The sequence below is a fragment of the Draconibacterium sp. IB214405 genome (assembly GCF_033963885.1).
GTDB lineage: Bacteria > Bacteroidota > Bacteroidia > Bacteroidales > Prolixibacteraceae > Draconibacterium.
The window spans coordinates 115,344-230,686 of sequence record NZ_JAXBMA010000003.1 but is presented as its reverse complement, the minus strand read 5'-3'; the positions used below and the strand labels follow the sequence as shown (position 1 = coordinate 230,686).

Genomic DNA, 115,343 nt, shown 5'->3' with positions numbered 1-115,343 from the left:
GGAAAATGAAGGATTGTAAAACAAATGAGGTGGAATTTATAAATCAATCGACAAACGACAATAAAGGAACCTTGAGTTACTTATGGGATTTGGGTGATACTACATTAACAAAAGAAAGTTTTACCTACAAGTTTAAAACCTCGGGGTGGCACGAGGTTGGCTTGATTGTTTATAATCCTCCATCGGGGTGTACCGATACCGTTTACCAACAGGTTGAATCCTTTTCGCCGCCGTTAGTTGGATTTTCTGGCGATACAGTTTACTGTAAAGGCCAGACCACCACACTAACTGCTTATGGTGCCGACAACTATGAATGGAGCACCGGAAGTACCGCCGAATCAATTACCGTTGGGGCACCAGGCGGCACCTACTGGATGTTAGGCTACTCGTCGGAAGGATGTGTGTCGGATACCAATTATTTTACGATCTCTGAAGATGAAGAATGGAGCTTGGATATTATCGGTGATACCATTCTCTGTGTCGGCGATTCAGTAGAGTTAACAGCAACAGGTGCTTATGAATACCTTTGGAATACTCAGGAAACCTCAGACGCAATTATAGTCGCAAAAGAAGGGACTTATTCCGTTACCGGCTATTCCGAATTTGGATGTTCGCAGAAAGGAGCAATAACCTTAACTAAAATTTCGCGTCCTGAGTTGGATGTCACGGTAACACCAACTACAATAAATAAACGGCACAATACGGTTGATTGCCTTGTTACCTCAGACGATGCTATAGAATTTTACTGGGATATGGGGGATGGAACCGAATATTCTACCTCGTCGTTTCCGCACACTTATTCGGTTACTTCCGATATGTTGACCTATACAGTAAATGTTACAGGTGTAAACGAATACGGGTGTACCAGCACGCAAACTGCCTATGTAACGGAAGAATTATTTGTTCCCAATGTTTTTACCCCGAATAACGATGGCGTTAACGATGCGTTTTTAGCTGGATTTGATGTAACGGTGTTCGACAGGCACGGAATTATCCTTTTTACCGGTAACGAAGGTTGGGACGGTTATTACAACGGCAAACTAGTGGACCCGGATACCTATTTCTACAAGGTAGACTATTTGGATGCCGAAGGAGAAACAAAGAAAAAACAAGGATTTATAACGCTGGTTAGATAAACGAGATGATACGAAATGCACAATTAATTTGTTTAGTAGCCTTTTTATGGATGGGCAGTCAAAAGCTTTTTGCCCAGACTGATATCGGAGAATCTTCACACTGGTATAACCGCGGAAATTATAATCCTGCATCGATTGCACGCCCCGGATATCTTTACATTTTCTCAAATTACAGGAGGCAGTGGGTAGGAATTGATGGCGCTCCAACAGTGTATAATTTAAATGCCTCGGGCTATGTTGATGAATATAATTCAGCTTTTGGAATTGCTTTAACGAAGGATGAAGTTGGATTAACAAGCGCATTAAATCCTACATTTCAGTACGCTTATCGTGTCATGTTCCGAGAGGATCTGAATCTGGCGATGGGATTGTCCGCAGGAATTTACAGCAGGGAAATTAATGCAACTGCCTACGAAGCCGAAGTAATAACAGATCCGGTTCTGGATTATACAACTGAAAAATTCTTCTCTCCTGATGCCAGCGTCGGTTTCGAACTTCAGAGTAAACATTTTCTTTATGGTTTGTCAACCACTCATTTATTCGCATTGTGGAAAGAGGATGACGAATTTTTAATAACCAATCACCGGTATGCCTATTTTATTTATCGAAATTCGGAGTTGGAATTATACAATTTAACTGCCGGCGTTCAGGTGGCGAACAGAAGAAATCTGACGCTTGTTCAGGCAACAGCCATACTTCGAATTAAAAAACCAACCGGATTGATAAAAGGGCCTACAGAGTTATTTGATATTGGTGTAACGGCTTATTCTGAAAAGCAGTTAACACTGCTAACCGGGATTAACATTACCCGAAATATGCGAGTTGGGTATACTTATGATTTTAACTTTGGAGCGAATAAAATTGGTAATGGTTCGCACGAAATAGTTTTTGAATATCGCATTCCATTAAGAATTATTCGGGACAACGGCTATCCGTGGTACGATTAAATGCATAAAAAAAGGATGCGATCCTTGTAGCTGTCAGTTACGGATGCACCCTTTTTCATTTAATCCAAATATTTATTTTATTCTAAAAGTTCGTAGTCGTGCATTTCTTTCATAAACGAAACAAAATCGTCTTTTTTATCCGAGTCCATCCATTGCATTGCACTTCGCGGATGTTCGTTCATGGCACCTGTAATCAAATACGGAACATGGTATCCCCAGTCAATTTTTTGCTGCCATGGTTTTACATGCGTTTGAATGGCTTCAAGCAAAGGAAGTAACCTGTATTTTGGGTTTTTTAGAAATGCGATAAGAATTTCGATGGGGCAGTTTCCTGCACCGCGTCCCATTCCAAGTAAAGTTGCATCAAGCATTGTAACGCCGTTAATCAGCGATGTTACGGTGTTCGACATAGCCAGTTGCATGTTGTTATGCGCGTGTATTCCCAATTCTTTGCCAGGCAGAGCATCGGCATATTTTTTTACCAGATTCTGAATACTTTCGCAATACAAACTGCCAAAACTGTCGACCACATAAATAATCGGAACACGCGATTTGGCAAGGTCTGCCAGCGCTTCGTCTAGATCCGACTCATTTACTTTCGATACGGCCATCAGGTTAATGGTAACCTCGTAACCTTTGTCCATACAATGTTCGGCCAGCCAAATGGCTTTATCTACCTGGTGGCAATAACAAGCAACGCGCATCATATCAATCAGACTTTCGCTGGCGGGCGGAATATCTTCCGGAGCAATACGGCCAATATCGGCCATTGCCGAAAGTTTTAAGTTGGTATCATTATCGCCAACAATACGGCGTAGATCTTTATCGTCGCAAAATTTCCACGGTCCAACTTCGTCTCTCGAAAAAGCCGATTCGCTGCTTTTGTAGCCAATTTCCATGTAATCAACGCCGGCTTCAACACAACCTTTGTAAACGCCGCGTACAAATTCATCACTAAACTGCCACTTGTTCATCAGCCCGCCGTCGCGCACTGTACAATCCATTACTTTTATATCCGCTTTGTACATTACTTGCTATTTTTTTCTTTTAACAATTCCATTTCGTGATTAATGTTGCTCTCCACCAAAAGTGTGTATATCTGCTCAAAAACGTCGGCATTCAAACCTTTTGATTCTGCCAGGTTTCTACGTTGCTGAATAACTGCGTCTTTACGTTCCTGCGCAATAATCGCGTCCTTATCGTTTTTAAAACGTACAATCGCTTCAACGTATTTGTGCCGTTCGGCAAATAGCAATATTATATGTTCATCTATTTTGTCAATCTCTTGTCGTACTTCCTCCAGAGAACCACATTTTTCCGGATCTTTAAATCCCATAACTTTATAAATTACAATCTTTTGAAAATTTGCTGTCTGCCACAAAGAAATTAATAAAATGGAGATAATCATATTAATCCATAATTAAATTGGGCATTTAGATATTAATTTAAAGAGAATATGAATTAATTAGTTTCAGATTAATATTTTTCAGAATAATTGTTTCTGAAGTGATTTTTTGTAGCTTTTTGCCTTTTTAAATTCATTTAACACTGCAGTGTTGAAAAAACGTTACAATTCAGTAATATGCGGGTGTTCGATTCTTTCTAGTATCGTTGGATTGATTATCTTTGCCGCGCAAAAGTAATTTAGGTTTGAATAAGAAGGTTGCTTAACCAAAACTTCTGAACGCATTTGAATTACAACATTAAGAATAACAGATAGATTTCAATAGCAATATTGAAGTAAAAAATAGTAACAGTAAAATGATAAAAATTACACTTCCTGATAACAGTGTGCGCGAGTTTGCAGAGCCTGTTAGCGGTTTGGAGATTGCAAAATCGATCTCGAACCGTCTGGCAAAGGATGTGCTGTCGATTTCGGTTGATGGCGAAGTTTGGGATTTATCGCGGAAAATAGACCACGATGCCAACATTAAACTGCACACGTGGGACGACAGAGAAGGAAAAGAGACTTTCTGGCATTCATCAGCTCACTTAATGGCTGAGGCAATTGAAACTTTTTACCCGGGTACCAAATTTGGTATCGGTCCAACTGTTGATACAGGATTTTACTACGATATCGATCTTCCTGAAGGAACTGTTCTTTCGGAAAAAGACCTGCAAAAAATCGAGCAGAAAATGCTTGAACTGGCACGTCAGAAAAATGATATCGTTCGCTCTGACATTTCGAAAGAAGATGCTTTGACTATGTTCACCGATAAAAACGATGAACTAAAGCAGGAGTTGATTAGCGAACTGGAAGACGGAACCATTACCTTGTACAACCAGGGGAATTTTACTGATTTATGCCGCGGGCCACACTTACCAAACACCAGCTATATTAAAGCCATTAAATTAATGGCTATTGCAGGTGCTTACTGGCGTGGCGACGAAAAAAATAAGATGCTTACCCGTGTTTACGGTGTTACTTTCCCAAAAGCAAAAATGCTGGAAGAATACCTCGTATTACTCGAGGAAGCAAAAAAACGCGACCACCGAAAAATCGGTAAGGAAATGCAATTGTTTACTTTCTCCGAGTCGGTAGGACAAGGTTTACCGTTGTGGTTGCCAAAAGGAGCACAGTTGCGCGAGCAGCTTGAGAACTTCCTGAAAAAAGTACAAAAGAAATACGGTTACGAGCAGGTAATTACACCGCATATTGGCGATGTGAAGTTGTACAAAACTTCAGGTCACTATCAAAAATATGGAAAGGACTCGTTTCAGCCGATCACCACTCCTGCAGAGGGAGAGGAGTACCTGTTGAAACCAATGAACTGTCCGCACCACTGTGAGATTTATAAAGCGTGGCCACGTTCGTACAAAGATCTGCCGGTTAGAATGGCAGAATTCGGAACGGTTTACCGCTACGAAATGAGTGGTGAGTTGCACGGGTTGACTCGTGTTCGTGGGTTTACTCAGGATGATGCTCACTTATTTTGCCGTCCCGACCAGGTAAAAGAAGAATTCAAGAAGGTAATCGATATTATCTTTATCATATTCAAAGCTTTGAGTTTTGAAAACTATACCGCACAGATTTCGTTACGCGACCCGAATAAACCTGAAAAGTATATCGGATCGCCTGAAAACTGGGACAAAGCAGAGCAAGCTATTATTGAAGCTTGTGAAGAAAAAGGTTTGAATACGGTAACCGAACTTGGCGAAGCCGCTTTCTATGGTCCTAAACTTGATTTTATGATCAAGGATGCACTGGGACGTAGCTGGCAGCTTGGAACTGTTCAGGTGGATTACAACCTTCCGGAACGTTTCGAGCTGGAATATATCGGCTCCGACGACAACCGTCACCGCCCGGTAATGATTCACCGTGCACCGTTCGGATCGATGGAACGTTTTGTGGCTGTGTTAATTGAGCACACCGCAGGTAAGTTTCCGTTATGGCTTACTCCTGAGCAGGTTGTAGTATTACCTATCAGTGAAAAGTATAACGATTATGCTAAAAAAGTTTCAGAATTTCTAAATATTTCCGATATTCGCACCGTCGTTGACGATCGTAACGAAAAGATTGGTAGGAAGATACGAGACAACGAATTAAAACGGATTCCTTATCTGTTAATTGTTGGAGAGAAAGAAGCAGAATCTGACTCAGTTGCTGTACGCCGACAAGGCGAAGGCGACAAAGGAACAATGACAATGAATGAATTCGCTGATTTTATTAGTAAAGAAGTAAGAGATCAATTATCAGGATTGTATAACTAACTTAAGGAGGAACGCATTATAGCTATTAAAAGAAGAGGTCCGAGGAGAAAATTCCAGCCCCGTAAAGAGCAGGAACCGCAACACCGGATAAATCACAAGATCAGGGTGCCACAAATACGTTTAGTGGGCGACAATATTGAAAACCCTGGAGTTTATCCATTACGTGATGCATTAAAAATTGCAGACGAAATGGAATTGGATTTGGTAGAAATTTCGCCAAAAGCCGATCCACCGGTTTGTAAAATTATTGATTACTCGAAGTTTCTTTATCAGCAGAAAAAGAAACAGAAAGAGATGAAAGCAAAAACCACAAAGGTTGTGGTAAAAGAAATACGGTTTGGTCCGCAAACTGATGAGCATGATTTTCAGTTTAAACTGAAACATGCTGAAAAATTCCTTCAGGACGGAGCAAAAGTGAAAGCGTTTGTATTCTTTAAAGGACGTTCGATCTTATTTAAAGATCAGGGCGAAATTCTATTGCTGAGATTGGCAACAGAATTGGAAGAATGGGGAACCGTTGAGCAAATGCCAAAACTTGAAGGAAAACGAATGACGATGTTTATTTCACCTAAAAAGAAATAAGATTCGGTAACGAAACTTGTTTTGTGGTGTTAAACCATATATAATAAAGTTCTTTGATAACATTTTAATTAGTAGGAATTATGCCAAAAATGAAAACGAACTCCGGAGCTAAAAAACGTTTTAGATTAACCGGAAGTGGTAAAATTAAAAGGAAGCACGCCTACAAAAGTCACATTTTGACTAAAAAAAGTACAAAACGTAAGCGTAATTTGACTTATTGGACAACAATCGATAAGACAAACGAAAGCAACGTTAAACTTTTGTTGTGCATGAAGTAATCTTCGGATTACATCAAAAATCCTTTTAACGAGAAAGGTAAAAAAAGTTAAAAACCAGATAATTGTGCTTTAAAGTATTTCCGTTGGTTTGACGGAGAGCGCCGATTATCAAAAAAGTAAAAAGTATGCCAAGAAGTGTAAATCATGTAGCATCACGCGCCCGAAGAAAAAAATTACTGAAAAAAACTAGAGGTTATTTCGGTTCGCGTAGTAACGTTTGGACGGTTGCAAAAAATACCTGGGAAAAAGGTCAACAGTTTGCATACCGCGATAGAAAAGCGAAAAAAAGAACATTCCGTGCATTGTGGATTCAGCGTATTAACGCTGCAGCGCGATTGGAAGGAATGTCGTATTCACAATTCATGGGATTGTTGAAAAAGAACGACATTGAAATTAACAGGAAAGTACTTGCCGATTTGGCAATGAACCAACCTGAGGCGTTCAAAGCAATCGTAGAAAAAGTAAAATAAAGACTTTATTATTTAGGTGAAATACATTAAAGTCCTGACGGTTTCGTCAGGACTTTTTTATTGGGTCAATTATTTGTCCAAAGAAATACATAAATTTTTCACGGTTTGCCTCAAACAAAAGCTTCACGTCAGGATCTATAATAATTTTTAAATTGCCGGGTTTTGTATCAAATGAACATTCTATCTCTTTCTTTATCCCGTCCATATAAAGTGTTTTCGTTTCTGAGGTTTTATCATTATATATAATTTTTATATCTATCGGTAAGCGATAGAAATAACCTTTTTGTATTTGCCTCAATTTAATTATTACTTCTTTTTGCTCCAATGTTTCACTGCTAATATCGAATATTGGATGTCCAGCCTGACGCAACCATTGATTAAAGAAGTAACTTAAGTCTTCACCTGATACCGCTTCCATAACTTGTTGGAAGTCTTTGGTTAATGCTGTTGAGTTCTGATATTCGTGATAATATTTCTGAAGCCCTTCAAAAAATGTTTTATCGCCAAGTTTTATACGCAACATGTGTAAAAACCAATTCGCTTTTTGATAAGAATTGGGATTTAGTAAACGAATATATTCCGTCACTGTTGTGTCAATTATGGGCGCCAGATTACGTTTTGAATAGGCAATAACTCGCTCGCGGTCGCCTTTTAAACGTTCTTTAAACACTTCATCGCCATAAAAATGCTGCATGTAAACATTCGTAAGATAGGTCGCAAATCCTTCGCTAAGCCAAACGTGGTGCCAGTTTTGTTCAGTTACCGAGTTGCCAAACCATTGGTGGGCTACCTCGTGCGCAAACAGCCCTTCCTGACTACGATCACTCGTGCCCGTATTCTCGTTATAAAAAATACAGGTGGCGTTTTCCATACCGCCATAACGTGTTTTTGATTGTACATGTGCCAGTTTTTCGTACGAATAGGGGCCAATTAATTCTGAGAAATAGTTCAGTGCTTCAGCTCCGTATTTGTAATTCTTAAAGCCTTGTTCTTTGTTTTCTTCAAAAACCCACGAGCTTATCGGAATATCATTAGCTTTAAACTTATTGCCAACGGCAAAATCAGCAACTCCAATTACCATTAGTTTTGTTGAAATTGGCACATCTTCTTTCCAATGGGTAAATTCCATATTGTCCGGTAATTGTTTTTTCTCAACTCGTAAACCGTTTGAAACCACTTCGTAATGTTCCGGTGCATAAACCAGAAATTCCAGAGTGGCTTTATCCGACGGATGATCGACACATGGCAACCAGTATTGCGCACGATCGGGCCAGTTGTCGCCAAAAAAGGTACGCTTGCCATATTTGTTTTCTGAGATTATCAATCCATCGGTAGGAATGCCGGAATAGGCAACGTAAAATTTGACGACGCTGCCCGCTTGTACTTGTTCGTTTAAAAGAATTTCAAGCTTATTGTTTGCTTGCTTAAAGTCAAGGTCGTTGCCATCTTTTTGTATTGAATAAACCAGCATTCCGTTATCGCCGGATTTATTCACCAAATCGAGCGTAATATCGTTAGCGGCTTGCAAAAATTTAATTGAAATGGCAGCTGTACCTTCTATGCGGTTTGTTGTGTCGTTTAAATGAATCTCAAATTTATAATGCTGCACATCAATGCTTTCAAACCTCGAGTGGTGGTTTTGAGCAAAAGAAACTAATACACAAAGAGCAAGTACAATAGAGCTAAAAGCTTTTCTAATAATCATAAATCGCTAATCTTAATTCGTTAATCGATCTTCTAGTTACTTTTTATTAGTGCATATACCGCAAAAGAGGCGAGCCAGTGTGCCCCGGCATATTCTCCCGAATCCATTTTTTCGTAGCTGTAGTTAAAATGTGCATCGCCCAAGTCGATTAGTTTTTGATTATTTAAAGCATGGCCCATTTCGAACAAACACCAGGCGCGACTGAAATTCAGGCCGTCGAGATGCGCCAGTTTACCATCGCTTCGGTCGGTTACCACCGCAATTTCGAGGTACTTTTCAGGATGTTTCTCAAATTTTGGAAGAAAGGTTTTTAACCACTGTTTGAACTCTTTTTCCGGCAACACTTTTAGCATAATCGAAGCCTCTTGCAGACAAGGCGAAAGAAAATCGAAACCACCCGGTTCCCAGGTTAACGGACAATCACAATCATTTTGATAATATTCCAGTGCTTTTTCCTCTATTTTTGTTGCAAGATCAGCATCGTATTTTTCGGCCCAGTCGTAAGCAAACGACATCCCAAACGCAATGTTGCTGTGTTCGCCAATTCGGATCGGGTAGATGAGTTTATCGAGAAACTCACCAAATTTATCAGCCAGCAAATCAACCAGCGGCGAAAGGTTTGCCTGCAATTCCAACGCAACCGGATCGTTCCACTCACGTATGGCTTCATCGAGTTTTAGCAACCAGGCCCAGCCGTACGTACGTTCATAAGTGCTGTTATGTTCGTCATCGAAATAGGCGACTTCTTGCAGAATATTTTCTTCGGTAATATTTTTCTTTAGTTTGGCGATAATCTCATCGCGGTATTCAAAATCGGGAAATTCGGTTAGTATTTTTACCAAAGTCCAGTGTCCGTGTACCGACGAATGCCAGTCGAAACACCCGTAAAATGCAGGATGCATAACGCGCGGCGGTTCCAGATAACTGTCGTCGCCCAACACATGGCCGGTTTTATTCGGATACTCCTGATCGATACACTCGTACGCAAAATGATACAGATAATCAGCTTTGTCTTCGCCAAATTTAAGCGTTGATGTTTGTGCCGAAAGCAGGCACGTCATGAATAGAAAGAATAGTGTAATTTGTAATTTCATGTTGAATCAAATATTAATCGTATGAAATTAAAAACTATTCTCAATAAGCATTAAGAATTTCGGTATTTATCGTTCAATCCTATGTTTTGTTTAATTAGAGGTATAATTTTCGCCAATCTAGACAATCTGGTTTTGGCTTGTTTTGCATGCGCTACATAATCTGCAAATTCGCGTTGTTTGCCCGGCGTAAATTCCTGAAATGATACCTTTAAAATATTGTCCTCGTTAAGTGCATTTTCCAGTTCCGTCGGAATAACCAGCTTTTTATCGCGGTTAATTTTCACCCTTTTATTTTGCTTTTCATTGGCAATCGCTTCATTTATATATGCTACAATCAATTCGGCATCAAGCTCGTCGGCACTTTTAAATCGCCATTGTCGTAAGGCTTTGGTTTTATCATTCTGCGCATTAATAAGCACTTTTGCTTCATCTTTTAGCAGCGCACCCTGAAAAAACCAAATCGCCACGTGTTCTTTAAAAACACCGAGCCCGACAACATTTTTCCCGTTAACAGTGTAACACGGTGCTCCCCATTTTATTGTTTCTGAGAGCTCCGTAGAGATCAATAAATCGTGGAGTATCATCAGAATATCCTGCCTTGATTTGGCATTCAGGATATATTCCTCTACAGTATTTGCACGTTGCATCTCGTTACTTTTTTCTGGTAAAAATAGCTACAATAGCAGAAGTTGCTATTCCCATCAAAGGGGCAAAAATTATACTTTCTGCCATGTAACTTTTCAAATTGAAATATTCTGCTGCTTCTTCAGGTGTTTTCAAACCATGTTCAACTGTATAAACAATCATATTTTGAAAATAATGAGGTGTGATAACTTCAACAGTAAGATACTGCGTTAATGGCGTGAGAATAGTAACTCCTAAAGTAATTATCAATCCACTGATAAAGCCCTGAATCCAGTTCATTTTACCATTAAAATCGTTCTTCCGTTTGTCGAGCAGCGCAACTACGTAAACCGCAATAGCTACAATGGCGAAGAAGTTGGTGACGATTGCATGTTTTTCAATGTTCTCATCATGAAGACCGGCTATTCTTTCTACAACCATCCAAATTAGCTGAACAACTACAAATAAGATGGCCCATTTAATTTCAATTGCAAATTTTTTCATTGATAAGTAGAATTAGTTTACATATAAAAATGAAATTAATGGCCTTATTGTTCATCGGCTATCTTGGTTTCGATTGCTTTTTTTCCTTTAAAACGGATTTAATCATTTTTCCAAACTCTTTGTCGCGCTGCCGTTTTTCATAAACGGTACTGCTAAAATGTTCCTGCTCGCGTTTTAGTTTCATGTAGTTTTCGTAAGCTTCTTCGCTTAGCTCTCCACTTTCAACGGCCTCAATAACAGCACAACCGGCTTCATTGTTATGGGTGCAGTCGCTAAACTTGCAGTCTTGTGCCAATTCCGAAATATCATCGAAAGTAACTTCCAGTGCCTCGCTTGAGTCGGTAATACCAAGCTCGCGCATTCCGGGAGTGTCAATTACTACACTTTTATTCTCGAGCACAAATAATTCGCGATGACTGGTGGTGTGCCGGCCTTTATTGGTACTTTCACTTATTGATTGCGTTTCCATGATTTCGCGATTCAGCAAATGATTTATGATGGTTGATTTACCAACTCCTGACGATCCCAGGAAACAATAGGTTTTGTACGATTTCAACTCATTTCTCAGCAAATCTAAACCTTGTTCCGATTCGTTACTCAGCGCGATAGTTTTGATATTTTTAATACGCTTATTTACTTCGCTGATAAGTTCTTTGCATTCACTTTCCGGAATCAGGTCGGTTTTGGAAAGCACCATAACTGCATTAATATTTCCGGCGTTACACGCCGCTAGATACCGTTCGAGACGGTTCAGGTTAAAATCATGGCCAACCGATTGTACGATAAAAGCCACATCAACATTTGAAGCGATAAGTTGTATTTCTCCATGTTTACCCACAGCCTGTCGTTCCAGTAACGAAAAACGCGGGAACAGTTCTAAAATAATGGCGTTCTCATCGTCCATTTTAGTAAAACGTACCCAGTCGCCAACTGTAGGAAAGTCGGCGCTAGATTGAGCTGTATATCTTATATTTCCGGTAATCTCGGCTTTAAATACAGCGTTGTCATTCTGAACGACATAGCGCTCTTTGTGAACAGCGATAACTCTGGCTATTTCTGCATCGGGAACGTTGTTGATTGCAGCAAATTCTGCAATTTTTTCAGGTAATTTTGTAGTATTCATTGTTAGTTATTTTGGGTTAAACTTTTCGTTGTTTCCATTTTCCTTTTCGGAATATATAAAGGGCAGAGATTGCCAAAAACGATTCAGCAATTACAATGGAGATACATGCTCCGAATAAGCCCATTTTAAGAACGATAGCCAGAAAATAAGCGAGTGGAATTTCAAATAGCCAGAAACTCATGAAGTTTATTTTCGATGGCGTTATGGTGTCGCCGCTTCCGTTAAATCCTTGCATTAATACCATACCAAGCGCATAAAACAGAAATCCAAAACTAATAACCTGCAGTGCCAGCGTTCCATGTTCAATTACTTCTGTTTCACGAATAAACAGGTTTATCCAAAATTCTGGGAAAAGGGCCAGAATTATGCCCATTAGTCCCATAAATATCATATTTACGTAGCCGGTAATCCACACCGAACGTTCGGCACGTTCAGGCTGGTTCGCTCCAAGATTCTGACCAACTAAGGTAGAAGCTGCATTACTAAGTCCCCAGGCAGGTAATAAGGCAAGAATTATGATGCGAATGGCAATCGTATAACCGGCCAACGCATCTGGTCCTGAGACGGCAATAATACGTACCAGCAGTATCCAACTCGATGTGGCGATCAGGTTTTGCAATATACCTCCGCCCGAAATTTTGATAAGTTTCAGCATCACATTAAAACGCAATTTAATACTGCTCATGTATAACTGAACGCGGTGGTTTCCTTTAAATAGGAGGTAAAACTGGTAGATTACAGCCAAACCGCGGCCAATTGTGGTAGCAACAGCAGCTCCGGCCAAGCCCAATTCAGGGAAAGGTCCGTAACCGAATATCAACAGTGGATCGAGAATGATGTTAATGATATTAGCCAACCACATTACCCGCATGGAAATGGCAGCATCGCCCGAACTACGGAACACGGCATTGATGATAAAAAGCATCATAATAACCATGTTTCCGCCAAACATAATGGCAGGGAAGAGGTAACCTTCTTCGGCCATGGCATCTGTTGCACCCATTAATTTTAAAAATTTGCCGGCAAATAAAATTCCGGGAATGGCAATACAAACAGAAAATATTAAACCTACCAGAATAGCCTGAAATGCAACCACCCCGGCCTGTTTTTGGTTTTTCTCTCCAATCCGGCGAGAAACCAAAGCGGTAGTGGCAACACTGAGTCCCATTCCAATGGCATAAACAATGGTCATCACCGATTCGGTAATTCCAACAGTGGCCACTGCATCGGCTCCCAATTTTGAAACAAAGAATATATCAACGACCGCAAATACCGATTCCATGATCATTTCAAGTACCATTGGAACCGCCAAAATAAAAATGGCTTTGCCCAAACCGGCATTTGTAAAGTCGCGTTCTGTGCCTCCGATTGCTTCCTTAACGTCAATCCACAGCTCTTTTAAGTCGATGTCCTTCAATTTTTGTAAAGACAAAACATTTGCTTTTTTGCGTAACATTATAAAAATATGGAAATAAATGAATAAACTAATTGAATAATCTCTTTCTGCCAACCTAGAACGGCCAGCAATCTGTGACGGCGATATTTATTGAGATATTCATTTTTAGTTTTCTTTTATTTGAATGTCACAAAGTTATGGAATAATTTTTTTAGAAAACAAATATTTTTTTGATAAATATTGTTCAATAAACAATTGAACACTTCTTGTTTATTAACGTTTATATGCTGAAAAAATAACTACAAATGAATCCTAAACTGATAGCTATTTTAGCATTTCTCTTTTTTGTTTCGTGTGTACACAAACAACGATTTCCGGAAAAACTTTCGGAACGAATTATTGCTAACAGTCCAAATGTAAACAGTCTGAATCTCAATGATAAAGGGCCATTTGATGAATTGTTTACTTTTGTAATGCAATTCAATAGTCAGGATTCAGCATTCGAATTACAAAATTTTGAAGCAGCTTATAACCAGTTTATTAACACACGACAAGTTGATTTGAATGATGCACAGGCACTACCGTTGTGGATTGAAATAAATGGTTTGTTACTTGAATTAACCGGTGAAGAAAAGTATACAAAACAATTGGAAGAAGTTTCTAAAATCGATTCTCTTGCGGATAATATTAAACCATTTATACTCACAAAAAGAGTAGATCATATCAATGTCAACCTGTTTGAGCCGATTGAGATAAATTACAACCACACTTTGGGAGGAGAAGTTAAAATCCGTCAGGAAACAACTTATCCGGAGTCGGGTAGTGTTCGATTACATTTTGGAATGACAGAAAGGCAATACATTGAGCTTTCAATCCGGATTCCGGAATGGGCAGAAGGCACAACCGTTGTTGTTAAAAACGTAAAGTATTTTACAAAGCCCGGTAGTTATTGTTTTATTGCTAAAAAATGGAAAGAAGGCGATGTGGTTGAAATTGAATTACCTATAGAAAACTACCCCTGTAATTCGCTCTAAATCCAGCTTCATATTGTTTATAACTGCTTCATTACCAATTTTATTTGAAATCTAAAGGATGCTGAAATAAATTCAGCATGACGTTACAATATTATGGCTGGCTTTACACTAGCAATTTGGCAAGGCATCAAAAATTGCCAGTCCGCCTTCAGATGTTTCGCGGTATTTACTTTGTAAATCGATACCGGTTTTATACATGGTTTCCACCACTTCATCAAAACTGATCCGGTGACGGCCGTCAGTAAGCAATGCGTAGTTATTATGGGAAACAGCTCGTTCAGCTGCAAATGCATTGCGCTCAATACAAGGGATTTGTACCAACCCGGCTACCGGATCGCAGGTTAATCCCAGGTGATGTTCCAAGCCCATTTCTGCAGAATATTCTATTTGGTAAATGGTTCCGCCCATCATTTGTGTAGCAGCTCCCGATGCCATTGCACAGGCAGTTCCAACTTCGCCCTGGCAACCAACTTCTGCACCCGATATTGACGCGTTTGTTTTTACAAGGTTACCAATAATACCGGCAGTTGCCAGCGCCCGTAAAATGGTTCTCTTATCGCTTTTATGAATTTTGGTGAAATATTTTAGAACCGCGGGTAAAACACCACTGGCTCCACAGGTTGGAGCAGCTACTATTTTTCCGCCGGCAGCGTTTTCTTCCATAACTGCCAGTGCGTATGAAAACAGTTGAGAACGTCTTTTAAATGGTGTGGCAAAATTGTGTCCTTTGGTATTAAAACTTTGCGCTTTCCGCGGAAGTTTTAATCCACCGGGTAAAACACCTTCGGCTTTTAAACCGCGTTTAATACTCTCACTCATTACTTTCCACACTTCTTCCAGATAGTCCCATACATCCGGCTCTTCGAACTCGGCAACATATTCCGAAAAACTTTTACCATTCTGGTTACACCAGTTCAAAATTTCGGCCATGGTAGTATGCTCGTATACCTCAACGGTCTCTGATTTTGTGTAGTCGTCAACGATTGTACCTCCTCCAACACTGTAGCAGGTCCACTCTTTTAAAAGCTCATTCTGGTTGTTGAAAGCTTTAAAAGTCATGCCATTAGGATGTCGGGGAAGGAAGGTTTTTGGTTCCCAAACGATTTGTAATGGGCGGTCGCCAAAACTTTGTTCGATAGCAAAATCCGTTAGGTGACCCTTTCCAGTAGCAGCCAAACTACCGTACAAGGTTACTTCAAAGTTTACTGCAGTTTTATTTTCTGCCAGAAACTTTTCGGCAGCTTTTTTCGGCCCCATCGTGTGACTGCTCGATGGCCCGTGTCCAATTTTATAGATTTCCTTTATTGATTCCATTCTCATATAACCTAATACAAATGAAGAACAGAAATTCCTATAAGCCTATGACTTTTGCTGGGATTTTTGATACAAAACAGGATAAATGGGCACGCTACTTTTTGTCTTTTACGCGCATGAACCTGAACATCTTCATAATCCAGTTGGGTAGGGGATGGTAACCACGTTTCCGAAGATCGATGTACCATCCAATTTTTTTTACAATCGGAATTTTATGTGTTTCAACAAATTCGATCAAAGTGCCTTCAGGTGCCTGGATGTAGGCAAAATTACCGGCAGCTTCACCCATATTAAATGAGTCGGTTGCTTTTGCACTGTCAACTGTAAACGGGTAACCTAAAGCTTTTGCTTTTTCGCGGAACTGATCCATTCCGTTTATATCGAAACACAGGTGAATAAATCCGGGATCTCCCCATATCCGGCCTTCGTAAATGTCTCTGGGCTCGTAATCGAAAGCTTGTACCAGTTCAATAACCGATTGCCCGAAAAACGGACTAAAAGCACCTTGTTTCACATCCGAGTGACGCAACAGAACCCTGCGGAATTTTTTATCTCCACCCGGAATTCCTTTGTAATCCTCAAAAACACCAGTTTTGTCGTATACAATTTCGTCGTATTGCAGAATTTCCTGGTACACTTTCAGGCTGGTGTCCAGATCTTTCACTCCAATAACGGTACCGAGCACTCCACCACTTAGCGATTTTTCCTTTTTACGAAAAACACCTTCCTGGTTTTTAATTTCCCACATGTTACCGTAAATGTCTTTCATAAAGAAATGATCGTTACCTGCAGGATCTTTGGAAACGGGGGTGAGCAAGTCAAGTTTTGATGCACTGAATTTTTCGTAGACAGCCTGTACATTTTCGGTTTTTAGTTTTCCGATATTGATACCAAGGTCGCCAAGTTGAATTTCAAAGCTGATAGGTTCTGGTTTTTTACCGGTATGCTGCCAAATTTCAAAACCTCCGCCACCTTGCATATTTAATGCTAAAACAGCTCTTTTATCACGTTTTTTACCCGCTGTATGAGCAAGCATAAGTTCTGCAGTTGCTTCGTCTTCAAACATCCTTATATCCATTGAGAAATGCTCACGATACCATTTCCAGGTTTCCTGAAGATTCTCAACTCCAACTCCCAATTGCTGAATCCCGTTAATTTGTGCTTTCATACTCGCTTAATAATTAGTGATTAAAGTGGATTAACACGCGAAGACATGTAGTAGTATAATCGAGGTAAAAACCTCCGAATATGTACCATTATTACTTCAGTGCCACCTACTAATATTTCTTTTTTTTCTTTTTTCAGTTTTTTACAGATAATCCTTGCGCATTTTTCAGCCGACATTCCGGAGTCTTGACCGGCATCCATTTTCGCATGCGTTTTGCCTTCTTTGTCGATCGCATTCACCGAAATGTTTGTTTTTATACGTCCGGGAATGATAATCGATACGGCAATGTTGTTTTTGGTATTCTCCGCACGCAAACTTTCGAAAAAACCGTGTAAGGCTTGTTTCGAAGCGGAATACGACGAGCGGTAAGGAAACCCGAATTTGCCAACAATACTTGATGTAACGGCAATTTGGCCACCTCCGTTTTCGATCATTGCAGGTAAAATGTGTTTGGTTAAGGCAATTGTTCCAAAATAATTTACCTCAAAAATTTTACGATCTACTTCCAGTGGAGTTTCGGCAACAAATGAGCGCTGACTGATTCCTCCGAACTGATATAATGCGTCTATTTTGATTTTGTTCTTGCGAATATAAGATGCCGCTTTTTCGACAGACGCCTCTTCGCCCAGGTCAAATGGAAGAACCAGTGTTTCGCAGTCATTTTGCTTGCAGACCTCTTCAGTTACCTTTAAAGCCTGCTCATTTCTGCCCGACAAGATGAGTTTTACGTTTTTTGCAGAAGAGAGCTCGATAGCAACAGCTTTACCGATGCCTGATGATGCTCCTGTAATCCATAATGTTTTTGCGGTAAAATCCATTTACTAGTTCCTTTCAGAGTGCCACGAAGATAACAGAATAATTATCGGGACAAAATGAATACGGTCTATTTTTACAACGTCAAAATTAAAAATCGTTAAGAATGTTAAATCGTTTTTTACTTCTGACTTTTTTCTTTTTCAGGAAGAATAAAACTAAATAAAACAGCCATTACAAATGCCAAGAGGTAACTGGCCAGTCTTTCTGAGATTCCGGTAGCATCAACCAACCATGTTTTCCAAATTACTGCAGACAATGTTCCGGTAATTAAACTGGCAAAAACACCTGCTCTCGACAATCTTTTCCAGAATATCAGCAATACGATTGCAGGTCCGAATGAGGCTCCAATACCGCTCCAGGCATAAGATACCAGTCCGTAAACTGTGTCTTCCATGGTAATGGCCAAAACAAAACCTACCAATCCAACAGCAAGGGTGAGGACTTTATTCAAAAACAACATTCGTTTTTCTTCAATTTTCTTTTTGGCAACGTGTACATAAAAATCTTCAGTCATCGATGATGAAACCACCATTAATTGAGAAGATGCTGTCGACATCATCGCAGAAACTGCACCAGATAAAAGGATTCCTGCCAAAATAGGATTTAATAAGGTCATAACCATAATTGGCATAATCTTTTCCGAATCGCTGGCTACAGAAGCTGCTGCATCTCCCAAAATACCGTTTTGTACAAGTTGGTAACCAATAATACCGATCATAAAAGCTCCAACGTATGCCAACAGCGTCCAAATAATAGCAAGAATACGGCTTTGTTGTGTCTCTTTCTGACTTCGCATAGCCATCATTCGTGTAAGCAATTGTGGTTGGCCCGTATAGCCAAATGCCCAGCTTAAGCCATTTAAAATAAGAAGACCTCCCGTAGCTTGTTTTACGGTGTCAATATTTTGAGGTACAAGGTAATTGGCCTGTGAAATGGCTTCTGCAATGTGTATATTATTCGTAGCCGCAATTCCGAGTGCAATAATGGGTAGAACCACACAGGTAACCACCATCAGAACGGCCTGAAAAGCATCGGTTGCAACAACTGTAATAAAACCTCCCAACATGGTATATAAAGTAACCAGCGCCGAGCCGATCACCATTCCCCAGAAAGGATCGATTTTAAATGTGTCGTTGAATATTTTACCGGCTCCACTAAACTGAGCTGCGATGTACAGTACAAAAAAGAATATGATAATAAGTGATGAGAGTATTCCAAAACTGCGCTGTGTACCTTTAAATTTGGCAGAAAACAAACTCGGAACAGTTAATGCTCCGGTCTTTTCGGTAAGTTTTTGTAAGGGTTCGGCCAGGAATATCCACAAAAACAAAATTCCGGTTACACAACCGAGTGCTACCCACAGTGATGCCATTCCTTCGGCATAAGCATGACCGGTTAATCCGAGTAATAACCAGGCTGATTCGCCGGTGGCTCTTTCGGACAATGCCAATGAAAAACCGGAGATCTTTTTCCCGCCTAAAACAAAGTCGTCATTTGTTTTTGAACGACGTGCCGAATACGCAACAATACCAATTAAAATTACCAGGTAAGCAACAAATACTATAATCATTATTTAGTTGAATTTTTGTGAAGCGACCAAAGATAATAAGAAAAAGGATTGTAGCAATTTTCCCGCAAACTTTATAGAACTTGTGCTTTTAGTTTGATTTTATCGGGAGTTTGGCGTAGTTTGTTTCTTAAAATTCCTAATTATTAACTTTCTGATGCAGGCTTTGAAATCCTTCACCCAGAATTTCTTTTGTATCCATTACGGTTATAAATGCATCAGGATCAATTTTACTGATAAATTCCTGTAAAATAGCCACCTCGCGTCGGCTGACAACCGCGTAAATAATTCTTTTTTGTTCACCGGTAAACATACCTTCACCATTCAGATAAGTTCCGCCACGTTCCAGATCGACCAACAATTTTTCTTTTATCTCCGCATGTTTTTTTGAAATGATAATCAGTGCTTTGTTGTAACTGGCGCCTTCAAGAGCAGTGTCGATCAATTTGCCACAAATATAAATTACGATTAGCGAGTAAAGTGGGATGGCCCAGTCGCGGAATGCAAGCAAGCCAAAAAATACAATCACTGAATCAACATAAATCATTAATCGGCCAATTTGTACGTGTGTGTATTTGCCAATAATCATGGCAATAATATCTGAACCGCCCGAAGTTGCGCGCGATTTAAAAATAAGTCCTAATCCAAATCCCATTAAAACGCCGCCAAACAGGCACGATAGAAGAATATCGTCAACCAACGGTAGTTTTGCGTCGGGGCGCATCATCGTTAAAAGGTCGGTAAAAACTGCGGTTAACACCGAGCCGGTAATTGTTTTTATTCCAAAACGCGGTCCCAGAATTTTAATTCCGGCAATAATCAAAGGAATATCAATCATCAGCGCAAAAGTTCCCACGGGAATTCCTTCGGGCCAGAAAGAGAAAACGCCTTCGGTTAAATAGTGCACAACAATGGCAATTCCGTAAACTCCACCGGGAACGATTTTATGCGGAGTAACAAAAAATACAAAAGCTGCTGCCAAAATAAAGGAGCCGGAGATTAAAAGCAGGTTGTCCTGAATCCACTTTTTACTGAAAATTTTGTCTTTTGTCAGAAATGCCATGATCGTGAAATTTTTTCTTAAAAAAACACAATTTTAGCGGATTATAAAACAGACAATTGTCAGTTTGCTGTTATAAAAAGTTGGTACTGGATTCCGGTAACTTGATGCTAGTCGAGAACAAATCGATAGGAGATAGTTCCCTGTTGGAAAGCCGGCGCATTTTCGTCGAGATTAAACTTGGCTTTTAACGCAGCTTGTTTTGCTTCGTCCCAGAACGCTTTATTCGCGATTGTTGTTCCGCGCACTCCCGGCTCAGCAGATGTAACTTTTCCATATTTATCTACGGTAACTTTAACAACAACAATCCCTGCGTCGTTACCCGGATAATTGGGTTTTGGAAGTGATTTTGCCGATCGTCCCGATAAACTGAACGAAACACCAGATCCCTGATTTCCGGAACCGCTACCGCCGGCACCATAATTGTTTGCATTCGGATCGCCGGTTGGAACACCTTGATTTCCACCGGGGAATGTTACTCCCTGGCTTTTTCCATCGCCACTGCCTGTACCACCGCTTCCTGATCCGCTGTTCGCAAATGCGCCCTGCGTGCGCGAGTTTATCTCAGCTATTTTGCGTTCTTCTTCCAGTTTGCGTTGGCGCTCCGCTTCTTCTCGAGCTTTACGTTCAGCTTCCTCGCGGGCTATTCTTTCGGCCTCTTCACGTTGCTGGCGTTCGATTTCTTCCTGTTTTTTACGCTCAATTTCAGCCAAACGTTTTGCTTCGGCTTCTTCAGCATTTTTACGGTCTAATTCTTCTTGTGCCTTTCGTCGTTTGTCTTCCAACTCCTGCTGGCGCTTGCGTTCTTCCTCCTTTTTCTTTTTCTCGGCTGCTTCAATCGCTACCGTTTCTTCGTAATCCTGTGTCATGGCCACTTCTTCGGCAGGTTCCGGTTCCGACGATTTTACAGGAGGCGGAGGTGTTTGTTTGGCAGGGGGAGGCGTTGATTTTTGTTGTGCCGTTTGTGGAGGAGGAGGCGAAGTTTGTTGTTGTCTCCGGGCCGGACTTGGTTCACGATCGCCCAAGCCATTTTCGGAGTTACCAAAATTCACCAGAATTCCTTCTTCTCCGGGGAGAGGGAGTGGCGTGAAAAAGCCCAGTAATAGCAATAACAGCATTACAATTGAATGAAAAACAATTGTTCCGACTAGCCCCTTTTTCTTTTCGCTGTATTCCTCTCTCTCTATCATTCTTCTTCTATTCAGGCGATGTTGCCAGTATCATTTTATACTTATTTCGGCGGGCAATGTTCATTATTTTCACCACTTCGTTAACAGGAACCGATTGGTCGGCGTGTAACGAGATAAAAATATCGTCGTTGCCCGAGCCAAACTTATTACGAAGGAAAGGTTCTATTTCGCCGAATTTTACACTTTGAAGTTTACTGTCGTCGTTGATATAATATTTCAGATCGGATGTAATCGATATGGTTGTGATCGGCTTCGCAGCTGTTTGATTGTTACTTTGCGGAAGCAACAATTTCAGTGCATTTGGCGCAATCAGGGTAGAGGTAACCATAAAGAAAATAAGCAACAGAAATACAATGTCAGTCATCGACGACATGCTAAATGCAGCATTTACTTTATTTCTCTTTTTTAGTGCCATTTATTCAGATTATGCCGGTTCGTTTAACAGATCCATAAATTCAGAAGTGGTAGCTTCCATTTTAAAAACCACTTTTTCAACATTCGATACAAGAATATTATAAGCGAAGTAGGCGATAATACCAACGATCAAACCTGCAACTGTTGTTACCATTGCCTGGTAAATACCGGTTGAAAGCAGTGTTACATCAATGTTGTTTCCGGCGTTCGACATATCGTAGAAGGCCTGAATCATTCCCATAACAGTTCCAAGGAAACCGATCATCGGAGCACCACCGGCTACAGATGCCAGCACAGGAAGTCCTTTTTCCAGTTTCGAAATCTCAAGGTTACCTACATTTTCGATAGCAGCATTTACATCGGTTAGAGGACGGCCAATTCGGCTGATTCCTTTTTCCAACATGCGCGATGCAGGATTTGGGTTGCTGCGGCATAATGCAACTGCAGAATCGATTTTTCCTGAAGTGATATAAACTTTTACTTTTTCAAGCAAACTTGAATCAAATCTTCCGGCCTTTTTAATGGCAAAATAGCGGTCGAAAAAGATATAAACGGCAACTACCGACAAAAACAATATCGGGAGCATAATCCATCCACCTTTCAGTGCCAGATCAAAAAATTTCGTTGAAATGCCTTCCGGCTCGGTTGCCATAGCTTCCAACTCTTGTGGAAGATCAGCCTGAATCATCAATAAATTAAACATGTTATCCAATTATTTTTTACTATTCCTAAAATGAAAAACGAGGTATAACCATAAATATTATACCTCGCTAAAATAAGCAATATTTTTGCCGCTTTGTTGGCTTTGTCAGTCGTAACTCATTTAGTTATGAACAACCGATTTTTGATAGTCTACAAGCCAAACATAACGTAATATACGGCAGCACCTGACAGGTAGCCAACTAAGGCAAGCCAGCTAATCTTTTTTAGGTACCAGATAAAATCAATTTTTTCGAGTCCCATTGCCGCAACACCTGCAGCAGAACCAATAATTAACATACTGCCACCGGTTCCGGCTGTATAGGCAAGAAATTCCCAAAATGCACCATCCTGAACAAAGGCGGCCTGGTAACCAACAGCTCCTGCATCGGCAATTGGGTACATTCCCATAGCACCGGCAACCAACGGAACATTGTCAACAACCGATGAAAGAACACCAATTGCAAGGTCGATCAGGTAAATGTTACCCAGTTTTTCGTCGAGATAAGTTGCAAGGATATTTAAGTGCCCTGCTGATTGTAGCGCTGCAACAGCCGAAAGTATTCCGAGGAAAAACAATACGGTTGGTACATCAATGCGCTGAATTACAGCAGTAACTTTTAATTTGTCTTTAATTTCTTTTGGTTTGTCTTTGTGTACAATTTCGCCAACAACCCACAAAAGGCCTAACGATAGTAACATTCCCATATAAGGAGGCAGGTGGGTAATGGTTTTAAATACCGGTACGAACAACAAACCGGATACACCTAAAACAAGAAACAGAATCCGTTCTTTTTCAGTGCTGTATTCTACTTCGTCTTCGTCAATTGCCGGGCGCTGAACATTTCCTTTCATAGTAACAGAAAGGATAGCCAACGGAACAACCATACAAACTAAACTAGGCAGAATAACATTCATAATAATTGTACCTGCTGTAACCTGTCCGCCAATCCACAACATAATGGTGGTAACATCGCCAATTGGCGACCATGCACCACCGGCATTGGCAGCTAAAACTACCATACTGGCAAAAAACCAGCGGGTTTGTTTGTCATCAATCAGTTTACGAAGTAATGCAACCAAAACGATTGTTGTAGTAAGGTTATCGAGCAATGCCGACATAAAGAATGTGAGCAAACTCAATATCCACAGTAGTTTTACTTTATTGGTGGTTTTTATCTTATCGGTAATAATCTTAAATCCTTCATGCTGATCAACGACTTCAACAATTGTCATTGCCCCAAGCAGGAAAAATAAAATTTCACTGATTTCGCCTAAGTGATGAATAATTTCCGATTCAACAATAAATTCATGAGCAGCGTGTAAGCCGTGCGAATCGGGGTGAGCTGCAAGGAAGGCCTCCCAGGCAGGACTGAAACCGAGGTGTAAAATACCTTCAGCGCCAAGTACATATACTACCCAGCATAATGTGCCAATAATTAAAGCCGATGCAGCTTTATCGACTTTAAGAGGATGTTCCAGCGCTATTGCAGTATAACCCAGAACAAATACAACAACCATTAATATGAACATAGTAAATAATTTTAGGTTTAAGTTTTACTATAAAGTATTGCAAATTTACCCGAAGTAATATATCTGCAAAGGAAATGTGTCAGTTTTTTTAATGATTTTTAAATATTGTAAAACACTGTTTGGGCAAAAGAAATAATTATGTTCTAGTTTTTATTCTTATTGAAAAGCTTGGTGAGCTTTTTAAACAGTTCGTCAATCGAGTTGTACTCTTCTTTAAACGATAAACCAATTCCCTGCGTGTATGGAGCGGTTTCGTAAATCAGGTTGTTATTTGAACGATTGTAAGCTTTAAACAGAATTTTCCCGCTGCGAACAAGTTTAACACTCATTTCAAAATCACCAACAATCTGGCTACTGTTGTTGCTCATTCCGTATTGGTTGGTATTGTTTCCAATGTTGCCGTTAAGCGTAACACGGTCGTTAAATATTTGCGTGCTCAGAGCCAGTTCAATTTCATCGTCGGTAACTTCGTTTCCGGGGCGATAGTTAATTCCAATATCCCAGTCTTCATCAATTTGTGAGAGCCAGTTACTCAGCTGATTCGAAAATAGCTCACTTGCAGTTGTTCCAAGCATATTGGCGTTTTGTGCTTCAAAACTACCTCTTAAATACTCTGGAGTGTAAAATTTACCCAGAACAATTAACGAAAGAATTTGCTTGTTAAGCTCTTCTTCTGTACTAAAATATTGCGACAATTCTTCTTTTAACCGCTCTTCAAGGTTCGGAAACTCAATGTCGAATGCAATGGTTGGATTGATTAACTCATCACTCAGGTTAATCAAACACTCAACCTGAACTCTACTTTTCTGGTTTAACAGATCGTCTCTGCCCATAAACACATCGTACAACGACGCTTTTAAAGTATAGATTGCCTGTAAATCGATTATAGCATTGTACGGATCGCCCGACCATACAATCGAACCGCCCGGCTCGATGGAAAAACGTTTGTTCATTACATTATACAATGTAAACAGGTAATCTCCCTGAGTAGGGTTGTAGTTGCCCGAAAGGCTCATGTTATAGTCGTCATCCATCTCAAACAGGAGGATTCCTTCTCCACGGGCACGAATAATATCGCCAATTTGCGAATTGTAAATAAGCTGAACATCGGCATCGGGAGTTGCTTCAACCGTAATACTTAAGTTGTAACCGCCATCGTCAGCTTTCGAGCTGTTTGAGAAAAATGTGGATTCTTTAGTGGTTTCCGGTTTTACAAATTCCAAAAATTCGTATTGCGATAACTGGCTCTGGCTTTCCATCGATATTTTAATATCTGTTCCGGCTAAAGTGGTTCCGTAACAAGTAATATCAACGGTTCTGGCTTCTCCAACGATTTCAAGGCGTCCGTTTGCCATTACCAAACCGTAAAACTGTTCATTCTGAACAGGAGTGGTATTCATCGCTTTTATCTTTTCCGAACTGAAATTCAGGTTGTATGTCATGTTCTGAAAATTTTGATGAACGATTTCTCCATCAAAAATTCCCGGATTATTATCGTCGTCATAAACCGTAATGTTGTCGAAAACAATACTGTTTCCTCTAAAATAGACCGAATCTGTAAACGTTAATGGCACTTGCGTAACATCAATTGTTAGTCCGGCATTTGTTCCGTACAGCGCACCATTTAATTGAATATTATTGGCTGTTCCTCCCAAATGAACTTTGCCCGAAGCCAATCCTCTGAAATCGGAAAAGTTTTCGCGCATAAAAGCCGATAAAATTATCACCGATGCGCTGTCGACACTAATATCAAAATCGAGTGCGCCGGTTTCGGGAGTGTAAGCACCAACTGCATTGAAATTTAATTGCTTATTTCGTACAATTTTGAGCTCGGAATCGATGGCTGAATTTTCTTTATTCCACTGACTTGATAAGGAAATGTCACCCATGTATTTGTCTTTGTAATACAGGCTGTCGATTGACAAATCCGATAAAACAATCGGTTCTTCAAATAACCGGGAAAAGCCAAAATAGCCGTTTATCTTTCCTTCCAGATCAATTTCTTTTTCAAAATATTTATCGAGATAACTCAAATCAATATTGCTCATGTCAAGGTGAACAATGTCGGCTTTTTTGTTTGTTACGCTGCCGTTAATAGCGAAGGCCTGGTTGTTGTGATGAATTTTGAATCCTTCGATGCTAAACGATGAAGAATCAATACTTGCAGTAAAAGGTTCAACCGACCAAAGTGTATCGGCAATGTAAATCCTTGATGGATGCCCTATAATATCGATGTGTCGGTGCCCGGTTGAATCGGCAAACGAAAAAACGGATTGCGTTCGTATTGCACCGCTATAGGTTAATTCATCAAAATTACTCCACGAAATAACATTGTCGAGCACATTATCCTGCACCTTGGAGTCGACCGTAAAATTGTACATTTTAAAACCATTTGCCTGGTAAAGCTCACCAACTCTGAACTTCGAATTAAAGCGTCCGGCAGAAGTATTATTCCCGATATACATATCGCGGGCCCAGTTGCTGCCAAATTTTACCCCCGGAATACTGCCATTTAAACTCAGCAGGTTTTGCGAAGCATCAATTTTACCATAAAGTAAAAACGGTGCTTCAAAAGCCAAATCAGGAACAAAAATATCGATTAAGGGATTTATTTCCTTTACATAAAGGTTAAAGTCAAACTTGTTTTTACGGCCTGTATTTTTCTGGAAAGGCAAATGTGCAGCCGGTACATAATGGTTTACCAGCTGGAACAATTCGTTTTTAATATCACGAAAATAGTAGGTACCCAGAATTTCGGCATCGAGAAAATCTGATTTTACCTCAAGTTTGTTTTTGTCATCTTCCTGAAAAGCTCTGAATTCAATACCTTCGAGGTTTACTTCTCCGTTTCGGTTGGCATAAAATCCTTCTTTTACCGAAATCAATCCGTTTACGTTATCGATTTTGTCGCCGGTAAAATTGGCTTCCATTTTAAAAGCCATACTTGTTGCCGGGAAGTTTTTGGTAAGGTTTAATTTGCCCGGATAAGCATGTCTCAAATTCAGGTTAAAATCAAAACGCGGGACAGCTGTGTTCAGGTCGAGTTCGCCAAGAAAGGTAAAATCAATATTCGGATCCTGAATCTCAAGCAGTCCGTCAAACATCTTTTCGCGTAAAATACCGTCGAACGACAGGTTTTTATAGTTGTAATTGTTGTAATGAATGCTATCGATACTTCCTTTAAAAATACCTGAAACTACTTCGGTGGTTTTATTAAATTGTCCGTCGGCCGATCCTTTTAAAGTAATTGCACCCAGGTTTTCCTGTTTAAAAAGTTCGCCAAGTTGAAAGTCGGTGGTAGCAACATTTCCACGGTAATAAACCATCCCGCTTTGCTCGGGCATTACCAGAATATCAGTTGTTAAACTTCCCATTTGGCTTTCTAGTGTTCCAAAGGTTACAAAGTCGGTTAAGAAACCACTAAAATTACCTTTAAACTGCAGCTGACCAGCCTCGTAAAAACTTTCAGGAAAACGGATAAACCTGTTCTTTGCACTGTTTGGCAAACGTATGTTACTAATGTCCTCGAACGATGTTTTTGAATTTTTCAGATCCAGAAACAAATACATATTTACAGGATCGAACAGGTCGTTAATGTAGAAATCGAGCAAAGCGCTGGTTTCATTTCCTGTTTGCAGATAAATATTCCGTCCTTTTAAGTCGTTAAGCGTACCATATATAATTCCGGAAAGTTTAACTTTTTCGTTCATTCCTTTTAATGAAGGTATCAACGAACTCAACTCCGTAATGCCAATTTCAGAATCAGCCACCTGAATATCCATATCAAAAGGCCGGTTCATGCTGTCGTTAGCGGTGTAAAACTGAAAACGCATATTGGTATTTGTAACTGATGAACCCGAACTCACCATGTTAAAATTGTCGATCGAAAGTGTTTGTCCAACGTTTTTCACATCGGCCGAAGCATGTTTAAGCACCAGTCCTTTACCGTCGCTGGCACTTAAATCGTCAATTCTAAACGATAACGAATCACGGTAGGAGTAAAAGTTCGAAACACTTAAATTCAGGTCGCGGGCTTCAATTGTGGTATGATCTTCAGTACTGTTATTCGAATAAGTGATTTGCATATCGCCAAACTCAAATTCACGACACGCAAAAGTCCAGATGTTCATCGTGTCTTTTTTAGGACCCGCTCCGATATTTCGAATGAGAAAACCAAAATTGAACAACTCCGTAGAGTCTTTTGATAGATTTATGCTGTTGTTCCCAAAACTCAGATCCCGCAATACGATCTGTTTGTTTTTAAACTTCAATGTATCAATTCGGGTGCTGATGTGTTCGCTGTAAATTAACGTATCGCCCGCCTGGTCTTCGATAAGCACATCCTCGAGTTTTACCCGGTTAAAAAAGCCGATATCAACCTTGCCAATCGAAATGTTGGTTTGCAAATCTTTCGATAGCTTATTGGCAATTTTTCGCGTAATCTGTGTTTGAATCCAGCTGTTTTGAAGTATTACAAAACCGGCACTAAACAACATGATGAACGTTGCCAACAGAATGATGAGTATTTTCCAGCCTTTTTTAATAGTTTTGCAATTTTTAAACGAACATAATCCATTTCAGTTAATAAACAGGAAAAGGATCAGGCGTTTTGTTAACGAATCATTTTTAATAAGTGCAAAGATATAAACCCAATGGCGTTTATCTTGTTCTAGTAACGTTAAAAAAGGTATTATTTATATGACCGCGAAAGGAATTACAATATTGGGCATCGAATCATCATGCGACGATACTTCTGCTGCCATAATTCGCGATGGGGTTATCCTGTCGAATGTAGTTGCGAGTCAGAAAGTTCATGAAGAATACGGAGGTGTTGTACCCGAACTGGCTTCGCGTGCGCACCAGCAAAATATTATTCCGGTAGTTGATCTGGCCATGAAACGTGCAGGTCTCAATCGCACAGATATTTCGGCAGTGGCTTTTACCCGCGGACCGGGTTTATTGGGCTCGTTATTGGTGGGAACATCTTTTGCCAAAGGTTTCTCGCTGGCATCAAAAATTCCGTTAATCGATGTAAACCATTTGCAGGGCCATGTTTTGGCACTGTTTATAAAGGAAAATGGCGTTGAATTTACACCGCCTAAATTTCCGTTTTTATGTTTGCTGGTATCGGGTGGAAACTCGCAGATAATTATGGTTCGCGATTACCTTGATATGGAAGTGATCGGTCAAACTATTGATGATGCTGCCGGCGAGGCTTTTGATAAATGTGCAAAAGTTATGGGCTTGCCATATCCGGGCGGTCCGCATGTGGATCGACTGGCAAAAGAGGGCGACCCGCTTAGGTTTGAGTTTTCGCGTCCAAAAATTCCCGGGCTCGACTACAGTTTTAGTGGACTAAAAACCAACTTCCTGTATTTCCTGCGCGATAACTTAAAAACAAACGAGAAATTTATCGAGGAAAACCTGGCCGATCTATGTGCTTCGTTACAACACACGATTATTGAAATATTGCTTAGCAAATTAAAACGCGCTGCCCGCGAAACCGGTGTGAATGAAATTACTGTTGCCGGTGGTGTTTCTGCAAATTCAGGACTTCGAAATGCTTTGCAGGAAAATGCCAAAAAGCATCGTTGGAACCTGATCATTCCAAAATTTGAATACACAATGGATAATGCAGCAATGATTGCTATTACCGGTTACTACAAGTATTTAAATAAGGAATTTGTAGGTCAGGATGCTGTTCCTTTTGCACGAACCCAACTGTAAAAATCACATTTTGAAATTTGATAAAGAATTGGTGCATGGGAAGCTGATAAAACGTTATAAACGTTTTTTGGCTGATATTGAACTTGACACAGGCGAAATTGTTGTGGCTCATTGCACCAATTCCGGCTCGATGAAAAGTTGCCTTGAAAATGGGGCAGAGGTGTATCTTACTCCGGTTGACGATCCGAAACGCAGGACAAAGTTTACCTGGGAAATGATAAAGATTAACAACGATTGGGTAGGCATTCATACCGGAAATCCGAACAAGCTGGCTTTCGAAGCAATTTCAAATGGACTGATTCCCGGATTGGAAGGATATACAACCGTGAAAAGGGAAGTAAAATTTGGCGATTCGCGCTTTGACGTTTACGCTGAAAACGATACCGAAAAGTGTTTTGTGGAGGTAAAAAACGTTTCGATGAAACAGGATGAATTTGCTTTGTTTCCGGATGCCGTTACAACACGCGGGCAAAAACATTTAAAGACTTTAATCGAAGTAAAAAAGCAAGGAATGCGCGCTGTAATGCTGTATGTTATTCAACGAAGCGATGTGCATATTTTTGGCCCGGCAAAAGAAATAGACCCTGATTACGCAGCTCTGTTAAAACAGGCTTGGGAAGCGGGTGTTGAAATCTTCCCGATGCAGGCAAAAGTTACTCCTGAAGAAATTACGTTTGTCCGAAAATTACCTTTTCAGATCTAAAAAAGCCGGAACAGATTAATCTATCCCGGCCTTTTGAAATCCTAAATATTTTACTTTTTCTCTTCAATAGGAATTAAGTCTCCCTGGTAAGAAATGTGTTGACGATTTGTGCTGCTAACACTCAGCGATGTAGAACCGGTTGATCCCACGCTAAAAGTGAAATCTACTCTGTCGTTTTTATTTTTTGCGGTGAACTTTATAATATATCCACCTTTCTTCCCATCCTCCACACTTAAATCTTCAATTTTCGATTTAAATGTCATTGGCGAATCGCTCGATCCATAATCGGCTGAATAAGCACGTCCAAAATAGGGGAGGTACGAATCTACTTCATTGTCTTTTAATACCACGCTGTAATTCGTGGTTAAATTACGGGCTTTCCCGGTTGTAGGAAGCATTCTGATGGCATCAAACTGCCAGGTGTTGGCTTCAATAATTTCTTTTGTTTGTTCGGTAAGCATCGCTTTACGCTGAGCTTTTTTCTCTTTTTTGCTTAGTCTTTGATCTTGTGCCTGTACCGCTACTATCGAGATGATCAGAAAACTTAACAATAATATTTTTTTCATGACATTAAATTTTCTGATCAAATTACAAAAATTATTCCAAGCTTTCTACAATGCGGGCAAAGAAAAAGGGATATGAAAACATACCCCTTTTCGTGCAGTTTAACTAAATAAAATCAGTTTCTATGATTCCTGAAATTTATTCCAAGTTTGGATAAACGTTTATAATCAGTATCTAAGCGTTCTGAAAAGTCATCAAAATCTTTTAATTCTTTTGGTGTCCAGGCTACTTCTGCTTCAGCCTGCAAACGAGGTAGCAACATGTATTCTGCTTTTTTGGTTGTCGCAACATATTCCGTCCACAAATTGGTTTGCACACCTAAAATATATTTTGCTTGTTCCTCGGTTAATTCTTCAGGAATAGGCTCGTAACTGTAAACTTTTTCAACAGGCAGAAAACCTCCTATTGCCAGTGGCTCGTTGTCCTGGTCTTTTGATTGATAATAATCGATGTACATGTGGGTTGTCGGGCTCATCACCACATCGTGATTTTGTTTGGCAGCTTCAATTCCACCTTTTACACCACGCCAGCTCATTACTGTTGCCTGTGGTGCCAATCCACCTTCCAGAATCTCGTCCCATCCAATCAAACGTCTTCCTTTCGATGTTAGGTAATGATCCATTTGGGTGATAAACCAGCTTTGCAGTTCGTGTTCGTTTTTCAGGCCTTCGGCTTTAATTCGCGCCTGGCAAGCATCACATTTTTCCCATTCATCTTTTGGACATTCATCGCCTCCGATATGTATAAACTCCGATGGGAAAATATCCATCACTTCGTCTAAAACATCTTTTAGAAAGTCTAAGGTTTCATCCTTTCCGGCGCAATAAACATCTTTATGCACACCCCAGGTTTGTTGCACAATGTACGGACCACCTGTACATCCCAAATTCGGATATGCAGCCAGTGCTGCCGACGAATGGCCGGGCATTTCAATCTCCGGAACTACTGTGATATAACGCTCAGCTGCATATCGTACAATTTCGCGGCATTGATCTTGTGTGTAAAAACCTCCGTAACCAATTCCGTCGTTGCCTTGTCCGCTTCTGTAATGGCCAACAACGGTTTCGTCGCGCCAGTGCGAAATTTCGGTCAGTAAAGGATATTTTTTTATTTCAATACGCCATCCCTGATCCTCGGTGAGGTGCCAGTGAAAAGTGTTGATTTTGTACATGGCCAGAATGTCGATGTACTTCTTCAAAAAACTCACCGGGAAAAAATGGCGGCCAACATCCAACATATTTCCACGCCAGGCAAAACGTGGTTCGTCTTTTATTTCAACACATGGAACTGCCAGCTGTTTTGTTTTCGATTCTACAGGAAGTAGCTGCTTAAGCGACTGTACACCATAAAATAAACCATTTGGTTTAGCGGCTGTAATTACGATCGAGTTTTCGGTAACTTTTAACAGGTAACCTTCATCTCCAATAGGAAGACTGCTGATTAGTTTCAACTCAATTTTCTTAGCATCTCCATTCAGTTTGATTTGATATACCTGCTCGATATAATCTTCAAAAAAGCTCGCTATGGTAGCAACTTCTGTATTCGACGCATTGTAATTTAGCGAACAGTTGTCATCAAGCGCAAAAGTTCCTTTCTTTGCAATCATTTCTGCCGGTTTTGGAATAATGGAGATTTCCTGTGCCGAAAGCACTGTTCCAAGAAATAACGACAGACATAAAACTAAAATTTTTTTCATGCTGAAATAGGTTTTAGATACGGTTTAAGATTTATACTTTCTACACAAAAGTAAAACCTTTTGTAAAAATTTAAAAAGAATTATCTCGAATAATAAAAATATAATTATCAAAAAACTATGCACCGGATTACAATTGGAAAGGAAATAGCTGAAAAAGTACCGGAAATTGTTTTGTCGTGTATTGAATGCGATGTCGTTTACCAGGAGCAGAATGGTGATCTTTGGAATGAAATTGGAGAAAAGATCAAAGAATTAAATAGTACACTGAAGGTAGAAGAAATCAGCAAAATTCCTGCTATTGCAGCTTCGCGAAGAGCCTATAAAAAATGCGGAAAAGATCCTGCTCGCTACCGTCTGTCGGCAGAAGCACTACTTCGCAGGGTATTAAAACGCGGCGAGATTTACCAGGTGAATAATGTGGTTGATCAGCTAAATCTGGTGTCGATTTCGAGCGGTTTTTCGATTGGTGGTTACGATGCTGATACAATTGAAGGTGATATTACCTTTGGCATTGGCGCAAACAACGAACCGTATGAAGGAATTGGACGAGGCGAGTTAAATATTGAATTTATGCCGGTATTTCGGGATGCCAAAGGAGCTTTTGGAACACCAACCAGCGACTCGGTGCGTACTTGTGTTACGAACAAAACAAAACGGTTTTTGATGATTATTATAGCTTACGAACCTATTCAATCAATAGCAGAAGCAACTACACAGGCGCAGGAATTGTTGACAGAATATGCCGGCGCCAAAAATTTTGAATTAGAAACTATACAAACAATATAATGAAGGGAATTTGTAGATTTTTACTAAAACTTTTGGGGTGGACAGCGGTTGGAGGTCATGCTCCGGTGCAAAAATGTATTATAATCGGGGCGCCACATACCAGTGCGTGGGATTTTGTAATCTCGTATTTGTTTTACACTTCGAAAGGGGCTGTTGCCAATATCTTAATTAAAAAGGAGTTTTTCTTTTGGCCGCTTGGTTATTTTGTAAAAAAGATGGGCGGACTTCCAATCGATCGTTCAAAAGGGGCAAATGTAATTCGTCAAACTATTCAATTGATTAACAAACGCGATTACATTCATCTGGCCTTAACTCCTGAAGGAACACGCAGTTTGAATAAAAGGTGGAAAGCCGGTTTTCATATCATTGCCAAAGAAACCGGGATTCCGGTGTATCTTGGTTATTTTGACTGGGGAAGAAAAGAAATTTCGATTGGCGAGCCTTTTGAACTTTCGGACAGTGCGCAGGACGACATTAAACGGATGAAAGATTTTTACCGCGAGAAAGGTATTAAAGGGAAATTCCCCGAGCTATTTACCACCGACTATTAATGCAGGAAATTATTCGAAAAAAAGCAGTTTTTCAGAAATCTAGAAAAACTGCTTTTTTTGTTGGTATGGATTAATCAAACACAGAAATGCTCAGTTTAACCTGAATCCTTTCAAAATCCGATTCGTTAAAACCTGCAAATACACCAACATTTCCGGCAAAAAACAGGTTGTTTAAACTATAACCAACTTCCCAGTAATTGTTGAACTCAGGCGTTGTGAGGTAGTTTAAATGTAGGCTTTCGCTCCAGGTTCGTTTGTTTAAAATGGAGAAGTATCGAAGTAACAAATATTCGCTTCTGAATTCGGCCATTACATTTAAGTAGCTCTCATTTGTGCTCAGCAAATAATCATCAACCAGCTGGAAACGGTGTGTGAAAGGTTTCAGCATGAGCGGTATTTCCGCCGAACCAAAATGTTTGAATTGTGAAAAATGCAATTGATCGGCATTAAAATAGTAGCCGGCGTTTAGCTGCCAGTCGATACCGGCACTTGGCGTAATATTTGCCTGCTGATGCACTGAAAAATCGATACGGGTGAAGTCGGAAGTGGCATTCAAAATGTCAGGAATACCTTGTTTAAAACTCAGGTCGAACTCATAAAAATCATTCATAAACAAAAATGGCGATTCTTCCATCCATGGTTTTCGCTGCGACTTCCGTAAATTCATTCCAACGGTGTAGCTAAAACTTTTTTGTTCAATCAAAGCAGGATTGTCGGCGGTGAAATTTCCTGGTAAGTTCGGTTCAAAATCTTTATAATCCGACAGCGGGAATGAGATGTTATTTTCGAGCGGATAAAAATGATCGTAATTAACACCTGCATACATTCTGAAATACTTTTTAAAACGTTGCGAAAAATTCAGATGTATGTATTCGTTCTCGTAAAACCGCGAGTAGTTTTCGCCAAAAAACCACGAACTTAAAGCATTAACGGCTGGTGTAATACCGAGGTCGCCTTTAAAATCATTGCTTTGTTTACCGGCATAAATACCAATCTGGTTTCCATCGCCAAGGAAGTTGACAAAGCGGGTATTTACACTGCCAAAAACTGATTTGCGGTTAAAGGCATAACCAACCTGCGGGGTAAGGTAAATTCGTTTTGTCGAGTCAACCAGAAAACGTATTTGTAGCTCCTGCCGGTATTTGTAGCCGTCAACCGCGTTAAAATCAAAATTTACGGGAGACAACAATCCGTCGTAACCTATCCTGATTGTGGAGTCTTTGCAGATGTCATAACTTCCGGCAAAAAGTTTACCCCAAAAACCATTCGACGTTTCTTTTCCTGAAGTTGAATCTTTTACCGTACCACTTTTCATTAATTTTAGCGAATCGGCCATGCGATAACTTGCAACTTCGGCCTCGGTAAGCGGAATGCTTCTAACGGTATCCCAAACCACATCGTTTTGTAACGAATCTTCCTCTTCCAATATCTGGTAATTTCCGTATTCAGGCGTAACAATCGTCGTGTCTTTATACTGTTCTTTCAAGATTTTCCGGTTTAAACGGGCCACTTTTTTTACATCTGCATTGCTGAGTTCTTCTTTGGCATTCAGGGCCGTAAGCTCTTTTGCCAGCTGTTTTTCTTTTTCACCGATTGCTCTTGCGGGCTGAACTTCCTGGTTCTCGGCAACAGTAGGACTCACATAACGCTCGTCGACGTAGTTATTGGCTATCGAATCATATTTCACCGAAGCACCGTAATAAAATTGTCCTGTAAGTCCAAGCATGCCAAAATCGCCGTTTATGTTGTGCGAAACCGGAAGCCAGTTGCCATCTCCAAGATTTTCAAACTGTTGTTTTATGTGGTAGTTAAAGAATTCGAAACTTGAACTAAAATCGAGGTTATAAATGCACCACAGTTTGTCGACAATGTAAATAAAACCTTCAACCAGCTCGTCGCTTTTGCGTTTTGGCGTTACCCGAATTTTAAAAACATCAAATTCTCCAACGGTAATAAATCCTTCGTAAACAAAGTTGTAATGTTTTAATGCCAGCACCGATAGGGGTGAAATTACCTCGTTCGGACGTTCGTCGTAAAAACTGGCTGTCATCAATCCCATAACCGGAGGCTCATCAAAACCGGTAAGCGAACTTTTTTTACTGATCACTTTTTGGTTGTACTGATCGGGATAGTCAAACGTAATCCGGTTTTGCGACTCAATTACATATGTTACGTTCTCCTTAAAGTAGTCTTTGAATTTTCGGCCATCTTCAACTTCCTGTTTTTTAATCAGGTTCGGAATGTTGGTAAACGCGAAGTTGCTCTTGATATATAAATCCGCGCTGTAATGTTTAATTTTTCCACGGTAATAAGGCGCTTTTGCAATGGCCTTTCGTATGATAAAATAGGCCGGATCTTCATCTCCCGGAAAAACCTTAATCTCGGCAAGTTCAAAATTCTGAAATTTAAGAATAACCGGAATAAACAGGCTGTCGGTTTGCAGGTTTATTGTTTTGTCTGCTTGTTCATAACCCATCGACCGAATGGTAAGATGATAGGTTCCTTCCGAGAGGTTAAAACTAAAATCGCCGTTTTTGTTTGATGTTGTACCTTGACGTGTTTCGGCAATATAAATTGTTGCGTAGGGAATCGGCTTCTTTCCCGAATCGAGAATTTTTCCTGATAAAACTTGTCCGTTTACCAGTGTGCTGGTAAGTAGTAAAATCAGGGTGATGCACAATCGCAAACCACCTTTGGAAAGTTGTTTAATTTTTTGGGTGTACATGGTTTTTTTCTGTTTTCAACTGCAAGAAAAACAAAAACTTCGGTCAAACAATGTAATATATTGTTAAAAAGTGTTTTTCTTAAAGTCCCAACTCATCGCTGATGTTCTTCATTGCATTTACTGCAAGTTCAGAAAATTCAGGCAGAGGTATTCCAATTTTTTCACATTCCAGAATATTTTCGCGTTTTACCGATGCAGCAAAGGCCTTTTGTTTCATTCGTTTTGTTACCGATTTTGGTTTTACACTGGCCAGCTTTTTATCCGGGTATACCAAAGTGGTTGCCGTAACTAAACCTGTAATTGTTTCGCCCGCAGCCAGTGCATGCTGAAAATCAGAGGTGCGTTCTTTCCCGGTTGCCACCTCGTTATGCATAATAATTGCATCGAGCATTTCGTCGGTAACTTTTCCTGCCAGTATTTTTTCGGAATAAGGCCCGTGAGTGTATGGATCGGCATTTGTAATCTCCACGTCGATATCGTGAAGTAAACCTGCCAGTCCCCATTCGTCTTCATTTTTCCCCAGTCGTTGTGCAATTGCGCGCATCACTGCTTCGGATGCCAGACTATGTTTTCGCATGTTTTCTGCCTTAACATTCGTCTCAAGCAGGTTAAGAGCTTCGTCTCGTGTAATCATTATCAAAGTGTTTATATTCGTCACTTTAAAAATAGTGATAAATTTGTCGTTGTTATTTGTCGCAACAACTAAACTTATTATCATGATAGAAATCGAGCGGAAATTTCTTGTCGATACCAATAAATGGAGCCCAAAAGATTCGGGGAATCCTATTGTGCAGGGTTATCTTTCAACCGACAAAGAAAGGGTAGTGCGGGTGCGTATAAAAGGTGATCGGGCATGGTTAACCATAAAAGGCAAAACGCAAGGAATTTCGCGTATTGAAATGGAATATGAAATACCGGTGCAGGAAGCCGAAGTTTTATTGGAACTCTGCCACGATTTTCCTATTCGTAAAAAGCGCTATGTTGAAGAAATATACGGTATGACCTGGGAAATAGATGTATTTGAAGATAAAAATAATGGGCTCGTACTAGCGGAAGTTGAATTGTCGGATGAAAACGAAAAAGTTGAGCTGCCCGACTGGGTGACAGAAGAGGTGAGTGCCGATCATCGTTATTTTAATGCATGGTTGTCGGAACATCCTTTTGTTTCGTGGTAAACAGCAAGTTTTTGAGACTAAGCAAATTAAAAGACGAGTGTTAATTGTTTGGGTATTTAAATTGTGAGATAAGATAACAATGGTATTATTTTTGCGTTTTATCCGAAAGTTAAAAACAGAGTATATGTTCTCAGGAAAAGGGAAAATTCTTTTATTCATTCTAATATTTATCAGCTTCTCGAAACTTTTATTTGCGCAGCAACCTGAAATTGAAACTGATCAGTTGCGCCAAAATATTGAGGTTTTAAGAAGCTATTTTATCGAAAATAACAATTGGCATGTTGTTAAAAAAGAGGTTGGCGACGATGTTGATGCACTGCTTCACTATGTTGAAGATGAGCGCATTGGTGAAATCATTAAAAATCTGAATGACACAAATCGAACGAACGACGGCTATGTAATGCGTTTACCTGAAAATGTTGAAGATAGTCTTAGCGTTCCGGGCTTTGTGCCTTATGCCGATCAGCAAATGGAGGTTCGGATTATTGAGTCGCAATACCAGGCCAGTATGAAACCTGAGGAGATAAATGTGCCACCTTCCGTGCGCCAACAGGCCGAAAACTTAGTGGAACAAATTCCAGAAGGGCAGGGTATGCAACTAATTGCTGATTCTGTTTATGCCTTTCCGGAAGAATTATATATACCTGAAGTTATTCCCGATTCAGTATTAAACTCTCCGGAAATGTTTAATGAATTGGTAAGAAGAGATAGTCTGAGAAGAGAATTTGTGGAAGAGAAAAGGATTTCCTATAACGACTCGCTAAAAACGGAATACATTAAAAGCTATCAGGCTGAGAAATACGATGAAAATCTAAGGTACCGTATCCGACGTTATAAGGACGAGGTTAAACTTAACAATTACAATGTCCTGAAAGAATATAACGATCAGGTAGTAGCTCAGGTAAACGATTCGATAAAAGCGGTGTTGGATGCACTGATTCAATACGCTGATTACATCGATACCACCCAAATTTCGTTTGTTAATTTATATGGCGAAAGGGAAGATATTTTATTACAAAACGGGCATGAACGCTACTCCCGAATCTGGTTAAAAAACCAGCAGAATGATTCGCTGGCGGTTATGGTAAAAAACACTGACAACCGTACGGTTCAGATGTTGATTGACGATGGTGTGACGTTTTCGCGATTTAAAGAAAAACAAACCAAAGATTTTGATTTTGGGAGTTTGAAACCCGACTTTAATAAATTTAAAGGTGTTGGAAAAAGTTATGAGCTCGAAACACCCTGGAATATTGGTGGCGACGGAAGTATCGGACTTACCCAAACATATCTCGATAATTGGAAAAAAGGGGGAAAAAGCTCACTGGCTTCGTTGATGGTACTGAAAGGATTTGCTAATTATTCGCGCAAGGATGGAAAAATAAAATGGGAAAATTCGGCCGAATTCAGAAACGGATGGATAAAACCCGGGGGCGAGGATTCGGAGTTGCAGAAAAATGACGATAAGTTTGAACTAACCTCGCGATACGGGATAAGTGCATTTAAAAAGTGGTACTATAGTGCCGAGCTAAACTTTAATACGCAAATATTCAGAGGTTACAACTATCCAAAGGCGGATAATCCCGATGCGCTTTCTGCATTTATGGCGCCATCAACCACCTATTTGAAAGTTGGTTTGGATTATAAACCCAACAAGAACGTGTCATTGTTACTGTCGCCACTCACCATGAAAAACGTTTATGTTCGCGATACTGCATTGGTAGACCAAACAAGCTTCGGTATTGACTCGGGAAGAAAAGCGTTTTGGGAGCCTGGTTTAAATGCCGATCTCACTTATAAAACCAATTTAACTGAAGACATTTCGTATGAAACGAAATACAAAATGTTCATTAATTATAAAGATCCATTTAAGAAATTTGACCTCAACTGGGAAAACAATTTTAAGATGGCGCTGAATTCCTATATCGATTTAAAATTGATGCTTCACTTTATTTATGACGATGACGTGATGTTCCCAATTTACGATAGTGAGGGCAGCAAAATCGGAGAAGAAGCAAAGCTTCAGGTGAAAGAATTTTTTACCATTGGCTTTTCGTATAAAATTAACAGGAAAGTGATGCGAACTCACCGTATTCGTTAAGATATTTTATACCTTCGGTAATCAAATCGTACAAGCAAATGAAAGACTTAAAACGCTATTATATCATTACCGCCGACCCGAAAGACGTTTATAACGCACTCACCAATGAAAAAATGCTGGAAATCTGGACAGGCGAGGAAGCTGTGATGCCGCTGGAACCAAACTCCGAATTTTCGTTGTGGGGTGGAAGTATTTCGGGTGTAAACATTGAATTTGAACAGGATAAGAAAATCGTTCAGAAATGGTTTTTTGGCGAAGAAGAAGATTCGATGGTGGTAATAAAATTACATCCACATAAAAAAGGAACCAGCCTTGAATTACAGCAAACTAATATTCCTGATGACGCATTCGATAACATTTCAGAAGGCTGGGATGAAGACTACTTTGGGGCACTGAACGAACTGTTTATCTGATGCACTCTGCAGCTTACTGGATCAAAAAACTTAATCTGCAACAACATCCCGAGGGTGGTTGGTTCAAAGAAATTTATAGATCCGGAGATGTAATTCCGTCTGAAGCATTACCCGAAAATTTTAGTGGCGAAAGAAATTGCTCAACATCAATTTATTACCTGCTTGAAAAAGAAAATGTATCATCGTTTCATCGTATAAAATCTGATGAAGTATGGCATTATTATGCAGGTTCATCAGCAATCGAAATTTTATATCTTCATAATGGAGCTTTATTGTCGCAAAAGCTTGGCAGTGATTTTGACGCCGGCGAACAATTTCAGTTTGTAGTGCCTAAAAATACCTGGTTTGCTGCCCGGCTGACCGATTCAAACGGTTATGCTTTGGTGGGATGTACGGTTTCTCCCGGATTTAACTTCGATGATTTTGAGCTGGCCGATGATTCGTTAGCTCAGGACTTTCCTTATTTTGCCGAGGAAATCAAAAAACTAATTCTTTAATTCTTCCTGCAAAAGATCTCTTATTTGAAGAAAATTGGACTCCAGTTTTAGCATATTCTCAATGTAAAAGTTGAAAATATCGGGCCATTGATTTTGCCGATGGAAATCGACATCATTCAGCTGAGTGAAAATCCGGCAAACCGCTGCTCCGCTGTCTTCGCGTTCGTGATAAAATTCCCATTCCAGTCCGTTTTGAAAACCTTCTTCAATTATAACTTTATATCGCTCAAGAATTTCGTAAGCCTTTAACCGTAGTTTTTCGTTTTTGTTTCCCAATTCTAAAATCACTTTGGCATCTGTTCGGCTTACATCAAAACGAAGTGCAACGCCTTTTATCTTCGTTTTGTGCAACATCCATTTTCTTTTTCTGAATTTTAATTCGGGGTGTGCGTCACATCGTTTTCCGAACAACTGCCAGAAGTCAACTTTTAATTGTTTTAATTCTTCTCTGGAATACATGCGCCAAAGGTAAACTAAATTTAATTTTTATTTTTAAGCTTTTAACGGATAAAATATGGTTCGAAAATTACTGTTTCTGTTTATTGGGGTCGTTATATGTAATGTCTCGTTCGCGCAACTTGTTACGGTTCAGGCTGATTACAATTCGATAGGTGACTGTGTTTTTAGTGCAACCAACAATGCCAAAGTACCAATGTACCTGCACCTAAATATTGCAGATTTGGAGAATACGACATTTAACGAAACGCTGCCGTATATAAAACGTCTGACATTGGGTTATAATAACCTTTTTACCTTGCAGCGCGATCTAGATGCAGATGTGCCCCGTTTTAATTATGAAATAAAGACTTTCCGGTCGAATCCAACGGCTGATGTAGATTTGGATTTTCCATATTTAATTCCTTTCGAGGAAAAGAAAACGGTTCAGTTTTTTGATGTGAAAAATATAGATGGTTTTTGGGGAACTGAAGGATTGGATTCCTGGTATGCGGTCGGTTTTCATACTGATCCAGGATCATCGGTGTTGGCCTGTCGGAACGGTATCGTAACCGAAATTGTAGGTAAAGTCAGAACCGGTGATTCGCGTAACTGGTATCATACCTGGACGAACTGCATTACACTGTTACATCCCGATGGTACATTAATCTGTTACCATGGAATTGCTTGCGATCCTGAAAAAATTGCCGTCGGCGACAAGGTATTTGCCGGGCAAAACATAGGGGAGATGCTACCCGGCAGTAACGAACTGGTGGTTTTAATTTTTCACGATTCGTTATACACCAAAATACTGTCGTTTATTATTCCTCAATTTGTGCTTTCTCCTGATGGTAAACACGATATTTTAAACTCCACGGTTCCTTATCAGGTATATCACCCCGATGCAGTTGTAGGAATGGAAATGACCAAAAAGGAAAAACGAAAATACCTCGGAAAACAGTAGTCTTTTCGGTTAGTAGAATCGTTTCATATAAATAAGTCACTAAGTATATATTGTCATTCAGAAATTGTTAAACTGATTTGTACATTTATATAATTGTTAAAGAATATTAAAACATTTCTTGCAAATTCGTGTTTAGGGCTAATAAAAAGTGACAAAAGTCGCATTTATTTGTCGCCCATTAATTAAATTTGTCAAAAGTATGATTAGATAAGAGGTCGAATAACAATAAGTTATGAAGAATTGGAATACAAAACAAATAGAAATTACAGCGTAGTATAATTTTACTTATTGATGTAAAAATTTGTTAATTGGTGTTTTTTTTCTCTAATTTGTGTTATGTAACTAAGGTGAGTGAGTTATTTACTAATATTTATAAATTTTATTCTATGAAAAAAATTGCGCTAATGCTATTGGGCATTGCCTTGTTTGGCGTGCTTATGGTTGAAGCACAGGTGAAAAGTATCACCGGTACTGTAACAAGTGCTGAGGATGGTACTGGGATCCCAGGTGTTTCAGTAAGTGTTAAAGGTACTACAATTGGTACAGTGACGAACATTGATGGTCAGTATCAGTTAGATGTGCCAAATGATGCACAAACTATCGTATTCTCTTTTGTAGGTATGAAAACTATTGAGGCTCCAATTTCGGGGTCAGTGGTTAATGCTACTATGGAAGCAGATTACGTAGGAGTTGAAGAAGTGATTGTTACTGGTTATACTTCGCACCGTAAAAGTGAGGTAACCGGTTCTTCAGTTCAGGTAAGTGGTGAATCGCTGGCCAATATGCCTGTTGCAAGTGTCGACCAGGCACTGCAAGGTAAAATTGCCGGTGTAAACATTTCTTCTTCTTCAGGTACTCCGGGTTCTGTACAGAACATTCGTATTCGTGGTAGAAGTTCGATTACCGCAGGAAACGAGCCACTTTATGTAATTGACGGTGTTCCAATGGTAAACGGTAACTCTTCAGCTACATCTTCAGGTTCAAACTTATCGATGCTTGCGACATTGAATAGCAACGACATTGAAAGTATTACAGTTTTGAAAGATGCTTCGGCTACTGCAGCATACGGAGCACGTGGTGCTAACGGTGTAATTGTTATTACTACTAAATCAGGTAAATCAGGAAAAGCTGACATTAATTTCTCAGCAACTTATGGTTTCTCGAATGATGCTATCGACGGACCAGGTGTATTAACCGGTGCAGAAAGAGAAATGCTGGCATATGAAGCATTATATAATACATATGGTGAAGATTATGGTTTGGCAAGTCCTGCTGAAGCTGGCGAATGGTATGCTGAAACCGGTTATTTCGGAAATGACTATGTACTTTGGAATGAAGCAGGAAGACCGGAAACTGACTGGGCTGACCTGATCACAAACGAAAATGCACCAATGCAAGAATATAACTTGTCTGCTAGCGGTGGAACTGAAGGAGTGTCGTACTATACTTCAGTTGGTTATATGAGCCAGGAAGCAACAGTTATTGGTTCTGAATTTGAACGTTTCTCGGGAGCTTTAACTTTGGATGTTGATTTATCTCCAAGTTTGAAATTCACCACCAGAAACAATGCATCTCATTCATACCAGGATGGTTTATTGGAAACCAGTGCATATTTCTCGTCTCCTCGTGCTTCAAAATTCTTTATGCCTTCTATCGATCAGGCTTATAACGAAGACGGAAGTATTAACTATGAAACTACAACGCTTCCTAACCCGTTATGGATTGCACAGGAAGATATTGATGATTCTAAATTGACAAGAATCCTTTCAAACAACAGTTTGACCTGGGATACTCCGGTTGAGAACCTTTCTTTCACAACCAGAGTAAACATTGACTATAGAGTTTACAACTACAAACGTTATCGTAACCCGTTACGTGGTGATGGTGATGGAGCTACTAACGGTTATGGCTGGCAAGCTCACCGAAACAGTGTAAACTACGTATTCCAAAATATGGTAAATTATTCATTGTCTTTAGACGGTGGTCATAATTTCGATTTCTCAGCTATCCAGGAATACCAGGAAAACAGAAGATATTATTTGGACGCTGATGCAGATAACTTTACCGATGTTGGTTTAACTAACTTAAGTTCTGCAGGTAACCCAACTTCTGCATTCTCTGAATATACAGATTGGAAAGTTGCTTCTTACCTGGGAATGGTACACTACTCTTACGATGGCAGATATGTTGTTGATCTAACATACCGTAAAGAGGGTAGTTCACGTTTTGCTCCTGACAACCGTTGGGGTGATTTCTGGGCTGTTGGTGGTGCATGGAACATGCAACGCGAAAACTTCATGTCGAATGTTGAGGTTGTAGATATGTTAAAACTAAGAGCTTCTTACGGTTTAACTGGTAACGCCAACATTAGCTTGAACCAATACCAGGCATTATTGAGTTACGATTCTGATTATGCAGGTGAAGGAGCTTCATACCCTGGAACTTTTGGTAACAACGACCTATCTTGGGAAACTTCAAAAACTCTGGATATAGGTGTTGACTTTGGATTATTCCAAAACCGTATTAGCGGTTCGATAGGATATTACAACCGCGAAACACAAGACATGCTACTTGATGTACCGTTATCTTTAACTACTGGTTTTAACGAGCAGACACGTAACATTGGTAGAATGGAAAACAAAGGTTACGAGGTTGAATTAAATGTTGATATCATCCGTTCAAGAGATATGAACTTGTCGATTGGCGGTAACTTAGGTACGAACAAAAACGAAGTACTTGAATTGGCAACCGACCTGAATGGTGAAGAAATCAATATTACAAGTACAATTGATCGTGTTGAAACAGGTCATCCTGTTTACGGATGGTACATGCCAACATGGGCCGGTGTAGATCCTGATACCGGTGATGAGTTGTGGTACATCAATCCTGAAGAAAGTGATGAAACTTCAAGTAACTTCAACGATGCTGAGCAAGTTTGGCAAGGTGGAAGTGCTATTCCTAAAGTTACTGCCGGTCTGAACCTGCACTTTGACTTTAAAGGAGCATTTATTGATGTAAACGGATACTACGCAGGTGGTCATAAAGTATACGAGGGCTGGCACCGTTATACTCACGGAACAGACGTATTCTCTGTGTTCTATTACCAGGGAGTTGATTTATTGTTAGACAGATGGCAACAACCGGGTGATGTTACCCGTTACGGAAAATTTGAGTACACAGGTCGTCCATGGCAGCGTCACTCTAAATTTTTATACGATGGTGATTACTTCCGTTTGAAAGACGTAACCGTTGGTTACGACTTTAACCCAAGTCTTGTAGATGCTATTGGATTAGGTGGCGTTCGTGTATTTGTTCGCGGAACAAACCTTTATACCTGGGTAAAAGATGATTACCTGAAATACGACCCGGAAGTAGGTCCTAGCGGTGAAACAGGCTTAGCAACTCCTCCGGTGAAATCGTTCATTTTTGGTGTTAACGTAAAATTCTAAGAAAGTATGAAAACATTAAATATTTTATCTAAGCTTACAATAGTTTTTCTATTCATAGCTTCAATTAATGCTTGTACTACCGACGATTTGGATCCTTCTACGGAACAAAACAAACCGGTTGAAGGTGGTATTGAGTCGGATGCAAACCTTTATGGTATTGTAAAAGGAGCATACAGCCGAATGACTGCAAGCGGTTATTACGGTAGAGATTATATTATTAACAATGAGGTAAGAACAGATAACTGTTTTTCAAACGGTAACTCTGGTCGTTTTACTACTCAGGCAGGTTTTAACTATTCTGAAAATACCGGATTTTTCTGGGATGAAGCTTACCGCGTAATTGCCAGTGCAAACATTGTAATCGGTGTTAATCCTGATGAAATGACCGGCGATGTTGATTATATCAAACACATGCAGGGGCAGGCTTATGTATTGCGTGGTCTTGTTCATTTTGATTTGTTAAAACAATATGGTCAGCAAAATGCAGGTGGATCATTAGGTGTGCCTTATGTAACTGAATTTAAAGGAGAAGATTTGACTCCGGCACGTAAGTCTGTTGATGAATGTGTTACAATGATCTTAGCCGATCTTGAAATGGGTTACAGCATGTTAAATGAAGACTATGATGATTCTCCTGAGTTTATCACAAAATATGCTCCTAAAGCTATTGCTTCGAGTGTTGGTGTATATTTCAAAAAATGGGATGTAGCTAAAAGTGCTGCTGAGGTAGTAATTAACTCTGGTATGTATTCTATTATACCTGCCGATCAGTATGTTTCAAGCTTTGGTGTTGATGCTTCGCCTAACTCAATTTTTGAATTAGCATTTAGCTCTACCGACAATGTTGGTATCAATGGTTTGGCATATATCTACAGAACAACCGGTGGCGGTAGCTACGGCGACGTTCAGGTTCTTGACGAAGTAGCTGACCTTTATGATGAAGGTGACGTTCGTGAAGGAATTCTTGGAATGGAAGACGATATGCTAAGAAACATTGGTAAATATCCTGACAACCAGGGTTATGACAACGTTGGTGTTATTCGTTACGAAGAAGTTCTTTTGAACTATGCTGAAGCACAGCTTGAAACAGGTGGTGATGCATTAACTCCGCTTAACCAACTTGCAGCAGAACGTGGAATTGATGCTTATACTGAAGTAACTAAGGATATCCTTATCGATGAAAGAAGAAAAGAGCTGATCTTTGAAGGAAGACGTTATGATGATTTGGTAAGAACAGGATCAGATATCGAAAAAATTTCACTTCAGCAAAACTTCGCTGCAACTATTCCTTACGGCGATTACAGAATGGCATGGCCAATTCCGAAAGCTGAAATGGATGCGAACTCTAATATGGTTCAAAACGACAATTATTAGTAACTAATAATTTAGATATTATACAATTAAGGGTTGTCATTTTCATGGCAACCCTTTTTGTTTTCTAAGAATAGAGCATAAAAAACATTCATGATTTATGGAATCACCAACAGTGATGAAAGGATATCAATATTGTTTCACACAAAGAAAAGAAGAAGCGCAAAATTCGAAAAGGTAAAGAATCTGTTTTGCGTGCTTTGCGAAAACTTGGCGATCTATGCGTGAACTTTCTTGTTTTTATCAAAGTGACTTTCATAAAAAAGGCCGTCTCTAAAGAGAAACGGCCTTTGTAGTATTCTTTTTGTTTGTACTAGTCGTAGCGATGTTCGTCTGCATGAGGTTTTTCATCATCGCAGGCGCAATGTTTGTCCAATCCTTTTTCATATTGCTCCAACGCACGTAAACTCATTCCCATATTTGAGAATCCTCCGTCGTGGAAAAGGTTTTGCATGGTAACTTTTTTCGTCAGGTCAGAGAAAAGAGTAATACAGTAATCGGCACACTCATCACCGGTTGCGTTACCAAGTGGCGACATTCTTTCCGAGAAGTCCAGCAAGCGGTCGAAACCTTTAACACCGTTTCCGGCAGTTGTAATTGTTGGCGATTGCGAAATAGTATTTACCCTAACATTACGCTCACGGCCATAAATATAACCGAAACTACGGGCAATCGATTCCAGCAATGCTTTGGCATCAGCCATATCGTTGTATCCAAAGAACGAACGCTGAGCTGCAACATACGACAACGCAACTACCGATCCCCATTCGTTAATGGCATCCATTTTACGGGCTACCTGAAGTACTTTATGGAAAGATACTGCAGATACATCAAGGGTTTTGTCGAGGTAGTTATAATCCAAATCACTGTAATGGCGTCCCTTTCTTACGTTTGGAGACATACCAATGGAGTGTAAAATGAAGTCAATTTTGCCGCCTAATACTTCCATCGATTTGCTGATCAGTTTTTCCAGATCTTCAACGTTGGTTGCATCGGCTCCAATAACTTCGGCATTAATTTGCTCACCCAGTTGGTTGGTTTCACCCATACGAATAGCAACCGGGGTATTTGATAATGTTACAGTGGCGCCTTCTTCGTGTGCCCGTACAGCCACCTTCCAGGCAATCGAATCGGGATTTAAAGCCCCGAAAATAATTCCCTTTTTTCCTTTTAATAAATTGTTACTCATAATTTGTTTTTATGAAACGTGTAAGCTAAAATTTTACTTATACGACAATGATTATATACATGCAAAATTCATCTGTTTTCTGCAGATGAAATTACGCGTGCAAAGTTAATTCAGTTTAAATAAATTATTCACGAATGGTCATAATTCAGTAATTAAGTCTGCTTTTTTAACTTTTCACATCGAATTTTGTTCAAAACCATTCGAAAATATGATGGATTATATTTAAAAGCAGCGATCAATTGTTTTATTTGGCAACTGCTTTTTTTAGCTTTGAATACAAATAAATACCAAAACTTATGAGAAAATTATTCATTTTGTTCGTTGCAACAACTATGGCATTTGGTTGTTCTACCAACACGAAAAAAGAAACAAAACAGAAAATAGAAATGGAAGAAAATACTACCATAAAAGAAAAGGCAGACGAATTTGTTTCGTTTAAGTTAACTACTGATTTAAATGAACTTTCGGAGAAAGAGAAGCAAATGTTGCCACTTTTACTTGACGCAGCTAAACTCATGGAGCAGATATATTGGCAGGAAGCATACGGCGATAAAGAAGAACTATTTGATCAGGATTGGGATGAATACACCAAAAAATTCCTTCATATAAATTATGGTCCGTGGGAACGACTAAATGACAACAAACCATATTTGCCCGGTTACAAGGCAAAACCTGCAGGCGCAAACTTCTATCCGGGGGATATAACAAAAGAAGAATTTGAAGCCTGGGGCGAAGATTCTAAAACCAGCTTGTACACCTTGATTCGAAGAGGCGAAGACGGTAGTTTGAAATCTATTCCGTATCACATCGCATTCGAAAATGAAATTAAACAGGCTGCCGATCTTTTGCTTCAGGCTGCAGAACTGGCTGAAGATGCCGGACTAAAAAAATACCTTGAGGAGCGCTCAAAAGCACTGCTTACTGATGACTATTTTGCCAGTGATGTTGCCTGGATGGAAATGAAAAATAATACCATCGAATTTATAATTGGCCCAATAGAAAATTACGAAGATCAGTTGTTTGGTTACAAAGCGGCACACGAATCATTTATTCTGGTAAAAGATAAGGAGTGGAGTAAACGTTTGGAAAAATATGCAGCATTATTGCCCGGTCTGCAAAAAGCATTGCCATGCGAGCAGGCGTACAAAGATGAAACGCCGGGAGTAGATTCTGACATGAATGTTTACGATGCCATTTATTACGCCGGCGATTGTAATGCGGGAAGTAAAACCATTGCAATCAATCTGCCTAACGACGAAGAAGTTCGCGAAACAAAAGGTAGCCGTAAGCTTCAACTAAAAAATTCGATGCAGGCTAAATTCGATAAAATTTTGGTGCCGATTGCAGATTTGCTTATTGCTGAAGACCAGCGCCAGCATGTAAAATTCGACGCTTTTTTTGAAAACACCATGTTTCACGAAGTGGCGCACGGACTTGGATTGGGAAATACCGTTGATCAAAACACTACCGTTCGTGAAGCTTTAAAAGACGCCTACACTTCTATTGAAGAAGGGAAAGCCGATATTCTCGGATTGTGGTGTGTATACCAGCTTAACGAAATGGGAGAGTTGGGAGAAAAGGATATGATGGACAACTTTATAACGTTTATGGCGGGCATTTTCCGGTCGGTACGTTTTGGTGCTGCCAGCGCACACGGAAAGGCCAATATGATGCGTTTTTACTACTTCCAGGAAATGGGCGCTTTCACGCGTGACGAAACCACAGGAACCTACCGTGTTGATTACGAAAAAATGAAAGACGCGATGATGAATCTGTCTGAAATCATTCTGAAAATACAGGGTGATGGAGACTACGAGACGGCCAAACAAATCATTGAAGAAAAAGGTTTTATTCGCGAAGCGCTTCAAAGAGATCTGGATCGAATCGGCGAGTCAGGAATTCCTCGCGATATTGTTTTTGAACAGGGTGCCGAAGTTTTAGGTTTATAGAATAATAAAGCCGGGAAAAAGTGATTTTCCGGCTTTATTAATTGTTTCTGAAATTATGATACATAAATAGTTTAACAAGCTATTAACAACTTCTTTGTGCTAACTTACGTTATATTTGTATGGTGAAGTGGTTAGTAAACATAGCAACTCTATTTCTTTTAACAGTGTTCCTGTTTTCGTCAACAGGATTTATTGTTTATAAAAGCCATTGCACCTGCTCGGGCGAAGAATACACGAGTATAATTATAAAACCTGCCACTTGCGAAACGGAGTTTCACCAACACCACAAACACGATCAATCGCATAACGAAATTGCCTGTTTGGAGGATGAATGCCACGAATGTCATTCTTGCGAAGATCATTCTAATTCGTGTGGTTGCGACTCTCCGGAATCAATATTCCTGAAGTTGAAAGACAAGGCTGTTGACGACGAGGTAAAGTTTGTGGCAGTGCAGCCGATTGAACTGATAGTGTTAAGTTCAGAGCTTTTGGAGGAACTGACGATTAAATCCGATGAGCTTCTTACCAAGTCTTTTTATACAGATCCTCCGCCAAAAATTACATCTTCAATTGATTTTCTTATCCGGATTCAAAATCTAAAAATACCCTCATTAGCTTAAGATTTGTTCTGTTTTATTCAGAACCAGTTGCCGGTCAATTTGGCCTGTGATATTGTAGTGAATTTCGATCGTAATCGAAATGTACTTTTTGAAATAGAAATCTTAAGAATAATGAAGAAATATATATTACTATTATTTATCCTGTTTCCGTTTATCTCAAAATCGCAATCCATTTCAGGAACAGTTTTTAGCAACGATGAGAACGGAAAACAACCACTTCCGGGAGTGAATGTGGTTTGGGAAGGCACCAGCGAAGGTACTGCCTCAAAACCCGACGGAAGTTTTAAATTAAAAAAGAAATCCGATCAACACATGTTGGTTTTTAGTTTTGTAGGCTACGAATCGCAAACAGTACATGTTCATGATGAAGATCCGATAGAAGTTGTACTTCAGCCAAATTTGGAAATTGAAGAAGTTACCGTTATAAAAAAGAATCGTGGCACTTACCTGTCGGTTATTAATCCGATTCAAACGGAAAGTATTAGTGGTGCCGAACTGCATAAAGCAGCTTGTTGTAATCTGGCCGAGAGTTTTGAAACCAATCCGTCGGTAGATGTGAGTTACAGCGACGCCGTTACAGGTGCAAAACAAATTAAGTTACTCGGACTCGACGGAACCTATTCGCAGCTTCAGGTAGAAAATATCCCGAATTTGCGCGGTTTAGCGACAACTTTTGGATTAACCTATATTCCGGGGCCGTGGTTGGAATCCATCCAGGTTTCAAAAGGAGCGGCCTCTGTACTTAACGGATATGAATCGATTGCCGGGCAAATTAATGCCGAATTGAAAAAGCCTGACAGCAATGAAAAGCTTTTTCTGAATGTTTATGGTAACAATGAAGGCCGGTATGAATTTAACGGTAACACGAATATCAAAGTAATTGGCGATACACTTACCACAGGTGTTTTTGTACATGCCAGTAATCTTTCGAAAGAAAATGATCATAACCACGACGGTTTTCTCGATTCGCCGCTGTCGGAAACTTTTGAGGTAGCCAATCGCTGGAAATACAACAACCATAAAGGAGGCATGGCCCAGGCCGGTATTACCTTACTTCGCGACGACAGGATGGGAGGTCAGGTTGGTGCCGACAGGGATATGACACCATCGTTAGCTAATCCGTATGGCGTTAACATCGTAAACAATCGTGTTGATGCGTTTTTTAAGTCGGGAATTGTTTCGCAAGATAATCATCGTGCGGTGGCCATTCTTACTAATTTTGCACGCCACGAAACCGAATCGTATTATGGATTAACAACCTACGATGCCGATGAAACACGTTTTTACGGAAGTGTTGTTTACACGCAGGATTTGGACGAGGCTGCTATTCATGTGCTGAACAGCGGGGCCAGTTTTATTTACGACGATTTTAACGAGAAATTGTATGATCAGGATGTTCAGCGAACTGAAAAAGTGCCGGGCTTGTTCACGGAGTATACTTTTAAGCCCAACGACAATCTAACGCTGATGGCCGGAGTTCGTGCCGATTTCCATAACATTTTTGGAAATTTTGTTACTCCGCGAATGCACTTCCGCTACCATTTTGCCGATCATTTTACATTTCGTACCAGTGCCGGAAAAGGATACCGTACAGCCAATGTAATTTCGGAAAATTCATATATGCTGGCCAACTCGCGCCCGATAAGCTGGACCGAAGATGTAATGCAGGAAGAAGCCTGGAACTACGGTGTGGCTTTCGTTCAAAATTATATGCTTTTAGATCGCGAATTGACCATTAATACGGAGTTTTTCCGTACCGATTTTCAGAGTAAACTGGTTCTCGATCGGGAGACATCATCGGAATACATTCTCTTGCTGCCATCCACTGAAACAGCCTACGCCAACAGTTTACAATTTGATGTTAGATGGCAACCAATCGAACGATTGGATATGTTGCTGGCCTACCGCGTAAATAACATCAAAGAAACCATTGGTGGCGAATTAATGAAAGCTCCTTTAGCGAGTGATTACAAGGGACTTATTAACCTGAATTACACCACTAACCTAAAGAAGTGGATGTTCGATTATACTATTCAGTTTAATGGCGGCGGAAGGATTCCGTATGTTTATGAAGAGTGGATGAACACGGCAGATATGTCGGCCGATTTCGCCGAATTTTCGCCATATACTATTATGAATGCACAGATAACTAAATATTTCCGCTACTGGAATATTTACCTGGGTGTTGAGAACCTTACCGATTTTACGCAAAGTAATCCGATTGATGGTGCCGACGATCCGTTTGGCGACAGTTTTAGTGCCACCAATATTTGGGGACCTACAATGGGTAGAAAAATTTATCTTGGACTACGTTTTAATTTGAATTATGATTAACCAGCAAGAGCAAAAAGCTTTATGCATAAAACTTATACAAAATGAAAAAATTAATAGTACTACTGGCCGTGGCAATGTTCATTGGGTTTTCAGCTAATGAAACTTTTGCACAGAAAAAAGAAAACAAAGTAGTTTGTTTTAAAAGCGATATGGATTGTTCGGAATGTGAAAATACCATTAACGAATACCTGAAATTTGAAAAAGGTGTTAAAGACTTAAAAGTTGATCACGCGTCGAATACCATATTTGTAGAATACAAAGACGGAAAGAATACGGATGAAAAACTGGCTCAAGCTATTAAAAAGAAAGGCTACAAGGCAGAAAAAATCACCCAGGAAGAATACGAAGAAATTATAGCCCATACTCATGAAGCAGGGCACGAACACAATCATGAAGTTCATAAGGAAAGAAAATAATTAGCTGATTTAGCATGTCAGAAAAAGCTACCTGTTATCGGGTAGCTTTTTTTTTGGCAAAAAAATACACTAACAAATGTCACAATACGCTAATTCTGAAACAGTTTTAACATTGGTCTGAGCCATAATTTTCTTAGTTTTCAGTTCTAAACTTTATTTAAATGTCTGAGCCAAAATATATTTCCCGCAAAACTTTTGTTTTTCTGTTGAGTGTATGTATTGCAATTTTCCAATCTTGTAGCAACCAATCTAAGGTTGAAAAAGAACTTTATATACCACAGAACATTTATAAAGTTCCCGAAAACAACGATTTCATAAAACCGGAGAGTGAGTTTAGTGTGAAACACATGGTGGCGAGCGATAATTTTGCACTGTTCTGGCATAAAGAATATGGCGATGATCCGATGGCAAATCCCGATTCAAGCAAACGTTTTGATCCGAAGCAAGCGCTGCAGGAATGCGAGCGTTTTTACAACTACTATGTTGATGAATTAAAGATTGTAGAGAAGGGAAATTCGCTTACCGACAAGTATAAAATGTTGATCATTGTCTTTGGCGGAGACGAAGCAACGGCCTTTGGTGGCGGGGAAGAAGACAAGATTGGAATACTTTGGACTCCTGCTGTTCGCATCAATAAAAAACCATACGGCGCACTGGCACACGAGTTGGCACATTCATTTCAATACATTTCAAATGCCGATGCCGGAACCGGACCAAACGGCCCGATTATGGAAATGTCGGCGCAATACATGTTGTGGCAGGTTTATCCCGAATGGATGACATTTGAGAATTACCACCTGGTTGATTTTATGAAACAAACTAACTATGCGTTTTTGAACCCGATAAACATGTACCATTCGCCGTATGTGCTGGAGTACTGGTCGCAGATACACGGCAAAGAATTTTTGGGCCGATTGTATCGTGCAACACAGGAAAAGGAAGACCCGGTAACTACCTATAAACGATTAACCGGAATTGATCAGGAAACTTTTAACGATGAAATGTTTGATGCTTCACGCCGGTTCATCACCTGGGATCTCGATCGGGTGCAGGAAGAGGCACATCAATATGCCAATCAGCACCACTGCAAATTAATTGCTGCGGCTGACGGTTGGTACAAAGTATCGGTAGAAAATTGTCCTCAAAACTATGGTTACAACGGTATTCAACTGGACGTTCCGGAACCGGGTACTGAAGTTGTTTTCGATTTTAAAGGAATCGCCGGTGCCGATGGTTACAACGCGGTAAAAATAGATAAAGCAGGCTGGCGCTATGGATTTGTGGCTTCGTTAAAAGATGGAAGCCGTGTTTATGGCGAGATGCAAAATAAAGATGAAAGCGGCACCAGTTTTACCGTTCCTGAAAATACGGAGTATTTGTGGTTGGTGGTTATGGGCGCCCCGACAGAACACTGGCCAATTGTTTTTAACTGGGGAAAGGATGCCGAAAAAGCACCTGAAGAAAACTGGCCTTACGAGATAAAACTGGATGGAACAACACTTGCGGCATCGGTTTTTAACTAAAATCCAAAAGCCGTTTTAACGAAGGATTTTAGCTCTTTATACATCATTTTTTGTTGTTCATCAACCAATGTTGCATGTCAGCCAAAACAAGGCTAAATTTGAATAAAACCAAATTCTATAGCCATGTTTCGGTTCGTCAGCTTATTTGTATTTGTTGCGTTTTGTGCAGCTTGCACACCACAGAATAAAAGCAATTCTTTTGCCGGCTTTTGGGAAGGTCCACACCCCGAAGATCCCAACAAAAAATTCTATGTTCAGATTCTTGATTCCGACAGTACGAACGCAAAAGGTTACTGGACCGACAATGGTTTTTACGATTCAGGTTTTCAAATCGACAGCCTGAAAACAACTGATAAATCCATTCGGTTTTTTGTGCCGAACTGGAACTGCACCTATTTAGGCGAACGGGAAGGAAATTTTATAAATGGTGGTTTTGCCTGCGAAGGAGATCCTTTTGACTCCGTTCGACTAGTGAAAAACGATAAAATTTCCCGGTTTCTAACAGACGCGCTTCCGGGTTGCCATGAAAAGGATTTCAAGTATCACTGCCAGACACCAATACAACATGATGATCTTTTGCAAACTTCACGTATTAAACGAGATGGAGATTCAATTTTTATCTATTCACTTGTGCCTGAAATTATAAACGGTGAATATGGCCGCCTCAATTCGTTTTTGCTGATCAAAAACAATCAGCTAATTTGTGAGGAGTATTTTTATGGCTTCGGAGAAAACACGCTGCATCAGGCAGAATCTACAACGAAAAGTATTACATCGCTGCTGAATGGAATTGCAGTTGACAAAGGATTTGTAACCGATTTAAATGAGTCGGTGGCAACAATTCTGGAAGCACCGGATTTTGACAAGTGGATCACGTTAAAACATTTGCTTACCATGACATCTGGTTTAACACCAAACGACGAAGAACTTCATTTTAGTAACGATCGCATCAAAACCATTCTGTCGCGGGAATTGAATTACGAACCGGGAACCAAATTTCAGTACGATGGCGGAAATACAGAGTTGTTGGGGGCTATCATTAAAAAGAAAACCGGTATGTACGCTGATGAGTTTGCCAGGGAATATTTGTTTGAACCGCTGCTTATAACACAGTACAATTGGGAAATTGGTAAACAAAACGGCTATTCGTGTATGGCCGGTTCGTTGGAAATAACACCGCGCGAATTGGCAAAAATCGGTATGCTGGTGCTGAATAAAGGTAAATTCAACGGACAGCAAGTTGTCTCGGAAGAATGGATAGAACAATCGACAAGCTCTAAAACACACACAAATGTTCCAGAAGATGATTACGCATACCAGTGGTGGAATCTCACATTAAAAGCAAAAGGAGAGGAGTATCCCTGTATTTGGGCCAATGGATTCGGTAGCCAGTTTATTTATATTTTTCCAACTCTCGATGCCGTAATTGTTACCACCGGGCACAACTACGAATTTGATTCGTGGGCCATAACTTCCGGTATTGAGAAATACTTGTATTTATTGGATTGGCAATAACCGATGATATGAATTCTTGTTATTGTTAAATCGAGGCATTCTTTTAACTTTATAGAAAATTAATTCATGCTCGAACTTCCGATTTACAGTGAACAACGAAAGTATTCATTATTTATGCCAATAATCGTATTGGCAGGTTTTCTAATTGTTTCTCATATTCTTATTCCGGAGTACAGTTATGGTTTGATTGCATTTGCTGTAATGGCTTTATTCCTTTTTTTGTTTTTTACAAAAAACAAGTTGAAAAACACCGGGAAGATATATTTAAATACCACCCAGATTAATGTTGAGTCTGAACAGCAGAATTTTACTGTAGATATTGCAACTCTTGATAGTCTGGAAATTACTTATAGTGGTTATAATGGAAAACGAATGCAGGGCGATATAATCGGCCCGTTCAATTCTTTTTCTGGATATGATAACTATTTGGTTTTGACAAAAGATCGCCAGAATTTCAAATGTCAGTTTTTGATTGCCGATGAAAAGGAAGAAAACAATTTATATAAGTTGATTGCAAAATGGAAAAATTGCGGCTTTGATGTTAGCAAAATAAAGATTGTAAAGTAACATCTGCATTTTATATATCACAAAGCAACACAAAGGAAGCACTAAGTTTCACAGAGAAGTCACAGAGTTAGACGGAGCCGAAAGACAAATCTTACAAATATACTTCTACAATTTATCAGTTTTTCAATTTACCAGTTTGTCAATTCTTCAGTCCTTAAGTCCCTCAATCCCTCAGTCTCCAATAACAAATCATTACCAAATCATTTCCTGTTCTCCTATCATACCTTCTGCTGCTAAACAATAAGTAGCTTTACACTAATGAAGCTCAAGCAGAAATACAACAATTTCCCGTTTAATCCATCAAAAGTACCGTTCTTTTATGGCTGGGTGATTCTGTTTGCCGCCACCATCGGTGTGTTGTGCAGTGCGCCCGGGCAAACGACAGGAGTGTCAACGTTTACCGATTATCTGATCGAAAATATTGGCATCAGTCGCGACCAGATAAGCACCGCTTATATGTTTGGAACCATTGGAAGTTCGTTTATTCTTACCTACGCAGGGACCCTCTACGATAAATACGGTGCACGCTGGGTGGGGATGGCCGCAGCACTTGCACTTGGTTTTGTTTTAGTTCTGTTCAGCCAGTCGGACCGTATTATAAAAGCCATAGTTCCGCAAAATTCAAACATTTATGTTGGCGTAGCAGTGGCAACGTGTATCGTGTTCTTTTTTATGCTGCGTTTTTCGGGACAAGGTGTAATTACCATGGTTTCACGAAATATGCTGATGAAGTGGTTTATTGCACGCAGGGGCCTGGTAAACGGTATTTCATCGGTATTTGTATCGCTAGGCTTTTCCATTGCACCACTTAGCTTCGATATGCTTATTGAAGGTACTTCGTGGCGCTGGGCCTGGTTACTAATGGCACTTGGAATTGGTGTTGGATTTTTCCTTTTTGTATTTATTTTCTTCCGAGATAATCCTGAAGACTGTAATCAGATTCCGGATGGAGAGAAACACGGGAATAAGGAACATGATGTAATCATCAAACCATTTAAACAGTTTACATTAAAAGAAGCGCGCAGCGGACTGACTTTTTGGTTATTTGTATTGCCAATAGCCATTTACGCCATGTTTATTACAGGGTATGTATTTCACCTGGTTTCTGTATTTGGCGAGGCCGGAATAGACAAAGAGCACGCGCTATCAGTATTTATTCCTATATCGATGATTTCGGTTGTATTGGCTTTTGTTGGCGGATGGATTAGCGACCGTATAAAACTGCAGTACCTGCTTTACCTGATGTTGGCCGGAATGGTTGTGGCTCTAATTGCACTTGCCAATATAAATACCGGTTTTTATTTCTATGCATTTATTATCGGCAGCGGTATCCCCAGTGGAATGTATAATGTGTTGTTAAGTGTTACCTGGCCGCGTTTTTACGGCCGCGATCATTTGGGAAAAATCACAGGATTTGTAATGGCTATTATTGTTTTCTTTAGTGCGCTTGGACCGATCGTTTTTAGCTTGTCGCATTCGCACCTGGGAAGTTATTCGTATGCCATTTATGCTTTGCTTGGTATCATCCTGCTTATTGCAACTATTAGCTTTAAAGCGCATAATCCACAGGACCTTTACGCTGAATAATTTCTTATACGATTTCCGGGCTACATCAGTTTTACAACCTAAACATTTATGAACATTCTTATTTGCTTTCCTTCATTTCTGCGTAAATTTGCTTTCATTGTATGATAATTTAAAAAATTTTAGAAGGATATGAGACGAATTCTTTTCGGATTATTTATCGCAACCCTTGTGTTTACCATAGGTTGTAAGAAGAAAAAGGAAAACAAACTTCCGCGTGTGGCCATTGCCGGACTCGCCATCGAATCGAGCACCTTTTCGCCTGCACAGTCGGGAATTGAGGCATTTCAGGCACGTCGTGGAGATGAAATATTTACTTATTATCCGTTTATGGACGATACTGCAGCAACCCGTCAGCGTGCGGAGTGGTTTCCGACTTTGCGTGGCCATGCGCTGCCCGGTGGAATTGTAACCCGAGAAGCATATGAAACGCTGGTAGGAGAAACACTGGATCGTTTAAAGGAAAATATGCCATACGACGGATTGTTTTTTGATATTCACGGAGCAATGAGTGTGGTTGGTTTGGATGATCCGGAAGGAGATTTTATCGAGCGAATTCGTAAAATAATTGGCGACGATGTGCTTATTTCCACATCGATGGATTTGCACGGAAATGTTAGCGAACGACTGGCGCATTGCAGCGATATGATCACTTGTTACCGAATGGCACCACACGAAGATGCCATTGAATCGAAGCACCGGGCGTTAAACAATCTTCTCGATCGTTTGGAAAGTGGCTTAGGTAAACCAAAATACAAAGCATGGATTCCGGTTCCGATATTATTGCCGGGTGAAAAGACAAGTACCCGTATCGAACCGGGGAAAAGTCTTTATGCCAAAGTTGCCCCGGCAGCCGCACGCGAAGGCGTTATTGATGCTGCTATTTGGGTGGGCTACGCATGGGCCGACGAGCCACGTAACCGTGCAATGGTAATGGCTTACGGCGATGATAAAGAAGCAGTAACCAAATCAGCCGAAGAGCTGGCGCAAGCCTTTTGGTATGTGCGAAATGAGTTTGAATTTGTGGCTCCTGTAGCTTCTCTCGACGAATGTTTGGACCGGGCGATTGCATTTAAAGAAAAACCATTTATCATCAGCGATATGGGCGATAATCCAACTGCGGGTGGTGCCGGCGATGTTACCTGGACCTTGAACGAAATATTGCAACAAAAAGAATTCAAAAAGAAAAATGGACCATCGCTGATTTATGCTTCTATCCCGGGACCGGATCTTGTAGCCAAAGCTGTTGAAGCCGGTATTGGCGAAAAAGTTACGGGTATGGTAGGCGCCGAGGTTGATGACCGTTATTGCGGACCAATTGAATTAACAGGGACTGTGGAAGCCATTAAACAAGGCGACCGCTATGCCGAAACTGAAGTCGTGATAAGCGTTGGAAGTGTTGATGTAATCGTTACAAAAAAACGGAAACCTTATCATCACGAAACGGACTTTACAGATTTAAGTTTGTATCCGCGCGAAGCCGATATTGTAGTGGTTAAAATCGGTTACCTGGTGCCTGAACTTTATAATATGCGCGCCGGTTGGTTAATGGCACTTACTCCAGGCGGTGTTGATCAGGATTTGGAGCGACTGGGTTATAAACGTATTCACCGCCCAATGTTCCCGCTGGATATGGATATGGCAGATCCGGATCTCTCAGCACGGTTAATTCCACTCGCTGACGAGTAAAAATCAATTAAGGCGTTTATATCATCGATGTAAGCGCCTTAATTTATAAATCAAATTGAAGATCGTTATTCAGCTAACGAATTTTTCTTTAGTTTTAAGAACCAATAATAATCTAAACCTGTAACGATGAGAAAGTTATTTTTTCCTGTAATTATCTTAATCCTTTTTAGTGCTTGCCAGAATAAAGTTCCGGTGGGAGAGTGGCATTCTATTTTTGATGGAGAAACGCTGGACGGCTGGAAAAAAGCCGGCGAAAATACTGAAAGTATTAGCGTTGAAGATGGAATGATAAAATGTGCCGGACAACGTTCGCACCTGTTTTACAACGGCGATTATAAAAATTTCGAGTTTGAAGCCGAAATAAAAGCACAGGAACATTCCAATTCGGGAGTGTTTATTCACACACAGTATCAGGAGGAAGGATGGCCTTCGAAAGGTTACGAAATACAGGTGAATAATTCGTATCGTGGCTCGGTGGAATATCCCGAGCGACGAAAAACCGGAAGTATTTACAATGTTCGAAACGTTTATTATCCGCTGGCTGGTGACAACGAGTGGTTTACCATGCGTATAAAAGTGGTTGAAAATGTTGTGGAAGTTTTTGTGAATGATGTTAAAGTGAATGAATACATTGAACCTGAAAATCCTTGGCGCTGGGAAGGCGGTGAAAACACCAAATTAAGCCATGGAACTTTTGCTTTGCAGGCACACGATCCGGGAAGTACAACTTACTACCGAAATATCCGTGTAAAAGCACTTCCTGATGCAGAACCGACAACACCTGAAGTTGATAAGGAGTGGGATTCAAAAGTTACAAAACTGATGTATGCAGGTTTTCCATTGGTTGATTTCCATGTACACCTGAAAGGCGGATTAACACTCGACGATTTGGTTGAGAATTCGCAACGTTTGGGAATAAATTACGGCGTTGCACCAAATTGTGGTCTGTATTTCCCTGTAACCGACGATGAATCGTTGTATGCCTACATGAACGAAGTAAAAGGAAGTTCAACATACAAAGGCATGCAGGCAGAAGGCCGTGAGTGGATCACGCTGTTTTCGCCGGAAGCTGTTGCTAAATTTGATTATGTATTTACAGATGCAATGACATTTACCGATAAAAAAGGCCGCAGAAACAGGATTTGGATTCCCGAAGAAGTTTGGGTGGATGACAAGCAACAGTTTATGGACGATCTTGTGGCAAAAATAGAGGCAATATTCTCGCAGGAACCGGTTGATATTTATGTGAATCCAACGGTTTTACCGGATGAATTGATGCCTGAATACGATCAACTGTGGACGAAAGAACGTATGCAACGTGTGGTAAAGGTTCTGGCAGAAAACGGAATTGCTTTGGAAATAAATGCGCGTTATAAAACACCAAAAGCAGAAATGATAAAAATGGCCAAAGAAGCGGGAGTTAAATTCTCGTTTGGCACGAACAATGTAACCAAAAACCTTGGTGAGTTGGAGTATTGTCTTGAAATGCTGGAGGAGTGCGAATTAACGCCAAACGATATGTTTGAGCCCAAACCGGATGCCGAAAAACCGGTAAACGTGAAAGGTTTGCCCGATAAAATTACAGGATAAGTTCAGATAAAAAACGGGTAAGACCAATTTGATCTTACCCGTTTTTTATGGGAAATATTATTGTCTAATAAAACTCGATTTTTGGTTTGTAGTCGAGCAGAAGTCCTTTCTTTTCAACGGCATACTCAACCAAATCCACTGCCTGTTCGTTCGTAAACGATCCGCGGTTAATCGTCAGGTCAAAGAATTCTTCGCGGAGACTACTTTCTTTAAGTGCTTTACGGAATGCTGTTCGCTCTTTTTCAACTTTCTCGATAAACGCAATTGCTTCGTTTCGATTGAGCTTATTATTCGTCATTATGGTATTTATGCGATACCCCAGCGGAGCCGTTAACCGGATGTGCAACGCATTTTTTATGTCGCTGGCAATAATATGGCTTGCCCGACCAACAATAATACAATAACCATCAACCGCCAGCGTGCGTACCACTTCTCTAACTGTTTTAATAATCACTTCTTCGCTTTTGTAACGTTTGTCTTTAAAGGCATTTAAAATCTCCTCAAAAGTATATCTGTCGGTCTTTTTAAATGTTTGCCTAACCTTTTCCGGATCAAGATCAAGCTCCTTAGCGCTTTCGCGAAATATTTCTTTACTCAACACATTCCACGAGCCTTTACTCAGTTGCTTATTCAGTCGTTCAGCAATCATTCGTGCTAAAACCAGTCCGTTGCATCCCACTTCGCGCGAAATTGTAATAACAGGGCCTGCCTGTCCTAAATTTCCCGATTCAAGCGGGTTTGCCTCTTTCAGGCGTCTGTTTAAATAGTTCATTAATGAATTTCCCATAGCTTATTAGTTTATCTTAGGTACGCTAATTATGGTAAACAGGTTATGCTGGTATTCCGGGAAATGTTTCCAATGATATAAAACAGAACTGATTAAGAATGAGCCTGAAATTTATTGTTCCTTCTTAAGGGTTTGTTATACAGTATTTTGCGATCGACAAGTGCAAAGAATGATAAGAATCAGATGGATTAAGGATTTGAAAAACTATTTTTGAAGTCTGGAAAATTTTTAAACATTCTAAATAACTGAGGAATAATTTATTCAGGTTATCTGGAAAATAAATAGAAAGCTATGTTTAATAAAGATACCTACGTCAGCAGAAGAAATAAATTGAAATCCAAAGGTTTAAACGGAATTGGTTTAATCCTTGGGAATGGCGAATCGCCAATGAATTGCCAGGATAATACTTATCATTATCGCCAGGACAGTACGTTTTTGTACTTCTTTGGTCTCGATTTTCCGGGTTTGGCCGGAGTTATAGATTTCGATAGTGGCGAAGAATTCATTTTTGGAGATGATGTTGATATTGAAGATATTATTTGGATGGGGCCGCAGGTGCCATTAAAAGATAATGCCGCCCAGGTAGGAGTTAGCAATACCGCTCCTTTTGTTAAGCTTTTTGATGTTGTTAAAGCTGCGATGAATGCCGGGCGAAAAGTACATTTTCTTCCTCCATACCGTGGCGAAAATAAAATTCTGCTCGAGAAGTTAACAGGACTGTCAGCATTGAGTATAAAAGATCATGCTTCGCTGGATTTTATTAAGGCCGTAATTTCAATTCGTGAAATTAAAGAAGCGCAGGAGATCGAAGAAATTAAGAAAGCCTGTGCAACCGGATACCAGATGCATGTGGCCGCTATGCGTATGGCTCAGCCGGGAACCTGGGAGCAAAAAATTGCCGGAACCATCGAAGGAATTTCTTTGGCTGGTGGCGGTATGGCTTCGTTTCCGATTATTCTTTCGCAAAATGGAGAGACCTTGCATAACCATAGCCATTCTCAACTTCTTGAGGAAGGTAAACTAATGTTATGCGATGCCGGTGCTGAATCTTTGCTAAAATATGCATCAGACTTTACACGTACAACTCCGGTTGGTGGTAAATTCACCACAAAACAGCGCGAGATATACGAAATTGTTCTGGCAGCAAATAACAAAGCTACAGAACTCGCAAAACCAGGTGTGACCTATCTTTCGGTGCATTTGGCCGCCGCTGAGGTAATTGCATCCGGTTTAAAAGAATTGGGTTTGATGAAAGGAGATGTTAAAGAAGCGGTTGCTGCAGGTGCTCACGCGATGTTCTTTCCACATGGTTTGGGACATATGATGGGATTAGATGTACATGATATGGAAGATCTGGGGCAGATTTATGTGGGGTACGACGAGGAGATTCAACCTGTAGATCAATTTGGAACTGCCTATTTGCGACTGGGGAAACGTCTTAAGCCGGGATTTGTGGTAACCAACGAACCGGGTTGTTATTTTATTCCTGCGTTAATTGATAAGTGGCAAACGGAAGGAATTAATCATGACTTTATAAACTTTGATAAAGTAAATGAATACCGCGACTTTGGTGGAATAAGGCTCGAAGATGATATTGTTATAACCGAAACCGGAAGCGAAATCATAGGGGAGCGTGTCCCAATCAATCCTGATGATGTTGAACGAATCGTTCAGGAAGGATAAATCAAAAACAAGGCATTCATTAATTCGTGGATGCCTTGTTTTTTAGTATACGGCGATAAAAATAATCCATTTCCAGGAGTAACTCGTCGCGCACTTCGCGACATCTGTCCCTTATTTCTTCCGGCGATTTAGCTCCTTTGTAAGGGCTTCTGAAACCCAAATGCAGTTTCTTTTTGAAATGTACGTTGTGGATATTAAGTTCTTCGTTTGTGCCTTCGCCAACGGTTATCAAGTAATCAAAATCCATGTCTTTATAATCCGTGTAAGAATGCGGAACACTTTGCTCGAGGTTTATACGGACTTCAGCCATTACCTCAATTGCTATCGGACTAACATGGTCAACGGGATCTAATCCGGCTGAAAAAATATTCAGTTTATCGTCGTAGTTTCTTAATATCGCTTCGGCCATTTGGCTCCGACACGAATTACGTTTGCTTAAGAATAAAATGTTTATCCCATTTTTTAAATTTTAGTAGGTATCCCTGAATTTTTAGAAAGTTGTAATTTACTATAATCGAAACACATAAAAAATGTCTTATGTGTTGATATTTAAGTTTTTAGGAATGTTTAGGAACATATTTAGAAAACATATAAGACTTGTACACATAAACTGCTGAAAACGCTAATATTCTGCAATTTTCTAACCGATTCATAACTGTCGATCCCTTGATATCCGCCTATTTGAGCTAAAAAATACTCGTTATAAGGTCTTTAGCGCATGTAACATATATTTTATTGTCCGCTTAACCATTTGATTTACAACTGCTATATAAATAGGAAACTATTATTTTTACTTAATAATTGAGTATTAATGTGGTTTTCCCTATTTTCGTAGGTGAATGATATCATGTAAATCGTTGAAAAACGATGTAAAAATTGTGTAAATGGAACCTAAAGATCTAAAAAACTCTGAAGAGTTAAAGCGTACGGAAAAATCTGAACCTAAGAATTCTGAAGTTGAAACAACTTCGGATGAAGCGACTAAACCTGTTACTACAGAAACGGTTAACGAAGAAAAGGTAGCTGAAACACCATCAGAACCTGTATCTGCACAAACCGAAGAACCTGTTGAAGAAACTCCGGCAGAAGAACCCAAAACCGAAGCAAAGGCTGAAGAACCAGAGGAGAAACCAGTTGAGACTCCTGTAGAAGATGCAGCTGTTGAAGAAGAGGTAAAAGTGGAAGATGCTTCAGAACCGGAAGTAGAAGTTACGGAGACAGAAACAACTACTGTTGAAGCAGAACAAAAAGAATCAGAGAAAGAAGATCAGGAAACAGCGAAAGACGAGGCAAAAGCCCCAAAACAAGAAGCGGAGCCGGTTCCGGAAAAAGAACCTGTAGATTATTCAAACCACTCGCAGGTGGAGCTAGTGAATGCACTTCGTGATATTATTGAAGATGAGAATAACGACTACGAGATAAAAGATGATGTAGAGGCCATAAAAGCGGTTTTCTACAAAAATCTTAACGAAACAATTGAAGAAGAAAAGAAGAAATTTATTGATGCAGGTGGTACTGAGGACGATTTTAAGCCTGAGGATGATCCGTATGAAAAGGATATCAAGGACCTGTTAAAAAAATACCGTCAGATCAGAATCGACTTCAACAAAAAGATGGAAGGCGAGAAAGAAGACAACCTGCAGAAAAAATACGATGTAATCGAGAAAATTAAAGGGTTGATTAATAACGAAGAATCAATTAATAAAACCTTTAACGAGTTCCGTGATCTGCAACGCGAATGGCGTGAGATTGGCCTGGTTCCTCAATCAAAAATGAAAGATCTCTGGGATACTTACCATTTTCATGTTGAGAATTTCTACGATTATATTAAGATTAACCGCGAGTTACGCGACCTTGATTTAAAGAAAAACCTGGAGGCAAAAATAAAACTTTGCGAGAGGGCAGAGGAGTTGCTGGTTGAAGAACCTTCGATCTTGAAAGCGTTTAATACACTTCAGAAATATCACGATCAGTGGCGTGAAATTGGTCCGGTTCCGCGCGAACAAAAAGATGATATCTGGGAACGCTTTAAAGCGGCTACCACTAAGATCAACAAAAAACACCAGGACTTTTTTGAGAATCGGAAATTAGAACAAAAGAAAAATCTTGAAGCCAAAACAGCCTTGTGCGAAAAAGCTGAAGAGATTATACTGGAAGAAATAACCAAGCATAAAGACTGGGACGAAAAATCGAAACAACTTATTGAATTACAAAAAGTTTGGCGTACAATTGGTTTTGCTCCAAGAAAAGATAACAACAAAATTTATGAGCGCTTCCGTACGGCTTGTGATAAGTTTTTTGACACGAAACGTGCATTTTATGCGAAAAACAAAGAAAGTCAGCAAAATAACCTTCAGCTGAAAACAGATTTATGTGTTCAGGCCGAATCGTTAAAAGATAGTGACGACTGGAAAAAAACAACGCAGGATTTTATCAATATCCAAAAGAAATGGAAAGAAATTGGGCCTGTACCGCGCAAACATTCCGATATCTTATGGAAAAGATTCAGAGCAGCCTGCGACTTTTTCTTTGATAAAAAATCGGAACATTTTTCGGATGTTGATACCGAACAGGTTGATAACTTAAAACTTAAGGAAGAACTGATTAAAGAAGTTCAAAACTTTAAGCCTGCAGAGGACAACGATAAAAACCTGGAGTCGTTAAAAGAATTCCAGCGTAAATGGACAGAAATTGGTCATGTTCCGTTTAAGAAAAAGGATGACATTAAAGTTGAGTTCCGCGACGCGATAAACAAATTATTCGATGAATTGAATATCGACGAAGAGAAACGTAACTTGTTGAAATTCAAAAATAAAATGTCGTCTTTCTCTGAATCGTCACGTGGGCAGAATAAAATGCGCATGGAACGCGATAAGTATATGAATAAGATGAAACAGTTGGAGAACGACCTTGTTTTATTGGATAATAATATTGGTTTCTTTGCTAAATCGAAAAACGCCGAGTCGTTGATCGAAGATGTGAAAAAGAAAATTGAAGTTACCAAGCAGAAAATTGAATTACTCCGGGATAAAATCAGGGTAATTGATGAAATGGATGGAGACGAATAAAATCATTCCATATAATGAAGAAGCCGGTTATTTAGCCGGCTTTTTTTATGCAGATCCGTATAGAAGAATCTTATTCTATAAATCTCGCTACTATTCTCGTTATGATAAGTAGGATGGTTGTCTAATTTTGCTACGGAAAGTTTTGACTTTTCTGCAATAGTAATCTATCAATGGGTAAAAATCTATTCAAAACTTAACGCGCTGAGATTTGCTTAAAAATTAATTTCCTTATAACTGTTCAGTAAATCAAAATCTGAGCGAATGCGATAAGGACGTTATTAGTTATTCAGAATAGCATAATCTAAGACGCCTTAGGCTTGTCCGTTTTAATTTACCCGAGTGGATTTAAACAAGTGCAAGCGAGGAATGAACGCAGACATAATTTAAAATTATAGGGAAATTATATCGCAAAAACACTGTAGACATCTTTACATAAAATCAGCAGAGCTGGGCGTATTATTGAAAGATTTCCATAATATGCAAAATAATACACGTGTCCTATAATTGATATTATGTAAATATTAATATATGTAAAAAAAGGAGAGAATTTCCCTCCTTTCCTTATAATATCTTATTGACCTAACACTTCAAGAATCTCGTTGTACTTGTCCATATTCTTCATACGGTAGTACAAGTTCTTTAATGATTCCAATGTCATTTCATCTTCCGGATTTAACTCGCGACATTTTTCCATGTAAGGAAGTGCTTTTTCCCACCAAATGTCTGCTTTTTTACTTTCAGCTTCGTATTTCTCGTTTTCGTTAGCTGGAATCGAGTTAGCAAACTCAATTTGTTTTACACCTTTATTGTAATAAAGTGCGCCAAGGTTATAATACGCGTTAAAGAAAGTTGGATCAACTTCAGCTGCTTTAGTATAAGCTGCTACTGCATTCTCTTCCTCACCAAATTTTTCATATAATGCACCTTTGGCAAAGTAATAAGTTACGTTGCTAGGATCTTGCTCAATTGCCATATCCAGGTATTTCAACGCTTCTTCGTTCTTACCCATTTTCATGTACAAGTCAATCATGCTTGTCAAAACGTTATTGTCTTCAGGGTATTTTTCGAAACCTTCCTGAACTGTTTTTAACGCATTTACAGTGTCTTGCATTTGAATATACGAATCAGAAATCAATGCGTAAGTTCTTGCACCGTTGTATCCGTATTTAGCTGATTCTCCGTAGTAGTGAATCGCTTTTTTATAATTCTTAGCATTATATGCAGCTAAACCTGAATTGAATAAAATAACTGTATCAATTGCACCAGGATTGTCTTTTTTAACAACAGGGATGTCCTGAATTTCAAGAATTTGCTCGAATGATTTTAGCGCCAATTCGTAATCGTTGTTGTTAAATGCTTCAACTGCCTGATTGGTCAGGTCGTTGGTTAATAAAGTAAGTTTGATTTTTACACTATTACCAAATTTATCTTTGTCATCAAGTTCAATTGCTTTTTTGTATGATTCCAAAGCTGTAGTAAGAGGATCTTCGCTTAACGCTTTAATGTTCTCATCCTGGCTTGCAAAAATAGCTTGATAAATTTCACCTCTAACTTCCCATGTTTTTGGCCATGGAAGAGATTTCTCTGCTTTTTCGTTTGAGGCATCTACAGCTTCATTAATAGCTTCCAAAGCCTTATCCAATTTACCTGTGTCTTTAAGATTCTGGGCACTGGTAACCTTTCCTTTCTGCGCAAAAACAGCAGAACCACAAATTACCAGGGCTAGTAGAATAATAGTTTTTTTCATTTTTATACCTTTTTAAAAATTTTAGAATATTATCGTTCAACTTAATTTTCAACTAATGTTAAGTTCACAAAATTATATGTTTTCAAATTTTATTCAAACAACATTGAAAATAAACAATAATTTATTCTTGTTCTAAGTTATTTTGTTCATTATCAATATTTTCAGATCCCTCTTCAGGAGCTTCTTCTGCATCTTCTTCAACGCTAACACGTGCAACCGATGCAATACTGTCATCATCTCTTAAGTTAATAACCCTCACTCCTTGTGTTGCTCTACCTAATAACGAGATGGTGCTAACCGCTAAACGGATGGTAATTCCTTTGTGCGTAATTATCATCAGATCATTGTCGTCTGATACGCTCTTAATGGCTACCAACTCACCTGTTTTCTCGGTTATATTCATGGTTTTTACACCTTTACCACCACGGTTGGTAATACGGTAATCATCAATTTTAGAACGTTTTCCGTATCCGTTTTCGGCAATTACCAGGATATCTTCGTTCTCATCCATTACACAAACCATACCAATTACTTCATCGTTCTCGTGACCAAGGGTAATTCCACGTACTCCTGATGCTGTTCTACCGATAGCACGAACGATACTTTCGTTAAAACGAATTGCTTTACCCGAACGTACAGCCAGCATAACTTCGCTGTTACCGTTTGTTAAGCGAGCTTCAAGTAGTTGGTCGCCTTCTTTAATGGTAATTGCATTTACTCCGTTTTGACGTGGACGTGAATAAGCCTCCAATGTGGTTTTCTTGATAATTCCTTTTTTGGTGGCAAGAATGATGTAATTATTATTAATGAATTCCTGATCTGCAAGTGTTTTAACTTTAATAAATGTCAATACTTTATCATCAGGTTCAATGTTCAGCATGTTCTGAATTGCACGACCTTTTGAAGCTCTTGTTCCTTCCGGAATTTCATAAACCTTCAACCAGTAACACTTTCCTTTTTCTGTAAACAGTAAAAGGGTGTTGTGCATTGAGGCAATAATAATATGCTCTAAGAAGTCTTCATCGCGGGTGGTACTTCCTTTTGAACCGATTCCTCCCCTTCCCTGAGTTCTGAACTCGGTAAGCGGCGTACGTTTAATGTAGCCCAAATGCGAAATGGTGATTACCATTTCTTCATCAGCATAAAAATCTTCAGGATTAAATTCTTCGGCGTTAGGAACAATTTCTGTGCGTCGTTCATCACCGTATTTATCTTTTACTTCCTGAAGCTCTTCTTTTATGATTGCCATACGTAAATTAACGTCGGCAAGAATGGCTTTCAAATGTTCGATTTGCGCCATTATTTCTTCAAATTCTTTACGCAGTTTGTCTTGTTCAAGACCTGTTAACTGACGCAGACGCATTTCAACAATTGCACGCGACTGAACTTCAGACAATTCGAAGCGTTCGATTAATCTGTTTCTGGCTTCTTCAGGAGTTGAAGATCCACGAATAATTGCAATTACTTCATCAATATTGTCGCTGGCAATGATTAAACCTTGCAGAATGTGGGCACGCTTTTCAGCTTGTTCCAATTCGTATTGCGTGCGGCGTGTAACCACTTCATGACGGTGATCAACGAAATGTTTGATCAGGTCTTTCAGGTTCAGAATTTTTGGACGGCCATGTACCAGTGCAATACTGTTAACACTAAACGACGTTTGTAGCTGAGTGTATTTATACAATTTGTTTAAAACAACGTTGCTCATTGCATCGCGTTTTAAATCGTAAACCACACGCATTCCTTCGCGGTCCGATTCATCGTTAACATTCGAAATACCTTCAATTTTCTTCTCGTTAACCAGGTCGGCAGTTTTTTGAATCATTTCTGCACGGTTAACCATGTAAGGAATTTCAGTTACAACGATTTTCTCGCGACCACCTTCGTTTTCAATGTGAGCTTTACCTCTGATAACAATACGCCCTTTACCGGTTTCGTAGGCATCTTTTACCCCCTGGTAACCATAAATGATTCCTCCTGTTGGGAAATCAGGCGCCTTAACAATATCGATAAGCTCTTCCATCTCGATGTCGTTGTTTTCAACGTACGCAATGGTAGCGTCAATTACATCGCTAAGATTGTGCGGAGCCATATTTGTTGCCATACCAACAGCAATTCCCGAAGCTCCATTTACAAGCAACTGAGGGATTTTTGTTGGTAACACGGTAGGTTCTCCCAACGATTCATCGAAGTTAGGTTGAAAATCAACTGTGTTTTTATCTAAATCCGCTAAAGTTTCTTCCGAAATTTTCGACATCCTTGCTTCTGTATAACGCATCGCTGCTGGACTATCGCCATCAACAGAACCAAAGTTTCCCTGTCCGTCAACCATTGGGTAACGTAACGACCAGTTTTGCGCCATACGTACCATGGTAAAATATACTGAAGAGTCGCCATGCGGGTGGTACTTACCAAGTACTTCCCCAACAATCCTGGCCGACTTTTTATATGGACGATTGGAAAGAATTCCTAATTCGTGCATGCCAAATAAAACCCGGCGGTGTACCGGTTTAAAACCATCGCGAACATCTGGTAGTGCACGCGAGACAATTACCGACATGGAATAATCAATATAGGCAGATTTCATCTGCTCCTCAATGTTTATTCTGATAATTTTTTCACCTTCTGTCATTATATCTCCTTTCAAAATTATTTATCAAATAAAAAGACCCACAAAAATAGTAAAATCATCCGTGTAACGCGCATATTTAAAAGCCTTTTACAAGTTTTTGATAAGAAGATATTAACATTTCAACTGACATTATTCATGATGTTTAGGTTACCTTTGGATAACTTCTGCCAATAAGACATGTTGCCGCTTCAAAATTTATTTAATTTAGTGTTTCAACCTTTTGGGAATAGTATTTGTTGAAACGAGATAAAAGGATACTTGTATATGGATTCACAATTTTCACCAAGAATTAAAGACATTATTGGATATAGCCGGGAGGAGGCAATTCGTTTGGGAAATGACTACATTGGCCAAGAGCATCTTTTTTTAGGAATTTTGAGAGAAGGCGAAGGTACTGCTACTGATATTCTTGAAAATTTAGGTGTTGACCTGGTCGAGGTTAAAAGACTCATTGAAAGCAAAGTCCGCACGGATAAAGATATAAATCAGAAAGCCGATTTGATCATGCTGAAATCAACTGAAAAAACATTGAAGTTGATTTATTTGGAGGCACGTTCGTTTAAAAGTGCGACAGCCAACAGCGGGCATCTTCTGCTAGCTATATTGAAAGACAATGACAGTTTGATAACGCAACTTTTAGTTGAGTTAGGAATTAACTACTACATGGTTAAATCGCAACTTCAGGACTACAAACAACCGGAAGCAAAATCGGATTTTCCGGATAGCGACGACGATGAACCTGCTGAAGGTTTCGGAAAAGGATCTTCTTCGGGAAGTTCAAGTTCGAAGAAAGCTGCCGGTGCAAAATCGGATACGCCTGTTCTTGATAATTTTGGTATTGATATTACCAAATTAGCAGAAGAAAACAGTCTTGATCCGATTGTTGGCAGGGAAAAAGAAATTGAGCGTTTGGCACAAATTCTTAGTCGTAGAAAGAAAAACAACCCGATACTTATTGGAGAGCCAGGTGTTGGTAAATCGGCAATTGCCGAAGGTTTGGCGCTGCGTATTGTAAGCAAAAAAGTATCACGCATTTTATTCGACAAGCGCGTGGTTAGCCTGGATATAGCTTCGATTGTTGCCGGCACAAAATACCGTGGGCAATTCGAGGAGCGTATGAAAGCTATATTGAATGAGCTGTCGAAAGTAAACAATGTAATTTTGTTTATCGACGAAATTCATACCATTGTTGGAGCAGGTGGTGCAACCGGATCGTTGGATGCGGCAAACATGTTAAAACCGGCTCTTGCACGTGGCGACATTCAATGTATTGGTGCCACTACCCTTGATGAATACCGCCAGCAAATTGAAAAAGATGGTGCGCTGGAACGTCGTTTCCAGAAAGTTATGGTTGATCCAACTTCAATCGACGAGACCATCGAGATTTTGAATAACATTAAAGAACGATACGAAGATCACCATAATGTAATATTCACACCAGAAGCGATTGAAAGCTGTGTGAAATTGACTGCGCGTTACATTACCGATCGTTATCTGCCGGACAAAGCTATCGATGCATTGGATGAAGCCGGATCGCGTGTTCATATTTCGAATATTAATGTTCCGGACAGTATCGTTAAACTGGAAGAAAAGATAGAGAAGACCAAAGAAGACAAAATTGCGGCGGTAAAAAGTCAGAATTTCGAGTTGGCAGCCAATTATCGTGATAAAGAAAAGAACCTGCTCACCCTTTTGGAAGATGCAAAAGAAAAGTGGGAAAAAGATCTTTTGAATCATCGCGAAACGGTTGACGAGCATAAAGTTGCTGAAGTAGTTGCAATGATGTCGGGAGTTCCGGTACAACGGATTGCACAAGCTGAAGGCAAACGCCTGATGAATATGGGTAACGATTTGAAAGGCAAGGTTGTTGGACAAGACGAAGCAATTGCAAAAATTGTTAAAGCTATTCAACGTAACCGTGCAGGTTTGAAAGATCCGAATCGCCCTATCGGAACATTTATTTTCCTTGGTCCTACCGGTGTTGGAAAAACCCAGCTGGCAAAAGTATTAACCAAGTATTTGTTCGATAATTTGGATTCGTTGATCCGAATTGATATGAGTGAATACATGGAGAAATTTGCCGTTTCTCGCCTGGTTGGAGCGCCTCCTGGATATGTTGGGTACGAAGAAGGTGGTCAGCTGACTGAAAAAGTTAGAAGAAAACCTTATTCTGTTGTTCTGCTTGATGAGATTGAAAAAGCACATCCCGATGTGTTTAATATCCTTCTGCAATTGATGGACGAAGGACGATTAACAGATAGTTTGGGACGTAATATCGATTTTAGAAATACGATTGTTATCATGACTTCAAACATCGGTTCGCGCCAATTGAAAGACTTTGGCCGCGGTGTTGGTTTCTCTACTGCAAAAACGCCTGAAGAGGAAAATGAGCATGCAAAATACATCATTCAAAAGGCGCTTAAAAAAGCATTTGCACCGGAATTTCTGAACAGAATTGACGACGTGGTAATGTTTAACCAGCTGGAGAAAAAACACATCTTCAGTATCATCGATATTGAAATTGAAGATTTGTACAAACGTGTGGAAGCACTGAACTACAAGTTGAAAATTTCTCCGGCAGCAAAAGATTTTATTGCAGAAAAAGGTTACGATCCACAATTTGGTGCACGACCATTAAAACGTGCCATCCAGAAATACCTGGAAGACGAAATGGCTGAAATAATCATTAAAGCATCGATTACTGAAGGAGATACAATTTCGGTAGGTTTCGATAAGAAAAATGAAAAGCTGCAAATGCGGATTTTATCCAATAAAAAAGCATTGAAAGAATAAGATTTTCAATAAGATAGAATGGAAAAGGAGGTTTGAAAACCTCCTTTTTTTATGCCTTTTTATAATTAAATATCAGCATGGTAATGTCATCCGATTGTAATGCATGTCCACGGTAGGTTTTATAGCTGGTTTCCAATCGTTTTGTCATCTCTTTTGGACTAAGGCCCACCAACGATTTTAAATTCTCTTCAAACCGCTCAACTCCATAATGCATATCATCTTCGTTTAGCATTTCGGTAACTCCATCGGTATATAAAATCAGCGTGTCGTTTTTCTCGAGTTGAATGTTTGCAGAACTGTATGATTTATCGGGGTACAATCCTAAAGGCAAACCATGCGATTGATCGAGTCCCAGTAATTTGCCATTGCGTTTTAACACATAACCGGGAGTATGTGCGGCATTACAATATTCGAGGTTGCCGGTTTTTAAGTTTAATATTCCCAGAAATAAAGTCAAAAAGAATTGATGTTGATTGCTGGTGCAAAGTTCTTTATTCGCCCTTTTTACAATGCTTTTGGCATCGGGAACGAGCGCATTTGTTTTTATTGTTGTTTGTGCCACACTCATAAAAAATGCTGCCGGAACTCCTTTCCCTGAGACGTCTCCCATTGTTAAAACAAGGTGGTCGTCATCGATAAAAAAGTAGTCGAACAAGTCACCGCTAACTCCCCTTGCCGGTTTATAAGTCGTAAAAAGATCAATATCTGTGCGATCAGGAAATGCAGGATAGATAGTTTTAATAAAACTTTGTTGAATTTCGGAAGCTTGTTTCATATCCTCGTGGCGCTGTTCTCTTTTCCGCTTCTCATCCGATTGCGTTTGAAGATACTTTTCGTACCACGATTTCATGTAATTTAAACTTTCAGCAACCTGGATAACTTCATTCTCCGGAATGTTCGTATAAGGCCCTGTTAAATTACTGAAGCGTTTTAACTGTTGTGTTACATTACTTAACGGTTCAATCTGTCTGTTAATGATATAAGTAACAGTTAGATAAATGATTAGGATTCCCAATACAGAGAAAAACAGCATTTGCAGAACAGGCATAAAAAGCGGTTCATACAATTCATTATAAGGCAGCACTGATACCAGTGTCCAGCCGTTTTCTACAATCGGCGTATAATAAACCATTGCCTTTTCGTAGTTTAACATTTCCGGGTATCCAATCATAGTTCCCGGTTTCCGGGATTTCAGAATGCTGTCGGTTCTGGCACTCATGTTTCTTTTGTACACTTCGCCAGGAAGATCGTAAATACTTCTGTTTAACACCCAGTCCGGTTTTGGATGTGTAATATAAACTCCTTCTTTCGATAACAAAAGTGCAAAACCTTCCTCGCCGATTTTCATGCCGTTGACTTCTTTGTTTAACTCAGCGAGCGATAGTTCACAAATGACATTCCCAACACGAATCTCTTTTTTATCAGTATTTTTTATGAAAATCGGGGCGCAATAAGCTACTACCACCGAATTATTTCTTTTGCATAAATAAGGTTCCGACCAGCCTCCTGAAGGATGGGTAAGCAGATTTTCAAAATGTTCCTGTTCTTGTATACATTCCTGGTAGCTATGCTCTCCCCTCACCAGCGCTGTTGTATCGCCTTCTTTATATGTGAAATAACTCCAGTGTTGCAAATCGGTAACGGTTGAATCAATATTGATAAAGATTGCATTCAAAAACGTATACTTATCAATCAAACTTTTAATAAACAGGTCGACATGATCTTGTTGACCATAAAAAATTACCTGGTCGGCAATATTTTTCGCTACTTCAGAAGTAGTAACCACATGGCGTCGAACATTGCCGGTTACTCCCGAACTTTGTGTCATCGCCTGATTTTTGACACTTTCTTTAATTAATGTTTGATTAAACAGAAAGAATATGCCTATAAAAGCAATAAAGACGCCTATAACTGCCAAAGAGATATAAACGCTTAATCGATAAGCGATTGATTTATTTAACATACTATCTATTTATCTTACCCCCGATAAAAACAATTTACGGATTATTTTTTAGAAGTCAAGCATTATGATTAAAATTTAACCATTGGCGGGTGCCCTCAAAACGACATGTAAATGAAGCCAAAACTGCAGCTTTTTGCAGGGCTGTTTCAAAGTTGTTGTGGTCAAGAAAATAATAGCAAAATGCGCCGTGGAGAAAATCTCCGGCACCCAGTGTGTCTTTCACTTCAACGTCCGGAACTGAAACACTACCCTTCTTTCCCTGTGAAAAATATTCAATTTCTGATCCGCCATTTGAAATGGCAATCGATTTTACATTTTTCGAATTCATATAATCAAACAATTCTTGCTGAGTTGTACAGTTTGGTGGCATAAAATCTGCCGAACAAATTGCAATGTCGATATAGTTAAAAAGCTCATGAAATTGAGGTTTCCAACTTCCACAATCGGAAACTACAGGTATACCCCGCTCTTTACAAATACGAGCACATTCAATGCTGAATTCAGGATAAAAGCCATCAACTAATAATAGCTGAGGATTTACCAGATCGATCAATTTCTGTGGCATTATCGTACTCTCGAGTTGTTTCGGATTATGCGATATAATTGTTCGATCGCCGTTTTTAGAAGTCAGGACCGTGGCCAAAATGGTTTCAAATTCCTGACCATAAGCCAGATCAAAATGTTCTACTCCTACACTATTCAGATCCTGATCGATAAAAGATGAAAAAGCATTCAAGCCTGCAGGACTGGCAAGCGTTGCCATTTTGTTCAGATATGCAAACGCAACGGCAGCATTCGTTGCCGGACCTCCAACAAGAATATCAGGAATGCTGGTTTTAATTTTGGTATTGACGACCGGAATCTGATCAATAAAATATTGAATGTCGATTGTGGTCAATCCAACGAATAAGGCTTTGTGGTTCATTACCGCAAAGAAACAAAAAAAGCTGCCTTTGCAGACAGCTTTCCTTTGATTTTATAATGTTTTTTAAGTGTTCATTGCTCCACAAACAGTAATAACCTGTCCGCTAACGTACGACGACAGATCAGACGCAAGGAATGTTGCAACACCTGCTACTTCTTCAGGTGTTCCACCTCTTTTTAATGGAATTGAAGCTTCCCATGCTTTACGTGCTTCTTCAGGGATTTTACCGGTCATTTCTGTAATGATAAAACCAGGTGCGATGGCATTTGAACGAACACCACGAGAACCTAGTTCGCGTGCGATAGACTTGGTAAAACCAATAATACCGGCTTTAGATGCCGAGTAGTTGGCCTGACCTGCATTTCCGCTAACACCAACAACCGAACTCAGGTTGATAATTGAACCCGAACGTTGTTTTAACATCGTGCGTTGAGCTGCTTTTGTAAAGTTAAAAACAGATTTTAGGTTAACATTAATAACTGCATCCCATTGGTCTTCAGTCATTCGCATTAACAGCGTATCTTTTGTAATACCAGCATTGTTTACCAACACGTCGATACGACCAAATTCTTTAACAATTTCGTTTACAACACGGTCGGTATCTTCAAAATTACTTGCATCAGAAGCATATCCTTTGGCTTTTACACCGTAGGTTTTTAATTCCTCTTCCGTAGCTTTCATATTGTCATCTTCAAAAAGGTCGGTAAAGGCAACATCGCACCCTTCCTGTGCATACTTTACAGCAATTGCTTTACCAATACCACGAGAAGCACCGGTGATAATCGCTGTTTTTCCTTCAAGTAATTTCATCTTTTATAATTTTAATTTCGATGACCACGATCGGTAATGAGGTAGCCATCGTATTTGTTTTTCGTAGCGCAAATATAAATTTTCTTCAAGTTATACGGAAAATGAACTGTAGATTAATTGCTTTACGGGCAAAGTAAGTTCACTCGTACTATAAACTTCAAACATTTGGTTGAAAAATTCAAAAGAGTAGTTCGTCTAATTGATTTAAAATTTCGGCGGCTTTTCCTTTTAAATGGATGTCGGTAATTGCCGATGTAAAAATCGTTTCTTCGGGATTAATTTCAATAATGGTTGCTCCTGCCTGCTTTGCTGTACGAGGCACGTACGATGCAGGTGTTACTTCTCCTGTAGATCCGACAATGATACAAACCTCAGCTTTTTCGGCCGAAGCAAACGAGTCGGCATAAGCATCGTGTGGTATTCCTTCTCCAAAAAATATAAAATCGGGTTTAAGTATTTCCCCGTCGTTATTACATTTGGGTGGAATATTCGCAAAATCAATGTCTTTTGCATCATAAACCTTTCCGCATTTCAGGCATTTAAGTTTTTTTGAATTTCCATGAAATTCGTAAACAGTTTTACTTCCGGCCTCGTAATGCAAATTGTCGATATTTTGGGTAACAACAGCATTTAACAGATTGTTGCTTTCCATTTTTGCCAATACACGGTGAGCATCATTTGGTTTGGCATCGGCAAAAAAGTCATAAAATATCTCTCGAATGTATGTCCAGCAGTGTTCAGCGTTGTTTAAAAAGTAGCTTAAATCCAGCACTTGCGGATCATATTTGTTCCAAAGTCCATGTCCTCCTCGAAAAGGAGGAATTCCGCTTTCGACAGAAATTCCGGCACCCGTAAATGCAATTGTGAAATTGGATTGTTTAATGATTTTTGACGTTTCTTTTAGTAGAAGATCCATTTTTAAATGCCTTTATACTGCTTTAAAACTAATCAAAATAATGGTCTATCTTTGCGAAAAGATTTCGAAAATGTTAGATCAGTCAACAATATGCGCTATTTCGAGCTCTCCGGGAGTTGGAGCAATTGCGTTAATTCGCCTTTCAGGTAGCGATGCGATTAAAATATGCGACAGTGTTTATGAAAGTCCGAAAATAGGTAAGTCACTTGCCGATCAGGCTGCAAATACGCTTCATTTTGGAAAAATCGTTTCGGGTGAAGAAACCATCGACGAAGTGGTTATTGCACTGTTTCGTGCGCCACATTCGTTTACCGGCGAGGATATTATTGAAATTTCATGTCATGGCTCTGTATATATTCAGCAACGTATTTTGAATGTGCTGGTTGAAAACGGAGCACGCTTAGCTTTACCAGGTGAATTTACGCAACGTGCATTTCTGAATGGAAAAATGGACCTTTCGCAGGCGGAAGCGGTGGCTGACGTAATTGCATCTTCGAATGCTGCTGCACACAAACTGGCCATGAACCAGATGCGCGGTGGCTTTTCGAAAGAAATCAGTGCTTTACGCGACCAGCTTTTGCATTTTACTGCAATGGTAGAACTTGAGTTGGATTTTAGCGAAGAAGATGTGGAATTTGCTGATCGAACTGCCTTGCACAAACTAACCGAGCAAATCGAAAAGTTGTTACGAAAGCTAAAAGATTCGTTTCAACTGGGAAATGCCATTAAAAATGGTATTCCGGTTGCCATCGTTGGCGAAACCAACGTTGGAAAATCTACACTTCTAAATGCTTTATTGAATGAAGACCGGGCTATTGTTTCGGATATCCATGGTACTACACGTGATGTGATTGAAGATGTGGTGAATATTCATGGAACTGCATTCCGCTTTTTCGATACTGCCGGAATTCGTGAAACCGAAGACCAGATTGAAAACCTGGGAATTGAGCGTAGTTACAGCAAGCTGGAGCAGGCAACTGTTGTTTTGCTGGTAGTTGATACCAATAATCCCTACCCGCTTGTAGAAAGCCGTATTCAAAAGATTCGCGAACGAATTGCTCCGCATCAAACACTTATAATTGTGGCGAATAAAATCGATTCCGGTTTGCGAGACACCATTCAGCAAATTGAGTTAATGGAACTCACCGATAACGAAAAAGCCGTATTTATAGCTGCAAAACAAAAGGAAAATCTCGAGGAGTTGATCGATTATATGACTCATTCCATAAATATGGAGGAAGCTGAACAACAGGATGTAATTGTTACCAATGCCCGCCATTACGAAATACTTAAAAATGCGCACGCAGCGATTTTGCGTGTATTAAACGGACTTGATATGCAAATTACCGGCGATTTCCTGGCACAGGATATTCGCGAATGTTTACATTATCTGGCTGAGATCACCGGAGAGGTTGGCACTGAAGAGGTTTTGGGTCATATTTTCAAGAATTTTTGCATCGGAAAGTAAATAAATACTCATGATTCAGTTTATTGAATTGTTTATTAACTCCCTTGTTCAATAATTTTTATGTCATTATTTTATAATTAATCAGTAAAAAATTCACTTTCGACTAAGTTTATTCCTGAGATAAAAAAAGAACAAAAGCATCATTCGCAGGAATTGAAACCTTAGAATCCTCAGAAGCTTTTCCGTAAATTGCTTTTTTTATTTTCCATCCGTTTTTTATGGTTAATTCCACATTCTTGTCTTCCGGACTGTAGTTGACCAAAACAATAACCATGCTGCCATCAGCAAGTTTATGCTCGGTAATTCCTATATAAGGATCATTTTTCCTTACCAGACGGTTTTTCTCAATTAATTCATCAGCAATACGTTGATAAACTTTCCAGCATTCCGGAGCATTTTCTGTAAAACCGGACGGCGTATTCGTTAAATTCATTTCCATCGGGAAACCCAGGAAATAGATTTTCCCTTTGCCATAATCATTTACAGTAAAAATAGGATTACCATCTTTTTCGTGAGCCAATACTGTTGCCGTTGAAGGTTTTACTTTTAACTTCCGGCTGGCTCCCATCGAGAACGTTTTAATGCTGCCGTCGTTCGAAATAAAACCTGCCGCTTCGGTTCGGTTTTGACTTGATACAATATCAATACCGGCCGGCTCAACAAAGGGAGAAAGAAAACCCAGGTCGAAAGAAACATAAAGTGTGGCTCCATTTTTCACTTTGTCGAGGATACTTAACCATTCTTTGCGGTTAATGAGGGTAAGTCCTTTTATCGACGGCATAATATACAAAGGAGCCTCTTTTAACGGTTGGTTACCATACTGAAATTCAATATCAAATCCTGCCTGTTTTGCCAGAATGTAAGTTGAATATGCAGCTCCCCACTGATCCTGTCCGTCGGTGAGAATACAAACCGCTTCTTTTTTGTGTGGTGGCAGAGAATCAAAGGGAAGACCATCGATAAACTTTCGAAATTTTTGCAATTCACCAACAACGGGTTTGGGCGAACGGTCGGTTTTAAAAAGGCCAAGATCGCGCTCTACTGCGTACCATTCGTAAGGTGTAAAATCGAGTTGGTTTTGGTCGTAAGCACACCACCACAAAACGCCGTGGCAATTGTTCGCCCAATTATTAAACAAAATAGAACGAAGAAACTCCGTTTTGGTCTGCTCGTTCGCCTCCATGAGTCCCATAATTCCTATTTCTTCCACTAAACATGGTTTACCTCCAACGTCGCCATAAAAGCGGGTTTCGGCAGCTGAGTGCATTATCGTTCGTATTGTATTCGATGGATCCTGGTTTGTATGAGGCGACCAAAATGGATAAGGATGAGTGGTAAGAAGATCTGTCAATTCAGCCTGATCCTGAATGCGCCAGGTCGCATTACTACCGCAACTTAAGCTATGCATCCCCGATACAACCGGGCGGCTTTGATCTTCGGCTTTTATGGCATTTACAATAGAAGCTGTCCAAACATAAGCAGCCTCCGAGTTTTCCATCGATTCCATCACATTGCACTCATTTCCTAAATCCCAGGCTGCAATTGCCGAATGATTTTTGAATTCGTGCACCATGTTTCGTACAAATTTCACCTGCCACATAATCGAAACAGGATCCGACAAAATTCTTCTTCCTTCCAGTGCCGGAGGAATAAAAAGTTGCCCACTCATCCAGCCGGTAACTAAACCTACAATTAATTTAATATTGTGCTTTTCTGCTAAATCTGCAAATTGCCTGAAATGGTCGAGTTGCACTACACTAACCCCGTCTTTTCCGGGACCGGTGCCTGGTAACGGACCATCTTTAAACCGTATTTCCTGTAAATTACCCTTCGCACCATAATACTGATAAATGGGTTGAAAGTCGGGCCAAATCGGGAAAACACGAATAACCTGGAGTCCAGCCTCTGAAATCTGTTTCAGATCTTCGTCAATTACATCAGGGCGCCAATCATTCCACATATTGGTGCCGGCATGAGATGCCCAGTAATTACATCCTAAAACAAACTTCCCGTCTTGCGTTAGAGGAAGAGTTTCATTTTTTTGTACTTGTGCGGTCAGACATAAACATGACCAGCTAAAAATGATTAATAATAGATTCTTCTTCATAAGTAAACAACTACTTTAAATCAAACAACTCGTGCTTGCTATTTATTTATGAAAGGATTGTGAAATAAATTTCAGGCCATCGTATAAACCAACTCGCCAATACTCCCACGAATGTCCTCCGTTTCTCATTCTAAATTCATGTGGAATATCTAAATCTCTCATTTTTACATGCAAAGCAGCATTTCCCTTGTATAAAAAATCATCATCACCACAATCCAAATAATAATGAACCGATTTAATTTTCTCCAGATCAGTGTTATCCATAATATGTAAAGGGCAATATTTTTTCCAGTAATCACTTACACCATTTGCGGGCTTTGGACCATAAAGATTTCCAAAAAAATGGTCGTTTTTTTCGGAATCTGAGATTTCCTCATCTGTAAATGTAGCTGCACTTAAGGCAACGCAGGAAGAGAACAGCTCGGAATGATGCATCGCCAAAAACAAGGCACCATTTCCCCCCATCGAAAGGCCGGCAATGGCTCTAAATCGCTTCTGACTCCGAATTCTATAATTCGATTCAATAAACGGAATAAATTCCTGTATAAACATATCTTCCCACGAATCACTCCCGTCAAAAGCGTTACTATACCAGGTAAGTTTTCCGTCAGGCATAACAATTATGCACGGAGCAAAGTCACCATTTTTAATTCCTTTGTCAGCAGTCATATTGGCTTCACCGTATTGAATCCAGCCTGTATCATCATCGGAATAGCCATGCAGCAAATACAAAACAGGATAATTTCTGTTCGATGTTTCATAATCAGGTGGAAAATAGATTGAATATTTAACAGGATAGTTGACAATTTTGCTTTCAAACTCAAGGGATTCAACAACTTTACCCTGCTGGGCAAATGCTGCTGAATAAAAACTAAGTACCAGTATAATTATTAATATCGGTTTCATAATGTATGCTGTCTATTTATCAATTACAAATGTTGATGGCAAACTCAGCAATTGAAATTGTATCGTTTTTGCCAATCGAAAATTTCCAAGACTTCCTATATGTAACATGTCTGTTTTCTCATTTTTAAAATACTTTATCTGAGATTCTTTCATCGGATATAATCCGCTATCGGCAAATAAATCGAAAATAGGAACAGACCACAAACTTGATGCTTCTTTTAAAGTATTTACGTAACCATTGATAAAAAAACCTAAGTCATTCGCAAAGCTTTCTTCAGGTTGAATATTTTTGTCTCCAAATTTCGCATACCCCCTGTGTATAGGAGTCATAATAATAATTTGCTGGTCAGGGAAATTTGTTTTTAGGTAAGAAATAACTTTGTTAATCCGACCACAGAATGTCGTATCGTTTTCAATCAACGTTCTATATTTCCGTAAAACAATTTTTCCGTTATGATTTGTTTCGGCCAGTTTTTCATCGAAAAACTTCCCTAAAGGCAAGTTGGCATTATAATCGTTGGTTCCTGCAAAAATGATAATCGCATCGATATCTACTCCTCTTTCAGCACGCAATTTCTTCGCCTGGTTATATATGCCACTCCACTGATCTCCATTAACTCCATATACGAATGGTTCAATTTGCAACCAGTCGGTCAGGTATTCCCAATACATTTTATTTTCAGGATCCCATTTTTCGGTCATTGAGTCCCCTAAAAAGGCAACCTTTTTTCCTTCCCATTGAGATGTGTTTACTTTGTTGTTTGTTGTTTGAGCATTGGTATTAACTATAGTAATAATAATCGCAAACGCTGCGTAGAAAAAGTTTTTCATAACTATTTCGAAGATATTAACTACTTTCATCTAAAATTCTATCTAAAAAAATGTTAGCCTATAAACACCTTATTCTGAGGATTTCTTTTCCCATGGGATTGAACCTGCGTAGCGGATATGTTGAGACAATTCATATCTTAACTTGCGAAATAGTTGATCTGAATCACCCAATGGCTTTTCTTCTTTTGGGTCAACCTCAGTATTAAACAACTGCAACTCTTCAAAAGGACGATTTTGCACAAGTTTGTATTGACCTTTTCTCATGGCATAATAACATAAGCCGCCTATGTCATATCCGTCTCTACGCATAAAAAATACCATTCTATCAACAGCCTTCTGGTTTTCCTCAGAAATTAACGGATTTAAGTCAATTCCATCAATTTCATGTTCTATTTCAACTCCCGCTATTTTACATAGCGTAGGATAGAAGTCCATGGTAAGCCCCAATACATTGGTTTTAGAACCTGGCTTAATTTTATTTTTCCAGACCATACAGGTTGGAACTTTAATACCTCCTTCATACATATCCGTTTTCCCTCCTCTCAGATTGCCATTAGACGCAGCAACTGATAATAATCCCCCATTATCTGAGGAAAAAATGATAATTGTATTTTCATATTGATTAGCTTCTTTTAATGCCTTAATAACTCTTCCTATTCCATGGTCAAGATGTTCAACCAAAGCCACATTTTTTGCTCGTTTTTCTTCAATATTTTTCTCCCTTTTTTTTACTTTATCCAGCCATTCTTCAGGAGGTTGTATAGGGAAATGTGGTGCATTATAGGCAAGATAAAGGAAAAATGGTTTTTCTTGCTTGGTCTCATTTCGAATATAATCAATGGACCAATCCGAGAAAATATCTGTTGCATGTCCCTGCGGATTAACTTCATCTTTATTGAACCGCATATAGTTTTCCCCTTGTCTCAGATGCGTCCAGTAATCATCCATCATATCATCCAAAAAGCCATGAAAAAAATCGAAACCTTTATCATTCGGCAAATTAGGAGATTCCAGCCCCAAATTCCATTTGCCAACAATAGCAGTATGGTAACCCACTTTTTTTAACATCTCAGGAAGCGATTTTACACCGGGCAGTAAATAGCCCCAATTGGCTTCCTTCTTGGAGCGAACTAGTCCGGGGACTCCAACCATATCAGGGAAACGTCCTGTCATTAAAGCTGCACGAGTAGGCGAACAACATGGGCTATTGGCATAAAAATTATTAAATTTTATTCCCTCTTCGAAAAGATTATCAATATTCGGGGTATAAATGTCTTTACCGCCTTGACATGAAAGATCCCCATATCCCAGGTCATCCAGCAAAATAAATACAATATTGGGTGGTTTAGTTTCTTTGTTTATCCTCTGTTGTGCATTACCTGCTTTTGTAAAAATGACAAAGGCTGTGAATAATATGATTAGTTGATATAAATTCATCTCATACATTTTCTATTTCAATTCGACTTTTATAAGTCCTATATTCTTTTTGTTTATTGCTTTAACCCACAGATTGTTTGACTCCCCGTCGAAAAAGCAAACATTTGATTTCGCTTTACAAAAGGCTTCGTAGCTATTTGAGTATTGTAATTGTTGATTGCCCGAATAGATTTTTTCGGGAGTGATATTTTCGCTTAAATGAACGCGTAACAAATAATCTTTAGATGAATCAGTCCACGAAATTTTGAGTTCGTTTTTATTTTTCCAGTTTGTTACAATCGGAACTTCCCCTTCCCTGTCATTTAATATGAATTTATTCTCGGCTTCTGCTTCGGGCCATATGGCAAGCGTAATAAATTCGCTTGAGTATTCATTTCCAAAGCCGATTACATCATTTTTAATTTCGAGCGGAATAACAGCTCCTTCCTTCACAAAGACCGGGAATTCCCATTTTCTTGTAAATTCTTCGTCGCCCCAATTGAGTGTCGTTTTTCCGTCATATTTTACATCTTCGTTCCAGAAATCGAACCAGGTACCTTCTGGCAGATAAACGTCACGATAAGGTCTTTCATCCGTAAACGGAGCCACTAAAATATATTCACCTACAGTGAATTCATTTTCAACTCTCCATGTGTTTTGGTCCTTCTGATAATCGAAAACCAATGGTTTGCAAATAGGAGTACCATCCTTATGGGCTAAATTTGCAAGCGTTTCCCAGTAGGGAATCAAATCGGTATGCAACCATGCCAGATAACGGAAATGATCCATTAACTCCTCGGGATACCACCAGGGCATATTTAATGTTTGCATGCCGGGCAAAAATGCCCCAAACTGAGCCCATCGTATCCAGACATTATCGGGTGACGGCCGTCCTTCAAATCCACCGATATCAGTAGAAACAAAAGGAATTCCGCTAAATGAAAGAGACAGAGAAGATAATACTGATGAAGGCAGGCCATTAGCTGCAAAACTAGCACTTAAATCCCCGGGCCATTTAGAGTTTGTTTGTGCCCACGAACCAATCCATGCAGCACGCGGAATCATCAAAAAGTCATCGCCCATTTTTTTACTCAGGACTTCATGAAACACACGGTTATATTCCAGTGCATAGGAATTATGCACATCCTTACCTTCTCTTCCTTCATACAAAATAGCATCATTAGGTAGCCCCTGACCTGCGTCAAGTTTAAATCCTTTTAATCCGAGATCGATGGCCTGTTCAATTTGCTTTTGCCACCAGGTACTGGCTTCCGGATTAAAATAATCGATAAAATTATAATACGTTCCAGCCAGCTCACCCGACTTACTGATTTTAACTTTACCTTTATCCCTTTCACTATTCGCTTTTCTCACCAGGTAGCGTTTTTCTACTGCTTCTGCATAATTCGACGCTTCCGGATTCGTATAAGGAACTGTCCACGCTAACGTTTTTACACCAAGATCATCCAACTCTTTTATCAAACCTTTTAAGTCCGGTGTAAATTCAGTATTGGGAATAAAAGAAGTTCTTGCATCCTGCCACGGTGGTTCAAACCAGGTAACACCCACCGGAATATTCATCTCCTTCAACTTTTTTACCATTTCAAGATTTTGATAACCACGTAATGTCGAAGGACGTCCATCAGGAATATCAGGATCTGACATTAACCAAAACCAGGGTTCGAACGACCACCGGGGTGGTTTCGACGGCATTCCATGCAGGGCAACAAAATTTTGTACTGATGATGCCAGATTTTCTCCAATCAAAATTGTGTATGACAATTCACTGGCAGATAAATCAAACGTTAATTCATCTGATTTTAGCTGACCAACATCAAAATTAACCTCACCTCCGTAATCGATTGAAAATGTGTAATTATTGGTGGAAACAAAATAAGGCATCCAGGCACATTCATCGGGGGTGCCGCCTTTATCCCATATTTTAATTTTCTGTCCCCGCTGCGCCAGGTGTCCGTTCCAGCTCTCGCCAAAACCGTAAATTTCCTCAACCGGATTTAACTTTACTGTTCCTTTTATTTCTGAGAAATTTCCTTCATCTAAATAATACTTCAACGAAAAACCATATGTTGAAGCTCGTTCTATTGATAATTTGATTTGATATTCCTTTGTTGGGAGTACTGATAAAACAACTTTGTTATTATCCACCGTTTCAAGTATTTTAAAATCGTTCGGAGTAACCCATTGGTCGTTGATTAAGAACGATGGTTTTCGGTATTCCGAATAATGTATTTTTCCATCGTTACCGGCAACCTGGATTTGTCCGGTTTCTTTGGAGATAATAAGTTTTGCCTCTTTATTACAAAATTGAAATGATTTGTAGTTCTCGTTTATAAAGGGAAATTGCTCTGATTTCTGTCCAAGGACAACGTTGCAAACACCTGATAATAAAAATAAAATTAATCCACTCTTAAATATTCTCATGATTTTCAAAATATAACTGGTTTTATTACTGGTCTTAAATCTCTTAGCTGTCTGTTTGTTATTTATCTAAAACTATCTTCAAAGCATAACCTTTTGCATGTGGGTGTTTGGCTGGTAAATTCACTTTTAAACCATCAGAATCCTGTTCCCATTTCAGTTTGCTTTTGTTGCCCAACAAAGTCACTTTTTTAATTTTTTCCTGTGAACCGTCAAATGATCTTATCAGAATATTTTTGTCCTCCGGCCATTTTAAACTGGTAACATAAATAGCATTGTCTTTTTGCGAGAACCAGAAATCTTCTGATGTAAAACCGGCATTAAAACCTTCTTTTTCACGATCTGTGGTACTTTTCATTTCTACGCTATATGGCCCTTCGTGCCTTACTCTCCATCTTGTTGTTCCGTAAACCGCTTCACCATTTACCGACATCCACTCCCCAATTTCTTTCAATTGTTTTATACTTTCTTCGGGGAATAATCCTTCGGCTGTTGGGCCAACATTTAAAAGGTAATTTCCGCCTTTGCTGGTAATTTCGGTTATCCAATACAATAATTCGTCGTTCGATTTCCAGTCGGTATCGTAACTTTTTATACCCCAGGTATTGTTGAGTGTGCCCGGAGTTTCCCAGGCCGGATAATCAGTTGTAACTGAAGTTGGTATTTGATTGTCACCCGCCGTTTTAAAGTCGCCAAGATGATTTCCAACCCTGCTATTCACAAGGCATTTAGGTTGAAATTCATAAGCTAATTTGTAAAAATCAAAACTTTGCTGACTGTTCATAAACCGAGGAAAATCGTACCAGATTTCAAAAAGATCGGGGAATTTCTTCAACAATTCCCGCATCTGAGGTTTTGCTTTCTTTTCCTGATATTCGGTGTAAGTATTAGGTGACGGATCCCACAGATTTGCTCCATAATGGTCCTCATTTGTTGGGTCTTCCTTCATCTTTTGCGCATAACCGGCATCGCCGCCATCCATCCAGTCGATGGAATGCGAATAATAAATACCAAATCTTATGCCCTGCTTTTTACATTCGTTATACAATTCTTTCATGGGATCGCGACCAAAAGGTGTGGCATCAACAATGTTGTAATCGGAAACTTTTGAGCCGTACATGGCAAAACCATCGTGGTGTTTGGGCATGGCTACAATATATTTCATGCCTGCCTGTTTTGCACAACTCACCCATTCTTTTGCATCAAATTTTTCAGGATTAAAATCTTTTGCAATGTCCCGGTATTCATCTCTTGGAATCTCGGCATGGTACATAATCCATTCACCAAGGCCTTTTATTTTTTCTCCTTTCCAAATCCCGGCAGGTTTCGAATATAATCCCCAGTGAATGAACATGCCGAACTTAGCATCATTAAAGTCTTTCAAAGACTGTTTCTTGGATTTGTGCATTTGTTTCCATTGCTGCTGATTTTCTTTAGGTAAAGAATTTGAATCTGTAGATTGGGCAAAAGCAATTCCAGGTGCAGTAGCTAAGCTGATCAGAATAATCTGAAAAAGGAATAGTAGTTTATTGCTCATGATATTTGCTGTTAAATGGTTTAGTTAATCTTAAAATTCAGGGCGTTTTTATTTATTAAATCCTGATCCCTTACAACATCAGCTTTAATATTTGTCAGGGTTATATTTTCAACAGGAAGTTCCTCTGTACCATTAATTTTGGAGATAAATTGAACATTGTTTGCATCAATATTTTTCAGGAAAACATCTTTAATTTCAGTCAATCTTCTTTCGTATGTTGGAACCAGGTCACGCCACTGATAAAGCACATCTGTATCTATCTCGATTATCCCTCTTGATATTTTGCCAATTTTTATGTTTTCCACATAAATATTTTTAACATAACCTCCTCTTCGTTCATTGGTTTTAATGTAAACCAGGTTGCGTACATCAGCGCTGTCAGCAATGATACAATTGGTCATATACACATTTTCAATTCCTCCTGAGAGTTCACTCCCTATTGCCAGCAACTGGTGGCCATTTTTTACGGTACAGTTTCGTATTACAAGGTTTTTGGTAGGTGTATTTAAACGCCACGCATCCTGGTTCCTGCCCGATTTTACAGCAATAGCATCATCTCCCTGGTCGAACACACAGTTTTCAATTAATACATTCTGACTCATTTCGGGATCAATGCCGTCGTTATTATGCCCGTGTGCATATTCCTTTACATTTCTGATAACGACATTTTTGGACATGAAAGGATGGATCGTCCAGAACGGACTGTCTTGTACTGAAACACCATCCATTAATACATTTTCGCAACGGTTAAACTGAATAAAATGAGGACGGAAACGGGCAGAATCATTTGCCATTTGACGCTCTTCAATCGGGATATCTTTTGCGCCCATATTGTATAAACGCACCGAATTTCGCATATGTGAAGGAGGCCTTTCAAACCAAACTTTCCACACATCCATTTTAGCCTCCAATATCCCCTCGCCGGTGATGGCAATATTTTCACACATAAACGCATAAATTAATGGCGAATAGTTATAACATTCTAGGCCTTCCCAGGTAGATTGTACAGGTGGCAGGTAATCATTCGGATCATCTGAAAAAAGTAAGACAGCGCCCTTTTCAAGATGCAGGTTGACGTTACTCTTAAAATGTATTTTTCCAACCAGCCATTCTCCTTCGGGAATAATTACTTTTCCCCCTCCAATCTTGTTTGAACACTCAATGGCTTTGTTAATCGCCAGCGATGTTTTTTCCTTGTTTCCGGGCTCTGCACCATAATCACAAATATTAAATTCTTTACAATCACTAAAATCCGGAACTTTTATTGCAGGCATTTCAAAAGGTGCGTCAACATCTATTGAATTTATTTTCACTGTTACATTTTTACGTGAACAGGAAAGGGAAACAATCATTAAAATAAGTAAGAGAGAACTTACAATCTTCTTCATTTTCATAACCTTTTTCAATTAATAATCTCTTTTTCGTTTTAAAGCTTCCAGGTAATAATAATCCGCATAATTAAGCGGAAAATCTATTTCTGAATTGGCAGGATAGTTTCCAACTGAATGTTTTAGAAGGAAACCTTTGTTTGTTCCGATTGCAGCTAAATATTTATCAGAAGAAAGACTTTTTATAATCGCCTCTGCCTGAACAAAATATTTGTCATTTGTGTATTTACTTAGCTCGTATAATGCCGATGCAGTAACTGCTGCGGCAGATGCATCACGATAAGTGTTTGGGATTTTGGGATCATTGTAATCCCAGTAAGAAATCCTATCTTCAGGTAAATTTGATAAGATATAATCGGCAATTTTTACCGCTGCATCCAAGTACTTTTGATCTTTGGTTTCACGATAACAAAGTGTATATCCGTACAGTCCCCATGCCTGCCCGCGCGCCCACGACGAGTCGTCTCTTAAGCCCTGATGGGTTTGTTTTTTAATGGCTTGCCCTGTGATCGTGTCATAATCAACCAGATGGTACGAACTCATATCTTCACGAAAATGGTTGGCAAGCGTTTTATTCGCATGTTTAATTGCAATATCTTTATATTTAGGGTCTCCGGTTTCTTTTGATGCAAAAAATAGCATTTCCAGGTTCATCATGTTGTCGATAATAACCGGATATTGCCACTTATTAAAATCCCATGAACGAATACATTCTGTAACCGGATCAAAGCGGGTAATCAAGGACTCGGAGGCCTGAATAATTACATCCCGGTATTTATTTTCTCCTGTTGTTCTGTATGCATTTCCATAGCTACAATAGACCATAAAACCAAGATCGTGGGTGCTGGTCATATATTTTGCGCTATCAGTTTTCAGCGTATTTTCAATTGCTTTTTCTTTCCAGTTTTCATCGCCAGTCAATTCATACAGGTACCAATACGAGCCTCCCGAAAAACCACTGGTCCAGTCAGTATACCCGACTAAACGATATTCTCCGTCAGGTGTAATCGTTCTGGGCACTTTTGTCGGATTAGCAGTTTTCTTTTCCAGAATACTCATTTGTTCCGACAGTTTATCGTAGAAATTCTCTGTGGTGTTTTTCTCTTTTGAAGAATTACACGATGCAAATAAAACTGCAATAAGAATGATGAATATTGCTTTTATCATAGTTGGATTTCTTTTACCTGCTTTTTAAAACATCGATTATGAACTCATAGAATTGAGGCCCGATTTCCTGCGCAGCCAGTTCATTGGGATGCGAATTATCATCGTTATGATCTATTTCATAATCGTATTTCAAACAGTAGGGAACCCTGGGAGCTTTCACATTTTTATCTAGCTCTGCAGCTAACGAGAAATAATCAAAAACATGGATATTATCGTATGTTTTGCCATTTTCCGTTAACCACTCATTTTTAACCCAGTCAACAAATTTTTTGGCTCGCTGTGCATTTTCAGGCGCATCAGGCACTAAACGATGGCGGGGAACCAATGTCCAAACAACAAAGTCTTTATCAGGAAATTCCTGGAATTTATCTCTTAAAGTCCGAAATTGTAATTTATAGTTTTCCAGACTTTTTCGGTCCGAAGTAATATCCGGGTGACCGGTATCTTCCAATATATCAGCTCCGGGATAACAATGTTTAAAGATAATGACATCGTAATCCTTACAAATGTCTTCAAGGGATGCAACATTGGGGTAGTTTTCCTGACCTTTGTATTGTTTTCCGTAACCGTTTATCCAGAGATTCCAGTAATCATAAGCATAATTAGCCCAGCCATATGGTTTATTCGGATAAGCTTTATCCACATACAAATAGTCGGTTCCGTTTCGTATGTTATACGCCTGAATAGAATCGGCAACATGTCCTTTTCCACTTATAATGCCACCTGTTGAATGATGTAAAAAAACGACACTGGCATCATCCTGCCCTTTTACCATTCCTCCACAACAAAGCAAAAACAGGATTATTAAAATTAAATTTCTTTTCATTGTATTACGATTTAATTTTCTTTCTGATGTTATTATTTCTTTGAAACAGATGCAGCCACTTCTTTAAGGTATTCTGCAAAGTCTTTAGGAACACAATCCGGCACATAATCGAGCTCTTTGGGAGAATTACCGGTTAAATATGCATACCAGATTAATGAGCCTAAATAACGGCCTGCTTCGCTGGCATGATGTGTGTCGAAATGAATGTTTTTATCGTCATCCCAGAAATACCCGTTATGCATCGAATTTTTCTGTTTTGGCAGTTCTGGAAATACTGCTTTTTCCATATCAAACGACTTGTCTCCATCGTACTTCCATTCTTTGCTTTTACTCACTTTATAAAATGCATCGCCAACCGGAAGCAACTCCACATTAAGTTCTGATGCAATTGTTGTATATGCCTTTTTTAATTTTTTATACATCATTTTGCTGCTTTTCGCATGTTTGTTTTCAGCAATTTGTGCATAACCGTCTGCATCTTCGCGGTAAGCCCAGGTTTCCAGCATTACAACTTTTGTATCCGGCTGAATCTCTTTTATTATGGAATAAAGTTTTTGCGCATATGGCCGGTAAGTATTCGCATCGCCGCTAAGTATTGAAACCTGCTGAATGCTGACAATATCCCACTTTTGACTAGCTAACATTTCTTTCAATGATTTTCCGTGGTAAGGTTTTCCTTTGGGATTTTGAGGGTCGTCTTCAGCCAGCTTCGCCCAATCGCAATGTTGCTGCATCGAACCGCTTCCGAATGTTGCCAGGTCATACACCAACGGGAAACCGGCTTCTTCTGCAAGTTCTGCTAAATATTTTGTTGAATTATGAGAAAAGCTATTCCCGATGAGTAACAAACGTGTTGTATCAACTTGATTTTCAGCTATAGTCTGAGAGTATTTATGAGCTTCGACTACTGTAACAGTGGTTAAGAGATAAACTACTATTACAGAAAGTCCGACTAAAATTTTTCTTGTACTAATCATTATATTCTAAATTGTTGTGTTTTATATTTCATTTATTATTCTCTGAATTGTCTGTTGTATCGGATAGTTGGCTCATTAAGATTTTCAAAAAATACTTAGATCAGTCTATTTGTTTGATATATTTATCATTGTCCCAACCCTGAGGTTTTTCAATAGAAAAATCACGAACCTGATCAAGTACTATAAGCGTGTTTTTATTTTCATCTCCGGCATAAATGGTTTTATTAATCTGCATGTTCTCAACATCAATGGCAATAATCGGAATCCGTGGATCCGGCTGGTCGCTTCCAAACATTAAATTGTTAATGGCCAAGTTCTTTACATGACGGATAAAAAAAGTTGAGGCTGGCAGATTGCCCCAACCTGTACCTTCGGGATATCCTTTTTCATCTTCTGTTACATCCTTGTAATCAACAATATAACCCCCGCTTTTTAATCCCCCGGAATTATAAATCTGCACATTATTTATATTTATATTTTCAATAGCACACCCGGGAATAGCTGTTATTGAACTTGTTGTATTTCCACAATCGAATGCCGTAATATTAGAAATCGATATATTTCGGATATGCCCAATTGGAGGTTCCGGTGCATTCTCGACATGTTTACGGGCTCTGTTTGCCAAACGAATAAAGAAAGGGCATTCTGTTCCACTGATTGTAATATTACTAATTGTTATCCCTTCCATCACACCTCCGTCAGTAACTCCGAGAGCAATACCACATATACCTATTTTGGGATTTGTTTTATAAACAGAGGCAGAAGACCGACTTGGCCTCACCACACAATTGCTAATAGAAATATTACGATATCCGCCGGTTGACTCTGTTCCTAATTTTATGGCATTGCAATAACTCGAAGTAATACAATTCGTTATTACGATATCCTCAGCTGGTGCAATTCCTGTACTTTTTAATACGATACAATCATCTTCCGAATCGAGGATTGAGTTTGAAAGTACAAACCTGCGACAACCATCAATGTCGATTGCATCGTTGTTTTCATTCGCATGATTATAAACATTGATCCTGTCAACAATCACATCTTCACAATTTAAAAAATGTTGGTTCCAGATACCGGAGTTTCTCATTTTTATGCCTTCAATCCGAACCTGATTACAGGAAATAAACAAGAGATTACGTACCCGCCCATCACGATCCCCATCCAGAGTGTGATCCGGTGCCGGAGTTTGTTCTTTTCCATTTCCTTCAATAGTACCAAATCCAGTAACGGCAATATTACTTGCACCTTCGGCATAAATTAAGGCATACCAACCACCGGGATCTTTTTGAGAACGATATTCTGGTTGTTTTTGACGAGGGAAATCAGCATGATTCGTACTGGCTGAAATTGTTGCCCCCATTTCAAGATGAAGGTTAACATTAGTTTTCAAAACGATTGTACCGCTTTTAAATATTCCCCGGGGCACAATTACCGTACCTCCACCGTCAGCATTGCATTTATCAATCGCTTTATTAAAAGCATCGGTACATAAGGCTTGACCATCACCAACTGCCCCAAAATCGCATATATTATAGTGTATCTCCCCGGCAATTCCATTAAAAGAATGTAAGATAAAAAATGAGAACAGGAGACAAGTGATTTTACAGGTATTCTTAAATAAATATTTAGTTGATAAGATCATTCCATTAAACTTATTTGGTTACAATTATTTCTTTCGTTGATAAATCCTTATTTGTGAAATTCAACTTCAATAGTGTGCTCGTCCAATCCGGGCTTCACTTCAATTGTTTTGGATAACGCATCAGTTTCTTTTCCGTCAATATGAATTTGGGGAGAACCTTTTTCGCGAATCAGCCAGTCGGCAAATTCCAGGTTCCAGGCTGTTTTATGATTTTTAAAATACTGGCAGTAATGAGCATCGTATGAAAGGGAAATGGTTAATTTTTCAGAAGAGTTCCACTGTCCGCACGTTTGGGTATGTAAATAACCAATAAATTCATTGACGCTGATAAACCTTGCATCAGGATATTTTGTAAAGATCTTTACAAATTCTTCCGGAGCATAGGTTATCCCGTAATCGTGGCCGTTTGGCAAACTGCCTACTACCAAAGGCGATTCTTTCCCTGAAAATTGCCAGTCAGGAATTACCATGTCTTTTCCCAAATAGCCTTGCCCCCATCCGTACCAGCCAAAACCAAGTTTTCCGGCAAGACAACAGGTATTATTAAAAAATGTACGCGACTGTGCGCCACCGCCTGGACAAAACTCCAGAGGCACCACTCCAAACTGTTCAATAATCCAATCAAGCGAGGTTTCCATGCGCCAACGCTGTTCAGCTGCAGGGATTTCCTTATTTCTGCGAACGTCTCCAAACTCACGGTACCACCCAACTTCTGCCTTTTCTTTTTCAAGGTCTGCTCCGTACCATCCGGGCTCTGAAACCAAATCGGGTTGCATGTGGGTCAGTCCGTGGCACATTACTTCAAATACTCCCTCGCTTATTCCATAATCGAAACCCTTTTTCGAAGAAACATAGTCTTGTTTGTTGCCGAAATCATCGGTAAACTGTTGTGCCCAGCTGGGTTCCAGTCTGCCTTTCTTTTCATTTACAATAGCCGGCACAAAATTGACATTAAGTACAGCATTATGTTCTTGCAAAGGTTTTATCAAATGTTCCCGAATTTCGGATTCTGTTAGTTCCGGGTATTTCCAACTATCGAGATAAAGATTCTGGCTGCCTCCCGGATCATCCATAATCATGATAATTTCATTCGGGTAGGTTTTGTAAATGGTATAACCGATGGTCCAGGTTATTGCATTTCGTAAAATGGTGCGAATTCCATCAAAAGAAAAAAGAAAATCAGGATCGTTTCCAATCCAAACGGTACGGGTATCAGAAGAAAGTTCTCTGGCAGTTATCTGTGGCATTCCATCCTGCGTCGCAATTACAGTTGTGCCTTCCTCACAAGTAACCTGCTCTCGTTTCCTGTAGCCATCAATTTCATCATTAATCGTAAGCGGAGATTCAACATCTTTGGTTAAAAAGTGCTCGTTTGCAAGCACCAGAAAAGCTCTGTTTCGCCAACTGCCAATATATTTTATCCCTAATAAGTTTTGTATTTCCGGTTGTGCAATTCGGTCGCAAAGGGCTATCAATCCCATATGATAATCTTTTACCATTTCCGTAATTATTGAATAATCAGGACTCAACAGTTTATCGCTTTGATTTACATCCCAGATAATTGCCCCGTACTTTGGATTATCATACATATCGAGGAACATGTATCTGTCGAGAAATTGCTGATCGAGCCGGATAACATCAAAAGGGATACTCCATGATTTAAGTAACTCAGCCAATTGATGGAAATCGGTGGATGATGGTTTCGTAGCAACACCGGCAGGTTGGGTTTCATCTGATCCCTTTGTTGACACCAGATAACTCGAAGGATCTTTCCATTGGTCACCAATAACAACAGCCACCCGAAAAGGCTTTATTTCATTTGCAGAGATATTGCCTTTTGCGAAAATGGTTATACTTATAAGCAGTATTAAAACAGTAAAAAATATTGACTTTTTATTCATTTTATAATTGCATTAAATCCTCTATTTCCCATCGTTAATTTTCTCAATATTTACTGCACAACCACCACCCGGCACCAGGAAAACATCAAGTTTTAGGCTGCTGTCAACTTCCATTTCGTTAACCATGTACGATTCTTTATTTGTAAGGAAATGGGTGTCTTTCGTATCAGAATAAATAGTTGCCTTATATTTTTGCCCATCTTCAAGAAAACTGAGATCAAGCTCAAGCGTTCTGGAATCGCGGTTGGTTAATGAGCCGACAAACCAATCTTCGCCAGAACCACGTGCCACAGTTATGTATTCACCAATTTTTCCATTCAGAACTTTAAAGCTGTCGAACTGTGCAGGCATTTTTCTAATGCAATCAAACAAACCATCTTTTTTAAGATATTCTTCCGGACTATCGGGCAAAACCATCCAACCTGAATACGTAACAATTAATTTGGCAACTTCGGCAGAAACTGTTCCCGGGATTTCCTGGAAAACCTTTTCCCTCGACTGTGCATTGTTCAAATCGAACCAACCATTGGTATAATCCAGCGGACCGGCTAACATATTTATAAAGGGTGAAGTAACTGCTGTTTCAGGGAAATAGGAGCGTTTTGCATCGGCTTGTGCATGGCAAAATTCTTTGGTTACCAGGTTTGGATATGTTCGTCGGTCACCGCTAGGAGGAACCGGACCATCGTGGAAATCAACCATCAATTTATATTTGGCACACAATTCAACTACGTCGCGGGTATGCCTGACTTTATCCTGCCAACCCCCCTGCATAAATCCATATTTAACACCAACAGCTCCCCATTCGGCAAACTGTTTCAAAACGCGTTCCAGGCCAAATTTCTTTGCTCCTACATCGTTGAGATACAAAATAACACCCACACCTTTCTCTTTGGCGTACGCCATACATTCTTCTATATTAACTCCTTCTCTTGCTTGTGTCGGATCAGAATCGGAACTGAATTCAGGGCCATACCAGTCGGCATCTATCAGCAGGTATTGAATATTGTTTTTAGAGGCGAAATCAATAAAACGTTTGTGTGAAACAGTATTAAGTCCGTATTCAAAGCCGTCTGCAGCTTTGTAGCCCCACACACGCCAGTCCCAAAGCGATTTGCCCGGTTTTATCCACGATGTGTCGTCTATTTTACAAGGTTCATTCAGATTAACAATCAAATCAGATTCAACCAGTTCTCCCGGAGTGTTTCCTATAATAAATGTCCTCCACGAAGTTTTTAACTCACTCTGGTCTGCTGTTTTTTCCAGATTAAATTTGATATCGGAAGACTTATTTTCCGTGTTCAGACTAAAAGGCGCGTAATGAACAATCTCTGCTTCGTGAATGCCCATAAATAAATCGTCTTTCAATTCCAGAACAACGGGAGTCCTTACTTCCCCAATCAAAGTGTCAGCCCTATTTACCGGCCCAAGATTGGGATGTTCTCCATTATAGGCCCAGTAGCTAAAGTCTTTGCTGAAATTAAGGGTGGTTATTTCTTTATTTATTTGAATGGAATCCGACGATTCGCGACCTAACTCATACCGGTAGGCAAATCCGTCATCGTAACACCTGAAAATTAGATTGCAACTCAAATCCAATCCGGGCTTACTTAGTCCAAAAGTGTATTCATTATAATGGTTACGGACTGTTTTATTTTTGCCATTTACGGTTTCCCAGGTTTCATCAAATGAAGTCTTGCCAAATTTTTTAATTACAACATTATCCGAAAAATCAAAAGAATTTATTGTTAACCCAATCGGCGACTTTTTTAGGATTGTATCCTTCTGAACAATCAAATCAAAGGCAATATTTCCTTTTTCGTTGAAGACTTCCAGTTGAAGATTTTGATCGGGAGATTGTAGTAAATACTTCTTTTCCGCGGAACAGGAAAAAATAAATAGTAACAAAGTAATAACGATAATCTTATTCATGATATTAGGTATAATTAATATTCCATTAAAGATGTTGTTCTATTAATTCTTCATTTACCATCACTATTTTTCAATTGACTATATAACCATTCATCTCTTAATTCCCTTTGTTCAGGAAAAGTCCAGTGACGGGTTTCCTGAAAAACATGCAGTTCCTTTTTCGCATGAATTACATTATAAGCAGAAAAAGTTGATGAAGGTGGACAAACATTATCGTTATATCCCCAACTGTACCAACCCGGAGCTTTTATAAAGCGGGCAAAGTTTACGGCATCGTAATATTTCGAGGTCTCAACTTTTTCGGGTTTATTGGTGAAATCATCACGAAACATTTGTGGCCAACCTCCTGCCCGTCCGTGTAAAAAGCCTGTTAAATCGCACAATGCCGGTACAAATGCCGCCAAATAATCAATACGTTTATCAAGCCCTGCTGTAATTATCGAAAGAGCTCCTCCCTGACTTGCTCCTGTTACACCAATATTCTCGCCGTCGAAACAATCAAGCGTTTCAATAAAATCAACGGCACGCACACATCCCAGGTAAACGCGTCGGTAATAATAATGGTCTTTGTCATCCATGTTTGCAGTCCAGTAGTTATTCAGTGCTCCGTAACGCAAACTTGTGTATAATTTCGGATCAAGGTCAACCGGTATTCCATGAATCCCAATCTGAAAAGTTACAAAACCGTTCTCAGCTCCGGTGATATCACCATCTACAGGGGCAACTCCGGCACCCGGGACATGCAAAATGGCAGGGTATTTTCCTTCAGCCTTAGGTTTACAAAGGATGCCATATATTTTCCCTTCGATATTATCAATACAAACCTGATAGACATCTGCTTTAGCTGTGCATCGTTCGGGCATTAATGTTAATACCGGATTAACCGGAATTTTTGCAAGTTCTTCTTTCCCCTTGTCCCAAAATTCTTTAAAATCATCGGGTAAGGTTGTTGTGGGTTGAATTTCTTTTGGAGAAAATCCCGCTGTTGAATAAGAAGAATATGTTTTCCCGTCTATCTCAACAGATGCATGGCAACGCAGAAAGCCGGGCTCATTGAACTTTATAGCTTTCAGGGTTACTTTTCCATCTTTCAGTTTTACAGTACCTTCCTCCCAACCATCCATTTTTTCAGGTTGAATCCTGAAATTAACTTCTATGCCATCAAGAGGAACGCTATTTCTTAAAACGGAAATTGTAAATACAGCTTTCTCACCCGTTTCGTAGGTCCAGTCTGCGTGATCAGGAGAAACAATTACCTGGATTAATTCTTTTGCAGGTTGTGCATTAAGTTGTATTACCCCTAAAAAAAAGAGAATATATAATATGAATTTCGTTTTTGTCATTTCAAAAATAATATGCCAGTAAGCTATAAACCAGAAGATAAAAAATACTAAGGGCTATAAATCCCTGTATTTTTTCCATCTTTCGATTACTATATTTTTATAAATATTTTACGCTTGTATAATGAATAACAGATATACCACAATAAGAAAGACGCCAGTACAGATGTAATAATTTCAACGCCTAAATCTCCTGTCCAGCCAAAAAGAGAATATGCCATTGGTTTAAAAATATCTGAGACCAGTTCAGCGCCTCCAACATGTGCGAACAAATAAATAAACAAGGGATTCATTCCAACGATAGCAAAGAATAATACTCCCTTTCTGAATTTCAGGATGTCGATTATCCAATACGAAACCGCAAGAGCAATTAATGTCCAGCCCCCACTTGCAAATACAAATGAAGAGGTGGCAATTCTTTTAATTATTGGCGTAACCGGATTTAGTCCGTATCCAATTATTAATCCAGCGGCTCCAGCGATGAACAAAACAGACAATTTGTATTTATCAGTCTTGTTACTCATTAATAATTTTCCAGCCAATACGCCCCAAATTGTATGTGCTGTTGTTGGAATTGCATTGATTGACACCCAGTTTCCATCGGAAAGCTTCCCTGCAATGAGCATGTCGAACCATGCACCAAAGTTTTTGTCGGGTGTAAATGGTTGATTAAAACCTTCAACCCAGAAAATACGGTAAACCACTTCTGTTAATGCTATTAATCCAATCGATATTAAAATCTGCCAGGCCGGTTTCTTTTGCATTATCAAAAAAGAAATGAATATTGTTACCGAAAGTTGAGCCAATACATTTTGCATATAAAATACAATCCTGCCTTCGGGAATACAATACAACCACCAGCCTAATACCAGCAATAAAAGACAACGCAAAGCAATGTGCCGGAATATGGTTTGATGCGACTCGCCTCTTTTTATTCGTTTATTGTAGGATAGAGGCATTGCCACTCCAACAATAAACATAAAGAATGGCTGAATATGATCCCAAAACCGAAGACCATGCCAGGGATGATGATGCAACTGCGTACCGATTGCATATAGCCATGTTCCTTCCAACCCTGGAGATACAAAATGCTCGTATAAATGGGTAAATTCAACTATCAAAAGAAACATTGTTACTCCGCGAAAAAAGTCCAGCGACAGCAAACGGGATGATGACTGTGTTAATTCTTTATTTTGCATTAACCAAGCTATTTAATGAACTATCAGACAAAGACATACTCCGCTCTGACATTCAATGTTAAAAGAAAATGAGTTTAAAATTGAAGTGTGAATATTGAGTAGATCAAAACAAATTAACCTACTCAATATTAAACACATATTACAAATAATTGCCGTTATTAGTATCCAGGATTCTGAATGATATTTCCTTGACTAAGATCAATCTCATCCTGTGGTTTTGGATACCATTTAAATTTTGTACTCCAGGTTCCGGAAATACTAACTTCATCTTGCCAATCTGATGCACCGCCAAGACTCCATCTTCTCAGATCAATTACACGCTTTAGTTCAGCAGATAGTTCGATCCTTCTCTCATTCTTAAGCACTTCCAGAAGTTCATCTCCTGTAACACTCGAAGGTATATCAGCAGGTACACCTTCAATATGTTCGGGCATATCAGGATCATCAATAGAAATATAAGCAGTCCACGCATTTCTGGCTCTTTCCCGAACTTTATTAATATATTCTCGTGCTTCGTCATATTCACCTGTTTTTATACAGGCTTCCGCGTATAAAAGATATACATCGGCTAAACGATATACAATAATTGCTGCTCCTTGTCCTGGTTCTGAAGACAGTTTATCGTGCTTTATTTGAGGTGACCCTGCAGGTTTTCCATTTTGATAAGTTGGAAGTCCAAATACATCGTCAGTTACATCATCGATTACCAACACAGGACCACCATATTTATCTCCCCCCATAAAAACAGGAGCCCAATATGTATTTTCTCCATGATTTGGATTGGCTAAGAAATAGCGTCTGGCATCTCCGTCTTCCATAGCATCATAGTAATTTTGAGTCATAGTCATTTTAAACCATGCACCATAAAATTTACTATCGGCGCCATCAGGAACAGTTAGTGGCGCAAACCATTGGCCGATATGGGTGCCTAATCCCAGCGCAGAATTCGAGCCATTTACTGTAAATATACTTTCTGAATTGTATGGATCATAAAAGATATCACACAAAACCGGTTCCAAGGAGAATCCTCCATCATCGATGATTTCTTTTGCATAAGTTTTGGCTTTTTCAAAGTCTGATGTACTATTATTTTCCCATGCCCTGGACAGATAAAAATAGGTAAGAATAGTACGGGCAGTTCCTTGTCCCATATGACCTTTTTCTGTAGATGATAAATCTTTTTCCCATGGGAAATTGCTATTCGCTATTGCTTCTTCAAGATCTGCAATCATTGTAGAGTATATCTCTTCTCTTGTTGCGTCACCGGTTAACATACCTTCGCTGTCTCCCGGATCAATTGTTTCGAGTACCAGCGGGCAGGTATTATAAGACATCATTAAATGGTAATATGCCAATGCCCTGAATACTTTTGCTTCGGAATTATACCTCGAAACTTTTGCCTCCGGGGCTTCTGTTTGTGGTACAATCTCAATGGCTGAATTACACCTTCCTATCACTTCATATAGTTCATTCCATAGACCTGCAAAAGAAGGCTCATCAGAAGAACTATTGAAGGTAAAATTATTCATTGCATTTGCTTCACGTACCATTTTAAGGTCCTGTGTGGCCATTTCGAGTTGATTCAAACCTCCATAGGCGATCAGCCCGTCTCTGTCTTTGAATTCTGCATAAATTGCAACTATTAATTCATCTGCATGCTCCTCCGAGTAGATCCCACTTTCTTCTGTCTCAACATTCTGCAGCTCAGTATCTTCCAGGAACTGATCACAATTTGTTAAAGTGATCAGGAGAATTAGTAAGGTAGATATTAAATATTTTGGTTTCATATTGATCTGATTTATAAGTATTAAAAATTAACATTTATTCCAAAAATAACTGTCGTTGGAGTTGGGGCACTTCCAACATCCACTCCCGCACTTGTATCTACACTTTCATTCCCTCCCATCGAAGAGGTTCCCTGAACCTCAGGATCGAGAAACGGATACTTTGTTAAGGTGAATACGTTTTGGATATTGGCATACATTCTCAGTTTTTGCAATCCAATCTTTCTCGACCAATTGGCTGGAAGGGTATAGCCTAAAACTACATTTTGTAATCTTAGATATGATCCGTCATATAGCCATTTATCAGAGGCTCTTTGGTTATTATTGGGATCACTTATCGTTAAACGAGGATAATTCTCTGTTTGATTCTCCGGAGTCCAATGGTCTAGAAGTGAACTTAAACTATTAAAGGTTGCAGCATAGGTTAATCCTGGTTCCATCATTGCATAGATTTTAACTCCTGCAACACCGGTAAAGTTTAGTCCCAGGTCAAAGTTCTTATAATCGCAATTGTAGTTTATTCCGAATTGGAATTTTGGGTTACCACAGCCCAAGTATGTTTTATCTTCATCGGTAATAATACCATCTCCATTCAAATCTTTAAATTTATAATCGCCCGGAGCCGTATTTGCACTGATGTAATAGATCCCATCCAATTCGGATTGGGTTAAAGAGGCATCTTGTGAGGCTGCATATTGTCGGGCGGCTTGGTTTGCTGCATCAACCTCGGCCTGAGTGTTAAATATCCCATTTAACTGCCATCCATAAAAGGAGCCAATAGGATCGCCAACATAAGAACGAGACATCGAATAAGCTACAGTATTCCAATTAGTGCTGGCTCCTTCAATATATTCCTGATCATTTAAACTGATTATTTCATTGACAGAATAAGAAGCATTAACTCCAACGGTATATGAAAAGTCACCTGCCTTTTTCGAATAGTTAATGTTAAAATCAAATCCTTTGGTTTCAATCTCTCCACCATTTATTTTTTGACTTGTTTTGGGATAATATCCAACAAATTCAGGGAATTGGGCATCAACAAGTATGTCATCCGTATTGTTCTTGAAAAACTCAAAGCTTCCGCTGAAACCTTTAATTGAATAATCAAAACCAATATTCTTCATGGTTGTTGTTTCCCAGGTGACATTTTGATTTCCTCTCTCATATATAGCTCTACCTGTATTTCGGGTTCCATCTTCACCAAAAACAGCATCAGTTCCCCCATCTCCCCAGGCAGAAACATAACCACTTCGAACACTACTGATATAGGCATAATTGCTTCCCACGTTTTGGTTACCAACTTGTCCCCATCCGGCGCGTAATTTTAAATAGTCAAGCCATGTTAAAGAACTGAGAAACTCTTCATCAGAAATTCGCCATCCTAACGAGAAGGAAGGAAAAGTTCCCCAACGAACATCTTCATAAAACCGTGATGAGCCGTCACGTCTTACAGTTGCGGTTAACAAATATTTATCTTTGTAATTAAGATTTATTCTGCTAAAATATGAAGTCATCCTCACATTAAATGCACTCTCGCTATTAGTTTGGCTATCTGCACTTCCAAAATTAAGATAACGTAAAGCTTCAGGATCACCTTCAGGATAACTTGAGCGGCTTGCACTAAAACCATTGTATTGAGTATTATACAAATTGCTTCCGACTAAAGCATTTATACTTAATTCACCAAACTTATTATTATAAGTTAGAGTATTATCCCAACTATAGGTCATCGAACGAGAGCTACTAACTCCAAGTGATGCATCCTTACCCTCCGGATTCAAACTCTGCAGCGTATAATTACGGTAATAATTCTGTGAATAATTCTGTGATAATAATGATTTAAAGGACAATCCCTTTATGATTTGCAATTCTGCATAAAAACTATTGAATACTTTATGCGTAGGATTAGAATAATCAACATAATCAATAACATTATTCTGGTACAATTCCCCAGCCATAAAATAAGCAATTTTATCTTGGTCTGCTTCCTGGTATGGGGTGCCATCTTCGTTATATGCAGGTATATTTCCAGGCATAATCGAATTTTTAAATATGTCTGCAAACCAAATATTTCCTTGAGTAGAACCTCTGGATTCACTAATGGTGTAGTTGATCGTAGAACCTACCGTTAACTTGTCATTCAATAATTTTGTCTCGAAGCTTCCTCTTAGCGAATAACGTTTTGCATAGTTTCCGGGCATACAACCATCTTGATTTCGATATGACAAACCAAAACCATAGGTCGCTTTTTCCGCACCTCCAACTGCCGAAAATGAATAGTCCTGAACATATCCGGTATTAAATAATTCATCTTGCCAATCAGTTAATTCCTGCCTTCCCCAATCATCAGTCGGCCAAATTTCATCATACAACTTGTAATTCCCCCCAAGCTGTTCATTTTCATTTGTCCTTGCTTCATCAATAATGTCTACTAATTGAGAAGGAGTAGTAAGGTCCAGTCTTTTTGAAACAAATTCAATTCCGTATGATGCGTCAAGGCTAACACGAAGATCACGCTTACCATAACTTCCTCTTTTAGTGGTTACCATAATTACCCCGTTGGAGGCTCTTAATCCAAAAATTGACAACGCTGAAGCATCTTTTAAAACATCGATTGATTCAATGTCTGCTGGATTTATGTCGTCTAAGCTTACACCAGTAGTCATACCATCAACCACCACCATTGGACTATTAACACCGATAGTATTTAAACCACGTATTCTGATTTTGGAATCAGATCCGGCAGCACCATTTTTTGTAATTTGTACACCTGAGACTTTGCCTTGTAAGGCTTGAGCAACGGAATAGCTTTTGGCTTCGGTTAACTGTTCTCCTCTTACGCTGGAAACAGCACCGGTAATATCTGCTTTTTTCATGGTTCCGTAACCTATAGCTACAACCTCGTCGATACCGATTGCATCCGCTACCATTGTAACATCGATCTTAGTTTTTCCTTCCAACGGAATTTCCTGAGTTTTCATTCCTATGAACGAAAATTGAATAACGGCATCGTCTGATATATTTCCAATATAATATTCACCTTCGTTGTTAGTAATCGCACCTTTTGTAGTTCCTTTTACAACAACTGTAACGCCGGGAAGTGGAGCTCCTGAGGAATCGGTGATTTTTCCGGAAAGTGACTTTTGGTCCAGGCCTGATTCCTGAATTCCAGTTCTATCGTTGACCGACCTGATCGCAATATAATTATCAAAAATCTCGTACCCCAATTGCATTGGAGGCAGTACTTCGTCTAAAATGTCACTTACTGCTTTTTGCTCATAGTCAACACTAATAAGTTCTTTGTTGTTTAGATCCTTACTCTTGTAGAAGAAACGGAAATTTGTACTTTCTTCCATCCTTTCCAGGACTTCTTCAATAGTCGTATTCTCCATTTTAAGGTTTAGTTTTACCTGTCCGATAGAAGGAACGGCATAAACCTGAATAATACTAATTAGGCATAGTAAGATTGTTATTTTCATAATCTTAAATCCTCTCTGCAACCCAAATCGATTGCGGTAATAAGTTTTTTTCATAAATTTGACCTGTTTACTGTTAATAATTATCTTCTTACCGAAGAGTTAATTGTAAATGAATTCTGGTCGGGAAATACTCGCAATATTTTCCGGCCATTTCTTTTAAATTCTACATTGGTTTCTTTTTTAAATAAATTATACTTGGTTTATTGTCTATTCTTTTAATGGAGTAATCAATTTCTGCTGTAAATTTTAGAATATTAAAGATCTGATCAATCGGTTTATTTTTCAGTATGGTTCCGGTATATTCAATTTGTCTGATCTCTTCATCTTCAAAAATCACCTGAATGTTATACCAACGTTCAAATTTCTGTACAATATCTTCCAGCCTTTCATTCTTAAATACAAGAAAGCCAGCTTTCCACGAAGTATAATATTCCGTATCGACTTGACGTATCGAAAGCGTATTCCTTGTTATATTTAGTTGTGCATTTTCTCCCGGAGAAAGTTCAGATATACACTTTCCCTCAGGGCTGTGAAGTTCTACCTTTCCTTCAACAAGAGTTACATTGACATGATCATCTTGTTTATAAGACTGAACGTTAAAACTTGTTCCTGTTACAGCTACACTCAATTCATCAGTATGAACATAAAAAGGATTTTCAGGATTGTGAGTGACACCAAAGTATGCTTCACCCTTTAATTTTACCTCACGTTCTTTTCCCTGAAATTGTGAAGGATAAGTTAGTTTGGAGTTGGAATTTAACCATACATGAGTATTGTCCGAGAGATACACTTCAGCACTTTCGCCTTCCGGTACAATTATTTCGTTCCAGGTTAACTCATCCTTATTATAAGAACCAAGAAAATAAACAGAAATACTACCGATCGTAAATGCAAGTATAAAAATGGCAGCATATCGAAACAGTGATGACGGAATTATTCTCTTTGGTCGGCTAAATACGGTTCGGTTTGTTTTTTTCTTAACATATGATTCGTAATTCTCAAATCCCGAGATCGCCCATAGATTTTTAATGGTTTCAAATTCCTTTTTATTTTCTTCTGAACTCTCAATCCATTTAATGACTTCTTCTATTTCAGAATCTTTTGTAAGTTTATTTAATGCAAAATTGTATAGTATTTCCTTGTTCATGCAGGTGCTTTTAGTAATAAGTACTGTAATTGCCCAAATACCCTATACAATTTTCACTTTAAATTGTACAAACTATTAATACCTAAATTACTTTAGTTGTATACTTTATAGAATATGAACACGCATGGACTTAATATTCACTATAAATCCATCATAAAAACACAACAGGCATATAGTGTCTTAGGGCAGGTCGGAGTAGTTTTAAAGCTTTGGTGATACCCGCTTCAACAGTTTTTATAGAGATATTTAACTGTTCTGCAATTTCACGGTTCTTTTTTTCTTCAAACCTGCTCATTTCAAAAATTAATCTTGTCTGTTTTGGTAATTTTGCAAGTGTTTGTTGTAGAATCAAATTTACTTCATCAAATATCAGAGGAGAAGTATCCAAATTAGTCAAAGAATCATGATTTAGGTTTAATTGCCTTAATTGAAGGTTGTTAATGTGTTTTTGCTGAACTTTAAGATGATCAATTTTCTTCAAACATTGATACTTGGTCATAGTAAACAACCACGAAGAAAGGTTTTTAACATTATGAAATTTTTCGTGATCTTCCCAAACTGAAACAAATACATCCTGGATTACATCCTTGGCCATTTCATGGTTGTTTAAATAGTGAAATGAAAAGTAGAGTAACCTTTCTTCATATACTTCAACAACTCGGGCGAAGGCCATACTATCACCCAAGGCAAGGTTTTTTAATATTTCTATTTCATTTAGGTTTAGCAAGGTCTCTGGTTTTTCAACTCAAACTTAATAGAAATTTTTGTATAACATATTAATATTCAATTTTTAACACTTAGAATTAATAAAAGCATCTTTCTTTTGTAGAAAGATGCTTTACTAACTAAACTATTCCATGTTAATAGCACTTCTCCTCTTTCAAACCCATTTGCTATTACATTATCAATACTAAATACAGCATATATATGTAAGTACTGTTCGTTGTTAAATACCCTACGATTAATTTGAAATAATTTTATAAACTACAATAGACGGATATAGACTTACAGATGAATGATTAAGTTTATTTTAATTAAATGGCTAATACCATTATCTAGAATTGAATAGATTGATAAGAAAAAAGGTCTCACCACGGTTTTAGAACCTGAAAATAGATTCTATTTTATTCCTTATGAGAATCATGAAGAGTCAAAGTTAAATCATCTAATTATTTGAGAAATTATTCTAAAGTAGTTTACTTTAAAAAATACAGTACTTTTCAGAAATCAAAGGATAAAGAATTAGAATATTGACAGTCAACAATAAAGTGTTTGTTCTGATTCATTTTTGTACCCAAAATTTTTAATTCTTTAGATTTAAATGAATTAAATCTTCTGTATCGGAAAGTAACAATGTAAGACAAATCAGAATTTAATAAGATAAAAGGTGCATTTCGTAAATGAAATGCACCTTTTTTATATCCCTAAGAAATAAAGAGATTACGCTAATTTCATAGTATCAGGATTCCAATGCACCGGTTTGGCATTGTAATAGCTTTCGTTAGCCAGCAAAGCTGCACCGGCGGCACGCAACCCAAAAACAGGATCTTCAACAATTTTCTTCTGTCCGCGAATTCCCTGGAAGAAATTATAAAAATGATCGTAATGAGCACCTTTGTAATCCCGAGGAGCTTCGTAAGTCGTTTCTCCAAGATTCAGATCCGCTTTTCTTTCGTTGAGGTATTTCAAGTCATACTCTTCCTTAATTTTCTTTTGCATCTCTTCGGTGTACGCGATCAACGAATAACCTTGTGGTTTCATGTTCAGTTTCGAACGGATGAGTTTTACACTGTTTGAACCAATCTCCATTTCGCCTTCTGTTCCCACAAGTCGGAAACCACCTCCGCCACCATTTCCGGCAATGAAATTTACACGGAAAGCAGCATTAAAAGCGGCATGTGTGTCGGTTTTCGGAAAATCGTAAAGTGTAATCGAAACATCAGGAACATCTCGTCCATCGTCCCAATATCGTAACCCACCGGTTGCCTGAGCGCGCTCAGGACCGTTTGAGCTGATTACATAGTGCAAAGTAGAAAATGCATGTACAAACAAATCGCCGGCTACTCCGGTACCGTAATCCTTGTAATTTCTCCAGCGGAAGAAACGTTTGAGTTCAAAAGGAACTTTTGGGGCCCGTCCCAGGAAAGTATCAAAATCAACAGTATCGGGATTGGCATCAGGCGGTATCGGATATTGCCAGGCACCTTCTGCCGAATAACGGTCGTTAAACATGTCGAGCATAACAATCTCGCCAATGGCACCATCTTCGTACAATTGTTTTGCCTTTTCGTTACCCAGCGACGACATTCCCTGACTACCAATCTGCATTACTTTGCCTGAATCTTTCCACGCCTTAATCAGCGGATGACCTTCATCGAAATTTTGCACCATGGGCTTTTCGCAATAAACAGCTTTCCCAGCGTTTAACGCTTCTGTGCTGATCTTTATGTGCCAGTGATCAGGCGTGGCAATAATAACTGCATCAATATCATTCCGGTCAAGAATTTCGCGGTAATCGCGGGTTGTGAAAATATCATCGCCCCAAAGTTCTTTTGCACGCTGCAAACGGCCAGTATATAAATCGCAGGCAGCCACCAGTTTTACTCCGGGAACTTGTAGCGCCGAAGTTGTATCGTAAATTCCCTGAATTCCGGCGCCAATCAATGCTAATTGAATTTGATCGTTGGCTGAAAATTGATCCGGTTCAAATTCCCTGGATTTCAACATGATTCGCTGGCTGTAGGAATTTGCCATAATTGTTGGAGCTGTGGAAACGAGAGCTGTCCCAAGTACCGTGTTTTTGATAAACGATCGTCTGGAAGAATTACTGTTGTTTTTCATTACTCAGATTATTAGTATTAGTTAGTTTAAAATATCGTAAAACCCACTTGCACAGGTTCGGGTATTACGTCACTACCAAATTAATAAAAGATTCTGATAGAAGGAAGGACTATACTCAAGAATCCGATATTGATATTCTGAGGCTTATTGAAGTGCCGGTAAAACGTACTTTTCAAGAATATGATTCTGTTTTACTTTCGATTTGAAGTTAGCGCCAGTAAACACAATAACTGCATTTAAATCGGGGAAAACCATAATTTTCTGTCCGCCCCAGCCAAGAGCGCAGTACATACGTCCGTATTCGTCGTATTGTTTGGTCCACCATGTGTAACCATAGCCTACGATTCCCAAATCTTCTCCCGGAATTTTAATTCCATAGTTGGGGCCAAATGGATTTCCGCATTTTTCTACCCATTCTTTAGAAATTATCTGCTGTCCGTTCCAAACGCCATCGTTTAAAAACAATACGCCAACTTTTAGCATGTCTCGCGGAGTGAGTTTTAAACCTCCGCCTGTACTGATTGCACCGTTTTCGAATTTAAGCCACCAATCATTCGATTCAATTCCGAGTGGCCCGAATAAATACTTTTGCGAAAATTCATCGATATTCATACCGGTTGCATTTTTTAGAATTTCGCCCAGAATTTGCATATCGCCCCCCGAGTAGGTAAAATATGTTCCGGGAACAGCAATTAAAGGTCTCTCAAGTACAAATTCAACGGGATCTAATTCTGAAAAATATATACCGATAGCATCGTTTTGTGTACTGCTCAATGCGACGCTCCATTCATCCCATTGAAAGCCCGATGTCATGGTTAACAGAGTTTTTATCGTTACGTAATTTTTATTGTCAGCATTGAAGTTTTGGTAGTTTGGCAGGTAATCAAAAATCGACTGATCAACACTTTCGATAAATCCCTTTTCAATGGCAATCCCAAAACATATCGACACAAAACTTTTACTGGCGGATTGCAGAACATGCGACGTAGCTGGATCCCAGGTAATATAATCACCTTTATGCCCCGGTGCATCCCACTGGTATTTATGCCCTTCGAAATAGTCTTCGAAAACCAACTTATCATTTTTATAAATCAGCATCGAATGTATTTCGCCGTATTTCCCATTTTTAATCCGTTCTGCAGCATCAATTATCAGTGTTGAGTCAATGGCCAAAGTTTCAAGTGATTGAACTTGTAGTCCATCATTTGTTTGCTTCGGGGGCTGGTAGTTGTAGTTTTTACTTGTACTGTTACAGCTAGCAGCGGCCAGCACAAAAAAGAAGATTGCAATTCCTGTAATTTTTAAAAGTTTTTTCATGGCTATATTTTTATTCAATAATTTTTAATACTTCAAGTTCTTTTCTGAATGGAACTCTGGGTAATTTATTCGGATATCCCACAGCCAGGGGAGCTATAATTTTATGGTTGGCTGTTAAACCTAATTCTCTTCGTAATTTTGGATCATTTATTTCGGTGCCAAAGTTCACCCAGCAGGTGCCCAATCCTTTTGATGTGGCTGAAAACATAAAATAACAGGCAGCTAAACTACAGTCAGCAACCAGGTTTTTTATATGCGACTCTCCTACAATAAATACAACTGCAGGAGCATGATAGAAAATATTAAAAGATTCGTTGAGAAGCATCTTCTCATATCTTTTTGCATAATCGTTTGGATTGGCTGCAATTCGTTCAATAAAATTCTTTTTACACTCAACCGAAATCTTGTCGATCATTTCACGCTTGCTAACAATAACAAATTGCCAGGGTTGCCCGTTACCGGCACTTGGTGCCAAAATACTTTCTTTTATAATACTTTGAATTAGGTCTATTGAAACCGATTTGTCCAGGTAGTTTCTTATCGACCTTCGTTTTATTATAAGTTCTTGTAGTGTCATGTTATCGTAGTTTTTAATGTTGCTGATTTTGTTAGTGTAAAGTTCAGATAAATGGCAATGCAGTCCAATCACTTATGAATTAAACAATATGAAGTTTCGCGAGTGAATATAAATTATGATGCACCACCATGAATTATGATGCAACTGTGGATTCTAAAGGCTTAGAAACAGCCTTGTAAAGATTAACTTGCAGTCTTGGCAACGAATTTTTATATACAAAAAGTGATAGATTTAAAAATGGAGTTTACATTGGGGAAATAGATAAATGCGTAATTGCTGATTGAGGATTGGCTGTTGGGAAGCATATAAAATAAATGGCAGAAAAGGAATCCTTAACTGCCATTTATGATGTTTTTTTTTGTTTTTAAATCTCGCTCAATGGCTTCAATCATTAGACCGGCAATATCCTTATTCGAAGCGCCTTCTAGTCGGCCGTAATTTAAACGGTTGTATTCAGCGCTGCAATATAAATATCTTTTTGATTTGACAAGTAGATTAAATTAGTTAGCGTAAAGTTATTACGAATTTAGCGAAAAGGGCGATAAGATATCTGTTTTTGATTATTTATTGGGGACTACGAAAGTATAGAGCAAAAAAAAAGCCTGAAAATATCAGACTTGTAAATTTGTCGGAAAGCGACTCTATAAATTTGTTTTGTGTTCTAATTTGTATGCTGCAAAAATAGTTCAGCCGGGGGAAATAATCGAAAATAATATCCTGATTTAGCGCTTATAAAAGGTTTGAAATCAACTTCTAAAATGCTTATGCAAACTCAGCATTTCTGAGGCAAAAGGAAACAAAAGGTGACAAAAAGTAAAAAGTCACTTACTCCATTCAGAATAAGTGACTTTAATATATGGGTTTTTAGTTTTTTTTTTACGGCTTAACTGGCCATAACAGCCTCAACCTCTTTTAGTATCGATCGTTTGGTTTTTACACCAACAATACGTCCGGCTTCTTTTCCATCCTTCAGAATTAACATGGTTGGAATGTTGCGCACTTTAAATTTCTGCGCCAACTGCTGATATTGATCGACATTAACTTTTGCTACGGCAAAATCAGTCTGACTGTCGGCAATATCGTTTAATGTAGGTGCAATAATTTTGCATGGACCACACCACGACGCCCAAAAGTCAACCAATACAACGCCTCTTTTTGTAGCTGTTTTAAAATTTTTGTTGTTCAATACTTTAATTCGCTTGCTGTTTGCAACCGGCTTGGCATTTTTCATGCGGAAATAATTTACCGCGATAAGTGCTACCAGCGCGGCAAGCACAACAAGAATTACAATAAT

The 115,343-nt window shown here is 39.2% G+C and carries 87 protein-coding genes (2 of these 87 cut by a window edge); 32 read left to right on the top strand and 55 right to left on the bottom strand.

What is annotated here, in order from left to right; genetic code table 11:
• On the top strand, positions 1-1,136 hold the 3' portion of the coding sequence (locus SLH46_RS10955; RefSeq protein WP_320281226.1) for a T9SS type B sorting domain-containing protein. The gene continues 991 nt to the left of window position 1, outside the view; only the last 1,136 of its 2,127 coding nucleotides appear in the window; its start codon lies off the left edge, out of view; its stop codon occupies positions 1,134-1,136.
• A gap of 5 nt (positions 1,137-1,141) precedes the next feature.
• Entirely contained in the window at positions 1,142-2,083 is a 942-nt protein-coding gene (locus SLH46_RS10950; RefSeq protein WP_320281225.1) for a PorP/SprF family type IX secretion system membrane protein, read from the top strand.
• A gap of 77 nt (positions 2,084-2,160) precedes the next feature.
• Here SLH46_RS10950 and SLH46_RS10945 read toward each other — a convergent pair whose 3' ends face one another.
• Together SLH46_RS10945 and SLH46_RS10940 are read right to left on the bottom strand one after the other, a co-directional pair.
• Positions 2,161-3,111 carry an aldolase catalytic domain-containing protein gene (locus tag SLH46_RS10945; protein WP_320281224.1) on the bottom strand — a complete coding sequence of 317 codons (951 nt, stop codon included), beginning with the start codon at positions 3,109-3,111 and terminating at the stop codon, positions 2,161-2,163.
• Complete coding sequence (locus SLH46_RS10940) at positions 3,111-3,419, bottom strand: chorismate mutase (RefSeq protein WP_320281223.1); 309 nt, start codon at positions 3,417-3,419, stop codon at positions 3,111-3,113. Before SLH46_RS10940 ends, SLH46_RS10945 begins: the two co-directional genes overlap by 1 nt.
• A 425-nt stretch (positions 3,420-3,844) precedes the next feature.
• Between SLH46_RS10940 and thrS the strand changes: the two genes are divergently transcribed.
• The 4 genes from thrS (at position 3,845) to rplT (ending at position 7,124) form a co-directional block, all read left to right on the top strand.
• Positions 3,845-5,794 carry a threonine--tRNA ligase gene (gene thrS, locus SLH46_RS10935; RefSeq protein WP_320281222.1) on the top strand — a complete coding sequence of 650 codons (1,950 nt, stop codon included), beginning with the start codon at positions 3,845-3,847 and terminating at the stop codon, positions 5,792-5,794.
• A gap of 15 nt (positions 5,795-5,809) precedes the next feature.
• A complete protein-coding gene (infC, locus tag SLH46_RS10930; RefSeq protein WP_320281555.1) occupies positions 5,810-6,376 on the top strand; it encodes a translation initiation factor IF-3 in 567 nt (188 codons plus the stop codon).
• Between the two features lie 80 nt (positions 6,377-6,456).
• Complete coding sequence (rpmI, locus tag SLH46_RS10925; RefSeq protein ID WP_038562273.1) at positions 6,457-6,654, top strand: 50S ribosomal protein L35; 198 nt, start codon at positions 6,457-6,459, stop codon at positions 6,652-6,654.
• Between the two features lie 125 nt (positions 6,655-6,779).
• Positions 6,780-7,124 carry a 50S ribosomal protein L20 gene (gene rplT / locus SLH46_RS10920; RefSeq protein ID WP_045033027.1) on the top strand — a complete coding sequence of 115 codons (345 nt, stop codon included), beginning with the start codon at positions 6,780-6,782 and terminating at the stop codon, positions 7,122-7,124.
• A 46-nt stretch (positions 7,125-7,170) separates the two neighbouring features.
• Here rplT and SLH46_RS10915 read toward each other — a convergent pair whose 3' ends face one another.
• From SLH46_RS10915 to SLH46_RS10890, 6 genes are read right to left on the bottom strand one after another with little or no spacing between them, the layout of a single operon-like run.
• The gene (locus tag SLH46_RS10915; RefSeq protein ID WP_320281221.1) at positions 7,171-8,829 is read right to left on the bottom strand and encodes a M1 family metallopeptidase; all 1,659 of its coding nucleotides are present in this window, start codon (positions 8,827-8,829) and stop codon (positions 7,171-7,173) included.
• A 32-nt stretch (positions 8,830-8,861) separates the two neighbouring features.
• On the bottom strand, positions 8,862-9,923 hold the full coding sequence (locus SLH46_RS10910; protein ID WP_320281220.1) for a DUF2891 domain-containing protein: 1,062 nt from the start codon (positions 9,921-9,923) through the stop codon (positions 8,862-8,864).
• A gap of 50 nt (positions 9,924-9,973) precedes the next feature.
• Complete coding sequence (locus SLH46_RS10905) at positions 9,974-10,570, bottom strand: YdeI/OmpD-associated family protein (RefSeq protein ID WP_320281219.1); 597 nt, start codon at positions 10,568-10,570, stop codon at positions 9,974-9,976.
• Between the two features lie 4 nt (positions 10,571-10,574).
• Positions 10,575-11,051 (bottom strand): DUF4199 domain-containing protein, encoded by a 477-nt coding sequence (locus SLH46_RS10900; RefSeq protein ID WP_320281218.1) that lies wholly within the window; start codon positions 11,049-11,051, stop codon positions 10,575-10,577.
• A gap of 58 nt (positions 11,052-11,109) precedes the next feature.
• A complete protein-coding gene (rsgA, locus tag SLH46_RS10895; RefSeq protein ID WP_320281217.1) occupies positions 11,110-12,174 on the bottom strand; it encodes a ribosome small subunit-dependent GTPase A in 1,065 nt (354 codons plus the stop codon).
• 16 nt (positions 12,175-12,190) lie between these two features.
• Positions 12,191-13,591: an MATE family efflux transporter gene (locus tag SLH46_RS10890; RefSeq protein ID WP_320281216.1), complete on the bottom strand. Its 1,401-nt coding sequence runs from the start codon at positions 13,589-13,591 to the stop codon at positions 12,191-12,193.
• 284 nt (positions 13,592-13,875) lie between these two features.
• Here SLH46_RS10890 and SLH46_RS10885 point away from each other — a divergent pair, with 284 nt between their 5' ends.
• A complete protein-coding gene (locus SLH46_RS10885) occupies positions 13,876-14,604 on the top strand; it encodes a beta-L-arabinofuranosidase domain-containing protein (protein ID WP_320281215.1) in 729 nt (242 codons plus the stop codon).
• 108 nt (positions 14,605-14,712) lie between these two features.
• On the opposite strand, the gene SLH46_RS10880 is transcribed toward SLH46_RS10885, so the two are convergent.
• The 10 genes from SLH46_RS10880 to SLH46_RS10835 all read right to left on the bottom strand — a co-directional run bounded on the left by SLH46_RS10880 (position 14,713) and on the right by SLH46_RS10835 (position 28,876).
• Positions 14,713-15,918: an L-serine ammonia-lyase gene (locus tag SLH46_RS10880; RefSeq protein WP_320281214.1), complete on the bottom strand. Its 1,206-nt coding sequence runs from the start codon at positions 15,916-15,918 to the stop codon at positions 14,713-14,715.
• A 94-nt stretch (positions 15,919-16,012) separates the two neighbouring features.
• Complete coding sequence (locus tag SLH46_RS10875; RefSeq protein ID WP_320281213.1) at positions 16,013-17,086, bottom strand: VOC family protein; 1,074 nt, start codon at positions 17,084-17,086, stop codon at positions 16,013-16,015.
• A gap of 20 nt (positions 17,087-17,106) precedes the next feature.
• Entirely contained in the window at positions 17,107-17,904 is a 798-nt protein-coding gene (locus SLH46_RS10870; RefSeq protein WP_320281212.1) for an SDR family NAD(P)-dependent oxidoreductase, read from the bottom strand.
• Positions 17,905-18,020: 116 nt separating this feature from the next.
• Positions 18,021-19,472, bottom strand: coding sequence for a sodium/proline symporter (locus SLH46_RS10865; protein ID WP_320281211.1), 1,452 nt, complete (start codon positions 19,470-19,472; stop codon positions 18,021-18,023).
• Between the two features lie 136 nt (positions 19,473-19,608).
• Positions 19,609-20,532: a YitT family protein gene (locus tag SLH46_RS10860; protein WP_320281210.1), complete on the bottom strand. Its 924-nt coding sequence runs from the start codon at positions 20,530-20,532 to the stop codon at positions 19,609-19,611.
• A 107-nt stretch (positions 20,533-20,639) separates the two neighbouring features.
• A complete protein-coding gene (gene tolA, locus SLH46_RS10855) occupies positions 20,640-21,719 on the bottom strand; it encodes a cell envelope integrity protein TolA (RefSeq protein WP_320281209.1) in 1,080 nt (359 codons plus the stop codon).
• A gap of 7 nt (positions 21,720-21,726) precedes the next feature.
• A complete protein-coding gene (locus SLH46_RS10850; protein ID WP_320281208.1) occupies positions 21,727-22,134 on the bottom strand; it encodes an ExbD/TolR family protein in 408 nt (135 codons plus the stop codon).
• 9 nt (positions 22,135-22,143) lie between these two features.
• Positions 22,144-22,836, bottom strand: a complete 693-nt coding sequence (locus SLH46_RS10845; RefSeq protein ID WP_320281207.1) for a MotA/TolQ/ExbB proton channel family protein — start codon at positions 22,834-22,836, stop codon at positions 22,144-22,146.
• Between the two features lie 149 nt (positions 22,837-22,985).
• Positions 22,986-24,365 carry a sodium:proton antiporter NhaD gene (gene nhaD / locus SLH46_RS10840; protein WP_320281206.1) on the bottom strand — a complete coding sequence of 460 codons (1,380 nt, stop codon included), beginning with the start codon at positions 24,363-24,365 and terminating at the stop codon, positions 22,986-22,988.
• Between the two features lie 143 nt (positions 24,366-24,508).
• On the bottom strand, positions 24,509-28,876 hold the full coding sequence (locus tag SLH46_RS10835; protein ID WP_320281205.1) for a translocation/assembly module TamB domain-containing protein: 4,368 nt from the start codon (positions 28,874-28,876) through the stop codon (positions 24,509-24,511).
• Between the two features lie 187 nt (positions 28,877-29,063).
• Between SLH46_RS10835 and tsaD the strand changes: the two genes are divergently transcribed.
• Together tsaD and sfsA are read left to right on the top strand one after the other, a co-directional pair.
• The gene (gene tsaD, locus SLH46_RS10830; RefSeq protein ID WP_320281204.1) at positions 29,064-30,092 is read left to right on the top strand and encodes a tRNA (adenosine(37)-N6)-threonylcarbamoyltransferase complex transferase subunit TsaD; all 1,029 of its coding nucleotides are present in this window, start codon (positions 29,064-29,066) and stop codon (positions 30,090-30,092) included.
• A 10-nt stretch (positions 30,093-30,102) separates the two neighbouring features.
• Complete coding sequence (gene sfsA, locus SLH46_RS10825) at positions 30,103-30,795, top strand: DNA/RNA nuclease SfsA (protein WP_320281203.1); 693 nt, start codon at positions 30,103-30,105, stop codon at positions 30,793-30,795.
• 50 nt (positions 30,796-30,845) lie between these two features.
• On the opposite strand, the gene SLH46_RS10820 is transcribed toward sfsA, so the two are convergent.
• Positions 30,846-31,361: a DUF4251 domain-containing protein gene (locus tag SLH46_RS10820; RefSeq protein WP_320281202.1), complete on the bottom strand. Its 516-nt coding sequence runs from the start codon at positions 31,359-31,361 to the stop codon at positions 30,846-30,848.
• Between the two features lie 113 nt (positions 31,362-31,474).
• Complete coding sequence (locus SLH46_RS10815; protein WP_320281201.1) at positions 31,475-33,055, bottom strand: beta-N-acetylhexosaminidase; 1,581 nt, start codon at positions 33,053-33,055, stop codon at positions 31,475-31,477.
• A 117-nt stretch (positions 33,056-33,172) separates the two neighbouring features.
• Between SLH46_RS10815 and SLH46_RS10810 the strand changes: the two genes are divergently transcribed.
• Together SLH46_RS10810 and SLH46_RS10805 are read left to right on the top strand one after the other, a co-directional pair.
• Positions 33,173-33,841 carry a B3/B4 domain-containing protein gene (locus SLH46_RS10810; protein ID WP_320281200.1) on the top strand — a complete coding sequence of 223 codons (669 nt, stop codon included), beginning with the start codon at positions 33,173-33,175 and terminating at the stop codon, positions 33,839-33,841.
• Positions 33,841-34,392, top strand: coding sequence for a 1-acyl-sn-glycerol-3-phosphate acyltransferase (locus SLH46_RS10805; RefSeq protein WP_320281199.1), 552 nt, complete (start codon positions 33,841-33,843; stop codon positions 34,390-34,392). Before SLH46_RS10810 ends, SLH46_RS10805 begins: the two co-directional genes overlap by 1 nt.
• A gap of 70 nt (positions 34,393-34,462) precedes the next feature.
• Here the strand turns inward: SLH46_RS10805 and SLH46_RS10800 are convergent, their stop codons facing one another.
• Together SLH46_RS10800 and SLH46_RS10795 are read right to left on the bottom strand one after the other, a co-directional pair.
• Positions 34,463-37,117 carry a DUF5686 and carboxypeptidase regulatory-like domain-containing protein gene (locus SLH46_RS10800; protein WP_320281198.1) on the bottom strand — a complete coding sequence of 885 codons (2,655 nt, stop codon included), beginning with the start codon at positions 37,115-37,117 and terminating at the stop codon, positions 34,463-34,465.
• A 79-nt stretch (positions 37,118-37,196) separates the two neighbouring features.
• Positions 37,197-37,751: an HD domain-containing protein gene (locus tag SLH46_RS10795; protein ID WP_336624375.1), complete on the bottom strand. Its 555-nt coding sequence runs from the start codon at positions 37,749-37,751 to the stop codon at positions 37,197-37,199.
• A gap of 82 nt (positions 37,752-37,833) precedes the next feature.
• Here SLH46_RS10795 and SLH46_RS10790 point away from each other — a divergent pair, with 82 nt between their 5' ends.
• The 4 genes from SLH46_RS10790 (at position 37,834) to SLH46_RS10775 (ending at position 41,303) form a co-directional block, all read left to right on the top strand.
• Positions 37,834-38,292, top strand: a complete 459-nt coding sequence (locus tag SLH46_RS10790; RefSeq protein ID WP_320281196.1) for a CYTH domain-containing protein — start codon at positions 37,834-37,836, stop codon at positions 38,290-38,292.
• A gap of 124 nt (positions 38,293-38,416) precedes the next feature.
• Positions 38,417-40,393 carry a DUF3078 domain-containing protein gene (locus SLH46_RS10785; protein ID WP_320281195.1) on the top strand — a complete coding sequence of 659 codons (1,977 nt, stop codon included), beginning with the start codon at positions 38,417-38,419 and terminating at the stop codon, positions 40,391-40,393.
• Between the two features lie 38 nt (positions 40,394-40,431).
• Positions 40,432-40,806, top strand: a complete 375-nt coding sequence (locus tag SLH46_RS10780; protein WP_320281194.1) for an SRPBCC domain-containing protein — start codon at positions 40,432-40,434, stop codon at positions 40,804-40,806.
• Positions 40,806-41,303: a cupin domain-containing protein gene (locus SLH46_RS10775; protein ID WP_320281193.1), complete on the top strand. Its 498-nt coding sequence runs from the start codon at positions 40,806-40,808 to the stop codon at positions 41,301-41,303. The genes SLH46_RS10780 and SLH46_RS10775 overlap by 1 nt, the downstream gene beginning before the upstream one ends.
• Here the strand turns inward: SLH46_RS10775 and SLH46_RS10770 are convergent.
• Positions 41,292-41,762: a DUF4268 domain-containing protein gene (locus SLH46_RS10770; protein ID WP_320281192.1), complete on the bottom strand. Its 471-nt coding sequence runs from the start codon at positions 41,760-41,762 to the stop codon at positions 41,292-41,294. The two genes, SLH46_RS10775 and SLH46_RS10770, sit on opposite strands and share 12 nt — an antisense overlap.
• Before the next feature lie 55 nt (positions 41,763-41,817).
• Here SLH46_RS10770 and SLH46_RS10765 point away from each other — a divergent pair, with 55 nt between their 5' ends.
• The 3 genes from SLH46_RS10765 to SLH46_RS10755 all read left to right on the top strand — a co-directional run bounded on the left by SLH46_RS10765 (position 41,818) and on the right by SLH46_RS10755 (position 47,525).
• The gene (locus SLH46_RS10765) at positions 41,818-42,702 is read left to right on the top strand and encodes a hypothetical protein (RefSeq protein WP_320281191.1); all 885 of its coding nucleotides are present in this window, start codon (positions 41,818-41,820) and stop codon (positions 42,700-42,702) included.
• 386 nt (positions 42,703-43,088) lie between these two features.
• The gene (locus SLH46_RS10760; protein ID WP_320281190.1) at positions 43,089-46,151 is read left to right on the top strand and encodes a SusC/RagA family TonB-linked outer membrane protein; all 3,063 of its coding nucleotides are present in this window, start codon (positions 43,089-43,091) and stop codon (positions 46,149-46,151) included.
• A 6-nt stretch (positions 46,152-46,157) separates the two neighbouring features.
• Complete coding sequence (locus tag SLH46_RS10755; protein WP_320281189.1) at positions 46,158-47,525, top strand: RagB/SusD family nutrient uptake outer membrane protein; 1,368 nt, start codon at positions 46,158-46,160, stop codon at positions 47,523-47,525.
• A gap of 310 nt (positions 47,526-47,835) precedes the next feature.
• Here SLH46_RS10755 and SLH46_RS10750 read toward each other — a convergent pair whose 3' ends face one another.
• Positions 47,836-48,711, bottom strand: a complete 876-nt coding sequence (locus SLH46_RS10750) for an enoyl-ACP reductase FabI (RefSeq protein WP_320281188.1) — start codon at positions 48,709-48,711, stop codon at positions 47,836-47,838.
• Positions 48,712-49,007: 296 nt separating this feature from the next.
• Here SLH46_RS10750 and SLH46_RS10745 point away from each other — a divergent pair, with 296 nt between their 5' ends.
• From SLH46_RS10745 to SLH46_RS10700, 10 genes are all read left to right on the top strand, one after another.
• Positions 49,008-50,660, top strand: coding sequence for a dipeptidyl-peptidase 3 family protein (locus tag SLH46_RS10745; protein ID WP_320281187.1), 1,653 nt, complete (start codon positions 49,008-49,010; stop codon positions 50,658-50,660).
• 119 nt (positions 50,661-50,779) lie between these two features.
• Positions 50,780-51,280, top strand: coding sequence for a hypothetical protein (locus tag SLH46_RS10740; protein WP_320281186.1), 501 nt, complete (start codon positions 50,780-50,782; stop codon positions 51,278-51,280).
• A gap of 111 nt (positions 51,281-51,391) precedes the next feature.
• On the top strand, positions 51,392-53,614 hold the full coding sequence (locus tag SLH46_RS10735; RefSeq protein WP_320281185.1) for a TonB-dependent receptor: 2,223 nt from the start codon (positions 51,392-51,394) through the stop codon (positions 53,612-53,614).
• A gap of 41 nt (positions 53,615-53,655) precedes the next feature.
• The gene (locus tag SLH46_RS10730; protein ID WP_320281184.1) at positions 53,656-54,030 is read left to right on the top strand and encodes a heavy-metal-associated domain-containing protein; all 375 of its coding nucleotides are present in this window, start codon (positions 53,656-53,658) and stop codon (positions 54,028-54,030) included.
• A 161-nt stretch (positions 54,031-54,191) separates the two neighbouring features.
• On the top strand, positions 54,192-55,553 hold the full coding sequence (locus tag SLH46_RS10725) for a DUF6055 domain-containing protein (protein ID WP_320281183.1): 1,362 nt from the start codon (positions 54,192-54,194) through the stop codon (positions 55,551-55,553).
• A 123-nt stretch (positions 55,554-55,676) separates the two neighbouring features.
• Positions 55,677-57,068, top strand: a complete 1,392-nt coding sequence (locus tag SLH46_RS10720; protein WP_320281182.1) for a serine hydrolase domain-containing protein — start codon at positions 55,677-55,679, stop codon at positions 57,066-57,068.
• A gap of 66 nt (positions 57,069-57,134) precedes the next feature.
• On the top strand, positions 57,135-57,635 hold the full coding sequence (locus tag SLH46_RS10715) for a hypothetical protein (protein ID WP_320281181.1): 501 nt from the start codon (positions 57,135-57,137) through the stop codon (positions 57,633-57,635).
• Positions 57,636-57,893: 258 nt separating this feature from the next.
• Entirely contained in the window at positions 57,894-59,222 is a 1,329-nt protein-coding gene (locus tag SLH46_RS10710) for an MFS transporter (RefSeq protein ID WP_320281180.1), read from the top strand.
• A 129-nt stretch (positions 59,223-59,351) separates the two neighbouring features.
• Positions 59,352-60,908: a M81 family metallopeptidase gene (locus SLH46_RS10705; protein ID WP_320281179.1), complete on the top strand. Its 1,557-nt coding sequence runs from the start codon at positions 59,352-59,354 to the stop codon at positions 60,906-60,908.
• A gap of 126 nt (positions 60,909-61,034) precedes the next feature.
• Positions 61,035-62,498: a DUF1080 domain-containing protein gene (locus tag SLH46_RS10700; protein WP_320281178.1), complete on the top strand. Its 1,464-nt coding sequence runs from the start codon at positions 61,035-61,037 to the stop codon at positions 62,496-62,498.
• A 64-nt stretch (positions 62,499-62,562) separates the two neighbouring features.
• On the opposite strand, the gene SLH46_RS10695 is transcribed toward SLH46_RS10700, so the two are convergent.
• Positions 62,563-63,285 (bottom strand): cytidylate kinase-like family protein, encoded by a 723-nt coding sequence (locus tag SLH46_RS10695; RefSeq protein WP_320281177.1) that lies wholly within the window; start codon positions 63,283-63,285, stop codon positions 62,563-62,565.
• A gap of 291 nt (positions 63,286-63,576) precedes the next feature.
• Between SLH46_RS10695 and SLH46_RS10690 the strand changes: the two genes are divergently transcribed.
• Positions 63,577-64,968, top strand: coding sequence for an aminopeptidase P family protein (locus SLH46_RS10690; protein WP_320281176.1), 1,392 nt, complete (start codon positions 63,577-63,579; stop codon positions 64,966-64,968).
• 19 nt (positions 64,969-64,987) lie between these two features.
• On the opposite strand, the gene SLH46_RS10685 is transcribed toward SLH46_RS10690, so the two are convergent.
• Positions 64,988-65,416 (bottom strand): arsenate reductase/protein-tyrosine-phosphatase family protein, encoded by a 429-nt coding sequence (locus SLH46_RS10685; protein WP_320281554.1) that lies wholly within the window; start codon positions 65,414-65,416, stop codon positions 64,988-64,990.
• A gap of 436 nt (positions 65,417-65,852) precedes the next feature.
• On the opposite strand from SLH46_RS10685, the gene SLH46_RS10680 reads away from it, so the two are divergent.
• Complete coding sequence (locus SLH46_RS10680; RefSeq protein WP_320281175.1) at positions 65,853-68,036, top strand: DUF349 domain-containing protein; 2,184 nt, start codon at positions 65,853-65,855, stop codon at positions 68,034-68,036.
• 571 nt (positions 68,037-68,607) lie between these two features.
• On the opposite strand, the gene SLH46_RS10675 is transcribed toward SLH46_RS10680, so the two are convergent.
• Together SLH46_RS10675 and gyrA are read right to left on the bottom strand one after the other, a co-directional pair.
• Positions 68,608-69,783, bottom strand: coding sequence for a tetratricopeptide repeat protein (locus SLH46_RS10675; protein WP_320281174.1), 1,176 nt, complete (start codon positions 69,781-69,783; stop codon positions 68,608-68,610).
• Positions 69,784-69,904: 121 nt separating this feature from the next.
• A complete protein-coding gene (gene gyrA / locus SLH46_RS10670; RefSeq protein WP_320281173.1) occupies positions 69,905-72,415 on the bottom strand; it encodes a DNA gyrase subunit A in 2,511 nt (836 codons plus the stop codon).
• A 264-nt stretch (positions 72,416-72,679) separates the two neighbouring features.
• On the opposite strand from gyrA, the gene SLH46_RS10665 reads away from it, so the two are divergent.
• Positions 72,680-75,208: an ATP-dependent Clp protease ATP-binding subunit gene (locus tag SLH46_RS10665; RefSeq protein ID WP_320281172.1), complete on the top strand. Its 2,529-nt coding sequence runs from the start codon at positions 72,680-72,682 to the stop codon at positions 75,206-75,208.
• Between the two features lie 49 nt (positions 75,209-75,257).
• Here SLH46_RS10665 and SLH46_RS10660 read toward each other — a convergent pair whose 3' ends face one another.
• The 4 genes from SLH46_RS10660 to SLH46_RS10645 form a co-directional block, all read right to left on the bottom strand.
• The gene (locus tag SLH46_RS10660; RefSeq protein WP_320281171.1) at positions 75,258-77,036 is read right to left on the bottom strand and encodes a SpoIIE family protein phosphatase; all 1,779 of its coding nucleotides are present in this window, start codon (positions 77,034-77,036) and stop codon (positions 75,258-75,260) included.
• 190 nt (positions 77,037-77,226) lie between these two features.
• A complete protein-coding gene (locus SLH46_RS10655) occupies positions 77,227-78,096 on the bottom strand; it encodes a PfkB family carbohydrate kinase (RefSeq protein WP_320281170.1) in 870 nt (289 codons plus the stop codon).
• A 63-nt stretch (positions 78,097-78,159) separates the two neighbouring features.
• Positions 78,160-78,906 carry a 3-oxoacyl-[acyl-carrier-protein] reductase gene (fabG, locus tag SLH46_RS10650; protein ID WP_038562024.1) on the bottom strand — a complete coding sequence of 249 codons (747 nt, stop codon included), beginning with the start codon at positions 78,904-78,906 and terminating at the stop codon, positions 78,160-78,162.
• 178 nt (positions 78,907-79,084) lie between these two features.
• Positions 79,085-79,822, bottom strand: a complete 738-nt coding sequence (locus SLH46_RS10645; RefSeq protein ID WP_320281169.1) for an SIR2 family NAD-dependent protein deacylase — start codon at positions 79,820-79,822, stop codon at positions 79,085-79,087.
• A 70-nt stretch (positions 79,823-79,892) separates the two neighbouring features.
• Between SLH46_RS10645 and mnmE the strand changes: the two genes are divergently transcribed.
• Entirely contained in the window at positions 79,893-81,290 is a 1,398-nt protein-coding gene (gene mnmE, locus SLH46_RS10640; RefSeq protein ID WP_320281168.1) for a tRNA uridine-5-carboxymethylaminomethyl(34) synthesis GTPase MnmE, read from the top strand.
• A 109-nt stretch (positions 81,291-81,399) separates the two neighbouring features.
• Here mnmE and SLH46_RS10635 read toward each other — a convergent pair whose 3' ends face one another.
• The 23 genes from SLH46_RS10635 to trxA form a co-directional block, all read right to left on the bottom strand.
• A complete protein-coding gene (locus SLH46_RS10635; RefSeq protein WP_320281167.1) occupies positions 81,400-83,397 on the bottom strand; it encodes a glycoside hydrolase family 2 TIM barrel-domain containing protein in 1,998 nt (665 codons plus the stop codon).
• Positions 83,398-83,439: 42 nt separating this feature from the next.
• Positions 83,440-84,303, bottom strand: a complete 864-nt coding sequence (locus tag SLH46_RS10630) for an alpha/beta hydrolase (RefSeq protein WP_320281166.1) — start codon at positions 84,301-84,303, stop codon at positions 83,440-83,442.
• Positions 84,304-84,315: 12 nt separating this feature from the next.
• Positions 84,316-85,134, bottom strand: a complete 819-nt coding sequence (locus tag SLH46_RS10625; RefSeq protein WP_320281165.1) for an SGNH/GDSL hydrolase family protein — start codon at positions 85,132-85,134, stop codon at positions 84,316-84,318.
• A gap of 69 nt (positions 85,135-85,203) precedes the next feature.
• A complete protein-coding gene (locus tag SLH46_RS10620; protein WP_320281164.1) occupies positions 85,204-86,571 on the bottom strand; it encodes a sulfatase family protein in 1,368 nt (455 codons plus the stop codon).
• Between the two features lie 12 nt (positions 86,572-86,583).
• Entirely contained in the window at positions 86,584-88,992 is a 2,409-nt protein-coding gene (locus SLH46_RS10615; RefSeq protein ID WP_320281163.1) for a TIM-barrel domain-containing protein, read from the bottom strand.
• Between the two features lie 58 nt (positions 88,993-89,050).
• Positions 89,051-90,526 (bottom strand): alpha-L-fucosidase, encoded by a 1,476-nt coding sequence (locus SLH46_RS10610; RefSeq protein ID WP_320281162.1) that lies wholly within the window; start codon positions 90,524-90,526, stop codon positions 89,051-89,053.
• Positions 90,527-90,546: 20 nt separating this feature from the next.
• Positions 90,547-91,914: a glycoside hydrolase family 28 protein gene (locus SLH46_RS10605; protein WP_320281161.1), complete on the bottom strand. Its 1,368-nt coding sequence runs from the start codon at positions 91,912-91,914 to the stop codon at positions 90,547-90,549.
• Between the two features lie 18 nt (positions 91,915-91,932).
• Entirely contained in the window at positions 91,933-93,081 is a 1,149-nt protein-coding gene (locus SLH46_RS10600; RefSeq protein ID WP_320281160.1) for a glycoside hydrolase family 88 protein, read from the bottom strand.
• A 13-nt stretch (positions 93,082-93,094) separates the two neighbouring features.
• Positions 93,095-93,907: a hypothetical protein gene (locus SLH46_RS10595; protein ID WP_320281159.1), complete on the bottom strand. Its 813-nt coding sequence runs from the start codon at positions 93,905-93,907 to the stop codon at positions 93,095-93,097.
• A 32-nt stretch (positions 93,908-93,939) separates the two neighbouring features.
• Positions 93,940-94,884 carry a DUF4886 domain-containing protein gene (locus SLH46_RS10590; protein ID WP_320281158.1) on the bottom strand — a complete coding sequence of 315 codons (945 nt, stop codon included), beginning with the start codon at positions 94,882-94,884 and terminating at the stop codon, positions 93,940-93,942.
• 100 nt (positions 94,885-94,984) lie between these two features.
• Positions 94,985-96,529, bottom strand: coding sequence for a glycoside hydrolase family 28 protein (locus SLH46_RS10585; RefSeq protein WP_320281157.1), 1,545 nt, complete (start codon positions 96,527-96,529; stop codon positions 94,985-94,987).
• Positions 96,530-96,576: 47 nt separating this feature from the next.
• The gene (locus tag SLH46_RS10580; RefSeq protein ID WP_320281156.1) at positions 96,577-98,430 is read right to left on the bottom strand and encodes a hypothetical protein; all 1,854 of its coding nucleotides are present in this window, start codon (positions 98,428-98,430) and stop codon (positions 96,577-96,579) included.
• 21 nt (positions 98,431-98,451) lie between these two features.
• Positions 98,452-100,362 carry a glycoside hydrolase family 97 protein gene (locus SLH46_RS10575; RefSeq protein WP_320281155.1) on the bottom strand — a complete coding sequence of 637 codons (1,911 nt, stop codon included), beginning with the start codon at positions 100,360-100,362 and terminating at the stop codon, positions 98,452-98,454.
• A 50-nt stretch (positions 100,363-100,412) separates the two neighbouring features.
• A complete protein-coding gene (locus SLH46_RS10570; protein ID WP_320281154.1) occupies positions 100,413-101,705 on the bottom strand; it encodes an acetylxylan esterase in 1,293 nt (430 codons plus the stop codon).
• Positions 101,706-101,794: 89 nt separating this feature from the next.
• Complete coding sequence (locus tag SLH46_RS10565; RefSeq protein ID WP_320281153.1) at positions 101,795-102,901, bottom strand: acyltransferase family protein; 1,107 nt, start codon at positions 102,899-102,901, stop codon at positions 101,795-101,797.
• 158 nt (positions 102,902-103,059) lie between these two features.
• Positions 103,060-104,688 carry a RagB/SusD family nutrient uptake outer membrane protein gene (locus SLH46_RS10560; protein WP_320281152.1) on the bottom strand — a complete coding sequence of 543 codons (1,629 nt, stop codon included), beginning with the start codon at positions 104,686-104,688 and terminating at the stop codon, positions 103,060-103,062.
• A gap of 20 nt (positions 104,689-104,708) precedes the next feature.
• Positions 104,709-108,221 (bottom strand): TonB-dependent receptor, encoded by a 3,513-nt coding sequence (locus tag SLH46_RS10555; protein WP_320281151.1) that lies wholly within the window; start codon positions 108,219-108,221, stop codon positions 104,709-104,711.
• A gap of 109 nt (positions 108,222-108,330) precedes the next feature.
• Complete coding sequence (locus SLH46_RS10550; protein ID WP_320281150.1) at positions 108,331-109,314, bottom strand: FecR family protein; 984 nt, start codon at positions 109,312-109,314, stop codon at positions 108,331-108,333.
• Positions 109,315-109,465: 151 nt separating this feature from the next.
• Positions 109,466-110,041, bottom strand: a complete 576-nt coding sequence (locus SLH46_RS10545; protein WP_320281149.1) for an RNA polymerase sigma-70 factor — start codon at positions 110,039-110,041, stop codon at positions 109,466-109,468.
• 713 nt (positions 110,042-110,754) lie between these two features.
• Complete coding sequence (locus tag SLH46_RS10540; RefSeq protein ID WP_320281148.1) at positions 110,755-112,155, bottom strand: Gfo/Idh/MocA family protein; 1,401 nt, start codon at positions 112,153-112,155, stop codon at positions 110,755-110,757.
• Between the two features lie 144 nt (positions 112,156-112,299).
• A complete protein-coding gene (locus SLH46_RS10535; protein ID WP_320281147.1) occupies positions 112,300-113,472 on the bottom strand; it encodes a serine hydrolase domain-containing protein in 1,173 nt (390 codons plus the stop codon).
• Between the two features lie 10 nt (positions 113,473-113,482).
• Entirely contained in the window at positions 113,483-114,049 is a 567-nt protein-coding gene (locus tag SLH46_RS10530) for a nitroreductase family protein (protein WP_320281146.1), read from the bottom strand.
• Positions 114,050-114,932: 883 nt separating this feature from the next.
• A protein-coding gene (trxA, locus tag SLH46_RS10525) for a thioredoxin (RefSeq protein ID WP_320281145.1) crosses the window boundary here: on the bottom strand, positions 114,933-115,343 show its 3' portion. 12 nt of this gene lie beyond the right edge of the window; the window shows 411 of its 423 coding nt (coding positions 13-423); the start codon falls outside the window, past its right edge — the gene reads right to left on this strand; its stop codon occupies positions 114,933-114,935.

Coding starts and splice junctions, on each gene's coding strand:
- SLH46_RS10950 (WP_320281225.1), top strand. CDS start 1,142: ATGATACGAAATGCACAATTAATTTGTTTAGTAGCCTTTTTATGGATG.
- SLH46_RS10945 (WP_320281224.1), bottom strand. CDS start 3,111: ATGTACAAAGCGGATATAAAAGTAATGGATTGTACAGTGCGCGACGGC.
- SLH46_RS10940 (WP_320281223.1), bottom strand. CDS start 3,419: ATGGGATTTAAAGATCCGGAAAAATGTGGTTCTCTGGAGGAAGTACGA.
- thrS (WP_320281222.1), top strand. CDS start 3,845: ATGATAAAAATTACACTTCCTGATAACAGTGTGCGCGAGTTTGCAGAG.
- rpmI (WP_038562273.1), top strand. CDS start 6,457: ATGCCAAAAATGAAAACGAACTCCGGAGCTAAAAAACGTTTTAGATTA.
- rplT (WP_045033027.1), top strand. CDS start 6,780: ATGCCAAGAAGTGTAAATCATGTAGCATCACGCGCCCGAAGAAAAAAA.
- SLH46_RS10915 (WP_320281221.1), bottom strand. CDS start 8,829: ATGATTATTAGAAAAGCTTTTAGCTCTATTGTACTTGCTCTTTGTGTA.
- SLH46_RS10910 (WP_320281220.1), bottom strand. CDS start 9,923: ATGAAATTACAAATTACACTATTCTTTCTATTCATGACGTGCCTGCTT.
- SLH46_RS10905 (WP_320281219.1), bottom strand. CDS start 10,570: ATGCAACGTGCAAATACTGTAGAGGAATATATCCTGAATGCCAAATCA.
- SLH46_RS10900 (WP_320281218.1), bottom strand. CDS start 11,051: ATGAAAAAATTTGCAATTGAAATTAAATGGGCCATCTTATTTGTAGTT.
- rsgA (WP_320281217.1), bottom strand. CDS start 12,174: ATGAATACTACAAAATTACCTGAAAAAATTGCAGAATTTGCTGCAATC.
- SLH46_RS10885 (WP_320281215.1), top strand. CDS start 13,876: ATGAATCCTAAACTGATAGCTATTTTAGCATTTCTCTTTTTTGTTTCG.
- SLH46_RS10880 (WP_320281214.1), bottom strand. CDS start 15,918: ATGGAATCAATAAAGGAAATCTATAAAATTGGACACGGGCCATCGAGC.
- SLH46_RS10875 (WP_320281213.1), bottom strand. CDS start 17,086: ATGAAAGCACAAATTAACGGGATTCAGCAATTGGGAGTTGGAGTTGAG.
- SLH46_RS10870 (WP_320281212.1), bottom strand. CDS start 17,904: ATGGATTTTACCGCAAAAACATTATGGATTACAGGAGCATCATCAGGC.
- SLH46_RS10865 (WP_320281211.1), bottom strand. CDS start 19,472: ATGATTATAGTATTTGTTGCTTACCTGGTAATTTTAATTGGTATTGTT.
- SLH46_RS10860 (WP_320281210.1), bottom strand. CDS start 20,532: ATGGCATTTCTGACAAAAGACAAAATTTTCAGTAAAAAGTGGATTCAG.
- tolA (WP_320281209.1), bottom strand. CDS start 21,719: ATGATAGAGAGAGAGGAATACAGCGAAAAGAAAAAGGGGCTAGTCGGA.
- SLH46_RS10850 (WP_320281208.1), bottom strand. CDS start 22,134: ATGGCACTAAAAAAGAGAAATAAAGTAAATGCTGCATTTAGCATGTCG.
- SLH46_RS10845 (WP_320281207.1), bottom strand. CDS start 22,836: ATGTTTAATTTATTGATGATTCAGGCTGATCTTCCACAAGAGTTGGAA.
- nhaD (WP_320281206.1), bottom strand. CDS start 24,365: ATGTTCATATTAATGGTTGTTGTATTTGTTCTGGGTTATACTGCAATA.
- tsaD (WP_320281204.1), top strand. CDS start 29,064: ATGACCGCGAAAGGAATTACAATATTGGGCATCGAATCATCATGCGAC.
- SLH46_RS10820 (WP_320281202.1), bottom strand. CDS start 31,361: ATGAAAAAAATATTATTGTTAAGTTTTCTGATCATCTCGATAGTAGCG.
- SLH46_RS10815 (WP_320281201.1), bottom strand. CDS start 33,055: ATGAAAAAAATTTTAGTTTTATGTCTGTCGTTATTTCTTGGAACAGTG.
- SLH46_RS10810 (WP_320281200.1), top strand. CDS start 33,173: ATGCACCGGATTACAATTGGAAAGGAAATAGCTGAAAAAGTACCGGAA.
- SLH46_RS10805 (WP_320281199.1), top strand. CDS start 33,841: ATGAAGGGAATTTGTAGATTTTTACTAAAACTTTTGGGGTGGACAGCG.
- SLH46_RS10800 (WP_320281198.1), bottom strand. CDS start 37,117: ATGTACACCCAAAAAATTAAACAACTTTCCAAAGGTGGTTTGCGATTG.
- SLH46_RS10795 (WP_336624375.1), bottom strand. CDS start 37,751: ATGATTACACGAGACGAAGCTCTTAACCTGCTTGAGACGAATGTTAAG.
- SLH46_RS10790 (WP_320281196.1), top strand. CDS start 37,834: ATGATAGAAATCGAGCGGAAATTTCTTGTCGATACCAATAAATGGAGC.
- SLH46_RS10785 (WP_320281195.1), top strand. CDS start 38,417: ATGTTCTCAGGAAAAGGGAAAATTCTTTTATTCATTCTAATATTTATC.
- SLH46_RS10780 (WP_320281194.1), top strand. CDS start 40,432: ATGAAAGACTTAAAACGCTATTATATCATTACCGCCGACCCGAAAGAC.
- SLH46_RS10775 (WP_320281193.1), top strand. CDS start 40,806: ATGCACTCTGCAGCTTACTGGATCAAAAAACTTAATCTGCAACAACAT.
- SLH46_RS10770 (WP_320281192.1), bottom strand. CDS start 41,762: ATGTATTCCAGAGAAGAATTAAAACAATTAAAAGTTGACTTCTGGCAG.
- SLH46_RS10765 (WP_320281191.1), top strand. CDS start 41,818: ATGGTTCGAAAATTACTGTTTCTGTTTATTGGGGTCGTTATATGTAAT.
- SLH46_RS10760 (WP_320281190.1), top strand. CDS start 43,089: ATGAAAAAAATTGCGCTAATGCTATTGGGCATTGCCTTGTTTGGCGTG.
- SLH46_RS10755 (WP_320281189.1), top strand. CDS start 46,158: ATGAAAACATTAAATATTTTATCTAAGCTTACAATAGTTTTTCTATTC.
- SLH46_RS10750 (WP_320281188.1), bottom strand. CDS start 48,711: ATGAGTAACAATTTATTAAAAGGAAAAAAGGGAATTATTTTCGGGGCT.
- SLH46_RS10745 (WP_320281187.1), top strand. CDS start 49,008: ATGAGAAAATTATTCATTTTGTTCGTTGCAACAACTATGGCATTTGGT.
- SLH46_RS10740 (WP_320281186.1), top strand. CDS start 50,780: ATGGTGAAGTGGTTAGTAAACATAGCAACTCTATTTCTTTTAACAGTG.
- SLH46_RS10735 (WP_320281185.1), top strand. CDS start 51,392: ATGAAGAAATATATATTACTATTATTTATCCTGTTTCCGTTTATCTCA.
- SLH46_RS10730 (WP_320281184.1), top strand. CDS start 53,656: ATGAAAAAATTAATAGTACTACTGGCCGTGGCAATGTTCATTGGGTTT.
- SLH46_RS10725 (WP_320281183.1), top strand. CDS start 54,192: ATGTCTGAGCCAAAATATATTTCCCGCAAAACTTTTGTTTTTCTGTTG.
- SLH46_RS10720 (WP_320281182.1), top strand. CDS start 55,677: ATGTTTCGGTTCGTCAGCTTATTTGTATTTGTTGCGTTTTGTGCAGCT.
- SLH46_RS10715 (WP_320281181.1), top strand. CDS start 57,135: ATGCTCGAACTTCCGATTTACAGTGAACAACGAAAGTATTCATTATTT.
- SLH46_RS10710 (WP_320281180.1), top strand. CDS start 57,894: ATGAAGCTCAAGCAGAAATACAACAATTTCCCGTTTAATCCATCAAAA.
- SLH46_RS10705 (WP_320281179.1), top strand. CDS start 59,352: ATGAGACGAATTCTTTTCGGATTATTTATCGCAACCCTTGTGTTTACC.
- SLH46_RS10700 (WP_320281178.1), top strand. CDS start 61,035: ATGAGAAAGTTATTTTTTCCTGTAATTATCTTAATCCTTTTTAGTGCT.
- SLH46_RS10695 (WP_320281177.1), bottom strand. CDS start 63,285: ATGGGAAATTCATTAATGAACTATTTAAACAGACGCCTGAAAGAGGCA.
- SLH46_RS10690 (WP_320281176.1), top strand. CDS start 63,577: ATGTTTAATAAAGATACCTACGTCAGCAGAAGAAATAAATTGAAATCC.
- SLH46_RS10680 (WP_320281175.1), top strand. CDS start 65,853: ATGGAACCTAAAGATCTAAAAAACTCTGAAGAGTTAAAGCGTACGGAA.
- SLH46_RS10675 (WP_320281174.1), bottom strand. CDS start 69,783: ATGAAAAAAACTATTATTCTACTAGCCCTGGTAATTTGTGGTTCTGCT.
- gyrA (WP_320281173.1), bottom strand. CDS start 72,415: ATGACAGAAGGTGAAAAAATTATCAGAATAAACATTGAGGAGCAGATG.
- SLH46_RS10665 (WP_320281172.1), top strand. CDS start 72,680: ATGGATTCACAATTTTCACCAAGAATTAAAGACATTATTGGATATAGC.
- SLH46_RS10660 (WP_320281171.1), bottom strand. CDS start 77,036: ATGACACAAAGTTCGGGAGTAACCGGCAATGTTCGACGCCATGTGGTT.
- SLH46_RS10655 (WP_320281170.1), bottom strand. CDS start 78,096: ATGAACCACAAAGCCTTATTCGTTGGATTGACCACAATCGACATTCAA.
- fabG (WP_038562024.1), bottom strand. CDS start 78,906: ATGAAATTACTTGAAGGAAAAACAGCGATTATCACCGGTGCTTCTCGT.
- SLH46_RS10645 (WP_320281169.1), bottom strand. CDS start 79,822: ATGGATCTTCTACTAAAAGAAACGTCAAAAATCATTAAACAATCCAAT.
- mnmE (WP_320281168.1), top strand. CDS start 79,893: ATGTTAGATCAGTCAACAATATGCGCTATTTCGAGCTCTCCGGGAGTT.
- SLH46_RS10635 (WP_320281167.1), bottom strand. CDS start 83,397: ATGAAGAAGAATCTATTATTAATCATTTTTAGCTGGTCATGTTTATGT.
- SLH46_RS10630 (WP_320281166.1), bottom strand. CDS start 84,303: ATGAAACCGATATTAATAATTATACTGGTACTTAGTTTTTATTCAGCA.
- SLH46_RS10625 (WP_320281165.1), bottom strand. CDS start 85,134: ATGAAAAACTTTTTCTACGCAGCGTTTGCGATTATTATTACTATAGTT.
- SLH46_RS10620 (WP_320281164.1), bottom strand. CDS start 86,571: ATGAATTTATATCAACTAATCATATTATTCACAGCCTTTGTCATTTTT.
- SLH46_RS10615 (WP_320281163.1), bottom strand. CDS start 88,992: ATGAGAATATTTAAGAGTGGATTAATTTTATTTTTATTATCAGGTGTT.
- SLH46_RS10610 (WP_320281162.1), bottom strand. CDS start 90,526: ATGAGCAATAAACTACTATTCCTTTTTCAGATTATTCTGATCAGCTTA.
- SLH46_RS10605 (WP_320281161.1), bottom strand. CDS start 91,914: ATGAAGAAGATTGTAAGTTCTCTCTTACTTATTTTAATGATTGTTTCC.
- SLH46_RS10600 (WP_320281160.1), bottom strand. CDS start 93,081: ATGATAAAAGCAATATTCATCATTCTTATTGCAGTTTTATTTGCATCG.
- SLH46_RS10595 (WP_320281159.1), bottom strand. CDS start 93,907: ATGAAAAGAAATTTAATTTTAATAATCCTGTTTTTGCTTTGTTGTGGA.
- SLH46_RS10590 (WP_320281158.1), bottom strand. CDS start 94,884: ATGATTAGTACAAGAAAAATTTTAGTCGGACTTTCTGTAATAGTAGTT.
- SLH46_RS10585 (WP_320281157.1), bottom strand. CDS start 96,529: ATGATCTTATCAACTAAATATTTATTTAAGAATACCTGTAAAATCACT.
- SLH46_RS10580 (WP_320281156.1), bottom strand. CDS start 98,430: ATGAATAAAAAGTCAATATTTTTTACTGTTTTAATACTGCTTATAAGT.
- SLH46_RS10575 (WP_320281155.1), bottom strand. CDS start 100,362: ATGAATAAGATTATCGTTATTACTTTGTTACTATTTATTTTTTCCTGT.
- SLH46_RS10570 (WP_320281154.1), bottom strand. CDS start 101,705: ATGACAAAAACGAAATTCATATTATATATTCTCTTTTTTTTAGGGGTA.
- SLH46_RS10565 (WP_320281153.1), bottom strand. CDS start 102,901: ATGCAAAATAAAGAATTAACACAGTCATCATCCCGTTTGCTGTCGCTG.
- SLH46_RS10560 (WP_320281152.1), bottom strand. CDS start 104,688: ATGAAACCAAAATATTTAATATCTACCTTACTAATTCTCCTGATCACT.
- SLH46_RS10555 (WP_320281151.1), bottom strand. CDS start 108,221: ATGAAAAAAACTTATTACCGCAATCGATTTGGGTTGCAGAGAGGATTT.
- SLH46_RS10550 (WP_320281150.1), bottom strand. CDS start 109,314: ATGAACAAGGAAATACTATACAATTTTGCATTAAATAAACTTACAAAA.
- SLH46_RS10540 (WP_320281148.1), bottom strand. CDS start 112,155: ATGAAAAACAACAGTAATTCTTCCAGACGATCGTTTATCAAAAACACG.
- SLH46_RS10535 (WP_320281147.1), bottom strand. CDS start 113,472: ATGAAAAAACTTTTAAAAATTACAGGAATTGCAATCTTCTTTTTTGTG.
- SLH46_RS10530 (WP_320281146.1), bottom strand. CDS start 114,049: ATGACACTACAAGAACTTATAATAAAACGAAGGTCGATAAGAAACTAC.